General features: G+C 68.5%; 109 protein-coding genes and 1 tRNA gene (2 of these 110 cut by a window edge). 42 read left to right on the top strand and 68 right to left on the bottom strand.

Going from position 1 to position 110,906, the window contains the following annotated elements; genetic code table 11:
• The 3 genes from FHW84_RS08520 to FHW84_RS08510 form a co-directional block, all read left to right on the top strand.
• Positions 1-643, top strand: the final stretch of a protein-coding gene (locus FHW84_RS08520) for a Ppx/GppA phosphatase family protein (protein WP_167254383.1). The gene continues 875 nt to the left of window position 1, outside the view; 643 of the gene's 1,518 nt are visible here — the last part of the coding sequence; its start codon lies beyond the left edge, outside the window; its stop codon occupies positions 641-643.
• A gap of 95 nt (positions 644-738) precedes the next feature.
• Entirely contained in the window at positions 739-1,446 is a 708-nt protein-coding gene (locus tag FHW84_RS08515) for a peptidylprolyl isomerase (RefSeq protein ID WP_167254381.1), read from the top strand.
• Positions 1,446-2,177, top strand: a complete 732-nt coding sequence (locus FHW84_RS08510; RefSeq protein WP_167254379.1) for a UDP-2,3-diacylglucosamine diphosphatase — start codon at positions 1,446-1,448, stop codon at positions 2,175-2,177. The genes FHW84_RS08515 and FHW84_RS08510 overlap by 1 nt, the downstream gene beginning before the upstream one ends.
• Positions 2,178-2,533: 356 nt before the next feature.
• Here the strand turns inward: FHW84_RS08510 and FHW84_RS08505 are convergent.
• From FHW84_RS08505 to FHW84_RS08450, 12 genes are all read right to left on the bottom strand, one after another.
• Positions 2,534-2,626, bottom strand: a tRNA-Ser gene (locus FHW84_RS08505).
• Positions 2,627-2,697: 71 nt separating this feature from the next.
• Complete coding sequence (gene csrA / locus FHW84_RS08500) at positions 2,698-2,895, bottom strand: carbon storage regulator CsrA (protein WP_167254377.1); 198 nt, start codon at positions 2,893-2,895, stop codon at positions 2,698-2,700.
• Positions 2,896-3,152: 257 nt separating this feature from the next.
• Entirely contained in the window at positions 3,153-5,786 is a 2,634-nt protein-coding gene (gene alaS, locus FHW84_RS08495) for an alanine--tRNA ligase (RefSeq protein WP_167254375.1), read from the bottom strand.
• Between the two features lie 58 nt (positions 5,787-5,844).
• Positions 5,845-6,354 (bottom strand): regulatory protein RecX, encoded by a 510-nt coding sequence (locus tag FHW84_RS08490; protein ID WP_167254373.1) that lies wholly within the window; start codon positions 6,352-6,354, stop codon positions 5,845-5,847.
• A 15-nt stretch (positions 6,355-6,369) separates the two neighbouring features.
• Positions 6,370-6,525 carry a hypothetical protein gene (locus FHW84_RS08485; RefSeq protein ID WP_167254371.1) on the bottom strand — a complete coding sequence of 52 codons (156 nt, stop codon included), beginning with the start codon at positions 6,523-6,525 and terminating at the stop codon, positions 6,370-6,372.
• A gap of 20 nt (positions 6,526-6,545) precedes the next feature.
• The gene (locus FHW84_RS08480) at positions 6,546-7,094 is read right to left on the bottom strand and encodes a TIGR01244 family sulfur transferase (protein WP_167254369.1); all 549 of its coding nucleotides are present in this window, start codon (positions 7,092-7,094) and stop codon (positions 6,546-6,548) included.
• A gap of 67 nt (positions 7,095-7,161) precedes the next feature.
• Complete coding sequence (gene recA, locus FHW84_RS08475) at positions 7,162-8,196, bottom strand: recombinase RecA (protein ID WP_167254367.1); 1,035 nt, start codon at positions 8,194-8,196, stop codon at positions 7,162-7,164.
• A 136-nt stretch (positions 8,197-8,332) separates the two neighbouring features.
• Positions 8,333-8,842: a CinA family protein gene (locus tag FHW84_RS08470; protein ID WP_167254365.1), complete on the bottom strand. Its 510-nt coding sequence runs from the start codon at positions 8,840-8,842 to the stop codon at positions 8,333-8,335.
• Positions 8,843-8,960: 118 nt separating this feature from the next.
• Entirely contained in the window at positions 8,961-11,312 is a 2,352-nt protein-coding gene (locus tag FHW84_RS08465; RefSeq protein ID WP_167254363.1) for a TonB-dependent receptor, read from the bottom strand.
• Between the two features lie 159 nt (positions 11,313-11,471).
• Positions 11,472-12,452 (bottom strand): FecR domain-containing protein, encoded by a 981-nt coding sequence (locus FHW84_RS08460; RefSeq protein ID WP_167254361.1) that lies wholly within the window; start codon positions 12,450-12,452, stop codon positions 11,472-11,474.
• Positions 12,452-13,003 carry a sigma-70 family RNA polymerase sigma factor gene (locus FHW84_RS08455; RefSeq protein ID WP_343203580.1) on the bottom strand — a complete coding sequence of 184 codons (552 nt, stop codon included), beginning with the start codon at positions 13,001-13,003 and terminating at the stop codon, positions 12,452-12,454. The genes FHW84_RS08460 and FHW84_RS08455 overlap by 1 nt, the downstream gene beginning before the upstream one ends.
• The gene (locus FHW84_RS08450) at positions 12,991-14,046 is read right to left on the bottom strand and encodes a DUF535 family protein (protein ID WP_167254359.1); all 1,056 of its coding nucleotides are present in this window, start codon (positions 14,044-14,046) and stop codon (positions 12,991-12,993) included. The genes FHW84_RS08455 and FHW84_RS08450 overlap by 13 nt, the downstream gene beginning before the upstream one ends.
• Before the next feature lie 277 nt (positions 14,047-14,323).
• On the opposite strand from FHW84_RS08450, the gene mutS reads away from it, so the two are divergent.
• A complete protein-coding gene (gene mutS / locus FHW84_RS08445; protein WP_243867999.1) occupies positions 14,324-16,912 on the top strand; it encodes a DNA mismatch repair protein MutS in 2,589 nt (862 codons plus the stop codon).
• Positions 16,913-16,931: 19 nt separating this feature from the next.
• Here the strand turns inward: mutS and FHW84_RS08440 are convergent, their stop codons facing one another.
• Positions 16,932-17,561 (bottom strand): glutathione S-transferase family protein, encoded by a 630-nt coding sequence (locus FHW84_RS08440; protein WP_167254357.1) that lies wholly within the window; start codon positions 17,559-17,561, stop codon positions 16,932-16,934.
• Between the two features lie 137 nt (positions 17,562-17,698).
• Between FHW84_RS08440 and FHW84_RS08435 the strand changes: the two genes are divergently transcribed.
• Positions 17,699-18,298, top strand: a complete 600-nt coding sequence (locus tag FHW84_RS08435) for a TetR/AcrR family transcriptional regulator (RefSeq protein WP_167254355.1) — start codon at positions 17,699-17,701, stop codon at positions 18,296-18,298.
• Between the two features lie 138 nt (positions 18,299-18,436).
• Entirely contained in the window at positions 18,437-20,638 is a 2,202-nt protein-coding gene (katG, locus tag FHW84_RS08430; protein WP_167254740.1) for a catalase/peroxidase HPI, read from the top strand.
• Positions 20,639-20,827: 189 nt separating this feature from the next.
• On the opposite strand, the gene FHW84_RS08425 is transcribed toward katG, so the two are convergent.
• From FHW84_RS08425 to FHW84_RS08415, 3 genes are all read right to left on the bottom strand, one after another.
• On the bottom strand, positions 20,828-21,376 hold the full coding sequence (locus tag FHW84_RS08425; protein WP_167254353.1) for a response regulator: 549 nt from the start codon (positions 21,374-21,376) through the stop codon (positions 20,828-20,830).
• Between the two features lie 108 nt (positions 21,377-21,484).
• Positions 21,485-21,877 carry an RNA-binding S4 domain-containing protein gene (locus FHW84_RS08420; protein ID WP_167254351.1) on the bottom strand — a complete coding sequence of 131 codons (393 nt, stop codon included), beginning with the start codon at positions 21,875-21,877 and terminating at the stop codon, positions 21,485-21,487.
• A 7-nt stretch (positions 21,878-21,884) separates the two neighbouring features.
• Complete coding sequence (locus FHW84_RS08415) at positions 21,885-22,787, bottom strand: AEC family transporter (RefSeq protein ID WP_208399703.1); 903 nt, start codon at positions 22,785-22,787, stop codon at positions 21,885-21,887.
• 130 nt (positions 22,788-22,917) lie between these two features.
• Here FHW84_RS08415 and FHW84_RS08410 point away from each other — a divergent pair, with 130 nt between their 5' ends.
• Together FHW84_RS08410 and FHW84_RS08405 are read left to right on the top strand one after the other, a co-directional pair.
• Positions 22,918-24,060, top strand: a complete 1,143-nt coding sequence (locus tag FHW84_RS08410) for an NAD(P)/FAD-dependent oxidoreductase (RefSeq protein WP_167254349.1) — start codon at positions 22,918-22,920, stop codon at positions 24,058-24,060.
• An 88-nt stretch (positions 24,061-24,148) separates the two neighbouring features.
• Positions 24,149-24,706 (top strand): hypothetical protein, encoded by a 558-nt coding sequence (locus FHW84_RS08405; RefSeq protein WP_167254347.1) that lies wholly within the window; start codon positions 24,149-24,151, stop codon positions 24,704-24,706.
• Between the two features lie 74 nt (positions 24,707-24,780).
• On the opposite strand, the gene htpG is transcribed toward FHW84_RS08405, so the two are convergent.
• Positions 24,781-26,649, bottom strand: coding sequence for a molecular chaperone HtpG (gene htpG / locus FHW84_RS08400; RefSeq protein WP_167254345.1), 1,869 nt, complete (start codon positions 26,647-26,649; stop codon positions 24,781-24,783).
• A 104-nt stretch (positions 26,650-26,753) separates the two neighbouring features.
• A complete protein-coding gene (htpX, locus tag FHW84_RS08395; RefSeq protein WP_167254343.1) occupies positions 26,754-27,641 on the bottom strand; it encodes a protease HtpX in 888 nt (295 codons plus the stop codon).
• A gap of 115 nt (positions 27,642-27,756) precedes the next feature.
• On the opposite strand from htpX, the gene gluQRS reads away from it, so the two are divergent.
• From gluQRS to FHW84_RS08380, 3 genes are all read left to right on the top strand, one after another.
• Positions 27,757-28,623 (top strand): tRNA glutamyl-Q(34) synthetase GluQRS, encoded by an 867-nt coding sequence (gene gluQRS, locus FHW84_RS08390; protein ID WP_167254735.1) that lies wholly within the window; start codon positions 27,757-27,759, stop codon positions 28,621-28,623.
• Between the two features lie 174 nt (positions 28,624-28,797).
• The gene (gene phbB, locus FHW84_RS08385) at positions 28,798-29,538 is read left to right on the top strand and encodes an acetoacetyl-CoA reductase (protein WP_167254335.1); all 741 of its coding nucleotides are present in this window, start codon (positions 28,798-28,800) and stop codon (positions 29,536-29,538) included.
• Positions 29,539-29,803: 265 nt separating this feature from the next.
• Positions 29,804-34,066, top strand: a complete 4,263-nt coding sequence (locus FHW84_RS08380) for a hypothetical protein (RefSeq protein WP_167254333.1) — start codon at positions 29,804-29,806, stop codon at positions 34,064-34,066.
• 56 nt (positions 34,067-34,122) lie between these two features.
• Here FHW84_RS08380 and FHW84_RS08375 read toward each other — a convergent pair whose 3' ends face one another.
• On the bottom strand, positions 34,123-34,920 hold the full coding sequence (locus tag FHW84_RS08375) for a tRNA threonylcarbamoyladenosine dehydratase (RefSeq protein WP_167254331.1): 798 nt from the start codon (positions 34,918-34,920) through the stop codon (positions 34,123-34,125).
• 155 nt (positions 34,921-35,075) lie between these two features.
• On the opposite strand from FHW84_RS08375, the gene FHW84_RS08370 reads away from it, so the two are divergent.
• Entirely contained in the window at positions 35,076-35,465 is a 390-nt protein-coding gene (locus FHW84_RS08370; protein ID WP_167254329.1) for a cytochrome c, read from the top strand.
• 81 nt (positions 35,466-35,546) lie between these two features.
• Here the strand turns inward: FHW84_RS08370 and FHW84_RS08365 are convergent, their stop codons facing one another.
• The 7 genes from FHW84_RS08365 to FHW84_RS08335 all read right to left on the bottom strand — a co-directional run bounded on the left by FHW84_RS08365 (position 35,547) and on the right by FHW84_RS08335 (position 40,079).
• Positions 35,547-35,849 carry a DUF962 domain-containing protein gene (locus FHW84_RS08365; protein WP_167254327.1) on the bottom strand — a complete coding sequence of 101 codons (303 nt, stop codon included), beginning with the start codon at positions 35,847-35,849 and terminating at the stop codon, positions 35,547-35,549.
• A 67-nt stretch (positions 35,850-35,916) separates the two neighbouring features.
• Positions 35,917-36,792 (bottom strand): pirin family protein, encoded by an 876-nt coding sequence (locus FHW84_RS08360; RefSeq protein WP_167254325.1) that lies wholly within the window; start codon positions 36,790-36,792, stop codon positions 35,917-35,919.
• 14 nt (positions 36,793-36,806) lie between these two features.
• Positions 36,807-37,859, bottom strand: a complete 1,053-nt coding sequence (locus FHW84_RS08355; RefSeq protein ID WP_167254323.1) for an NADH:flavin oxidoreductase/NADH oxidase — start codon at positions 37,857-37,859, stop codon at positions 36,807-36,809.
• A gap of 55 nt (positions 37,860-37,914) precedes the next feature.
• Positions 37,915-38,808 carry an alpha/beta fold hydrolase gene (locus tag FHW84_RS08350; protein ID WP_343203579.1) on the bottom strand — a complete coding sequence of 298 codons (894 nt, stop codon included), beginning with the start codon at positions 38,806-38,808 and terminating at the stop codon, positions 37,915-37,917.
• 111 nt (positions 38,809-38,919) lie between these two features.
• A complete protein-coding gene (locus tag FHW84_RS08345) occupies positions 38,920-39,141 on the bottom strand; it encodes a cold-shock protein (RefSeq protein ID WP_167254321.1) in 222 nt (73 codons plus the stop codon).
• Positions 39,142-39,399: 258 nt separating this feature from the next.
• Positions 39,400-39,615, bottom strand: a complete 216-nt coding sequence (locus tag FHW84_RS08340; protein ID WP_167254319.1) for a cold-shock protein — start codon at positions 39,613-39,615, stop codon at positions 39,400-39,402.
• Between the two features lie 254 nt (positions 39,616-39,869).
• Complete coding sequence (locus FHW84_RS08335) at positions 39,870-40,079, bottom strand: cold-shock protein (protein WP_026636216.1); 210 nt, start codon at positions 40,077-40,079, stop codon at positions 39,870-39,872.
• A 391-nt stretch (positions 40,080-40,470) separates the two neighbouring features.
• On the opposite strand from FHW84_RS08335, the gene FHW84_RS08330 reads away from it, so the two are divergent.
• Positions 40,471-40,935 (top strand): hypothetical protein, encoded by a 465-nt coding sequence (locus FHW84_RS08330; protein ID WP_167254317.1) that lies wholly within the window; start codon positions 40,471-40,473, stop codon positions 40,933-40,935.
• 4 nt (positions 40,936-40,939) lie between these two features.
• Here FHW84_RS08330 and FHW84_RS08325 read toward each other — a convergent pair whose 3' ends face one another.
• Positions 40,940-42,253 carry a crosslink repair DNA glycosylase YcaQ family protein gene (locus FHW84_RS08325; protein WP_167254315.1) on the bottom strand — a complete coding sequence of 438 codons (1,314 nt, stop codon included), beginning with the start codon at positions 42,251-42,253 and terminating at the stop codon, positions 40,940-40,942.
• A gap of 125 nt (positions 42,254-42,378) precedes the next feature.
• On the opposite strand from FHW84_RS08325, the gene FHW84_RS08320 reads away from it, so the two are divergent.
• The gene (locus tag FHW84_RS08320) at positions 42,379-42,864 is read left to right on the top strand and encodes a hypothetical protein (protein WP_167253832.1); all 486 of its coding nucleotides are present in this window, start codon (positions 42,379-42,381) and stop codon (positions 42,862-42,864) included.
• A 123-nt stretch (positions 42,865-42,987) separates the two neighbouring features.
• Complete coding sequence (locus FHW84_RS08315) at positions 42,988-44,067, top strand: phospholipase A (RefSeq protein WP_167254313.1); 1,080 nt, start codon at positions 42,988-42,990, stop codon at positions 44,065-44,067.
• A gap of 31 nt (positions 44,068-44,098) precedes the next feature.
• On the opposite strand, the gene FHW84_RS08310 is transcribed toward FHW84_RS08315, so the two are convergent.
• A complete protein-coding gene (locus tag FHW84_RS08310; RefSeq protein ID WP_167254311.1) occupies positions 44,099-45,286 on the bottom strand; it encodes an NAD(P)/FAD-dependent oxidoreductase in 1,188 nt (395 codons plus the stop codon).
• Between the two features lie 89 nt (positions 45,287-45,375).
• Positions 45,376-45,858 carry a peptidylprolyl isomerase gene (locus FHW84_RS08305; protein WP_167254309.1) on the bottom strand — a complete coding sequence of 161 codons (483 nt, stop codon included), beginning with the start codon at positions 45,856-45,858 and terminating at the stop codon, positions 45,376-45,378.
• A gap of 164 nt (positions 45,859-46,022) precedes the next feature.
• On the opposite strand from FHW84_RS08305, the gene FHW84_RS08300 reads away from it, so the two are divergent.
• Entirely contained in the window at positions 46,023-47,387 is a 1,365-nt protein-coding gene (locus FHW84_RS08300; protein ID WP_167254307.1) for an MATE family efflux transporter, read from the top strand.
• Positions 47,388-47,398: 11 nt separating this feature from the next.
• A complete protein-coding gene (dacB, locus tag FHW84_RS08295; RefSeq protein WP_167254305.1) occupies positions 47,399-48,946 on the top strand; it encodes a D-alanyl-D-alanine carboxypeptidase/D-alanyl-D-alanine-endopeptidase in 1,548 nt (515 codons plus the stop codon).
• On the opposite strand, the gene FHW84_RS08290 is transcribed toward dacB, so the two are convergent.
• Positions 48,931-49,416: a glutathione peroxidase gene (locus tag FHW84_RS08290; RefSeq protein WP_167254303.1), complete on the bottom strand. Its 486-nt coding sequence runs from the start codon at positions 49,414-49,416 to the stop codon at positions 48,931-48,933. The genes dacB and FHW84_RS08290 overlap by 16 nt on opposite strands.
• Before the next feature lie 89 nt (positions 49,417-49,505).
• Between FHW84_RS08290 and FHW84_RS08285 the strand changes: the two genes are divergently transcribed.
• From FHW84_RS08285 to FHW84_RS08275, 3 genes are all read left to right on the top strand, one after another.
• Complete coding sequence (locus tag FHW84_RS08285; protein WP_167254301.1) at positions 49,506-50,516, top strand: methionine ABC transporter ATP-binding protein; 1,011 nt, start codon at positions 49,506-49,508, stop codon at positions 50,514-50,516.
• A complete protein-coding gene (locus FHW84_RS08280) occupies positions 50,513-51,196 on the top strand; it encodes a methionine ABC transporter permease (protein WP_167254299.1) in 684 nt (227 codons plus the stop codon). Before FHW84_RS08285 ends, FHW84_RS08280 begins: the two co-directional genes overlap by 4 nt.
• A gap of 223 nt (positions 51,197-51,419) precedes the next feature.
• Entirely contained in the window at positions 51,420-52,226 is an 807-nt protein-coding gene (locus tag FHW84_RS08275; protein ID WP_167254297.1) for a MetQ/NlpA family ABC transporter substrate-binding protein, read from the top strand.
• Between the two features lie 210 nt (positions 52,227-52,436).
• Here the strand turns inward: FHW84_RS08275 and pncB are convergent, their stop codons facing one another.
• Complete coding sequence (pncB, locus tag FHW84_RS08270) at positions 52,437-53,630, bottom strand: nicotinate phosphoribosyltransferase (protein ID WP_167254295.1); 1,194 nt, start codon at positions 53,628-53,630, stop codon at positions 52,437-52,439.
• Between the two features lie 421 nt (positions 53,631-54,051).
• On the opposite strand from pncB, the gene FHW84_RS08265 reads away from it, so the two are divergent.
• Positions 54,052-54,891, top strand: a complete 840-nt coding sequence (locus FHW84_RS08265) for a cytochrome c (protein WP_167254293.1) — start codon at positions 54,052-54,054, stop codon at positions 54,889-54,891.
• Between the two features lies 1 nt (position 54,892).
• Here the strand turns inward: FHW84_RS08265 and FHW84_RS08260 are convergent, their stop codons facing one another.
• The 4 genes from FHW84_RS08260 to FHW84_RS08245 all read right to left on the bottom strand — a co-directional run bounded on the left by FHW84_RS08260 (position 54,893) and on the right by FHW84_RS08245 (position 58,506).
• The gene (locus tag FHW84_RS08260; RefSeq protein WP_167254291.1) at positions 54,893-56,170 is read right to left on the bottom strand and encodes a dicarboxylate/amino acid:cation symporter; all 1,278 of its coding nucleotides are present in this window, start codon (positions 56,168-56,170) and stop codon (positions 54,893-54,895) included.
• Positions 56,171-56,271: 101 nt separating this feature from the next.
• Positions 56,272-57,303, bottom strand: coding sequence for an aminopeptidase (locus tag FHW84_RS08255; protein ID WP_343203585.1), 1,032 nt, complete (start codon positions 57,301-57,303; stop codon positions 56,272-56,274).
• 103 nt (positions 57,304-57,406) lie between these two features.
• Positions 57,407-57,793, bottom strand: a complete 387-nt coding sequence (locus FHW84_RS08250) for a hypothetical protein (protein ID WP_167254287.1) — start codon at positions 57,791-57,793, stop codon at positions 57,407-57,409.
• A gap of 107 nt (positions 57,794-57,900) precedes the next feature.
• Entirely contained in the window at positions 57,901-58,506 is a 606-nt protein-coding gene (locus FHW84_RS08245; protein WP_167254285.1) for a rhomboid family intramembrane serine protease, read from the bottom strand.
• A 136-nt stretch (positions 58,507-58,642) separates the two neighbouring features.
• Between FHW84_RS08245 and FHW84_RS08240 the strand changes: the two genes are divergently transcribed.
• The gene (locus FHW84_RS08240) at positions 58,643-59,527 is read left to right on the top strand and encodes a PhzF family phenazine biosynthesis protein (protein ID WP_167254283.1); all 885 of its coding nucleotides are present in this window, start codon (positions 58,643-58,645) and stop codon (positions 59,525-59,527) included.
• Entirely contained in the window at positions 59,524-60,018 is a 495-nt protein-coding gene (locus tag FHW84_RS08235; protein WP_343203578.1) for a YaiI/YqxD family protein, read from the top strand. Before FHW84_RS08240 ends, FHW84_RS08235 begins: the two co-directional genes overlap by 4 nt.
• Here FHW84_RS08235 and FHW84_RS08230 read toward each other — a convergent pair.
• Complete coding sequence (locus tag FHW84_RS08230; RefSeq protein ID WP_167254281.1) at positions 60,015-60,893, bottom strand: NAD(P)-dependent oxidoreductase; 879 nt, start codon at positions 60,891-60,893, stop codon at positions 60,015-60,017. The genes FHW84_RS08235 and FHW84_RS08230 overlap by 4 nt on opposite strands.
• Before the next feature lie 74 nt (positions 60,894-60,967).
• Positions 60,968-62,146, bottom strand: coding sequence for an NAD(P)/FAD-dependent oxidoreductase (locus FHW84_RS08225; RefSeq protein ID WP_167254279.1), 1,179 nt, complete (start codon positions 62,144-62,146; stop codon positions 60,968-60,970).
• 86 nt (positions 62,147-62,232) lie between these two features.
• Here FHW84_RS08225 and FHW84_RS08220 point away from each other — a divergent pair, with 86 nt between their 5' ends.
• Positions 62,233-62,715 carry a YajQ family cyclic di-GMP-binding protein gene (locus FHW84_RS08220; protein ID WP_167254277.1) on the top strand — a complete coding sequence of 161 codons (483 nt, stop codon included), beginning with the start codon at positions 62,233-62,235 and terminating at the stop codon, positions 62,713-62,715.
• Between the two features lie 106 nt (positions 62,716-62,821).
• Here the strand turns inward: FHW84_RS08220 and FHW84_RS08215 are convergent, their stop codons facing one another.
• The 4 genes from FHW84_RS08215 to FHW84_RS08200 all read right to left on the bottom strand — a co-directional run bounded on the left by FHW84_RS08215 (position 62,822) and on the right by FHW84_RS08200 (position 65,805).
• Positions 62,822-63,499 carry a DUF1345 domain-containing protein gene (locus FHW84_RS08215; RefSeq protein WP_243867996.1) on the bottom strand — a complete coding sequence of 226 codons (678 nt, stop codon included), beginning with the start codon at positions 63,497-63,499 and terminating at the stop codon, positions 62,822-62,824.
• A gap of 60 nt (positions 63,500-63,559) precedes the next feature.
• On the bottom strand, positions 63,560-63,850 hold the full coding sequence (locus FHW84_RS08210; RefSeq protein WP_167254275.1) for a GNAT family N-acetyltransferase: 291 nt from the start codon (positions 63,848-63,850) through the stop codon (positions 63,560-63,562).
• Positions 63,851-63,970: 120 nt separating this feature from the next.
• The gene (locus tag FHW84_RS08205) at positions 63,971-65,068 is read right to left on the bottom strand and encodes a 3-deoxy-7-phosphoheptulonate synthase (protein WP_167254273.1); all 1,098 of its coding nucleotides are present in this window, start codon (positions 65,066-65,068) and stop codon (positions 63,971-63,973) included.
• Between the two features lie 269 nt (positions 65,069-65,337).
• A complete protein-coding gene (locus tag FHW84_RS08200; protein WP_167254271.1) occupies positions 65,338-65,805 on the bottom strand; it encodes a VOC family protein in 468 nt (155 codons plus the stop codon).
• A gap of 180 nt (positions 65,806-65,985) precedes the next feature.
• Here FHW84_RS08200 and FHW84_RS08195 point away from each other — a divergent pair, with 180 nt between their 5' ends.
• The 5 genes from FHW84_RS08195 to FHW84_RS08175 all read left to right on the top strand — a co-directional run bounded on the left by FHW84_RS08195 (position 65,986) and on the right by FHW84_RS08175 (position 73,401).
• On the top strand, positions 65,986-67,815 hold the full coding sequence (locus FHW84_RS08195; RefSeq protein WP_167254269.1) for a 3'-5' exonuclease: 1,830 nt from the start codon (positions 65,986-65,988) through the stop codon (positions 67,813-67,815).
• Between the two features lie 85 nt (positions 67,816-67,900).
• On the top strand, positions 67,901-68,986 hold the full coding sequence (locus FHW84_RS08190) for an aromatic ring-hydroxylating dioxygenase subunit alpha (protein WP_167254268.1): 1,086 nt from the start codon (positions 67,901-67,903) through the stop codon (positions 68,984-68,986).
• Positions 68,983-70,287, top strand: coding sequence for an amino acid permease (locus tag FHW84_RS08185; RefSeq protein WP_167254266.1), 1,305 nt, complete (start codon positions 68,983-68,985; stop codon positions 70,285-70,287). The genes FHW84_RS08190 and FHW84_RS08185 overlap by 4 nt, the downstream gene beginning before the upstream one ends.
• Positions 70,288-70,588: 301 nt before the next feature.
• Positions 70,589-71,989, top strand: a complete 1,401-nt coding sequence (locus tag FHW84_RS08180; protein ID WP_167254264.1) for a glycosyltransferase — start codon at positions 70,589-70,591, stop codon at positions 71,987-71,989.
• The gene (locus FHW84_RS08175) at positions 71,986-73,401 is read left to right on the top strand and encodes a tetratricopeptide repeat protein (protein WP_167254262.1); all 1,416 of its coding nucleotides are present in this window, start codon (positions 71,986-71,988) and stop codon (positions 73,399-73,401) included. Before FHW84_RS08180 ends, FHW84_RS08175 begins: the two co-directional genes overlap by 4 nt.
• Here the strand turns inward: FHW84_RS08175 and FHW84_RS08170 are convergent.
• Positions 73,398-73,841 carry a hypothetical protein gene (locus tag FHW84_RS08170; protein WP_243867994.1) on the bottom strand — a complete coding sequence of 148 codons (444 nt, stop codon included), beginning with the start codon at positions 73,839-73,841 and terminating at the stop codon, positions 73,398-73,400. The two genes, FHW84_RS08175 and FHW84_RS08170, sit on opposite strands and share 4 nt — an antisense overlap.
• A gap of 74 nt (positions 73,842-73,915) precedes the next feature.
• Between FHW84_RS08170 and trxC the strand changes: the two genes are divergently transcribed.
• Positions 73,916-74,353 (top strand): thioredoxin TrxC, encoded by a 438-nt coding sequence (gene trxC / locus FHW84_RS08165; protein ID WP_167254258.1) that lies wholly within the window; start codon positions 73,916-73,918, stop codon positions 74,351-74,353.
• Positions 74,354-74,421: 68 nt separating this feature from the next.
• On the opposite strand, the gene FHW84_RS08160 is transcribed toward trxC, so the two are convergent.
• The 4 genes from FHW84_RS08160 to FHW84_RS08145 all read right to left on the bottom strand — a co-directional run bounded on the left by FHW84_RS08160 (position 74,422) and on the right by FHW84_RS08145 (position 79,017).
• Positions 74,422-75,717: a phosphatidylinositol-specific phospholipase C domain-containing protein gene (locus FHW84_RS08160; protein WP_167254257.1), complete on the bottom strand. Its 1,296-nt coding sequence runs from the start codon at positions 75,715-75,717 to the stop codon at positions 74,422-74,424.
• A 294-nt stretch (positions 75,718-76,011) separates the two neighbouring features.
• Complete coding sequence (locus FHW84_RS23370) at positions 76,012-76,371, bottom strand: antibiotic biosynthesis monooxygenase (protein ID WP_167254255.1); 360 nt, start codon at positions 76,369-76,371, stop codon at positions 76,012-76,014.
• Complete coding sequence (locus tag FHW84_RS08150; protein ID WP_167254253.1) at positions 76,368-77,342, bottom strand: alpha/beta fold hydrolase; 975 nt, start codon at positions 77,340-77,342, stop codon at positions 76,368-76,370. Before FHW84_RS08150 ends, FHW84_RS23370 begins: the two co-directional genes overlap by 4 nt.
• Before the next feature lie 118 nt (positions 77,343-77,460).
• Positions 77,461-79,017, bottom strand: a complete 1,557-nt coding sequence (locus tag FHW84_RS08145; protein ID WP_167254251.1) for a YdiU family protein — start codon at positions 79,015-79,017, stop codon at positions 77,461-77,463.
• A 225-nt stretch (positions 79,018-79,242) separates the two neighbouring features.
• Between FHW84_RS08145 and FHW84_RS08140 the strand changes: the two genes are divergently transcribed.
• Positions 79,243-79,440 (top strand): hypothetical protein, encoded by a 198-nt coding sequence (locus tag FHW84_RS08140; RefSeq protein ID WP_167254249.1) that lies wholly within the window; start codon positions 79,243-79,245, stop codon positions 79,438-79,440.
• A gap of 3 nt (positions 79,441-79,443) precedes the next feature.
• Here FHW84_RS08140 and FHW84_RS08135 read toward each other — a convergent pair whose 3' ends face one another.
• The 4 genes from FHW84_RS08135 to FHW84_RS08120 all read right to left on the bottom strand — a co-directional run bounded on the left by FHW84_RS08135 (position 79,444) and on the right by FHW84_RS08120 (position 82,660).
• The gene (locus tag FHW84_RS08135) at positions 79,444-80,145 is read right to left on the bottom strand and encodes a 16S rRNA pseudouridine(516) synthase (RefSeq protein ID WP_167254247.1); all 702 of its coding nucleotides are present in this window, start codon (positions 80,143-80,145) and stop codon (positions 79,444-79,446) included.
• Positions 80,142-81,194, bottom strand: coding sequence for a methyltransferase (locus tag FHW84_RS08130; RefSeq protein WP_243868035.1), 1,053 nt, complete (start codon positions 81,192-81,194; stop codon positions 80,142-80,144). The genes FHW84_RS08135 and FHW84_RS08130 overlap by 4 nt, the downstream gene beginning before the upstream one ends.
• Before the next feature lie 84 nt (positions 81,195-81,278).
• Positions 81,279-82,244 (bottom strand): C4-dicarboxylate ABC transporter, encoded by a 966-nt coding sequence (locus FHW84_RS08125; protein ID WP_167254243.1) that lies wholly within the window; start codon positions 82,242-82,244, stop codon positions 81,279-81,281.
• A gap of 74 nt (positions 82,245-82,318) precedes the next feature.
• Positions 82,319-82,660, bottom strand: coding sequence for a carboxymuconolactone decarboxylase family protein (locus tag FHW84_RS08120; protein WP_167254241.1), 342 nt, complete (start codon positions 82,658-82,660; stop codon positions 82,319-82,321).
• A gap of 117 nt (positions 82,661-82,777) precedes the next feature.
• On the opposite strand from FHW84_RS08120, the gene FHW84_RS08115 reads away from it, so the two are divergent.
• Positions 82,778-83,704, top strand: coding sequence for an AraC family transcriptional regulator (locus tag FHW84_RS08115; RefSeq protein ID WP_167254239.1), 927 nt, complete (start codon positions 82,778-82,780; stop codon positions 83,702-83,704).
• Between the two features lie 211 nt (positions 83,705-83,915).
• Here FHW84_RS08115 and nfi read toward each other — a convergent pair whose 3' ends face one another.
• A complete protein-coding gene (gene nfi, locus FHW84_RS08110; protein WP_208399700.1) occupies positions 83,916-84,575 on the bottom strand; it encodes a deoxyribonuclease V in 660 nt (219 codons plus the stop codon).
• A gap of 112 nt (positions 84,576-84,687) precedes the next feature.
• Between nfi and FHW84_RS08105 the strand changes: the two genes are divergently transcribed.
• Entirely contained in the window at positions 84,688-87,138 is a 2,451-nt protein-coding gene (locus FHW84_RS08105) for a DUF3772 domain-containing protein (RefSeq protein WP_167254237.1), read from the top strand.
• A gap of 4 nt (positions 87,139-87,142) precedes the next feature.
• On the opposite strand, the gene FHW84_RS08100 is transcribed toward FHW84_RS08105, so the two are convergent.
• Positions 87,143-88,018 carry a GyrI-like domain-containing protein gene (locus tag FHW84_RS08100; RefSeq protein ID WP_167254235.1) on the bottom strand — a complete coding sequence of 292 codons (876 nt, stop codon included), beginning with the start codon at positions 88,016-88,018 and terminating at the stop codon, positions 87,143-87,145.
• Between the two features lie 220 nt (positions 88,019-88,238).
• Here FHW84_RS08100 and FHW84_RS08095 point away from each other — a divergent pair, with 220 nt between their 5' ends.
• A complete protein-coding gene (locus FHW84_RS08095) occupies positions 88,239-90,158 on the top strand; it encodes a CocE/NonD family hydrolase (protein WP_167254233.1) in 1,920 nt (639 codons plus the stop codon).
• Positions 90,159-90,453: 295 nt separating this feature from the next.
• On the opposite strand, the gene FHW84_RS08090 is transcribed toward FHW84_RS08095, so the two are convergent.
• The 4 genes from FHW84_RS08090 to FHW84_RS08075 all read right to left on the bottom strand — a co-directional run bounded on the left by FHW84_RS08090 (position 90,454) and on the right by FHW84_RS08075 (position 95,701).
• Positions 90,454-90,972, bottom strand: coding sequence for a DUF3761 domain-containing protein (locus tag FHW84_RS08090; protein WP_167254231.1), 519 nt, complete (start codon positions 90,970-90,972; stop codon positions 90,454-90,456).
• A gap of 325 nt (positions 90,973-91,297) precedes the next feature.
• Positions 91,298-92,917, bottom strand: coding sequence for an alpha/beta hydrolase-fold protein (locus FHW84_RS08085; protein WP_167254229.1), 1,620 nt, complete (start codon positions 92,915-92,917; stop codon positions 91,298-91,300).
• 63 nt (positions 92,918-92,980) lie between these two features.
• Positions 92,981-94,621 carry a serine hydrolase gene (locus tag FHW84_RS08080; protein WP_167254227.1) on the bottom strand — a complete coding sequence of 547 codons (1,641 nt, stop codon included), beginning with the start codon at positions 94,619-94,621 and terminating at the stop codon, positions 92,981-92,983.
• A gap of 96 nt (positions 94,622-94,717) precedes the next feature.
• Complete coding sequence (locus FHW84_RS08075) at positions 94,718-95,701, bottom strand: PD40 domain-containing protein (protein WP_167254225.1); 984 nt, start codon at positions 95,699-95,701, stop codon at positions 94,718-94,720.
• Positions 95,702-95,855: 154 nt separating this feature from the next.
• On the opposite strand from FHW84_RS08075, the gene FHW84_RS08070 reads away from it, so the two are divergent.
• Positions 95,856-96,689, top strand: coding sequence for a DUF72 domain-containing protein (locus FHW84_RS08070; RefSeq protein ID WP_167254223.1), 834 nt, complete (start codon positions 95,856-95,858; stop codon positions 96,687-96,689).
• A gap of 103 nt (positions 96,690-96,792) precedes the next feature.
• Here the strand turns inward: FHW84_RS08070 and FHW84_RS08065 are convergent, their stop codons facing one another.
• Positions 96,793-97,791 carry an LLM class flavin-dependent oxidoreductase gene (locus tag FHW84_RS08065; RefSeq protein WP_167254220.1) on the bottom strand — a complete coding sequence of 333 codons (999 nt, stop codon included), beginning with the start codon at positions 97,789-97,791 and terminating at the stop codon, positions 96,793-96,795.
• A gap of 188 nt (positions 97,792-97,979) precedes the next feature.
• Here FHW84_RS08065 and FHW84_RS08060 point away from each other — a divergent pair, with 188 nt between their 5' ends.
• The gene (locus tag FHW84_RS08060; RefSeq protein WP_167254218.1) at positions 97,980-99,029 is read left to right on the top strand and encodes an HDOD domain-containing protein; all 1,050 of its coding nucleotides are present in this window, start codon (positions 97,980-97,982) and stop codon (positions 99,027-99,029) included.
• Here FHW84_RS08060 and FHW84_RS08055 read toward each other — a convergent pair.
• From FHW84_RS08055 to FHW84_RS08045, 3 genes are all read right to left on the bottom strand, one after another.
• Positions 99,023-99,232, bottom strand: coding sequence for an oxidoreductase-like domain-containing protein (locus tag FHW84_RS08055; RefSeq protein WP_167254216.1), 210 nt, complete (start codon positions 99,230-99,232; stop codon positions 99,023-99,025). The two genes, FHW84_RS08060 and FHW84_RS08055, sit on opposite strands and share 7 nt — an antisense overlap.
• 4 nt (positions 99,233-99,236) lie before the next feature.
• Complete coding sequence (locus FHW84_RS08050) at positions 99,237-100,004, bottom strand: class I SAM-dependent methyltransferase (protein ID WP_167254214.1); 768 nt, start codon at positions 100,002-100,004, stop codon at positions 99,237-99,239.
• A gap of 80 nt (positions 100,005-100,084) precedes the next feature.
• Entirely contained in the window at positions 100,085-100,684 is a 600-nt protein-coding gene (locus FHW84_RS08045) for a 2'-5' RNA ligase family protein (RefSeq protein ID WP_167254212.1), read from the bottom strand.
• Positions 100,685-100,885: 201 nt separating this feature from the next.
• Between FHW84_RS08045 and FHW84_RS08040 the strand changes: the two genes are divergently transcribed.
• Entirely contained in the window at positions 100,886-101,383 is a 498-nt protein-coding gene (locus tag FHW84_RS08040; protein WP_167254210.1) for a hypothetical protein, read from the top strand.
• 4 nt (positions 101,384-101,387) lie between these two features.
• Here FHW84_RS08040 and FHW84_RS08035 read toward each other — a convergent pair whose 3' ends face one another.
• On the bottom strand, positions 101,388-102,596 hold the full coding sequence (locus FHW84_RS08035; RefSeq protein WP_167254208.1) for a multidrug effflux MFS transporter: 1,209 nt from the start codon (positions 102,594-102,596) through the stop codon (positions 101,388-101,390).
• Positions 102,597-103,029: 433 nt separating this feature from the next.
• Positions 103,030-103,914 carry a DUF3014 domain-containing protein gene (locus FHW84_RS08030; protein ID WP_243867993.1) on the bottom strand — a complete coding sequence of 295 codons (885 nt, stop codon included), beginning with the start codon at positions 103,912-103,914 and terminating at the stop codon, positions 103,030-103,032.
• Between the two features lie 168 nt (positions 103,915-104,082).
• Between FHW84_RS08030 and FHW84_RS08025 the strand changes: the two genes are divergently transcribed.
• Together FHW84_RS08025 and FHW84_RS08020 are read left to right on the top strand one after the other, a co-directional pair.
• Entirely contained in the window at positions 104,083-104,475 is a 393-nt protein-coding gene (locus tag FHW84_RS08025; RefSeq protein WP_167254206.1) for a biopolymer transporter ExbD, read from the top strand.
• A 123-nt stretch (positions 104,476-104,598) separates the two neighbouring features.
• On the top strand, positions 104,599-105,093 hold the full coding sequence (locus FHW84_RS08020) for a VOC family protein (RefSeq protein WP_167254204.1): 495 nt from the start codon (positions 104,599-104,601) through the stop codon (positions 105,091-105,093).
• Between the two features lie 39 nt (positions 105,094-105,132).
• Here the strand turns inward: FHW84_RS08020 and FHW84_RS08015 are convergent, their stop codons facing one another.
• The 3 genes from FHW84_RS08015 to FHW84_RS08005 all read right to left on the bottom strand — a co-directional run bounded on the left by FHW84_RS08015 (position 105,133) and on the right by FHW84_RS08005 (position 106,422).
• Positions 105,133-105,507, bottom strand: coding sequence for a hypothetical protein (locus tag FHW84_RS08015; protein WP_167254202.1), 375 nt, complete (start codon positions 105,505-105,507; stop codon positions 105,133-105,135).
• 101 nt (positions 105,508-105,608) lie between these two features.
• Positions 105,609-105,977 carry a hypothetical protein gene (locus FHW84_RS08010; protein ID WP_167254200.1) on the bottom strand — a complete coding sequence of 123 codons (369 nt, stop codon included), beginning with the start codon at positions 105,975-105,977 and terminating at the stop codon, positions 105,609-105,611.
• A 103-nt stretch (positions 105,978-106,080) separates the two neighbouring features.
• The gene (locus tag FHW84_RS08005) at positions 106,081-106,422 is read right to left on the bottom strand and encodes a zinc ribbon domain-containing protein YjdM (RefSeq protein ID WP_167254198.1); all 342 of its coding nucleotides are present in this window, start codon (positions 106,420-106,422) and stop codon (positions 106,081-106,083) included.
• A 66-nt stretch (positions 106,423-106,488) separates the two neighbouring features.
• Here FHW84_RS08005 and FHW84_RS08000 point away from each other — a divergent pair, with 66 nt between their 5' ends.
• Positions 106,489-106,746 (top strand): GIY-YIG nuclease family protein, encoded by a 258-nt coding sequence (locus FHW84_RS08000; RefSeq protein WP_167254196.1) that lies wholly within the window; start codon positions 106,489-106,491, stop codon positions 106,744-106,746.
• Between the two features lie 149 nt (positions 106,747-106,895).
• Here FHW84_RS08000 and FHW84_RS07995 read toward each other — a convergent pair whose 3' ends face one another.
• Positions 106,896-108,080, bottom strand: a complete 1,185-nt coding sequence (locus tag FHW84_RS07995) for a YncE family protein (RefSeq protein ID WP_167254194.1) — start codon at positions 108,078-108,080, stop codon at positions 106,896-106,898.
• 51 nt (positions 108,081-108,131) lie between these two features.
• A complete protein-coding gene (locus FHW84_RS07990; RefSeq protein ID WP_167254192.1) occupies positions 108,132-108,950 on the bottom strand; it encodes a creatininase family protein in 819 nt (272 codons plus the stop codon).
• A gap of 188 nt (positions 108,951-109,138) precedes the next feature.
• Between FHW84_RS07990 and FHW84_RS07985 the strand changes: the two genes are divergently transcribed.
• A complete protein-coding gene (locus FHW84_RS07985; RefSeq protein ID WP_167254190.1) occupies positions 109,139-109,603 on the top strand; it encodes an SRPBCC family protein in 465 nt (154 codons plus the stop codon).
• Complete coding sequence (locus FHW84_RS07980) at positions 109,587-109,934, top strand: metalloregulator ArsR/SmtB family transcription factor (RefSeq protein WP_167254188.1); 348 nt, start codon at positions 109,587-109,589, stop codon at positions 109,932-109,934. Before FHW84_RS07985 ends, FHW84_RS07980 begins: the two co-directional genes overlap by 17 nt.
• Before the next feature lie 67 nt (positions 109,935-110,001).
• Here the strand turns inward: FHW84_RS07980 and FHW84_RS07975 are convergent, their stop codons facing one another.
• Positions 110,002-110,906, bottom strand: the 3' portion of a protein-coding gene (locus FHW84_RS07975) for a hypothetical protein (protein ID WP_167254186.1). It continues 436 nt past the right edge of the window; the window shows 905 of its 1,341 coding nt (coding positions 437-1,341); its start codon lies off the right edge, out of view; it ends in the stop codon at positions 110,002-110,004.

The following is a 110,906-nucleotide window of genomic DNA, read 5'->3' as shown; positions in this document are numbered from 1 at the left end:
CATGCGCGTGTGCGAAAGCTCGATGCGCGAAGGCCTGCTGTGGGACCTGCTGGGCCGCGCCGGCGGCACCGACCCCCGCACCGCCAGCATCGACGCACTGGCCGCGCGCTACGGCGTGGACCGCGCCCAGGCGCGGCGCGTGGAATCCACCGCGCTGATGCTGTTCGACCAGGTGGCCAAGAGCTGGAAGCTGGACGGCGAGGCGCGCGAATGGCTGTCGTGGGTGTCGCGCGTGCACGAGATCGGCCTGGCCATCGCGCACAGCCAGCACCATCACCATGGCGCCTACATCCTGCGCCACGCCGACCTGGCCGGCTTTTCGCGCCAGGAGCAGCAGTTGCTTGCCGCCGTGGTGGAGGCGCATCGCCGCAAGCCGGAGAAGACCTTGTTCTCCGCCCTGCCGCAGCGCTACCGCGCCCTGGCCCGGCAGATCACCGCCCTGCTGCGCCTGGCCGTGCTGTTCCGCCGCGCGCGCCGCGCCGAATCGCTGCCGCAGATGCGCCTGGCCGCCACCGCCCAGCGCCTGCGCCTGGGGCTGCCGGCGGCCTGGATCGAACAGCATCCGCTGACCGAGGCGGACCTGGAGCAGGAGCGCCCGCCGATGGCCGAACTGGGCCTCACCCTCGACCTGACCACCTTCTGATCGTGCGGCCCGCGTTTTCCTGCGCCGACGCTCTTAAGGCCACCCTCACCGGCGCCGCGTATCATGCGCGGATGCCTGACGCCGCCCGACACGCCATGCGACGAATCCTTAGCCTTCTTGCCCTGCTCGCCCTGCCCTTCGCTCTCTCCGCCCAGGCGGTGAAGCAGGCGCCGGCCGCGACGCCGTCCAACCTGCCGCATCCGCAGGTGGTGCTGCACACCACGGTGGGCGACATCACGGTGGAGCTGTATCCGGACAAGTCGCCCAAGAGCGTGGCGAACTTCCTGCAGTACGTGCGCGAAGGCTTCTACAGCGGCACGGTGATGCACCGCGCGATCGCCGGCTACATGGTGCAGGGCGGGCTGTACACGCGCGACCTGCAGCCCAAGCGCACGCATTCGGCGATCGCCAGCGAGGCGGACAACGGCCTTTCCAATCTGCGCGGCACGCTGGCCGTGGCGCGCGGGGCGGATCCGAATTCGGGCACCTCGCAGTTCTTCTTCAACCTGGTGGACAACCGCCGGCTGGACTACGTCGGCAACCAGAGCGGGCTGACCTGGGGCTTTGCCGTGTTCGGCAAGGTGGTGAAGGGCATGGACGTGGTCGACAAGATCGCCGGGCTGCCGACGCGGGCGCTGGGGCCGTTTGCCAACGACGTGCCGAATCCGTTGCCGGTGGTGGACAGCGCCTATGTGATCGGCGAGGAGGCACCGGCGCGTGCGGCGAGTGCGGCGACACCTCCGGCTGCTGCGCCTGCCGCCCCCGCTGCGAAGCCCGCGCCTAAGAAAGGGACCAAGGGCTGATGCATACGTTGTTCATTGCCGATCTGCATCTGGATGCGGCGCGGCCGCGGATCACGCGATTGTTCGAGGAGTTTCTGGCCAGCGATGAAGCGCGTGGTGCGGATGCGGTGTACATCCTCGGCGATCTGGTGGAGGCGTGGATCGGCGATGACGACGACGCGGAACTGCCGGCACGGATTGCGGCTGCGACGAAGGCGCTGAGCGATGCCGGGGTGCCGGTGTATTTCATGGTGGGCAACCGGGATTTTCTGCTGGGCGAGAAGTTTGCGCGGCAGGCGGGGTTTAGCTTGCTGGAGGATGGCACCGTGCATGACTTGTACGGGCGGCCTACCCTGCTGATGCATGGGGATGTTTTGTGTACCGATGATGTGGCTTATCAGGCGGTGCGGAAGCAGGTGCGGACGGCGGAATGGCAGGCGCAGATTCTGGCGATGCCGTTGGAGGCGCGTAGAGCGTTTGCGGCGAAGGCGAGAGAGGATAGTAAGGCGCATACCGGGAGCACCATGGAGACGATCATGGATGTCAACGCCGGTGCGGTGGCTGAGGCGATGGTGCGTGCCGGGGTGACGCGGTTGATTCATGGGCATACGCATCGGCCAGCGGTGCATGGTTTCGAGCTGGATGGGAAGGCGGCTGAGCGGATCGTGCTGGGGGATTGGTATGAGCACGGGTCGGTGTTGAAGGTGACGCCGAGCGAAGTCGAGTTGCGGGGATTGGCGGTCGGCTCCTAGCTCGTCATTCCGGCGTAGGCCGGAATCCAGTGGCGGTGCGCTGTGGGTAAGCGTGGGCCTTCAAGAGACGAGCGCTCGACTAAACGTTCTTCGCGAAATGCAAAACGCCCCGTTGGGGCGTTTTTTGTTTTGGGCTTCGGTGTGCGGTGCGCTTCGCCGTGACGCGTGGGATTGTGAGGCCCATCCATGGGCCTCACCCCTTCGCGCTGTGCGCGAAGGGGCCAGCCTGCGGCTGTCCAAATTTGTTCCTGACAAATTTGTCGAACCGGCTGCTCGGCGTAGCCGAGCAGCCGGTTCTCTTACCCTCTCTCTCCGCCAGATACGCAAAACGCCCCGAAAGGGGCGTTTTGCGTATCTGGCGGAGAGAGAGGGATTCGAACCCTCGATAAGGCTTTTGACCCTATACTCCCTTAGCAGGGGAGCCCCTTCGGCCTCTCGGGCATCTCTCCATTTTTGTCCGCATTTCTGCGGAGCCGGCAAGGATACCGGCCGATGGGTCTTTCGTAAAGCCTTCAGACGGTCAGTGGCTGTCGGAGCCGCCGTCTTCGGGTTTGTGCTCGTTCTGGATCCGCTGATAGATCTCTTCGCGATGCACGGCTACGTTCTTGGGCGCGTTGATGCCGATACGCACCTGATTGCCCTTCACGCCCAGGACGGTGACGGTCACCTCGTCGCCGATCATCAGGGTTTCGCCGACCCTGCGGGTCAGAATCAACATGTTTGCCACTCCATGAAAGCTATGTGGTCACAGGCCAGCGGATGGTGAAACCTCACCCCTGAGCTACACCATCCGAGTTTCGACGAACCATCGAAGGCCCTACCGCCTTCCCCGGCACAACGGCGTTCGCTCGAGAGCGGCCGCCGGCTGGCTACGCCACAACGCGCGTAGCCGACATTCGACCGATACTAGCCGAGCGCGCGCGGGCTGCGCAATGCGCTGGGCCTATGGCATGTGGTCTATTCACCTAGGTTTTATCAATTCAGACGCGAGCCAATCCATGCCGGCAAAGCAGCCAGCAAGGCAGGCAGCGCGGCGGTGTCGGAGCCGCCGCCCTGGGCCATGTCGGCGCGGCCGCCGCCCTTGCCGTCGATCTGGCTCGCCACGTGCGCCACCACATCACCGGCCTTGATGCGGCCCAGCGCCTTGCCGTGCACGCCGGCTACCAGCGACACGCGTCCGTCGGCCGCGCCGGCAAGCAGCACCACGCAGTCGGCGAGCTGCTGCTTGAGCTGGTCCATGCTGTCGCGCAGCGCCTTCGCATCGAGGCCTTCCAGGCGGGCTGCGACGACCTTGATGCCGTCGACGTCCTGCGCGGCGCCAGCCAGGTCGGCGGTGGCCGAGCCGGCGGCCTTGGCGCGCATGGATTCGAGTTCGCGTTCGAGCTTCTTCTGCTTGTCCAGCAGCTGGCGCAGCTTGTCGACCACTTCCTCGCCGCTGGTCGACAGCAATTGGGACAATTCCCCAAGGCGGCGCTCTTCGTCGGTGACATAGGCAAGCGCACCGGCGCCGGTCACCGCTTCGATGCGGCGCACGCCGGAAGCCACGCCGGCCTCGCTGACGATCTTGAACAGGCCGATGTCGCCGGTGCGGCCCACGTGGGTGCCGCCGCACAGCTCGGTGGAGAAGTCGCCCATGCGCAGCACGCGCACTTCGTCGCCGTACTTCTCGCCGAACAGCGCCATCGCGCCGAACTCGATCGCCTGGTTGTAACCCATGTGATGCACTTCGGCCTGCGCGTTGCGGCGTACCTCGGCATTGACCATGTCTTCGATGCGCGACAGTTCCTCGCGCGATACCGGCTTGAAGTGCGCGAAGTCGAAGCGCAGGCGCTCCGGCGCCACCAGCGAGCCCTTCTGCGTGACGTGCTCGCCCAGCACTTCGCGCAGCGCTGCGTGCAGCAAGTGGGTAGCGGAGTGGTTGAGCACGATGGCCTGGCGGCGCGCGCCGTCGACCAGCGCGTCCACCGCATCGCCCACGCGCAGCGGCTGCGCGCCCTGCCACTGGCCGGCATGGCCGAAGAACACACCGCCCATCTTGAGCGTGTCGGCCACGTCGAAGCGGCCGGCGCCGTTGGCGAGGCTGCCGGTGTCGCCGACCTGGCCGCCGGATTCCGCGTAGAACGGCGTGCGGTCCAGGATCACCAGGCCTTCCTCGCCCTGCGCCAGCTGCTGCAGCTGGATGCCGTCGCGCACGATGCCCACCACCTGGCAGCCCTGCGCCGAGATGGCGTCATAGCCCAGGAATCCGGTGGGCTTGAGCTGGCTGGCCAGTTCCGCCGGCATGTTGCCCTTGGCCTTGAAGCTGCCGCCCTTGCGGCCGCGCTCCTTCTGCTCTTCCATCGCGCGGTCGAAACCTTCCATGTCCACCGACATGCCGCGCTCGCGCGCGATGTCGGCGGTGAGGTCGACCGGGAAGCCGTAGGTGTCGTACAGGCGGAACGCGTCGGCGCCGGGAATGCTGCTGCCGGACTTGCCCGCCACTTCGTCGAACAGGCGCATGCCGTGCTCCAGCGTTTCGCCGAAGCGCTGCTCCTCGGTGCGCAGCGCCTCTTCCACGAAGGCCTGCTTCGCGGCGAGGTCCGGATAGGCCGCGCCCATTTCCTCGACCAGCGGCTTGACCATCTTCCAGAAGAAATCGCCGCGCACGCCCAGCATCCAGCCGTGCCGCAGCGCGCGGCGGATGATGCGGCGGAGCACGTAGCCGCGGCCTTCGTTCGAGGGCAGCACGCCGTCGACGATCAGGAAGGAGCAGGCACGGATATGGTCGGCGATCACGCGCAGCGACTTGTTCGCCAGATCCGCCGTGGCGGTGAGTTCGCCGGCCACCTTGATCAGGTGCGCGAACAGGTCGATCTCGTAGTTGGAATGCACGTGCTGCAGCACCGCCGCCACGCGCTCCAGGCCCATGCCGGTATCCACGCACGGGGCCGGCAGCGGCGACAGCGTGCCGTCGGGCGCGCGGTCGAACTGCATGAACACCAGGTTCCAGATTTCGATGTAGCGGTCGCCGTCCTCGTCCGGCGAACCGGGCGGGCCGCCGGCGATGTCCGGACCGTGGTCGTAGAAGATCTCGGTGCAGGGACCGCAGGGGCCGGTATCGGCCATCTGCCAGAAATTGTCGGAAGCGAACGGCGCGCCCTTGTTGTCGCCGATGCGCACGATGCGCTCGGCCGGCACGCCCAGCTCCTTGTGCCAGATGTCGTAGGCCTCGTCGTCGGTGTGATAGACGGTGACCCACAGCTTGTCCGCCGGCAGCTTGAACACGCCGGTCAGCAGCTCCCAGGCGTACTGGATGGCGTCGCGCTTGAAGTAGTCGCCGAACGACCAGTTGCCCAGCATCTCGAAGAAGGTGTGGTGGCGCGCGGTGTAGCCCACGGCGTCCAGGTCGTTGTGCTTGCCGCCGGCGCGCAGGCAGCGCTGCACGTCGGCCGCGCGCTTGTAGGGCAGCTTCTCGCTGCCCAGGAACACGTTCTTGAACGGCACCATGCCCGAGTTGGTGAACAGCAGGGTCGGGTCGCTGGCCGGCACCAGCGAGCTGGACGGCACGATGGTGTGGCCCTTGGAGCGGAAGAATTCGAGGAAGGTGGAGCGGATGTCGGCCGTCTTCATTGCGTGCGGATCGTCGGAGTGGGCGCCGTGGAGGCCACGCCGCGACGCAGCCGGGCGATCAGTCGCTTTCGTCGGCCAACTCGTCCACTTCGGCGTGGGTAAGACCTCTTACTGTGGCGGCGGCAAAGCCCCGACGCAAGAGAAACTGCGCCCGGCGCTGCTTTTCGGCCGGGTCCGATGCGGGTTTGCCGCCATAGCGGCGGCGCAGTTGCGCGGCGGCCGACTCGGCCCAGTCCACCTCCGCGGCGTCCAGCAGCGCGCGGATGCGTGCGTCGGACAGGCCGTGGCTCTTGAGCTCCGCGCGCAGGCGCGCGGGGCCGTAGCCCTGGGCGGCGCGGCTGCGCACCAGCATCTCGCCGAAGCGTTCGTCGTCCTGGTAGTGCTGGGCGCCAAGGCGGTCCAGCGCCGCGCTGGCCTCATCGGCCTCGTAGCCGCCCTGGCGCAGCTTGCGGCCCAGCTCGCGGCGGGAGTGCTCGCGGCGCGCGAGCATGCCCAGGCCCTTGGCGTAGGCCGTGGCCTTGTCCTTTTTCCCGGCGGGTTTCTTGTCGCTGGAGCGGTCTTTCGGCATGCGTGGCTGTACGTCTCAGCAGACCAGGTCGATCAGGCCGAACCAGAGCGCCCCGACCAGGCCGACCACCGCACCGATGGCCAGGCCGACGGCGGCGACCACGGCTTGCGCCACCAGCCGCGCCGTCAGGCTGCGGGGAGCGGGCAGGTTCGGCTCTTGCACGGTGGCCATGCGGGATGTCTCCGGTGGGCTCAAGGCTTGGTGGGCCGGGCGGCGATCCGGTCCGTGATCTGGTCCGCCAGATCGCCGGCGTCCTGCCCGGCCTGCTGGACGGCGTTCAAGATCGCCGGGGCGTCCAGGCCGCCGGGGCGCGAAGCCTCGGACAAAGCCCAGATGCGCGCGGCACGCCGGCCGCTGCGGCAATACAGCAGGATGGGTGCCTGATCGCGCGCCAGGGCGCGACCCAGGGTCTCGACCGCACCGGACGGCACGTCGCCGTGGGCGACCGGGATGTAGTCGAAGCGAAGGCCTTGCTGCTGCGCCGCCTCGCTCATGACGCTGGCTGAGGGCTGTCCGGCGACTTCGTTGTCCGGGCGCAGATCCACCACGGCCCGGAACCCTTTCAATTTGAGCGTGACCAGCTCTTCCGGACCGATCTGCTCGGAAATCCACACGTCCGGTGTCAGCCGCCTGGCATGAACACTCGACGGCAGGCTGTGCCGATCGAACGCAGCCGTCACCAACTCCGCCGCGGCGCCCAAGACCACGGCGACAAGAAAAGTCCAACGCAACTTAGGCATCTTCCCTGCCCTCTATCGCCGGGATCGGCGCGGCCCGGCCAGTATGGCCGGGCCGCGCTGGCGTCGATCAGGCTTCCTCGAGCGCTTCTTCGGACGCCGTGGTCTTGCCGCCGCCGCTCACCAGCAGGCGGGCGCGCAGTTCGCGGTCCACTTCGTTGGCGATGTTCGGATTGTCGCGCAGGAACTGGCGCACGTTCTCCTTGCCCTGGCCGATGCGGTCGCCCTTGTAGCTGTACCAGGCGCCGGACTTCTCGATCAGGTTCTGCGCCACGCCCAGCTCGATGATCTCGCCTTCGCGCGAGCTGCCCTCGCCGTAGAGGATCTCGAACTCGGCCTGGCGGAACGGCGGCGCCACCTTGTTCTTGACCACCTTGACGCGGGTTTCCGAGCCGATTACTTCCTCGCCCTTCTTCACCGCGCCGATGCGGCGGATGTCCAGGCGCACCGAGGCGTAGAACTTCAGCGCGTTGCCGCCGGTGGTGGTCTCGGGGTTGCCGAACATCACGCCGATCTTCATGCGGATCTGGTTGATGAAGATCACCAGGCAGTTGGACTTCTTGATGTTGGCGGTGAGCTTGCGCAGCGCCTGGCTCATCAGGCGGGCGTGCAGGCCGACGTGGGAGTCGCCCATCTCGCCTTCGATTTCGGCCTTGGGCGTGAGCGCGGCGACCGAGTCGACCACCACCACGTCCACCGCGCCGGAGCGCACCAGCATGTCGGCGATTTCCAGCGCCTGTTCGCCGGTGTCCGGCTGCGAGACCAGCAGGTCGTCCACGTTGACGCCCAGCTTGGCGGCGTAGGTGGGATCGAGCGCGTGCTCGGCGTCGACGAAGGCGGCGGTGCCGCCGTTCTTCTGGCAGTTGGCGATCACCTGCAGGGTGAGGGTGGTCTTGCCGGAGGATTCCGGACCGTAGATCTCGACCACGCGGCCGCGCGGCAGGCCGCCCACGCCCAGCGCGATATCCAGGCCCAGCGAGCCGGTGGACACGGTGTCGATGACGTCGTCGGTGCGGTCGCCCATGCGCATGACCGCGCCCTTGCCGAACTGCTTCTCGATCTGGCCGAGGGCGGAAGCGAGCGCCTTGCGCTTGTTGTCATCCATCGTCTTGTATCCCGAATGCGTGAGGAGTGGCGGTTAAGTGGAAAGCATGATGCGCCGGCCGTGTCTCAGGGGCTGCGATCACGCAGACAGGCAGTATCCCATACCGGTCAAGCCTGCCCGTGTAGGCGAACCCTGCTCAGTCGGTCAGCGCCTTGCGCACGCCGGCGAGGGCGGCGGCCACGGTCTGGCGGCGGATCGCCTCGCGGTCGCCGTCGAACTGGAACAGCCGGCCGTGCGCGTAGCCGCCGCGGCGCTTCCAGCCGATCCACACCGTGCCCACCGGCTTGTCGGCGGTGCCGCCGCTGGGACCGGCGATGCCGGTGACCGCCACCGCCATGCCGGCGCCGAAGCGCGCCAGCGCGCCGGAAACCATCTCCAGCACGGTTTCCTCGCTGACCGCGCCGGTGCGTTCGAGCGTGCGCGGATTGACGCCGAGCAGCGCTTCCTTCGCCTCGTAGCTATAGGTGACCACGCCGGCGTCGAACCAGGCCGAACTGCCGGGCAGATCGGTCAGCGCCTTGGCGATCCAGCCGCCGGTGCAGGACTCGGCGGTGACCAGCATGAGCTTGGCGGCCAGCGCGGCCGCGGCGACGTCGCGGGCAAGCGCGGCGAGGTCGGCGTCGGTGGGGACGGACGGCAGTGACATGAAAACTCCGTGGGGAAACGGCCGCATCGGATCGACGACGCGCAGCGGGCTGTTCTACCCCTTATGCGCGCGTGGGCCAAGACTTGACGGGGGCGCCACTTGGCCGTGGCGGTGGCCGCTAGAAATCGTAGCTGCCGCTCAGCAGCACGCTGCGCCGCTCCACCAGCGGCACGAAGCTGTCGTCGAAATCGTCCGCGCGCAGTGCCCGGCCCAGCAGGTTGCGCACGCCCAGGGTCACGCTCCAGCGCGGCGCGCGATAGAAGACGTTGGCGTCCAGGCTGTATTGCCCGGGGTTGCGGAATACGGTCTGGCCGTCGGTCAGCAGTCCGTCGGCGTGGCTGCGCGCATGCACGCCGGCGCCGACGCCCCAGCCGGCCCGCGCCGCCGGATCGAAACGGTAGCTGGCCCATGCGTCCACCCGGTGCCGTGGCGCGCCCGGCACCGGCGAGCCGTCGTGCTTCTCCACCCGCGCGTAGGTGTAGCTGGCGCTCACGTCCAGGCCCGGCGCGAGCCGGCCGTTGAGCTCCGCCTCGACGCCCTGGTTGGTCTGCCCCGGCCCGCGATAGCCGAAGTACGGCGGCTTGGGCGAGATCAGGTCGGTGCTGCGGTCCAGCGCGATGCGGTACCAGGCCACGGTCAGGCGCGCCCGGTCCTGCGCCAGGTCGAACTTGGCGCCGGCCTCCAGCTGGCGCGACAGCACCGGCAGCAGCGGCTTGCCGTTGCGGCCCAGCACGGTGTCGGGCTGGAAGCCGTGCGACAGGCTGGCGTACAGCGCTACGCCGGGCGCCGGCTTGTAGACCAGGCCGAGATTGGGCACCCACTGCACTTTGCGCCGCACCCACGGCGAGCCGTCGCGGTGCTGGGTCGACAGCACATAGGCGGCACGGCGGATCGCCACCAGCGCATTCCAGTGTTCGCCCAGCTGCATGTGGTCCTGCAGGAACAGGCCGCTGTCGGTCACCCACGGGTCGCCGGAGAAGGCGAACTTGTTCATGCCGAACGGATGCAGCTCCTGGTCCGAGGTCAGCGAATCGACCGGCGGCAGCTTCGCCCCGCCCAGGATGTCGATGCTGCCGTCGCCCAGGGTGGCCTGCACGTCTTCGAAGCGGCCGACGCGGGCGCGCGAGTAGTCGAAGCCGAGCATCACCTTGTGGCGCGTGGAGCCGGCGTCGAAGGCCGCGACCAGCTCGTTCTGCAGCGTGTAGAACGCGTCCTTGTAGCGGTATTTGTCAGCCAGCGCGAAGGCGTTGCCGTCGTCCTGGAAATAGATCCACCAGGCCTGCATCGTGCCCACCTCGTCCACGTACTGCGCGCGGCTGCGCAGCGACCAGACGTCGTCGAAAGCGTGCTCGAACAGGTAGTAGTAGCGGGTGGTGCGGAACAGCGCGTGGTCCTGCGCATTGCCCAGCAGCACGTCGCGCGGCGTGGCGGAAGCGGCGCTGTCGTCCGTCCAGGCCACGTGGTCCGGCACCGGAAAGCGGTTGACCATGCGCGACAGGCCGAGGATCCACTGCGTATCGCTGCCGTCCCAGCCCAGCGAAGGCGCCACGAAGTTGGTGCGCCGGCCCGCGTAGCCCTGCGGCGTACGGTCGGTGCGGTCGGCCGAGAACACCAGGCGGTACAGCCAGCGGCCGTCGCGATCGAGCTTGCCGGCGAAGTCGCCGTCCAGCTGCGTGTCGCCGTGGCTGCCCAGCGCCCAGGTCAGCCGGTGCACCGGCGCGGCCTGCGGTTTCTTCATCACCAGGCCGATCAGGCCGCCGAAATTGTTGTTGCTGGAGACATCGCCCAGGATCGACTGCGGCCCGCGCGGCACTTCGATGCGGTCCACCGCCACCAGCGGCGGCAGGTCGCCCACGCCGACCACCGCATTGGGCATGCCGTCGGTCAGCCCGTTGCCGGTGCGGAAACCGCGGATGCGGAACTCCGGCAGGCCGACTTCGGTATCCAGGTATTGCACGCCGGCCAGGGTGCGCAGCGCGTCGGGCACGGTGCGGTCCTGGCGCGCGTCCATCAGGTCGCGCGTGACCACGCCTACCGACTGCGGCAGGTCGGCCGGATCGGCCTCCAGGCGCGCGGAGCCGCTGGCGTAGTCGGCGCGGTAGCCGTTGGCGAACAGCCCGATCGACTGCACCGCCGCCAGGTTGGTGACCGGCACCGGCGGCGGCTCGGCGTGGCCCGGCGCGGGCGCGGCCGCCGGCTTGACCACCACCGTATTGCCGCCGATGAAACGATAGGTGAGCGAGGTGCCGCGCAGCAGCTCGGTCAGCGCCGCCTCGCGGGCGAACGAGCCCTGCACCGGCGAGGAGCGCAGCGAGGCGGCCAGATCGCCGGAAACCAGCACCTGCACATTGGCCTGCCCGCCGTAGGCGATCAGCGCCGGCGCCAGCGGCTGGGCCGCGATGGCGAACGGCTGCGTGGCGGGGACAGCGCTGTCATCACCGGCGGCGGCAAGCGTCCATGGCGACGCCATGATGCAGCCGCAAACGAACAGCCAACCGAAACGCCGCATGTCCCCCGCCGCTTCCCCGACGAAAACCGCGAGTGTGACATGGTCGACAATTCATTAGGAATTGTTCTTATGCGACGGGAGCCGGCATCGATTCAGCCGGATACCCGCCAGGCTTGCGGCTCACTGACGCGCGATCGGCCCCCGGTCGCTCAGCACCACTTCGTCCGGCCGCATCTCGACCCGCAGCGGCAGCACCTGCGGCAGCGCCTCCAGCCAGCGGTCGATGGCGTCGGTGCGGATGGTGCCGGTGAAGGCCAGCGCGGCCAGCTTCGGATCGGCGATGCGTACCGGCCGCTTGCTGTAGCGATTGAGGCTGGCCACCACCACGTCCAGCGGCTCGTTGTCGAACTCCAGGCGGTGCTCGCGCCAGGAGGCGGTGCGCGCCGGATCGGACTGCGCCACCTGCAGGCCCTGCCCCGGCACGTAGACGATGCGCTGACCGGCGGTGGCTTCCTGCACGCTCACGTTGCCGGGCGCGTTGACCATCACGCGGCCCTCGGCCACCTCGATCATCACCCGGTCGCCGCCGCGCCGCACGTCGAACGAGGTGCCCACGTCGCGGATGCGCACTTCGCCCACGCGCACCTCGAACGGCATGTCGTCCGGGGCGATCTGAAAGAAAGCCTCGCCTTCGCTCAGCTCCACCCTGCGCAGGTTGCTGTCGAAGCGCGCGGCGATGCGCGAGGCGCCGCCCAGCGCCACCCTGGTGCCGTCCGGCAGCAGCACGTCCTGGCGCTGCGCCACCTGGCTGGCGTAGTCGCGCGCCACCGTGGCGGTGAGGAAAGTCCAGGCCAGATAGCCGCCCGCGGCCGCCGCCACGAAGCCCGCGGCCAGCGCCATCGGCAGCCATGGACGCGCGCTTTTCTTCGCGCGCGGCGTGGGCAGGCCGCGCCGCAGTACGTCGCGCGAGGCGCCGTCCAGCTGCACCACGTCGTCGGCGAGCGCGCCCAGGCGCTCGAACGCGGCGAGGTTTTCCTCGCGTGCGGACCATGCAATCCATTGCGACAAGGTCGCCTCGGACACTTCCGGCTCGCGCAGGCGCAGCCACCAGTCGGCGGCGGCGCGCAGGCGCGCTTCTTCGATCGTCGTGATGCCGGACATCAGCCTTCCTCCAGCTGGTCGACCCGGGCGCGGCAATGCGCCAGGGCCCGCGTAACGTGATAGCGCACCATGCGCTCGCTCAAGCGCATGGCATTCGCCACCGCGCGGAAATCCAGGCCTTCGATCATGTGCGCCATGAAGGCCTCGCGTGTTTTCGGCGGCAGTTCGCCCAGGGCCTGGCGCAGGCCGTGCAGGCGCTCCACCGCCATGGCGCGGCGCTCCGGCGCGGGCGCGGTCTGCGGCTCGCGGATCGCCACTTCGTCCACCGCCCGGGCATGGATGCCGCGCTGGCGCAGGCGGTCCATGGCCAGGTTGGAGGCGGTGCGGAACAGATAGGCGCGCAGGTCGTCGACGCCTTCGGGACGCTCCAGCGTCAGCATGCGCACATAGGCTTCCTGCGCCACTTCCTGCGCATCGGAAATCGACTGCAGCCGGCACTGCAGGAAGGCCAGCAGCGCGCGGTGATGCGTGCGGCACAGCTCCTCCAGGCGCGCGACGTGCGCGGACGTGCGGGTGCCGGGCTGGTCGGTGGAAGGGCTCACGGTATCCACGCGGGCTCCTGCGGCAAAAAGGGCATGAACGGTGCGGCGGCGCGCGGGGCGGGTGCGGCCACGGCTTCGGCCTGCGGCGCCGCGCGGCCGAGCGCGGCGGTCAGCACGCCTTCCGCGGCCAGGCGCAGCGCCTCGCGGCGCCGGAACGCGGCACGGTGGTGGCTGGGCACGTCGGCCTCGCTCTTGCGCGGCGGCTCCACCGGCAAGGCGAACCAGCCGTCCTCGGCCACGCCATGCTGTTCCGTCCAGAACGCATCGTAATCCGCCTGGAACTGCCCGGCGCGACGGCGGTTCAGCGGATGGGCGCGATTGGCGATGCCGACCACGCGGGCGATGCCGGCGTGGCGCGCGAAGGCGCAGGCCAGGCCCAGCATCAGCTGCTTCGGGCGCAGGCCGTGCATCTGCTTGGTCAGCTCGCGCACCAGCTCGCGCGCATCGTCGCCGCCCGGCCCCTGCAGGCAGCCGATGGCGAGCGCGCGGCCGTCGTCGATCACCGTGCAAACAACGCGATACAGCGTGCGCCCGCCGATTTCCTCCAGATGGATGCCGAGCTCGCCTTCGCAGCCCTTGTCGATCGACGGGCGCAGGCTCAGCACCAGCTCGCTGCCGTCCTTCAGCGCCAGCAGGCCGATCGGCACGCCGCCTTCGACGTAGATGGCGTCGAACAGCGGCGCCGGCAGCCGCGCCAGCATGAAGCGGTAGTGCGAGAGCAGCGCGCGCAGGCGTTCGCGGCGGCGCCACTGGTCGTTGACGAAGCGGTGCAGATGGCGTTCGAACAGGCGCGGATCGCGGCGGCAGCAGGCATGCATGCGCGCATCGCCCTGCACGAAGCGCAGGTAGCCGGTATGCAGCAGCGGCAGGCATAGCGCGCGCGCCAGGTACTTGGCCGCTTCGCGCAGGCGGGCGCGCGGTGCGCGCGGCCAGTCCTGGCGCTGCCGCAGCGAGGCCAGCCAGCCGCGCCCCGGCACGGCGGGCGCCGGGCGGCGCAAGCCCGGCGCCAGCTTCAAGGCGCCGCCATCGGAGACGGTGAGACGGATGTTCAAGCGGAAAGCTCGCGAGTGACCAAAGACCCCCGGAGGACGAACTCGCGCGGCGTTTTTGAAATACCCCGGGATCGCGCCGTGCGTGCGGCCGATAGCTGCCGCGTCAGCGACTTACGTCGGGCTTACGGCATGGCGCCGGAAAGCGGCATGGATCGAAGCTGCCCCAGGCCGTATGCTTCGGCGCTTTCGCTCCATCTTCCCCGGCCGCCGCACTCTTCGCGGCCCGCGCCTGCCCGCCAGCGCCAGCCGGAAGAGCCACCGGATTGCACGGACACCGATGACGGACACGCATCTCGAACACACCCCGCTCATGCGCCAGTACCTGACGGCCAAGGCCGCGCACCCCGAGGTGCTGCTGTTCTTCCGCATGGGCGATTTCTACGAGCTGTTCTACGACGACGCGCGCAAGGCGGCGCGGCTGCTCGACATCACCCTCACCCAGCGCGGCCAGTCGGCCGGCCAGCCGATTCCGATGGCGGGCGTGCCGTATCACGCGGTGGAGAATTACCTGGCCAAGCTGGTGCGCCTGGGCGAGTCGGTGGCGATCTGCGAGCAGATCGGCGATCCGGCGCTGGCCAAGGGCATCGTCGAACGCAAGGTGGTGCGCATCGTCACGCCGGGCACGGTCACCGACGCCGCCCTGCTGGAAGAACGCCGCGACAACCTGCTGCTGGCCATAGCCGCCGGTCCGCAGGCCAGCTACGGACTGGCCTGGGTGGACCTGGGCAGCGGCCGCTTCCTGCTCAGCGAAGTGCCCAGCGCCGAAGCCCTCGCCGCGGAGCTGGCGCGGCTGCAGCCGGCCGAGACCCTGGTCGACGAAGCCGTGGCCTGGCCCAAGCTGGTCAGCGGCCTGCCCGGCCTGCGCCGGCGCCCGCCGTGGCATTTCGACAGCGATGCCGCGCGGCGCGAATTGAACCGCTTCTTCGGCACGCGCGACCTCGGCGGCTTCGGCGTGGACAACCTGCCGCTGGCGATCGCCGCGGCCGGCTGCCTGCTCGGCTACGTGGAAGAAACGCAGAAGAGCGCACTGCCGCACGTCTCCGGCATGTCGGTGGAAAGCGCCAGCGAAACCATCGCGATGGACGCCGCCACGCGCCGCAATCTGGAGTTGGACACGCACCCCAGCGGCCGCACCGAACACACCTTGCTGGGCGTGCTGGACGAAAGCGTGACGCCGATGGGCGCGCGCCTGCTGCGCCGCTGGCTCAACCGCCCGCTGCGCTCGCGCGAGGCGCTGCGCCGGCGCCACCAGGCGATCGGCGCGTTGCTCGACAACGCGTCAATGAACGGCCGCGGTTACGAAAGCCTGCGCGAACGCCTGCGCGGCATCGGCGACCTGGAACGCATCCTGGCCCGCGTGGCGCTGCGCTCGGCGCGTCCGCGCGATCTGTCCACGCTGCGCGACGGCCTCGCCGCCGCACCGCTGCTGCGCGCGGAAATCGCCGCGCTGGACAGCCCGCTGCTGCACGCGCTGGTCGAACGCATCGGCGACCATGCCGACAACGCCGCCCTGCTCGCCGCCGCGGTGGTGCCGCAGCCGCCGGTGCTGCAGCGCGACGGCGGCGTGATCGCCGACGGCTACGACGCGGAGCTGGACGAACTGCGCCGCCTGTCCACGCATGCCGACCAGTACCTGGTCGAACTGGAAGAGCGCGAGAAAGCCGCCAGCGGCATTGCCACGCTCAAGGTCGGCTACAACCGCGTGCACGGCTACTACATCGAGATCAGCAAGGCGCAGTCGGAAAAAGCGCCCACGCACTACACGCGCCGCCAGACCACCAAGAACGCCGAGCGCTACATCACCGAAGAACTGAAAACCTTCGAGGACAAGGTGCTCTCGGCCAAGGAGCGCTCGCTGATGCGCGAGCGCGCGCTGTACGAAGCGCTGCTCGACACACTGACCCAGCGCCTGGAACCGCTGAAATCCGCCGCCGCCGCGATGGCCGAGCTGGACGTGCTGTCCACCCTGGCCGAACGCGCCGCGACGCTGGACTGGAGCGCGCCCACGCTCACCGACGAGCCCGGCCTGCACATCGAGCGCGGCCGCCATCCGGTGGTGGAGAAAGTGCGCGCCGAACCGTTCGAGCCGAACGACCTGCATCTCGACGACGCGCGCCGCATGCTGGTGATCACCGGCCCGAACATGGGCGGTAAATCCACCTACATGCGGCAGAACGCGCTGATCGTGCTGCTCGCGCATATCGGCAGCTACGTGCCGGCCAGCGCGGCGGCGATCGGCCCGGTCGACCGCATCTTTACCCGCATCGGCGCGGGCGACGACCTGTCGCGCGGCCAGTCCACCTTCATGGTGGAGATGAGCGAGACGGCCAATATCCTGCACAACGCCACCGCTTCCAGCCTGGTGCTGATGGACGAAGTCGGCCGCGGCACCAGCACCTACGACGGCCTGGCGCTGGCGCGCGCGGCGGCGGTGCACCTGGCGGCGAGCAGCCGTGCGTACACCTTGTTCGCCACGCATTATTTCGAGCTGACCGAACTGGCCAGCGAATATCCCACTATCGCGAACGTGCATCTGGACGCGGTGGAATACGGCGAGCAGCTGGTCTTCATGCACGCGGTGAAGGAAGGCCCGGCCAACCGCAGCTTCGGCCTGCAGGTGGCGGCGCTGGCCGGCCTGCCGAAGTCGGTGATCGCCGATGCGCGGCGCACGCTGGCGGAGCTGGAGCGCGGCATGCACCAGCAGGCATCGGCGGCGAAGCCGAAGGCGGACAGCTCGCCGCAGCTGGGCCTGTTCGCGCCGGCGGAACCGTCGGCGGCGGAGCGTGCGCTGGACGAAGTGGATCCGGATGCGCTGACGCCGCGCGAGGCGCTGGAGGTTTTGTACCGTCTCAAAGCACTGCTTTGAGACGGTACACCGTGCTGTCTTAAGCGGCTGCCGGCACCGGCGCCGGGAACGGATCGCGCCAGCCCGGCAAGGCCATCAGCCGCTCATGCCAGCGCTCGATGTTGGCGAAGCCCGCCACCGGCAGGCGCGCTTCCTTCGCCCACGGCAACAGCACGCCGGCGCCGAAGTCGGCGATGCTGAGCTGGTTGCCTACGAGGTAATCGCGCGTCGCCAGGTGCGCGTCGAGCACCGCGGCGAAGCGCTTGAAGAAGCCGGTCGCCTCTTCCACCGCCGCGGCATTGGGCTCGCCCAGGCCGGCCCAGGGCTTGATGATGTGCTCGAAGTACAGCGAGCTGCCGTGGCGCGAGAAATGCACCATGTCCCAGGACAGCCAGCGCAGCACTTCCACCTGGCTGGCCGCATCCGCGGGCCACAGATCGGAACCGGCCTGCACCGCCAGGTGCGCCATGATCGCGGTGCTCTCCCACAGCCGCAGCTCGCCATCGACCAGCAGCGGCACCTTGCCGTTCGGGTTCTGCTCCAGGAAGGCCGGCGCGCGATGCTCGCCCTTGCTCAGGTCCACGCGGATGAATTCCACCGGGGATCCCAGGTACTTCGCCACCGCGCAGACCTTGCGCGGATTCATGGTCTCTGCGTAGTACAGCTTCATGGTCGTGCCTCCATAGGTGAGGGGCTCCTGCCCCGGGGGATGGCCACGAAGTCTGCCGGCGAACTTCATATGTTCAAGAACATATTCTGCGGCGGGAGTACGCTTGCGCGGCTTCCCTTCCCCTGCATGACGCCGCCATGCCCTATACCGCCGAACACAAGCAGAAAACCCGCGAGCGCATCGTCGAATCCGCGCGCGAGCTGTTCAATCGCCGTGGTTTTTCCGACGTATCCATCGACGAAATCATGCGGCAGGCGGGGCTGACCCGCGGCGGCTTCTACAACCACTTCAAGGCCAAGGAAGAGCTGTATGCCGAGACGGTCGCGGCCTATATGCACTTCGATCCGTCGCAGCGCTGGAGCGGTATCGAGTTCGACCCGGACGCCAAAGGCACCGCCTGCGCGCAGCAGATGGTGAACATCTACCTGTCCACGGCGCACCTGGAAGATGTCGAAGGCCATTGCCCGCTGGTGGCCCTGCCCGCCGACACGGCACGCGCCGGGCCGCAGGCGCGGATGGCCTACTGCAAGCTGGTCGAGCACATGGCCGGCATGCTCAGCGGCGGCCTGGAAGGCTGCGAGGGCGAGGAGGCGCGCAAGCGCGGCCTGGCCATCACCGCGCTGTGCGTGGGCGGCATGGTGCTGGCGCGCACGATCGACGATCCGGCCTTCGTCGAGGAAGTGCGACTGGCGGCGCGCGAGATGGCCTTGAAGCTGATCGGCCCCGAGGCGGCTTAAGTCATAGCTCGAAGCTATCAGAAAGATCAGAACAATCTAGTTCACCTAAGAAACCCATCTGCGTAGATTGGGACGGCAAGCCAGCCGACGCCAGCCACTCCGACTAGAAGGAATCCCCCTGTGAATCAAGATCCCCACATCGTCACGCCCACCTCCGAGACCGCGCCCGACGCGGGCCAGTCGAAGTGCCCCTTCCATCACGCCGGCAAGACGGGCACCAGCAACAAGGACTGGTGGCCCAACCAGCTCAATCTGAAGATTCTCCACCAGCATTCCCCGCTGACCGATCCGATGGATGGCGATTTCGACTACGCCAAGGCCTTCGGCGAACTCGATTACGACGCGCTCAAGCGCGACCTGCACGCGCTGATGACCGATTCGCAGGACTGGTGGCCGGCCGACTTCGGCCACTACGGCCCGCTGTTCATCCGCATGGCCTGGCATAGCGCCGGCACCTACCGCACCGGCGACGGCCGCGGCGGCGCCGGTGCGGGCCAGCAGCGTTTCGCGCCGCTCAACAGCTGGCCGGACAACGGCAACCTGGACAAGGCGCGCCGCCTGCTGTGGCCGCTGAAGCAGAAGTACGGCCGCAACATCTCCTGGGCCGACCTGATGATCCTGGCCGGCAACGTCGCGCTGGAATCGATGGGCTTCAAGACCTTCGGCTTCGCCGGCGGCCGCCCGGACGTGTGGGAGCCGGAGGAAGACGTCTACTGGGGCACCGAGACCACCTGGCTGGGTGGCGACAAGCGCTATTCCGGCGAACGCGATCTGGAGAACCCGCTGGCCGCGGTGCAGATGGGCCTGATCTACGTGAACCCCGAAGGCCCGGAAGGCAAGCCCGATCCGCTGGCCGCCGCCAAGGACATCCGCGAGACCTTCGGCCGCATGGCCATGAACGACGAGGAGACGGTGGCCCTGATCGCCGGCGGCCACACCTTCGGCAAGACCCATGGCGCCGGCCCGGCCGACCACGTGGGCGTGGAACCGGAAGGGGCGGACATCGAGGAAATGGGCCTGGGCTGGCGCAGCAGCTTCAACAGCGGCAAGGGTTCGCACGCCATCACCAGCGGCCTGGAAGTGACCTGGACCACCACCCCGACGAAGTGGGGCAACGGCTTCTTCGACAACCTGTTCGGCTACGAGTGGGAACTGAGCAAGAGCCCGGCCGGCGCGCACCAGTGGGTGGCGAAGGACGCCGGCGACGTGATCCCCGATGCGCACGACGCCTCGAAGAAGCATCGCCCGACCATGCTCACCACCGATCTTTCGCTGCGGATCGATCCGGCCTACGAAAAGATCTCGCGCCGCTTCCACCAGCACCCCGAGGAATTCGCCGACGCTTTCGCCCGCGCCTGGTTCAAGCTCACCCATCGCGACATGGGTCCGCGCGCGCGCTACCTCGGCCCGGAAGTGCCGGCCGAAGCGCTGATCTGGCAGGACCCGATCCCCGCCGTCGACCACCAGCTGATCGACGCCCAGGACATCGCCGCGCTGAAGGCCAAGGTACTTGCCTCCGGCCTGTCGACCGCCGAGCTGGTCTCCACCGCCTGGGCCTCGGCGTCCACCTTCCGCGGCTCGGACAAGCGCGGCGGCGCCAACGGCGCGCGCATCCGCCTGGCCCCACAGAAGGACTGGGCGGCGAACCAGCCGGAACAGCTGGCCAAGGTGCTGAAGGTGCTGGAGCGCATCAAGCACGAGTTCAATGCGGCGCAGTCCGGCGACAAGCGCGTCTCGCTGGCCGACCTGATCGTGCTGGGCGGCAATGCTGCGGTCGAACAGGCCGCGAAGCAGGCCGGCGTCGAGGCCACGGTGCCGTTCGCGCCGGGCCGCATGGATGCCTCGCAGGAGCAGACCGACGTCGAATCCTTCGCCGTGCTGGAACCGGTGGCCGACGGCTTCCGCAACTTCCTCAAGCAGCGCTACAGCGTGCCGTCCGAGGTGCTGCTGGTCGACAAGGCCCAGCTGCTGACCTTGAGCGCGCCGGAGATGACCGTGCTGGTCGGCGGCCTGCGCGTGCTGGACACCAACGTCGGCCACAGCCGCCACGGCGTCTTCACCCAGCGTCCCGGCACGCTGAGCAACGACTTCTTCGTCAACCTGCTGGACATGGGCACGGAGTGGAAGGCGGTGTCGAAGGAAACCTTCGAAGGCCGCGACCGCAAGAGCGGCGAACTGAAGTGGACCGCCACGCGTGCGGACCTGGTGTTCGGTTCCAACTCGATCCTGCGCGCGGTCGCCGAGGTCTACGGCAGCGCGGACGCCCAGGCGAAGTTCGTGCGCGACTTCGTGGCGGCGTGGGGCAAGGTGATGGAGCTGGACCGGTTCGAGCTGAAGTGATGTTGCCCGCGGCCTGAAAGGCTGGAAAAACGAAGCGCCGCAGCGTGATGACGCTGCGGCGCTTTTTTTTGTCGGGACCAGGCATCCGGCGCAGGTTGGGGTGAGCCGCAGGCGAACCCCAACAACGTGGCGCGCCCCAGGAACCCGGGGTTGGGGTTCGCCTGCGGCTCACCCCAACCTACGCCGCCGTCATACGGCCAGGCCGGACAGGCCGGACGGCAGCTCCTCGCACGGCAGCTCCGGCATCGCCGCCACCTCCACCGCTTCCGCCACACGCGCCGGCAGGCGGCCGGTGCGCACCAGGCGGTCGATGCACACCTGCACCTCGCGCCGGCCGAACGGCTTCTTGAGGAAGTCGTCGGCGCCGAAGCGCTGCACGTAGAACTGCTCGGTGGCCTGCTGGTTGCCGCTGATCATCACGATCGGGATGTCGCGGGTGAGCGGGTCGTGGCGCAGCGTGCGCAGCACGGCGAAGCCGTTGATGCCGGGCAGCACGATGTCCAGGAAGATCAGCGCCGGCTGTTCGGCGCGCGCCACCTCCAGCGCGCTTTCGCCGTCCAGCGCCCGCAGCGTGGCATAGCCTTCCTGGCCGAGCTGCCGGCCGAGCACCGCCAGCAAGGTGGGCGAGTCGTCGACCATCAGCACGCGCGCGCCTTCCGGCGCCTGCAGCCGCACGGCCTCTGCCTGCTCCTGTGCCGCGGCACCGAGCAGGCGCTTGAAGAATCCGATTCCAGACATGATGCGCGGCCCCTTTTCCGCTGGCTGCCGGGGCGGAACGCCATCGCGCCGCGCCGTAGCCGATGCGCATGCTCGCTCAGAAGCGCCGGACAAACTGCGATGCGCTGCTCAGAGAGAGTCCTTTAAGCGTCGCAATTCCCGGCGTTCCTGCTTGTCCGGGCGCCGCAGCGGGCCGGCGGCGCCGACCAGGCGGCGTTGTTCGCGCGCCTGTTCGCGCGCCGCGGCGCTGGCTTCGGTCTCGCGGTACAAGGCCTGTGCCGCTGGGGCCGGGCCGCGCTTTTCGCTCAGCGCCAGCACCTCCACTTCCAGGCGTTCCTCGCCGCGGCTGATGCGCAGGCGGTCGCCGGCGTGCAGGGTCTTGGCGGGTTTGCAGCCGGCGTCGTTGACGTCGATCTTGCCGCCGTCGATGGCCTGCTTGGCCAGGCTGCGGGTCTTGAAGAAGCGCGCGGCCCAGAGCCATACGTCCACGCGCACGGCGTTGAGTTCGGTCGATGCGGTCATGCCGGCATTATCCGCCGAGCAGCAGATTGGCCAAAGGCACGGTGGCGAGCGAGAGCACGATGCCCGCGCCCAGCACGGTATTGGCCAGCGACGGTTCCAGCCCGTGCTCGTCGGCCAGGATCGCCGCCGAGATCATCGGCGCCATCGCCGCCTGCAGCACGCCCACGGTCAGCACCAGGCCGCCCACGCCCGCCGCCACGCCGACGGCCAGGCTGATCAAGGGCGCCAGCGCCAGCTTCCAGGCCAGGCCCAGCGCCAGCGGCGCGGCCTGGCGTTCGCCGAGCCTGAACTTGAACTGCAGGCCCACCGAGAACAGCGCCAGCGGCGTCAGCGTATTGCCGACCGCGCCCAGCACGCCGTCGGCCACCGGCGGCCAGCCGCCCAGCGCACCGACGATGCCGCCCAGCACCAGCGCCAGAAACGCCGGAAAAGTGAGGATGCGCCGCACGATCGCGCCCGTATCGGTGGAGCCGCCCGCGTAGAGATTGGCCACCACCACGCCGGCCGAAGCCAGCAGCGGAAAGCAGCCGAGCTGGTCGGCCACCACCGCCAGGGTCAGGCCTTCGGAGCCGTGCAGGGCCTGCATCATCGGGTAGCCCATGAACGAGGTATTGCCCAGCCCGCACACCAGGGTGAGCGCGCCGACGCGCCCGCGCGACCAGCCCAGCCCGCGCCCCAGCGCGGCGAACAAGGCCCAGGCGCCGAAGAAGGTGATCCACATGGTGGCCACCGGAAACCACAGCTGCGCATTCACCTGCACCTTCGGCACCAGCTGCAGCACCAGCGCCGGCAGCGCGATATTGATCACCCACCAGTTGATGCCCTGCACCGTGCCGGCCGGCGGCCGCGCATGGCGCTGCACCAGCAGGCCGAGCAGGAGACAGGCGAACAGCAGGATCAGGGCGGTCATCGGCACCGGAGCTTGGAGAGAAACCAGGCCGCTAGTTTCGCAGCTTCGCCGCGACCTTCGCCGGCCCGGCGCGAAGGCGCGGTGGAATGCCCATAATCGCCGCACCGTCACCCGACGAAGGCATGCACCGATGAGCGACACGGATGCCCTGGTGATCGGCGCAGGCCCCGCCGGCCTGGCCTGCGCCGCCATGCTCGGCGAGCAGGGCCTGCGCAGCGTCATCCTGGAGAAGGCCGCCACGGTGGGCGCGGTCTGGCGCCGCCACTACGACCGCCTGCACCTGCACACCGACCGCGGCCATTCCGGCCTGCCGGGGCTGCCGATGCCGCGCGACTATCCGCGCTATCCGTCGCGGGCGCAGGTGGTGGCGTATCTGGAAAGCTATGCGGCGCACTTCGAGCTGCGGCCGGAATTCGGCAGCGCCGCGCGCGCCGTTCTGCGCACGGAACACGGCTGGCGCGTGGAAACGCCGAGGCGCGCATGGAACGCGCCGATCGTGGTGATCGCCACCGGCTGGGCGGATTTCCCGCACGTACCGGCCTGGCCCGGGCAGGCCCAATACCGCGGCGACGTGATCCACAGCAGCAGCTACCGCAACCCCGCGCCTTACGCCGGCCGCCGCGTGCTGGTAGTGGGCTTCGGCAATTCCGGCGGCGAGATCGCGCTGGACCTGGCCGATGCCGGCGTCGATACCACCCTGGCCGTGCGCAGTCCGGTCTGCATCCTGCCGCGCGAGCTCCTTGGCCTGCCCATCCTCACCTGGGCGGTCAGCCAGGCCGCCCTGCCGCCAGCCCTGGCCGATGCGCTAAACGCGCCGGCGATCCGCCTCGCCGTCGGTTCCATCGAACGCCTGGGCCTGGTGAAGGCATCCAAGGGGCCGCGCCGGATGATCGCCGAGGACCGCAAGATTCCGCTGCTGGATATCGGCACGGTGGCGGCGATCCGCGCCGGACGGATCAAGGTGCGCGGCGGCATCGGACACTTCACCGCCGAGGGCGTGGCGTTCGAACCTTCGCCTGCTACCGGCGGCAAGGCGGTGACCGAAGCCTTCGACGCGGTGATCCTCGCCACCGGCTTCCGCCCCGACCTGCGCACGCTGCTGCCCGGCACGCCCGAAGCGCTCGATGCACAGGGCCAGCCGCGCGTCACCGGCGCAGCCGCCGCGCCGGGGCTGTTCTTCTGCGGCCAGAGTCCCTCGCCAACGGGGCAGCTGCGCGAGATCGGCATCGAGGCGCGGCGCATCGCCCGGCTCGCCGCGGCCCTGCCGCGTTGACACCGGCCCGGGCCAGGATCACAGTCCGCGCGGGAGGAGGCCGCGACAGCGGCCCGGAGGCCCCCACCCTCCAGCCAAGGAGCCAGCCATGAAGCGCATGCATTTCCTCGCGGTACTGGGCTTGTCGCTCGTCGCCTCGCAGGCGGCGATGGCGAGCGAATCGCTCAGCGATTTTCCCTTAAGAACCCTGCCCGTCCTGGTCAACGTCGACGCCGCGGGCAAGATCACCAGCGCCTCGCCGGCGCGCGAGCTGCCTCCCGTGATGGAACGGCTGCTGCGCACCAACCTGGACGAGATGGTCTCCGGCCCCGCGCACTGGAAGGGCAAGGCGATCAGCAGCCAGTGCATCATCAACGTCGCGCTGCAAGCTTCGCCGCGCGACGACGGCAAGTACGACGCCGGCTTCGCCTATCTGTCCGCGCAGCCGGTGCCGATCGGCCGCTGGCACTGGGTGAACCTGGATGGGCGCCGGCTGATGCTGGCCAATGACGATTGGCCGCGGCGCATGCACGCTCCGCGCTTCGACGGCCACCAGGGCGGGTTCGGCTATCCGACCGGCGCCGAGCGCGCCTTGCAGTCGATGCCGTCCATGAACGCGCCGGCCGGCAATCCGGGCGGTACGCCTCCGGCCAGCCGGGGCCGCTGAGCCTCAGGTCCGAGCCCACAAAAAAAGCCCGCCGTCGCCGGCGGGCTTTTTTCATGCGCGAGCGGATGCTTCGCTCAGCCGAGCAGCACGCGGTTCATGCGCTGCACGAAGCCCGCCGGATCCGGCAGCTGCGCGCCGGCCGTGATCTCCGCCTGCTCCAGCAGCAGGTTGGCCAGGTCGCGCGCCTTGCCTTCGTCGCCCTCCGCTTCCACGCGCTGCAGCAGGGCGTGGCGCGGATTGATCTCCAGCGTCGGCTTGCTCTCGGGCGCGTCGTGCCCGGCTTCGCGCAGCAGGCGGGCCAGATGCGGGGCCATCTCGAAATCCGACAGCGCCAGGCAGGACGGCGAATCGGTCAGGCGCGCCGACACGCGCACGTCCTTCACCCGCTCGCCCAGCAGCTCCTTCAGCTTGTGCAGCAGCGGCTCGGCGGCCTTGCTGGCTTCTTCCTGGCGCTGCTTGTCCGCCTCGTCCAGCGGCAGCTCGCCCTTGGCCACGTTCTGCAGCTTCTTGCCGGCGTATTCGCTGAGGCTGCCGAGCATCCATTCGTCGATGCGGTCGGACATCAGCAGCACTTCGATGCCCTTGGCCTTGAACGCCTCCAGCTGCGGGCTGCCCAGCGCCGCCGCATGGCTGTCGGCGGTGATGTACCAGATGGTTTCCTGGCCCGGCGCCATGCGGCCGATGTAGTCGTCCAGCGACACCGTCTGCGCCGCGCCCTCGCCCTTGGTCGAGGCGAAGCGCAGCAGCTTGGCGATGCGTTCGCGGTTGGCGTGGTCTTCGACGATGCCTTCCTTCAGCGTGTTGCCGAAGGCCTTGTAGAAGGTGGCGAATTTTTCGGGTTCGTCGCGCGCCAGCTTTTCCAGCAGGTCGAGCACGCGCTTCACGCAGGCGCTCTTGATGCGCTCGAGCTGGCGGTTCTGCTGCAGGATCTCGCGGCTGACGTTGAGCGGCAGGTCGTCCGCGTCCACCACGCCGCGCACGAAGCGCAAGTAGTTCGGCAGCAGCTCCTCGGCGGCGTCCATGATGAAGACGCGCTTGATGTACAGCTTCAGGCCCTTGCGCTCGTCGCGCCCGCCCATCATCAGCTCGAACGGCGGCTGCGCGGGGATGTACAGCAGGGTGGTGAAGCTCTGGCTGCCTTCGACGCGGTTGTGCGTCCAGGCGAGCGCGTCGTTGAAGTCGTGGCCGAGCGACTTGTAGAAGCTCTGGTAGTCCTCGTCGCTGATCTCCGACTTGGGCTTGGTCCACAGCGCCGAGGCGGCGTTGACGGTTTCCCATTCCTCGCCCGGCTTGCCGTCCACTTCCAGCGGCATGCGGATCGGGAAGGCCACGTGGTCGGAATAACGGGTGATCAGGGACTTGAGCGTCCACGGCTGCAGGAATTCGTCCTCGCCGGCCTTCAGATGCAGGATCACGGTAGTGCCGCGTTCGGCCAGCTCCAGGCCCTCCAGCGAGTACTCGCCCTTGCCGTCGCTCTCCCACTTCACGCCCTCGCCGGCCGGCGCGCCGGCGCGGCGGGTCAGCACGGTGACGCGGTCGGCCACCACGAAGGCGGAATAGAAACCCACGCCGAACTGGCCGATCAGGCGCGCATCGGTCTTCTGCTCGGCGCTCATCGCCTCCAGGAAGCGGCGCGTACCGGAGCTGGCGATGGTGCCGATATTGGCCACCACTTCGTCCAGGCTCATGCCGACGCCGTTGTCGCGCACGGTGACGGTGCGCGCGGCCGGGTCCCAGCTCACGTCGATGCGCAGCTCGCCGTCGCCGGCCAGGAGTTCGGGCTGGGCGATCGACTCGAAGCGCAGCTTGTCGCAGGCGTCGGAGGCGTTGGAAATCAGCTCGCGCAGGAAGATTTCCTTGTGCGAGTACAGCGAATGGGTGACCAGGTGCAGGACCTGGGCGACTTCGGCTTCGAACTTGCGGGTTTCGGTGGTCATAGTCATGGACGCTGTGTTGGCGTGGATGGCTGATGCGGAACGTTGATGATGTCGAACCATAACAAGGGAGGCGGGCGCCGCGCGCCCGCCTCCCGGGAAAAACCCTGTGCTCAGGCCCGCTGCTGCAGCGCGGCGATGCGCTCGTCCAGCGGCGGGTGGCTCATGAACAGGCGCTGGAAGCCCGAGGCCAGGTGGCCGGAGATGCCGAACGCGGCGATGGTCTGCGGCAGGGTGCTCTCGCCGTGGTTGGCCTGCAGGCGCTGCAGGGCCGAGATCATGGCGCCGCGGCCGGCCAGCTGGGCGCCGGCGGCGTCGGCGCGGAACTCGCGCCAGCGCGAGAAGGCCATCACGATCATCGAGGCGAACAGGCCGAACACCAGCTGCAGCACCATCACCGACACGAAGTAGCCGATGCCGCCGCCGTCGCGCTCGCGCCCGCCGGACAGCCAGCTGTCCACCGCGCGGCCGACCAGGCGCGCCGCCACGATCACCAGGGTGTTGAGCACGCCCTGGATCAGGGTCAGGGTGACCATGTCGCCGTTGGCGACGTGGCCGATCTCATGGGCCAGCACGGCCGACACCTGCTCGCGGTCCATCTGCTGCAGCAGGCCGGTGCTGACCGCCACCAGGGAGCTGTTCTTGCTCATGCCGGTGGCGAAGGCGTTCATTTCCGGCGCGTCGTAGATCGCCACCTCGGGCATGCCGATGCCGGCGTTCTGCGCGTGGCGGCGCACGGTGTCGAGCAGCCAGCGCTCGCCCTCGTTCTGCGGCTGCTCGATCACGCGGGCGCCGGTGGACATCTTGGCCATCCACTTGGACATGGCCAGCGAGATGAAGGCGCCGCCCATGCCGAACACGGCGGCGTAGGCCAGCAGGCCGGGCATGCCGCCCAGCCCGCGCGAGGCGGCCCACTGGTCGATGCCGAGCAGCCGGCACACGATGCTGAGCAGGAACAGGACGGCGATATTGGTAAGCAGGAACAGTGCGATGCGACGCATGGCTGTCTCTCTGGGCAGTCATGAAAAGGGAATGCGGCGAGGCCGCACGCAAGTAATCGTGGCAAAGCGTACCGGTTTCAAGAGCGGCCGCGCCGCTGCCCCCTACAATGCATGGATGACCTATCGCGGACGCTTCGCCCCCTCTCCGACCGGCCAACTCCACTTCGGTTCCCTCGTCGCCGCCCTGGCCAGCTGGCTGTGCGCGCGCCACGCCGGGGGCCGCTGGCTGCTGCGCATGGAGGACATCGACCCGCCGCGCGAAGTGCCCGGTTCGGCACGCGGCATCCTCGACGCCCTGCCCGCCTTCGGACTCGTCGCAGATGAACCGGCCTTGTTCCAATCACATCGCCTTGACGCTTACGAAGCGGCCTTCGAGCAGCTGCGCGAGCGCGACCAGGTCTTCCCCTGCTGGTGCAGCCGCGCCGACCTGGCCGCGGCCGGCGGCATGCATCGCGACGGGCGCTGCGTGGCGGCGCCGGATCCGTCGCGCGCGCCGGCCTGGCGCTTGCGCGTGCCTGACGTGGAGGTGGGCTTCGTCGACGGCCTGCAAGGCCCGCAGCGGCAGAACCTGCGCGAGTCGGCCGGCGATTTCGTGATCAGGCGGGTGGAAGGCTTCTACGCCTACCAGCTGGCCTGCGTGGTCGACGATGCCTGGCAGGGCGTCACCCAGGTGGTGCGCGGCAACGACCTGCTCGATTCCACTCCGCGCCAGCTCTGGCTGCAGCGCTGCCTGGGACTGGCCTCGCCGACCTATCTGCACCTGCCGCTGGCGGTGGATGCGCAGGGGCACAAGCTCTCGAAGTCTGAAAATGCGCATCCGGTCGATCCGCGCGATCCGCTGCCGGCCCTGCGCCGCGCCCTGCGTTTTCTCGAACTTCCCTGCGGGATGGAAGCGAACCATCCCGAGGCCTTGCTGTCCCAGGCGCTCGCGCATTTCGATCCCACGCGTTTGCCGCACTGCAGCGAACGCCTGGCCTGCTGAAGCGCTGCCTTCCGGCCGCATAAACCGCTATAAAGACCGAGCCGCCACGGCGCAGCGCATCGCGCGCATGGCGGTTTCCTTACGTCGACGAATTGCCATGTTTCCCTATCAACATGGCCAGGCAACACTGGTTCGGCTTTCTCGCACTCTTCGCGCATCTATGGAGACAACGGCATGACGCAGCGCACGGCATTGGTCACGGGTGGCACGGGCGGCATCGGCACCGCCATCGTTCGGTATCTGGCCCGCCAGGGCCATCGCGTCGCCACCAATTACCGCGACCCGGCCAAGGCTGAGGCGTGGCGCGCCGCGATGAAACAGGAAGGCTACGACGTGGTGCTGGTGCAGGGCGACGTGTCCGATCCGGCTTCGTGCGAAACCATGGTGCGCGAGATCGAGGCGCAGGCCGGCCCGGTCGAGATCCTGGTCAACAACGCGGGCATCACCCGCGACACCACCTTCCACAAGATGAGCTACCAGCAGTGGATGGACGTGGTGAACACCAACCTCAACGCCTGCTTCAACGTCACCCGCCCGGTGATCGACGGCATGCGCGGGCGCAAGTGGGGCCGCATCGTGCAGATCAGCTCGATCAACGGCCAGAAGGGCCAGTACGGCCAGGCCAACTACGCCGCGGCCAAGGCCGGCATGCACGGCTTCTCCATTTCGCTGGCGCAGGAGAACGCCAAGTTCGGCATCACCGTGAACACGGTGTCGCCGGGCTACGTCGCCACCGACATGGTGATGGCGGTGCCGGAGGAAGTGCGCGAGAAGATCGTGGCGCAGATCCCGGTCGGCCGCCTGGGCAAGCCTGAGGAGATCGCCCATGCGGTGGCCTTCCTCACCGGCGAGGAGGCGGCGTGGATCACCGGCACCAACCTGGCCATCAACGGTGGCCATTACATGGGCTGGTAAGAGCGTTGCGTCTTCTCAAATAGCACGAAGCCGCCATCCCGGCGCGGGCCGGGATGGCGGTGAGGAAAATCGAACGGCGCGCTGCGGGCGCGCCCCCTGGCGGGCAGGCCTTGGGCCTGCCCGTTTGCATTTCGATGCGGACGCCGCCGCCCCGGCCATGTGGCGCATTTGTGCTACATACCGCGCCCGTTCGAGGCGATAGCGTCGCCCCTCCGTGGTTGCACCCGGCATCGGCCGGGCGACCGTCATCACCCAGGGGAATGCCATGTCCGTCGATGCGAAAGAAGTTCTTGCCACGCAGTCGCTCCATGCAGCGGCCGGTCCGGGCGCCGCCGATCCGTTCGGGACTGCCAACAGCCGCGTACTGTTTCGCGACGAAGGCCTTGGCGTGCTGACCTGGTCCAGAAACGATGCGCGAGCCAGGTTCAACGCGCATCTGTTCAAGGACAATCGACAGCTGAAAGAGTCGAAGTCCCACGACTTCGACGCCGCCGATGGCACATCGGATGCTTATCTGCGCCATGCCGTCGCCGTGGGGCGGGTCATGACGGACGACTACGACGAATGTTTTGCGCTCAAGCGCCATGCGCTGGTGAAGATCAATAACCAGCATGCCCGGGTCACGTGGACGATCTCCAATCTTGGCGGCGCCGCCGCCGCGGCCGGCACGGCGCTTCCCTCCTTCACCTTCACGGACAACGTCGACCTGCGTGCCGACCACATGCATATGCAGACCCCGGGGGCCCTGGCGATTGCCGACCTCGACGGCCTGGTGATCGGCGGCCGCACGCGCGACGAGATCATTACCGTGCGCGAGACCACCGGCAGCGACCTGACGCTGGAAGTGTTCAACTTCGCATGGGGCCTGCCGGGCTCGCACACGGCGATCCGACTGCCGGATCCGCTGGCTTTCCTGCCTCGCCTGGGCGAGTCGCAGCGCCGGCCCGGCACGGTGATCGTGAAGACGGGCGACTTCAGCGGCAACGGCAAGCGGCAGATCCTGGTGGTCTACCACGCGGCGGAACGCGCGAACCCCGAGAAGATCCGTATCCAGGCCGTCGTCTATGACTACTCGGTCGATGCCGACAGGCGCACGGCCAGCCTGGCGCAACGCGAGAAGATCACGGTCGCGGACAACGTCACGGGCAATACGGGGCTGGACGTGGCGGTGGGCGATTTCCTGGGCCTGACCGGACAGCGCAGGATCGATGGCGTGCTGGTCGGCCTGGGACGCGAGCAGGTAGCGGTGATCTATCACGCCGACGGCCGCCGCAGCGGAAACAACGACAACATCTGCAACCTGATCGTCACCATGCTCGATCGCGATCCGTACTACGCCGCCAAGGAGGGCGCGGTGCTGGCGGTGCGGCACCACCACAAGGCGGTCAACCGGGACGACTTCCGGGCCCGCCACACGACGCCGGATCCGGTCTTTCTGCAGGGCCCGAGAAAGCAGGTGTTCGCGCTGGCCGCAGGCCAGTACCGGCTGGACCCGGCCAAGGGCTACACGCTCGGCCGCAAACAGCTGGCGGTGGTGTATTCGGTGCTGGCCACCAATCGGGGAAAGTTCGACTTCTACGAAGGGACTTACAACTACGTCAAGGCGGTCGGCTTCTCCATCTCGGCGGCGCAGGCCGGAGGCGATGGTTCGGCGGCGCCGGCGTGGAACTTCGCCTGGTATGGACAAGTCCAGACCCAGGACACCGGCGAATTGATCGTCCAGCTCGACGCCAAGGCGGCCAATCTGTTCGACGGCCAGCTCAATCCACCGTCGCCGACCGACACCCTGGCAGTGGCCAGCCTCACCAACAACGGCTCAGGCAAGCCCGGCGTGGTCACGCTGCACCGGGGCACGCTCAACATCGATGGCGACCAGGGGATCACCGTCGCCGGCTATGACGAGAAGAACGCATCGAGCGATCCCGGATTCGACAACGCCAGCAACACCGGCATCGCCATCGTTGCCTACGATTTCAAGGGGCGTTCGACCCGGCTGGCGCCGCCGGTGCGCATCACCATCAACAATATCGTCAGCACCAATTACATCCTGCAGGAGCCGCCCAAGCATATCGACTACCTGCCCAACAACGATCCGCCGAGTCCGCTGGGCATCGTCAACGTCAGCCTCCAGGCGGGCTTCAACGTCACCTATACCGACGAGCAGAGCAAACAGGTGACCACTACCCACACCAGCACCGTGGCGAACACCTTCAACCACAGCGACGAGCTCACCATCGGCGCGGGCGTCACGATGGGCGACGTCAAGAAAACCGGCATGTCGTTGAACGTGACCGAGACCGTCAAGTTCGGCTATGCCTACAACGAAAAAAGCACCGAATTCAGCAGCGCGGTCAGCAGCCTTTCCACCAAGCTGTCGGCAAGCACCAACAGCGACGACGCGCTGAGCTATGTGCTGCGCACCGTGGACATCTATCGCTACCGCTTGCTCGGCCGCACCGCGGACAACGGCGACTTCGTATTCGTCGATATTTCGATGCCGCGCCCGTTTCCGCAGCAGGCGGTTTCCTGCGACGGCAGCACGCTGCCGGACGTCTACCAGCCCACCCATCAGAACGGCAACGCTCTGAGCTATCCGGTGCTGGCGCCGGGAATGAACGTCGCCTACGCGCCCGCCGACATGGGCGAAATCCGCCGCCCCGGCGACACGCCCGGGCAAACCGTCACGGTGACCGAACCGCTGACCACGCCGATCCTGTATTTCTGCAACGGCAACAGCGAAACCCAGGACATCAGCTGGAGCACCACGGCGGCCGGCACCTCGAGCTTCGAGTACAGCAAGACCCTGAGCGGCAGCTCCGACACGACGGTCTCGTTCGAGGCGAACGCCGACTATCTCGTCATGAGCACGAACTTCAAAGCCAGTTTCAAGACCTCGACGGGCGGCAGCCACGGCTGGAACAACCAGCGCCTGGAGAACATCACCGGCGCGCGCACCCGCAAGCTGCTGCTGACCAAGCCGAGCTTCAACAAGAACATGGGCTATGCGTTCCAGCCGCTGTTCTACGCGACCAAGGACGGCACCCTCAAGATGTCCAGCGCCACCAGCTTCACCGAGGGCGTCGGCCAGGAGTGGTGGGCGAAGACCTATGCCGCGCCGGACGCCGCGCTGAATCTGCCGTATCGCTTCCTGCCGGATGGCTCGGGCTTCAACACGCTCGACAATGCCCGCCGCATCCGGGGCGGCCTGGCCTACTACGCGACCCCGAGCAAGACGACCGGCCTGCTTACGCCGGTGTCGGGTGCGGTGGCGCCGGGCGCCAAGCTGATGCTCGAGGTGCGCGTGCATAACTTCAGCCTCGGCAGCAAGCTCGGCCTGGCACCCGACGGCGCCAGCAAGCCGGTCAAGGTGCGCTTCGACTACGTCGAGGTCGACAGCATCTCGCGCGAGGAAACCGGCGCCCGCGTCACCATCGGCACCGCCGCCGTCGAATTCCTCGACGCGAACCTGGCCGATCCGTCGCGTCCGCATCCCGACAGCCAGCGCTCGGCAGCCGATGACAAATACGTGATTCCGCCGCGCGGCATCGGCCGGGCCCGTTGCGCGTTCGAACCGCCCGCGCTGCCGGCGGGCAGCACCCGGCGCGAATACCGCATCTACGCCGTGGTCGATCCCGACAACGAGATCCGCTGGAAACGCGCGGACGGCACGCTGGCTCCGCAGACGCACGTGCGCCATACCGATTTCGCGGTGATCCGCCTGCGCAATATCCCGCTGCCCGGCGTCAAGTACACGATCGTGCTGCAGGACCAGCAGAAGCGGGTGCTGGATACCGTGCAGTACATCAGCCAGGGGGGCGGCAGCCAGGCCGAAGTGCTCAATGCGCTGGCTGCGGCGCTGCAGAAGTCGGCGGCATTCAAGAACGCGGGATTGCAGCTCAACCCCGACGCGCTGACCTCGTCGGCCTCGGTGATCCGCATCTCCAGCAGCACCGGCAACGCCAAGGTCAAGCCGGGCAACGAATACCGCTCCGGCGTGGTGCTGGCGGACAACAGCGCCGTCTACTTCGTGCCGACCGTCGAAAGCACCAGCGGCCAGGCGACCACCCACAACGCCATCAGCATCACCAACGACAGCCCGGCGCAGAACAAGGAGGGATGGTTCCCGCTGGTGGTCGCGTCGACGGCGCTGCGGGCCACGTCGGCACCCGCCGCGCCCGCCCTGCTGACGCTGCCGGCCAGGCCGCTGGCGGTGCGCAACGCGCATGGCGAACTGGTGTCCGACCACGCGGAGCTGCCGGGCGGCCGGTACGCCGGTTTCCGCATCAGCGTCGGTGCCGACCCGGTGCAGCGTGCCGATGGCTGGGCCGAGGTGTTCCTCGGCGATCCGCAGCACGGTGGACAACTGCTGGGCATGACGGCGTTGAGCGCGCTGGCCGGGGGCGAGCCGGATCACGCCTGGGGCGAATGGCTGATCCCGCCGACGCCGGGCAGGTTCCCGCTGTTCGTGCGGGTGACCGGCGCCAACCGCGTCACCGCCAAGGCCATGGAACTGACGATCCTGGCCTAGCCCACGGAAGAAATGCGCCATCGCCCTGGCATGGCCAACCACGACAACCGGCGGCTTCAGGCCGCCGGTTTCTTTTCCAGCAGCTTCTCCAGCACCTTGCCCGCCGCGGCAAAGGCGAAGGTGCCGGTGACGTGGGTGGCCGCGCCCAGGCCGCCGCCGCAGGCCAGGTTCAAGGCATCGCCGCCCGGCGGACGCGTGCCGCAGACCGTGCCGTCCGCCTGCGGGTACTGCACGTTCTGCAGCGAGTACACCGCCGACACGCCGAAGTAGCGGTCGGGATTGCGCGGAAAGCCGAAGTCCTGGCGGAGCTTCTTGCGGATCAGGCTGAACATGGCGTCGTGCTCGGTGCGCGAGAGGTCGCGCACGCGGATCATGGTCGGGTCGGTGCGCCCGCCGGCCGAACCCACGCTCACCACCGGCAGCTTGCGGCGGCGGCACCAGACGATGGCTTCGAGCTTGACGCGGAAGGCGTCGCAGGCGTCGAGCACCACGTCGTAGCCGCGGTCCAGCAGTTCGTCGAGGGTGGACGGGGTGAGGAAGCGTTCGATGGCATCGATCCGGATGGCCGGGTTGATCGCCTTGGCGCGCGCCGCGACCACCTCGACTTTCGGCTTGCCGTACTCGCCATCCAGCGCATGCAGCTGGCGGTTGGTATTGGAGACGCAGACCTCGTCCGCATCGATCAGGGTCAGCCGCCCCACCCCGCTGCGCGCCAGCGCCTCGGCCGCCCAGGAGCCGACGCCGCCGATGCCGATCACGCAGACGTGCGCCTGCCGCAGGCGCTCCACGCTGCCCACGCCGTACAGGCGCTCCACGCCCTGGAAGCGTTCGGCGGGAAAGGCCACGTCGTTCATGCGCGCGCTCCGCGGCGGGTCGAAGGAATCATGTACATGGGGTGGATCGTTCGGTGCGTAAAGCCCGCCATTTTAGCGGGAGCGGACGGCGGGCGCCGCGAGGCCGCGTGCTAACCTCGCGGACGGTCCGTTTCATAGCAGGAATCAGGCAAAGCATGCGCGCAGCACTTCTGATCGTCCTCGGCCTGGCCATCGGCATCGTCGGCACCGTCTTCGCCATGAACGCGCTCAAGCAGCGCAATCCTTTCCCGCATGCGGTGATGGACGTGATGGCGCACCACTCCGGCGCGCTGCGCAACGCGGTCAAGGGCCAGCGCTGCGAAGCGGCCGCGAATGCCGTGCATCTGCAGCGGCTGCTGTCGACCTCGTCGGACATCGTCCCCGCCTTCCCCGGCATGGACCAGGGCTTTATCGACGAGGCCAACCAGCTGCATACCCAGCTGCAGGCCGCGGTGCAGGCCGCCCCGGCCGATTGCGCGGCGCTAGCGGCGGCGCTCAAGCCGGTGGGGGAGACGTGCCAGTCGTGCCACCAGAAATACCGCTGAAAACCAGCGTAGGTTGGGGTGAGCCGCAGGCGAACCCCAACGTTGCCGCATCGTTGGGGTTCGCCTGCGGCTCACCCCAACCTACAATTTCACTCGTCCGCGCAGCACGTCCCAATACATCACCCAGTCGCCCATCAGGCTGTACAGCGGGTGGCGGAAGGTGGCCGGGCGGTTTTTCTCGAACACGAAGTGGCCGACCCAGGCAAAGCCGTAACCGGCAACGGGCACCAGCCACAGCCAGGCGAGGTGTCCGGTGATCACGGCGAACGCGACCACCGCCAGCACCAGGGTGCTGCCGGCGAAATGCATGCGCCGGCAATTCACGTCGCTGTGTTCGCCCAGATAGAACGGATAGAACTCGCGGAAGCTGGCGTAAGCGGACATGCGGATTCCCTCTGGCATCGCTGCAGCCTAGCGCCGCGCCCCCGCGGGCGCATGCGCGGACGCAGCATCAACGCACCGGCAGCGGAATGAATTCTTCCTCGTCGCCGGCCACCTTGCCGTAGCGCTGCTCCTGCCATTCCAGCTTGGCCTGCTCGATGCGCTCCTTGCGGCTGGATACGAAGTTCCACCACAGATGCCGCTCGCCATCCAGCGGCGCGCCGCCGAACAGCATCACGCGGCTGCGCGTGGCGGCCTTCAGCGGGGCGGCGGTGTCTCCCGTCTGCACCGCCGTGTGTGTGGCGGGTACGTTCAAGCCGCCCCAGCTGACTTCGCCGTCGATCACGCAGACACCGCGTTCGACGTGCTCGTCCGGCCAGGGCAGCTCGGCACCGGCTTCCAGCGTGGCCTCGACGAAGAACATCGGCGCGAACACCTTCACCGGCGAGCGTTGGCCGTAGGCCGTACCGGCGATCAGCACCAGCTCGGCGCCGGGCCGGCGGATGCGCGGCAGCGCATCGGCGCCGTGATGGTGGAACTCCGGCTCCACTTCCTCGTCATGCCGCGGCAGCGCCACCCACACCTGCACGCCGTGCATGCGCTGGCCGTCGCGGCGCTCGTCCGGCGGCGTGCGTTCGGAATGGGCGATGCCGCGGCCGGCGGTCATCCAGTTCACTTCGCCGGGGCGGATGTCGGCCAGGCTGCCGACGGTGTCGCGGTGGCGGATGGCGCCTTCGAACAGCCAGGTCACGGTGGCCAGGCCGATATGCGGATGCGGCCGCACGTCCATGCCCTTGCCCGGCGCGAAGGCAGCCGGCCCGATCAGGTCGAAGAACACGAACGGCCCCACATGGCGGGCCTGCAGCACCGGCAAAAGCCGGCGCACGGTGAAGCCGTCGCCCAGGTCGTGCAGGCGGCCCTCGATCAGCAGCGGGTTCTGGTCCACGTCGTTTTTCCTGGTTACCAAGCCCGCCGATATTGCACCGGCGCGTCGATCGACGCACCCAGCTGCTGCGCCGCGCGGCGCGGGAAATACGGATCGCGCAGGCTTTCGCGGGCGATCAGCACGATGTCGGCGTCGTCCTGTTCGACGATGCGCGCGGCCTGCTCCGCTTCGGTGATCAGGCCTACCGCGCCGGTGGCGATGCCCGCCTCGCGGCGGATGCGCGCGGCGAACGGCACCTGGTAACCGGGGCCGAGCGGAATCTTGACGTGCGGCACCAGGCCGCCGCTGGAGACGTCGACCAGGTCCACGCCCAGCGCCGGCAGCTCGCGCGCCAGGCGCACGCTCTGCTCGATGTCCCAGCCGCCTTCGTGCCAGTCGGTGGCGGAAATGCGCACCCACAGCGGCAGTTCCGCGGGCCACACCTCGCGTATCGCGGCGATGATCTCGCGCAGCAGGCGCGTACGGTTTTCGAAGCTGCCGCCGTAGGCATCCTGGCGATGGTTGCTCAGCGGCGACAGGAACTGGTGCAGCAGATAGCCGTGCGCGGCATGCAGCTCGATCAGGCGGAAGCCGGCGGCGAGCGCGCGTTCGGCGGCGCGGCGGAAATCCTCGATCACCTGGCGCAAACCCGCGTCGTCCAGCGCCTGCGGGGTGTGCCAGTCGTGATCGAACGGGATCGCCGAGGGCGCCACCGTCGTCCAGGCTCCTTCGCGCAGCGCGCCGCCGCCCTCCCAGGGGCGCTGCGCGCTGGCCTTGCGGCCGGAATGGGCCAGCTGGACGCCGGCGATGGCGCCCTGCATGTCGATAAAGCGGGTGACCGGGCGCCAGGCATCGCGCTGCGCGTCGTTCCACAGGCCGACGTCCTGCGGCGAGATGCGCCCTTCCGCGGACACCGCCGTGGCCTCGGCGATCACCAGCGCGGCGCCGCCGACGGCGCGGCTGCCCAGGTGCACCAGGTGCCAGTGGTCGGGCATGCCGTCGACGGCGGAGTACTGGCACATCGGCGCGACGGCGATGCGGTTGCGCAGCGTGAGGCTGCGCTGGACGAACGGGGTGAACAGTTTCATGGGCAGATGCCGGCAAAGAATCGAATCCGCCACATGCCGGCGAAAGCTCCCCGCTTCAAGAGGCGGCTTGCGCCCGGTCGCGGCGCAGGACCGGCGCCAGGCCATCGGCAATGGCCACGGCGACCGCGGCCGGCTGCTTCATCCAGGCGAAGTGGTCGGCCGGGACGCCCAGTTCGTCGGGATCCAGGACAGCGCGCATAGGCCGGGCCTGCGGCATCTTCGCCAGCAGCCAGTCCAGCGAGGCCTGGGGGCCGAGCCAGTCGTCGCGCAGGCGCAGGGCCAGGATCGGCAGCCGCACGCGCGCCATGGCGCTTTCCAGGTCGTCCGGCAGGCCGGCGGCGGCGTAGCGGCCGGTGCGGCCGCTACGCGCCCAGTCGGCGATCACGCCGCGCGCCTCGTTGCCGCCGAAGCCCAGGCGCCGCCCGGGCAGATGGCCGACCAGGCCGGCCAGCACGGGCGCCAGCGCATAGGCCGCACCGATCAGCGCGCCGCGGCGGAAACGCCGCCAGTACGGCGAGCCGCTGGCCACCAGCACCAGGGCCTCGAAGTCCTGCGGATGCAGGCCGGTATAGAGCGAGCCGAGCTGGCCGCCCAGGCTGTGCCCGCCGATGGCGCAGGGCAGGCCCGGGCAGCGTTCGCGCGCCGCGGCCAGGCCGGCGGGGAGATCGAGCTGCAGCAGTTCGCGATAGCCCCAGTCGCTGTGCCGCCCGGCGCGCCGGTTGCTGGAGCCGATGCCGCGCCATTCGTGCAAGGCCACCGCGATGCCGCGCGCGGCCAGCGCCTGCGCCAGCGGCAGGTAATGCCGCGCGGCCACGCCCATCGCCGGCAGCCAGTACAGCAGGGCCGACGGCGCCTGCGCGGGAAGCGTCAGCAGCAGCTCGGAAGATGCGCCATCGCCGGCCGTGGCGGGCGCGATGGCGGTCGGTAGCTCGGCCGATGCTTCCTGCACAGGGCACTCCGTCAGCGGAAAAACGGCAGGCTAGCACGCGTTCCCGTGCAGGCGGCGCGCAAGAAAAAGGCCGGCTTGCGCCGGCCTTTTTCGTTCGGTTCGACCTGAAGATCAGGCCGGCATCACTTCCTCGGCCTGCAGGCCCTTCTGGCCGTTGACCACCTTGAAAGTCACCGTCTGACCTTCTTTCAGGCTCTTGAAGCCCGTGCCCTGGATCGCGCGGAAGTGGACGAAGACGTCCTCCTTGCCGTTTCCCCTGTTGATGAAGCCAAACCCCTTGGCATCGTTGAACCATTTCACCGTGCCGGTTTCACGGCCATTACCTTCCGACATGACTTACTCCAATCGATTCGATTTGAGACAAGTCAGCCTCCCCCTTACGGCCGACGACTTACTGGGCTGCAGGGAACCGGTGAAGCGATGCGAGGCAAGGGCCGGGACATCGGGCACGCGCGTGGCCAGCGAACACAGTGAAGCGAGCATAGCCGATTTTTTTTCAAGGATAAGTGATGCCGCCGGAGCCCATGAACAAAGAAAGCCGGGCATCGCTGCCCGGCTTTCGTTCTTTGCGGCGGTTTTTACCCCGACCTCTCAGGCAGGCGCCACGTCCTCGGCCTGCAGCCCCTTCTGGCCGGTGACCACCTTGAAGGTGACCTTCTGGCCTTCTTTGAGGCTCCTGAATCCGGAACCCGAAATCGCGCGGAAATGCACGAAGACATCGGGACCGTTTTCGCGACTGATGAAGCCGAACCCCTTGGCGTCGTTGAACCACTTCACCGTGCCGGTTTCACGATTACCATCCGACATGACTCACTCCGATCGAATCGACACTGAGACAGGCCGGTCTCCCCCTTGCGACCGACGACTTACTGGGCATGCAGGGAATCGGTGGAGCGATGCGGGTGAAACCGTACATCGGGGCACGCGTGACCTGACAAACACAGTGGCCCGAGCATAGCGGATTTTTCGCACGGGTATGTGGGAAGACCCCATGCCGAAAGGCGTAAAAAAAGGCCGGGCATCGCTGCCCGGCCTTTTCAATCGATCAAGAATGCCTTGGATCAGGCCTTCTGCACTTCGTCGGCCTGCAGACCCTTCTGGCCCTGCACGACCTTGAAGCTGACCTTGTCACCCTCGGCCAGGCTCTTGAAGCCGTTGCCCTGGATGGCGCGGAAGTGGACGAAGACGTCCGGGCCGTTGTCACGGCTGATGAAGCCGAAGCCCTTGGCATCGTTGAACCACTTGACGGTACCGATCTGACGATCAGACATGTGAAACACTCCTAAAGGTTTTGATTGAGGCTCAGCCGTTCCTTCGGAACGGCCGACTTACTGAGCTGCTAAGGAAAACCCTAGGGGTGAGGCGATGAAGCGGATCGCTGATCAGCGGCATCGGGTCACAAAACAGGTGACCCCGGCAAACACAGTCCGCACATCATAGCTGTTTCAAAGGGCGGAAAGCGAATAACGGGGTGCACGGGGAAAACTGAACAGAAATAATCACGGCAGCATTTCCGCCCGTTCTTCACCCAAAACGCCATTCGATTCAGCTTTTCTTTACGACGCTCAGTGTCTATTGCGACTGCCTTTTGGCAACCGGGCGTTGCTCAACTTTCCATATCGCGGCACGGCCCGCCCGGGGCCGACAGTCAAGGAGATGCTCATGACCAGACTTCCCTCGCGCCTCGCCCTGCTCGTGCTCGCCGGCGGACTTGTCCTGGCCGGATGCAACGACAAAACCACCCGACCCAGCTCCAGCGGGAGCTCCACCACAACCACCAGCAGCAGCCGCGGCACGGCGCCCGCCAGCACCACCCGCGCCCCCGCCAGCAAGCCGAAAACAGCGCCCAGCCAGGCCTTGCCGGACCAGACCGGCATCCCCGCCTGCGACAACTATCTGAACACCTATATCGCCTGCCACCAGGCCGCGGCGATCTATCCGGCGGACCAGATCGAGGGTCGCTACGAGGCGATGCGCGAAAGCCTGCTGCGCGATTCGCTGGACCCGGATATCCGCCCGCAGCTCGGCAACCGCTGCACCTCGCTGGCCAACCAGCTGCACCAGGCCCTGCACGGCAAGGCCTGCGCGCCGCAGCCGGTGGTGCCGGCCAGCGGCGGCTCGCACTGAGCCGTCAGTCCATGGCGCGCCAGTGCGCGCGCAACGCTGCCGCCACGCTTGCGGGGCGGCAGCGGCCGAGGCGGATCTTCGGGGTGCCGTGCCAGCGCGCGGTTGCCGCGATCGCCTCGGCCACGTCGGCGATCCAGGCCGGCGTCGGCGTTTCGCCCTCTTCCAGGTAAAGCGCCTTCACCTCAAATACACATTCGGCTCGATGCGCCTTGGCATCGAGCCGGCCCACCAATTGCCCGCGGCGCAGGATCGGCAGCACGTAATAGCCGTAGCGGCGCTTCGCCGCCGGCACGTAGCACTCGATGGTGTATTCGAATCCGAACATCGCCTGCGCCCGCGCGCGATCCCACACCAGCGGGTCGAACGGCGACAGCAAGGCCGTATAGGTCGCGCGCAGGCCACCGCGCAGTACCTGCGCCAGCTCGTCCGCATGGTCGTCGTGCACGTAGCCGGGCACCTTCCAGTCCGCCACCGTCACTTCGATCAGCTCGCCTGAAGCCACCAGCGGCGCCAGCTCGCTGTCGGTCACCGCCGGCTTGAGCCGGTGGTAGTCGGCGATCCAGCGCGCCTGGGTGATGCCGAGCGCGCGCACCGCGTCGAGGATGAAGCGGCGGCGCAGCGCGCCCTCCTCCATGCCCAGCGGCGCGTCGTCGAACGATGGCTGCAGCTGCGCGATCACGCGCTCGGCCAGATCGTAGACGCGCTGGAACCGCTCGCGCCGGCTCACCATCAGCTCGCCCAGCGCGAACCACGCTTCCAGCCAGCGCTTCTCGGGTTTCCACGACCACCAGCCGCTGGCCGCACCCGGTTGCTCGCGTTCGAAATCCGCGGCGCGCGCCGCGCCGTTGGCGCGGATGCGTTCGAGCAGGCCGTCCATGTCCGCGCGCTGTTCGCGATGCATGCGCTCGGCATGGCGGTATGCCCAATGCGTGCCGCGGCGCACGCCCCACGCGCGATGCCAGGCGTAGTCGGCGGCCGGCACGAAGCAGGCTTCGTGCGCCCAGCATTCGGCGAGCTTGCCTTGCGCAAGCGCTTCGTCCAGCCATGCCGGCTCGTAATCGCCCACGCGCGAATGCAGCACCAGATAAGGACTGCGCGCCACCACGTGGATGGTGTCGATCTGCAGCAGCCGCATGCGCGTGATCGCATCCAGCACGTCGGCGCGCCGTGCGCGGCGGCGCGGCGCGCGCAGCAGCCCCTGTGCGGCCAATTGCAGGCGCTGCGCCTGCGCCAGCGTGAGACGCGGCTTGCCCGGCGGAAGTGCAGACGGCGACGACGAAGTTTTCACACCGACCACATCGAATGGTTGTGCAGGCATTTATCCGGCCTTTGTTAGCGTTGTCCTCAGCGCGGGACGAGCCATGCCGGCCCGGCACTGCGGCCGCTTCCACGTCCTCGCGCCTTCCGTCCTCGAGCCAGTCATTCTGGCATGGAGCATCGACGATGAATCCCCGCAATCCCCTGCTTAGTTTTCTTGCCTCCGGCTCGCTGCTGTTCGCCGGCACCTTGATGGCGCAGAACCAGCCCGCGCAGCCGATGCCTCCGCCGCCTCCGCCGCCGCAGGCACAACCGCAACCGATGCCGCCGCCGCAACCGGCGCAACCGCAACCCATGCCGCAGCCGCAAGCGCAGCCGCAGCCGATGCCTCAGCCCATGCCGCAGGCGCAGAGCGCACCCGCACCGCAACCCGGCCAGGACAGCGCGCAGTTCAACAGTGCGCAAGGCCAGGTCACCGTCAATTCCAGCATGCCCGCGGTCAAGGACGCCGGTCCGCCGCCGGACTTCGCCGCGCTTGCCAACGGCAAGGCGTACGTCACCGAAGACGATGCCTCCGCCTATCCGCCGCTCGCCAACGATTTCCTGCATGCGTCCGGCGGCGCGCAGCATCTGAGCAAGGCCGCCTATGCGCGCTGGTTGAAGCAGCGCTGAGCTTCCGGCACCCTGACGCCGGCCGCGGTCCTCCGCGGCCGGCGTTTTCGTGTGCGGCACCCGCGTTCGGCCGCGCCTTCCCCTCAATGAATTCCTCACGCCCCGTTTCTGGTGGAGTACGCAATGACGCGAACGAACGTCACCCTGGCGCTGCTGCTGGCGGCCGGCCTGCTCGGCCCGCGCGCGCATGCGCAGAATCCCGACCCGATGGACATCCGCGCCTGCACCGCGATCGAGAGCGACGCGCAGCGCCTGGCCTGCTACGACCGCGCCACCGGCCGCGTGAACCTGCCCACCGCGCAGAAGCGCATGAACGAGAACGCCGCGGCGCCGGGCGTGTTCGCTTCCGACAAGAGCGCCACGCAGGGCAATCCGGAAGTCAGCCGCCCGATGTCCTTGCTCGATTCGCGCTGGGAGCTGTCGCCGGAGAGCAAGCTCGGCACCTTCAACGTGCGCGGCTACAAGCCGCTTTATCTGCTGCCGGTATTCGCCACCAGCAACCAGAACGCGCAGCCGCACAGCCCCAATCCGCTGAACACGGTCGGCACGCCGCAGCAGCTGCAGAACGTCGAAGCGAAATTCCAGCTCAGCCTGAAGACCAAGGTGTGGCAGGGCGTGTTCGGCGACGAAGGCGACCTGTGGGTGGGCTATACGCAGTCGTCCCGCTGGCAGGTCTACAACAACAAGATCTCGCGTCCATTCCGCGAGACCAACTACGAACCCGAAGCGCTGCTGATCTTCAACACCAACTATCAGGTGGCAGGCTGGGACGGCCGCCTGCTCGGCATCGGCATCAACCACGAATCCAACGGCCGCTCCAATCCGCTGTCGCGCAGCTGGAACCGCGTGATGAGCAATATCGGCTTCGAGCGCGACGGCTGGACGGTGATGTTCCGCCCGTGGTGGCGCGTGCCGGAGCACGGCAAGGACGACAACAATCCGGACATCAGCGACTACATGGGCCGCGGCGACGTGCAGATCGTGCACGAATGGAACGGCCAGGAATTCGGCCTGATGCTGCGCCACTCGCTGCGCGGCGGCGACCGCAGCCACGGTGCGGCGCAGCTCAGCTGGGCCTTCCCGATCACCGGCAACCTGCGCGCCTATATGGAACTGTTCAAGGGCTACGGCGAGAGCATGATCGACTACAACCACAACGCCACCTACCTCGGCGTGGGCATCTCGCTGCTCGACTGGTACTGAGCGCCGCCGTTTTACCGGGCAGGCCTGGTGGTCAACGCCACCAGGCCTTTTTCGTGCCGGTAAGGATCTTCAGCGTCTGCCCGCGCGCCAGCGGCAGGCGGCTCAGCGGATGGAAGGCCACGTCGCGCCACCACGCCAGGCCATCGCGCTGCGACTGGAACAGCGGCGTCAGCCAGCGGCTGATGCGCTGGTATACGGCCAGATGATGGCGGCGGCGGCGCGTGTAATCGGCCAGGGCCGCATCGGTCGTGGCCTGCGCGGCGAGCGCATCGGCCAGCGCTTGCGCATCCAGCAACGCCATGTTCACGCCCTGCCCCAGCTGCGGGCTCATCGCGTGCGCCGCATCGCCGACGAAGACCACGCGGCCGTGCACCGGATGGCGCAGCACCACGTCGCGATAGCGCGCGCGATGCAAGTGCGCGGGCGTGTCGATGCCGTCCAGCAAATACAGCGCTTCGGGCCACAGCTCTTCCACGCGCTGCCGCAGCCGCGCCAGCGCCGCGTCGTCGAAGCCGTCCACCTGCTCACCCGGCAGGCTGAAGTAGAAAGTGAGCCAGTCGCCCTCGCGGTCCACCCGCCGCCCCACCGGCAGCAGGCCGATCATTTCGCGCGTGCCGGCATAGCGCTGGCGCAGCTCGCCGCGATGCGGCCAGTCGCCCGCGGGCAGCAGGCACCACATCGCCCCCCACGGATAGACCGACTCGCGCCGGCGCTGCGCTTGCGGCAGATGGCGCCGCAGGCGCGAGTGCGCGCCGTCGGCAACCACGATCAGATCGAACGGGCCGTGCATGCCGCCGGCGCTGTCGCGCAGGTGCATGCCGTCCTCGGCCACTGCATCGATGCATACGCCGGTATGGATGCGCGCGGCATCGCCATAGGCATCGCGCAGCAGGGTGAACAGCGAACCGCGGGTGAGGCCCAGGCCGAAGCAGGCCGGCGCGTGGTCGGCGTAACGCATATCCATCACGCGGCGGCCGCGGCGATTCTCGCCATGCAGCCGCTCGATGCGCTGCCCTTGCGCCAGCGCGCCTTCATGCAGCCCCAGACGCGACAGCACACCCAGGCCCGTGGGCTGCAGCAGGAACCCGGCGCCGACGGGGCCGGGCGTAGCCGCCTGCTCGTACACGCTCAGCGCGTGTCCCTGGGCGGCGAGAAACAGCGCCGCGGCCTGGCCGGCGGCGCCGTAGCCGACGATGGCGATGCGCAGGGAGTCCTGCATGGCGACTCGATCCTTGAGCGGGCAAGCGGGCGCACGGCGCCCATAAAAAAAGCCGGCCCGGTCGAGACCGGGCCGGCGCGCATCACTGCTTAGTGCTCGTGGCCGCCTTCGCCGTGGACGTGGCCGTGGGCCAGTTCTTCCTCGGTGGCCGCGCGCACGTCGGTCACCTCGATGGCGAAATGCAGGGTCTTGCCGGCCAGCGGGTGGTTGCCGTCGATATGCACGACCTGGTCGTCCACCGCGGTCACGGTGACATTGATCACGCCCTGCGGGCCGTGGCCCTGGAACTGCATGCCGGGCTGGATGTCCTCCACGCCCTGGAACGCTTCGCGCGGCACCGACTGGGTGAGCTCGGCGTGGTGCACGCCGTAGCCTTCTTCCGGCGCCACGTCGACCTTGAACTGGTCGCCGGCCTGGCGGCCGGTCATGGCCTTCTCCAGGCCCGGCACGATCTGGCCGACGCCGTGCAGATAGGTGAGCGGCTCGCGGCCTTCGGAACTGTCGAGCACCTGACCCTGGTCGTCGGTCAGCGTGTAATGGAAGGAAGCGACGGAGCTCTCGGCAATCTGCATGGTGATCTCGCAAAGGGGGAAAAGTGGAACCGGTCCAGGCCCATGCATGGATGGGGGCCGGCGAGGCAATGGCCGGGAAGACTACCAGCTTGGGCGTCAATGCGCTGTTTTCCACGGCGCCGCGCTCAGCGCTACGCTGCGCCGTCCCCCGCCATCCGCCGCCCATGTCGACCCTTCTCGAAGCCTGGCACCACCGTCCCACCCATCGGCGGGTGTGGGCGCTGGCCGTACCGATGATCCTGTCCAACCTCACCGTGCCGCTGGTGGCCCTGGTCGACAGCACCGTGGCCGGGCATCTGCCGCAGACGCAGGATCTTGGCGCCGTGGCGGTGGGCAGCTCGATCTACGCCCTGCCGGTGTGGAGCTTGGGCTTCCTGCGCATGGGCACCACCGGCTTCGCCGCGCAGGCCGAGGGCGCGGGCGACCGCGCCGCGCTGCGCACGGTGCAGGTGCAGGCCCTGCTGCTGGCCGCGGTGCTGGGCGTGGCGGTGGGCCTGCTGATGCTGCCGCTGCTGCCGTGGCTGATCGGGCAGATGCACGCCACGCCGGCGCTGGCCGAACGCGGCCAGGGCTATGTGCAGCTGCGCCTGCTCGGCCTGCCGGCCGCCCTGCTCAACTACGCGCTGGCCGGCTGGTTCATCGGCGCGCAGCGGGCGGGCACCACGCTGGCCCTGCTGCTGGTGGCCAACCTGGTGAATATCGCGCTGAACCTGCTGTTCGTACTCGGCTTCGGCTGGGGCGTGCCCGGCATCGCGCTGGCTTCCGCCTGCGGCGAGTGGTGCGGCGCGCTGTACGGCCTGTGGCGCGCGCGCCGCGCCGTGCACGGCTGGCCGGGCAGCGTGGACTGGCAGGCGCTGCGCGGCTGGGCGCACTGGCGGCCGCTGCTGATGGTCAACCGCGACATCTTCATCCGCACGCTGGCGCTGGAAGGCGTGTTCTTCAGCATCTCCCTGCTCGGCGCACGCCTGGGCGACGCCACCGTGGCGGCCAATGCGCTGCTGCTCAACGGGCTGATGCTCACCGCCTTCGGCCTGGACGGGCTGGCCAATGCGGTGGAGGCGCTGTGCGGCCACGCCATCGGCGCGCGCGATGCGCAGGCGCTGCGGCGTGCGCTGGTGGTGGCCGGCGGCTGGTCGCTGCTGGGCAGCATCGGCTTTGCGCTGCTGTTCGCCGGCGGCGGCCCGCTGTTCGTGGACCTGCAGACCAGCCTGCCGGAAGTGCGCGCGGTGGCCTATCACGCACTGCCGTGGCTGGCCGCGCTGCCGGTGGTGGCGGTGTGGAGCTATCTGCTGGACGGCCTGTTCATCGGCGCCACGCGCGGACGCGAAATGCGCGACGGCATGCTGCTGGCGGTGGCGCTGTTCGCCCTGCTCGCCTGGGCCGCGCGCGGCTGGGGCAACGACGGCCTGTGGCTGGCGTTCCTGGCCTTCATGGCGGTGCGCGGCGCCGGGCTGGGCTGGATCGCCTGGCGGCTGCGCCGGCGCGATGCGTGGATCGCCCCGCTGCCGCATCTGCGCGAGGCTGCGTAATACTGCGCGCCATGAACCAACTGCTACGGATCAGCTCCCTGCTCGCCCTGTTCGCCGCGTTGTGCGGCGCCGCCCGTGCCGACGAAGCCTCGTCGCTGGCCTCGCGCATCGACGCGCAGATCGCGCAGCCGCGCTTCGCCGGCGCGCGCTGGGGCATCGCGGTGGTGTCGCTGGACAGCGGCCGCACGCTGTACGCGCACGACGGCGACCGGCTGTACCAGACCGCCTCCACCGCCAAGCTGTTCACCGCCGCGCTGGCGCTGAGCGAGATCGGCGCCGACTACCGCATCCCCACCCGCCTGCTGGCCGGCGAGCAGGTGCGCAACGGCGTGCTGGACGGCCCGCTGATCCTGTACGGCATGGGCGACCCCACCCTGGGCGCGGACCGCGCCACGGCGGATTGGGCGGAACACATGGCGCAGCAGGTGGCGGCGCGCGGCATCCGCACCGTCAAAGGCGGGCTGGTCGCGGACGACAGCTATTTCGCCAGTCCGTCGATGGGTTCGGGCTGGGAAGCATCGGACCTGCAGAGCTGGTTCGCCGTGCCCACGTCCGCGCTGAGCGTGCAGGAAAACCAGGTCGAAGTGACGGTCGCCCCCGGCGCGGAAGGCCGGCCGGCGATCGTGACGCTGGACCCCGCCGGCGCCGTGCCCGAGGTCGCCAACCGCATCGCCACCAGCGCGCGCGGCGTGCGCAACGACATCAATCTCTACCGCGCGCCGGGCGACCGCACGCTGTATGCGTTCGGCAGCATCGCCGCGCGCACGCCGCCGCAGCGCTTCAAGCTGGCCGCGTACGATCCGGCGCTGTTCGCCGGCGAGCAGTTGCGCAGCGCGCTGGCGCGGCATGGCGTGGCGCTGCAAGGCGGCGTGCGCGCGCTGCACTGGCCGCAGAGCGACGAAGAGCTGCGCGAGGACGCGAAGATCATCGCCGAAGTGCAATCGCCGCCCGTCGGCGAGATTCTCCAGCGCGGCCTCAAGCGCTCGCAGAACCTGTATCTGCAGAACCTGCTGCTGATCGCCGGCGTGCGCGCGCAGGCCGCGGCGATGCAAGGCCCCTCGCCGCCCAGCGGCTTTCTCAGCACCGAGAACTGGGGCATGCGCGGCCTGCGCGAGCTGCTCGAACAGATGGGCCTGCCGCCGGGCAGCACGGTGATCGAGGAAGGCACCGGCCTGTCGCGCCGCGACCTCAGCACACCGAACGCGATGGCGCGCCTGCTGTCCTTCCTCGCCGCGCAGTCGTATGCGCCGGTGCTGTTCGAAGGGCTGCCGCTGGCCGGCGTGGACGGCACCTTGCAGTGGCGCATGCGCGACACGCCGGCCAACAACAACCTGCGCGCCAAGACCGGCAGCATGTCGCTGGTGCATTGCCTGGCCGGCTATGTCACTACCGCCGGCGGCGAACGCCTGGCGTTCGCCATCATGCTCAACAACTACGACCCGCCGGCCGGCGCGCCCGGCGCCAGCCGCGACATCGATGCGATCGCCGAAATGCTGGCCGGGCTGCGCGCGGAAGCGCCGCTGCCACAGAAAGCCGTAGCGGCTCAGCCGGCCAATTGAACCTTGACGTCCTTGGCGATCTTTTCCGGCGTGTCGGTGGGCGCGTAGCGCTTCACCACCTCGCCGTCGGGACCGACCAGGAACTTGGTGAAGTTCCACTTGATCGCCTCGCTGCCGAGGATGCCCTTGCCCTCGCTCTTCAGCCACTTGTACAGCGGATGCGTGCCGGCGCCGTTGACCTCGATCTTGGCGAACATCGGGAAGGTGACGTCGTAGCTGAGGCTGCAGAAGTTCTTGATCTCGGCCTCGTCTCCGGGTTCCTGGTGGCCGAACTGGTCGCAGGGGAAGCCCAGCACCACCAGGTCCCGGTCGCGGCCGGCGCGCCACAGCTTTTCCAGGCCCTCGTACTGCGGGGTGAAGCCGCACTTGGAGGCGACGTTGACGATCAGCAGGGTCTTGCCGCGCCAGTCGGCGAGGGAACGCTCGTTGCCGTCGATGTCGCGCGCGCTGAAGTCGTAGACCGTGGTCATGGCAAAGCTCCGTCAAGGGTGGCGGCAGTCTACGCCAAAGCCCCGCGTGGCATAGAATGCCGCCTCCCGGTCACTGTCCAAGGCCCGTCGTGATCCGCTTTGCCGATGTCCACAAGTCCTACCGCGTCGACGGCAAGGACATCCCCGCCCTGCAGCCCTTCAGCCTGGACATCGCCGACGGCGAGGTGTTCGGCATCATCGGGCATTCGGGCGCGGGCAAGTCCACGCTGATCCGCCTGATCAACCTGCTGGAGCGCCCCAGCGGCGGCAGCATCCGCATCGGCGACACCGAGATGACCACCCTGGGCGATGCCGCGCTGCGCGCGCAGCGGCGGCGCATCGGCATGATCTTCCAGCACTTCAACCTGCTCGCCTCGCAGACGGTGGCCGACAACATCGCCTTCCCGCTGCGCCTGGCCGGCGAGCGCGACGCCGGCAGGATCGCCGCACGCGTGGACGAACTGCTGCGCCGCGTGGGCCTGGAAGCCCATGCGGCCAAATACCCGGCGCAACTTTCGGGCGGCCAGAAGCAGCGCGTCGGCATCGCCCGCGCACTGGCCAACCGGCCGTCCATCCTGCTGTGCGACGAAGCGACCAGCGCGCTCGATCCGCAGACCACCGCCTCGGTGCTGGAGCTGCTGGCCGAGATCAACCGCGAGCTGAAACTCACCATCGTGCTGATCACCCACGAGATGGACGTGGTGCGCCGCGTGTGCGACCGCGTGGCGGTGCTGGACGCCGGCCGCATCGTGGAGCACGGCGCGGTGGCGGACGTGTTCCTGCATCCGCAGCACCCCACTACGAAGCGTTTTGTCAACGAGGCGCTGCCGGAGGAAGCCGCCGGCGAACTGGCGCCGTACACGCACGTGCCGGGCCGCATCCTGCGCCTGTCGTTCCGCGGCGAGGCGACGTGGACGCCGGCACTGGGCCGCGTGGCGCGCGACACCGGCGTGGATTTCAACATCCTGGCCGGCCGCATCGACCGCATCAAGGACCTGCCCTACGGCCAGCTCACCCTGGCGATGCAGGGCGACAACGTGGACCAGGCGCTGCTGGCATTGCGCGCCGCCGGTATCGAGATCGAGGAACTGACCCGATGAGCGCGCCCCTGCTGCAAAGCCTGTTTCCGAACATCGACGACTGGGCGGAGATCGGCCACGCCTGCATCGACACCTTGCTGATGCTGGGCGGCTCGCTCGCCCTCACCGTGCTGATCGGCCTGCCGCTGGGCGTGCTGCTGTACCTCACCGGCAAGGGCCAGCTGCGCGCGATGCCGGCGTTCTATGCGGCGCTGTCGCTGGTGGTGAATGTGCTGCGCTCGATCCCCTTCATCATCCTGATGATCGTGCTGATGCCGCTGACCTATGCCCTGGTCGGCACCAAGCTGGGCATCCGCGGCGCGATCCCGCCGCTGGTGATCGGCGCCGCGCCGTTCTTCGCGCGGCTGGTGGAAACCGCCCTGCGCGAAGTGCAGCGCGGCGTGATCGAGGCCAGCCAGGCGATGGGTGCCAGCACCTGGCAGATCGTGCTGCACGTGCTGCTGCCGGAAGCCCGCGGCGGCCTGATCGCCGGCACCACCGTCACCGCCATCGCCCTGGTCGGCTATACCGCGATGGGCGGCGCGATCGGCGCGGGCGGTCTGGGCGACCTGGCGTATCGCTACGGTTACCTGAGCTACAAGTCGGACTACATGTTCGTCACGGTGGTGCTGCTGATCGTGCTGGTGCAGCTGCTGCAGATGGTCGGCGACCGCGTGGTGGCGCGCTATACCCGTTCTTGAGCGGGGCTGGGGCTTGGGCGGGAATAGGGAATAGGGAATAGGGAATAGGGAATAGGGAATAGGGAATAGGGAATAGGGAATAGGGAATAGGAAGAGCCGAGTGCCGCAAGCTTGCAGCGTACTGCTCTTCCGATTCCCTATTCCCGCAAAGCCGGCATCGCCGCTTTGCAACCAGCCGTATGGACGGCTATTCTGGTGCATCGCATCAAGGATTCCGACGCCCATGAAGAAGCTGCTCCTCGCCCTCGCCGCCCTGCTCGCGCTGGCCGGGTGCTCGTCCTCCGGTTCCGGCGACGCTGCCGGCAGCGGCAGCCAGAAGCTGGTGGTCGCCGCCACCGCCGTGCCGCACGCGGAGATCCTCAAGCAGGTCAAGCCGCTGCTGGCCAAGGAAGGGGTGGAGCTGGAGATCAAGGTCTTCGCCGACTACGTCCAGCCCAATACCCAGGTGGCCGAGAAAGCGATCGACCTGAATTACTTCCAGACCAAGCCCTACCTGGACGAATTCAACCGCCAGCGCGGCACCCAGCTCACCATTGTCACCGGCGTGCACATCGAGCCGTTCGGCGCCTACTCGCGCAAGCTCAAGAACATCGCCGACCTGCCCGACGGCGCCACCATCACCCTGCCCAACGACCCGAGCAACAACAGCCGCGCCCTGCTCCTGCTGGCGCACCACGGGATCATCACGCTGAAGGACCCGAACGACGAGCTGGCCACGCAGAAGGACATCACCGCCAATCCCAGGCACCTGAAGTTCCGCGAGCTGGAAGCGGCCATGCTGCCGCGCACGCTGGACGAAGTGGACCTGGCCCTGATCAATACCAACTACGCGCTGGCCGCCGGCCTCCATCCGACCAAGGACGCGCTGCTGATCGAAGGCAAGGATTCGCCCTACGTGAACTACCTGGTCGGCCGCCCCGACAACAAGGACGACCCGCGCGTGCAGAAGCTGGCCAAGGCGCTGACCAGCCCGGAGATCAAGGCCTTTATCGAGCAGAAGTACCAGGGTGCGGTGCTGCCGGCGTTTTGAGCGGCGTTACCTGCGAAAAAGCCGGGCCTGGCCCGGCTTTTTTTTGCTCGTCATTCCGGCGCAGGCCGGAATCCAGTGGCGACACGCCAAATGAAGTGAATGCGCTTAAAAGTGCCGCTCTTGAAGTTCATTGCGATAACCAAGCGGTATCGTCACTGGATTCCGGCCTGCGCCGGAATGACGAGCGTGTGGCGAACCGCAACCTGTCTCTCAGGCGGCTTCTTCAGCCGGCGCGGGTATCTCGAACACCTGCCGCAGATACGCCACATAGGCCTTGTCCTCGCACATGTTCTTGCCCGGCGAATCGCTGAGCTTGGCCACCGGCTGGCCGTTGCAGCGGATCATCTTGATCACGATGTTGAGCGGCGCCGGGCCCACGTCATTGGTCAGGTTGGTGCCCACGCCGAAGGCCAGCAGGCAGCGGCCGCGGAAGTGCTGGTACAGCTGCATCACCTTGGGGATGTCCAGGCCGTCGCTGAAGACCAGCACCTTGCTGCTGGGGTCGACGCGGTTGGCGCGGTAGTGCGCCAGCACGCGCTCGCCCCAGGCGAAGGGGTCGCCGGAGTCGTGGCGGGTGCCGTCGAACAGCTTGCAGAAGTACATGTCGAAATCGCGCAGGAAGGCGTTGAGGCCGTAGACGTCGGACAGCGCGATACCCAGGTCGCCGCGGTATTCCTTGGCCCAGGTTTCCAGCGCCGCCACCTGCGAATCGCGCAGGCGCGGTCCCAGCGCCTGGTGCGCCTGCAGGTATTCGTGCGCCAGCGTGCCCAGCGGGGTCAGGCCCAGCTTCCAGGCCAGCCACACATTGCTGGTGCCGGCCAGCTTCGGCCCCAGCCCGTCGCGCAGCGCTTCCACCACCTCGGCCTGCCACTCGCGCGAGAAGCGGCGGCGGGTGCCGTAGTCGGCGATGCGGCAGCCTTCGTAGCCGGGCGTGTCGCGCAGCAGGGCGATCTTGTCGCGCAGGCGCTGGCGGCCTTCGTCCAGGCCGAGCCCAGGATGCGTAGTGCGGAAGTACACCTCGTTGACGATGGCCAGCAGCGGCACCTCGAACAGGATGGTGTGCAGCCACGGCCCCACGATGCGGATCTCGATCTCGCCGTTGCCGCTGGCCGCCGGTTCGATGCTCACGTACTTGGCATTGAGCTGGAACAGCCCGAGGAAGTCGACGAAGTCGCTCTTGATGAAGCGCCAGGAGCGCAGGTAGTTCAGCTCTTCCTCGCTGAAGCGCAGGCTGCACAGCGCATCGAGTTCGGCGCGGATTTCCTCGATGTATGGCACCAGGTCGATGCCCGGGTTGCGGCACTTGAAGCGGTATTCGACCTGGGCGGCCGGATAGTGGTGCAGCACCACCTGCATCATGGAGAACTTGTACAGGTCGGTGTCGAGCAGGGAGCGGATGATCATCGGGTATCCGGCGGGGAAGGAAGCGGCGCGAGCCGTCCGCGATTATCCCCGTGCGCCGCGCTGGAACGCGAGCCTGGGAACCTTTCCAAGGGCCGGAAAAATGAAAACCCCGGTAGCCAGGGGAGTAGCTACCGGGGTCTTGTCAGGCCGTCCTCAACAAAGAGGGGGAGAAACAGAGGCGGCCCCCGATGGCGCGGTCTTCTGCCCCATCTCATTTCGCCTCACGGCGATACGGGTGGTTAGTGCGGTCGGGCGGGACATAGTTCAAGAGCGGATTTAGATCGGTTCAGGTTTCCGCCAGCTTCGGAAAACCCGGGCAAAATCCGGGAACGGGTTTCGAGCTGCAGGCATCGGCCTCCGCGGCCGTGCCGGGTGGAAAGCGCATGCCACAATGCCGCGCTTTCCTTCCCGGGAACCACCCATGCTTCTGCGCCGCCTGTGCCTGCTCGCACTCCTGATCGCCCTGCCCGCCGGCGCCGCCGAGCTCAAGATCGACCTGGGCCATGGCGTGCAGACGCTGGACAGCCGCCAGCTGGCCGCGCGCCCCGACACCCGCGGCATCGAGATCCCCCAGGACGTCGCCTACCACCGCGCCATGCGCTACCGCGCCGTGCCGCTGAAGGCGCTGCTGGCCGGGGCGGCGGCGGGCGACCACCTGCAGTTCGTCGCCAGCGATGGTTTCGCCGCCGAGGTGCCGGCGGCACTGATCCTTGACGATCACGTCCTTGACGGTCACGTCCTTGACGGTCACGGCGCCCAGGCCTGGCTCGCTGTTGAAGACCCGGGCCAGCCCTGGCCCGCCCTGCCCGGCAAGAGCCAGAGCGCCGGGCCGTTCTACGTGGTGTGGACGCAGCCGGAGGCCGGCGGCATCAATCCCGAGCAGTGGCCCTACCAGCTGGCGTCGATCCGCAAGCTGGATGCGGTGGCGGCACGCTTCCCGGCCATGGCGCCGGACCCGAAGCTGGCCGCCGCCAGCCCCGAGCGCCGCGGCTTCGAGGTGTTCCAGCGCATCTGCCTGGCCTGCCACACGCTCAACGGCCAGGGCGACGCCAGGCTGGGACCGGACCTCAACGTGCCCTATAACCCCACCGAATACCTGCGCGCCGACCTGCTGCGCGCCTACGTGCGCAATCCGCAGTCGCTGCGCCACTGGCCGCAGGCGAAGATGCCGGGCTTCGACGCCAAGGTGCTGAGCGACGCCGACCTGGACGCCCTGCTCGCCTACCTGCGCCACATGGCCGGGCGCAAGCACGGCCCCTGAGTCAGCGCGCGGGTTCCTGCTCCGCGTGCAAGGCGGTGGGCGCGGCCTCGCCCAGATAGACGTCCATATCCAGCAGCCCCTGCTCGCGCGCCACCAGCACAGGCACCAGCATCTGGCCGGTGACATTGGTCATGGTGCGCATCATGTCCAGCACGCGGTCGATCGCCACCAGATAGCCGATGCCCTCCACCGGCAGGCCGGCGGAACTGAGCACCAGGGTGACCATCACCGTGGCCGTGCCGGGTACGCCGGCGGTGCCGAACGAGCCGAGCACCGAGGCCAGCAGGATCACGAAGTACTGCGCGGGTTCCAGCGTCAGGCCGAAGTACTGCGCGACGAAGATCGCGCTGATCGCCGGATAGATCGCGCCGCAGCCGTCCATCTTGATGCTGGCGCCCAGCGGCACCGCGAACGAGGCATAGGCCGGCGCCACGCCCAGGTTCTGCGTCACGCTGCGCAGCGCCACCGGCATCGAGGCAAAGCTCGAGGACGAAGTGAAAGCCACCTGCATCGCCGGCAGCACGCCGCGGAAGAAGCGGCGCGGACTGAGCCCGTGCGCCAGCAGCAGGCCGCCGTAGACCAGCACGATCTGCACCGCGCACGCGGCATACAAGGCCAGCACGAACTTGCCCAGCGGCAGCAGCTTCTCGAAGCCGTAGCCGGCCACCAGGGCGGCGATCAGGCCGAAGGTGCCGATCGGCGTCATCTCCAGCACGAAGCGGGTGACCTGGATCATGGCGTCGTTGGCCTCGCCGAACAGCTCGCGCAGGCGCGCGGACTTCTCGCCGATCTTCACCAGGGCCAGGCCGAGCAGGCCGGCGAAGAAGATCACCTGCAGGATCTTGCCCTCGGACAGCGCACGGAACGGATTGGTCGGCACCACGTCTAGCAGCACCTTCACCGCCGAGGGCACTTCGCGCACCTTGTAGTCGGCCGCCATCGCCAGTTGTCCCACGCCCAGGCCCGGGTTGGTCAGATGCCCGACCAGCAGCCCCACGCCCACCGCCAGCGCGGCCGTCACCGCGAACCACAGGAAGGTGCGTCCGCCCAGCGCCGCCATGCGCTGCACGCCGTGCAGGCTCGATACGCTGTTGACCACGGCGAAGAACACCAGCGGCACCGCGATCATCTTGATCAAGGCCACATACACGTCGCCCAGCGGCTGGAACCACGCCACCGCGCCCGGTCCGCACGCCCAGCCGGCCAGCGCGCCCAGCACGAAACCCGCGAGCACGCGCTTCCAGAAACGGATACCGAGCCACCAGGACACCAGCTTCAAGGGCCTTCTCCACGCACGCGAAAGGCTCGACCATACACCGGTTATGGCCGTCTGGACGTCCATACGGCAACACAGCGTTTCGTTTCAGGAACGATCCAGGCTTATGGAGCCTGCCCGCCGGCCGTTGCCCCGGCAAGACGGCGCAGCTCGCCGTCACGCGCATCCCTGGGCAGTTTCGCCAGCCGGCGCACGTCGGCGTAGAACACCGGCCACTGCCCTTCGCCCTGGTGGAACAGCGCGGCAAAGGCCGGTTTCCACTGGTCGTACAGGCCGAACGGCAGCAGGCGCGCGTTGTTGATCGGGGCCGCCACCCAGGCGTCGTAGCGGTGGTCGTCGGGCCAGTTCGCCTCGCGCCACTGCCGATAGCGTTCGCGGAACGCGGCGATCTCCGCCTGCTTGGCCGCCTCCAGCGCCGCCTCGTCGCCGCCCCTGGCATAGGCCTGGCGCAGGCGGTTGCGCAGATCCAGCACCAGCCTGGTAAAACCGTCGTCTTCGGCCTGCTCGCGGCCCAGCAGCGGCGGCAGCTTGCGCGAGGCACGCCATTCCTTCAGCCCTTGCTCCTGCACGAAGCTGGCGAAGGATTCGTTGAAGGCGCTGTCGTCCTGCACGTAGATCAGCTGGTGCGCCAGCTCGTGGAAGATGGTGCCGGCCAGCTCGTCGTCGTCCCAGCGCAGCATGCTGCTGAGGATGGGGTCGGCGAACCAGCCCAGGGTGGAATACGCGGACACGCCGCCGACGTAGACGTCGTCGCCCTCCGCCTTCATCCGCGCAGCCTCGCCCTTGGCCTTGGCCTCGTCGAAATAGCCGCGGTAGGCCACGCAGCCGGCGACCGGAAAGCAATGCCGCACGGCATCCACCGAATAGCGCGGGGTGGCGAATACGTTCCACACCACGTAGGGGCGGCGCAGTTCCACGTAGCGGGTATAGCTGCGGTTGTCGGGCAGGCCCAGCTGCTGCGAGGCGAAGCGGCGCGCCTGCCGGGCCAGCTCCAGGCGCCTGGCCAGGGCGGGGCTGGTCGCGGGGTCGGCGATCACCCGGCCGACCGGGCGCTGCTTCAACAGCAGCTGGCTCTGCCCGTGCGCCACGTGGGCGTAGTAGCGCAGGCCGCCGCAGGCGGATAGCAAAAGGCCCACCGCCACGAGGACGATGAGCCTGTTGAGTCGTTGCGGCAGAAGCTTGCCCGGATAGCCCATCCAGCGATTGTGCCGGGCCGGCCCTCAGCGGGCCAGGGCGGACTCAGCGGCCGTGGCCGCTCCAGTGCCCGCCGCGGCCGCCGCTCCAATTGCCGCGATGTCCGCTCCAGTTGCCGCCGCGCCAGTTGCCGCCGCCGCGGTAATAGCGGCCGCCGCGGTCGTGCCAGCGCGAACCGCCGCCGTACCACACGCCGCTGATGCCCACCGTCACCGGCGGGGCGTAGCAGCAGCCGTAATAGCCGCCGCTGTAATAGGTGGGATAGGCCGGCGCGTAATAGCCGTCGTCGTAGACCACCGTGCGGCCGGAGCCGTAATAGGCGTCGCCCACATAGCTGGAACTGCGGACGTAGCTGTAGCCCGGATCGTAGTAGCAACCCGACAGGGCCGCGGTGGCGGCAACCAGGGTCAGGCCGGCAAGCAGGCGTTTCATGGGGCACCTCGCGGAGGTTGATGGCGCCACGCTAGGCCCGGTGCGTTGAATGCGCACTGAGCGGAAACGCCCTCTTCCGGCGCCGGTTGAACCCCGGGCGGCGGCGTTCAGAAACGCGGGCGCGCCAGTTCGCTAAGGAAGTGTGAGACCAGGTCCGGCTTCATGACCAGGGTGAAGGCCACGCCATACGCCGCGCCCCACAGATGCGCGCTGTGGTTGACGTTGTCCTGGCCGTGGCGGTCCATCCAGATCGAATAAATCACGTACAGCACCGCATAGACGATCGCCGGCATCGGCACGAAGAACACCCCGATGCGCGCCCACGGCGCCACCAGGATGAAGGCGAACAGCACCGCCGACACCGCGCCCGACGCACCCAGGCTGCGGTACCGCTCGTTATGCCGGTTGGCGATATAGGTCGGCAGGATCGAGACCACCAGCGCGCCGAGGTAGAACAGCAGGAAGCCGGTCTTGCCCAGGTAGGCCGTGTACTTCGGCTCCATCGCGCGGCCGAAGAAGAACAGCGTGATCATGTTGAACAGCAGGTGGTAGAAGTCGGCATGGATGAAGCCGTAGGTCACCAGCCGGTGGTATTCCTTCTTCTTCTCGATCGCCGGCGGCCACAGGATCAGGTCCTGCATCAGGCGCGCGTTGTTGAACGCGATGAAGGACACGATGCAGTTGACGGCGATGAGCAGCAGGGTGATCAGCATGTACGGTTTCCGTGCGCGGGTACGGCAAAGCGCGCATCTTGGCGGGCCGGCCGGAGCTTGTCGACCTCGCCCTGGCGTGCCCGCGCGACGTATCATGCGCGGCTAAGTGCTTCTTCCCCGCCACACGCTTCCCCTCATGCCCCCCATCCGCTATCTGCATCTGGACGTCTTTGCCGCTGCCCACGGCGGCGGCAACCACCTCGGCGTCGTCACCGACGCCACCGGCTGGAGCGACGCGCAGATGCAGCGCTTCGCCCGCTGGACCGACCTGGTCGAGACCACCTTCCTGCTGCCGCCGTCCAGTCCCGAGGCCAGCTACCGCGTGCGCATCTTCACCCCGCACAAGGAAATCCCCTTCGCCGGCCATCCCAGCATCGGCAGCGCGCATGCGGTGCTCGAATGCGGCCTGGCCGCGCCGCGCGACGGCGTGCTGTGGCAGGAATGCGGCGCCGGCGTGCTGCCGATCCGCATCGAAGGCACGGGCGACAGCCGACAGTTGCTCTTGCAATCACCGCAGGCCACGGTCGAGAAGACCGGCGCCGGCGCCCATCCGCTGCTCGCCGCGGCACTGTCCGGCATCGGGCTGGGCACGCTGCCGCCGGCCTACGTCGCCGGCGGCCGCCACTGGTGGCTGGCCGAATGCGCCGACGAGGCCAGCCTGCGCGCCTGGCAGCCGGACCACGCCGCCATCGGCGCGCTGGCCCGCGCCACCGACAGCCTGGGCCTGTGCGCGTTCGCGCGTGCCGCGCATCCGGACTACCAGCTGGTGGTGCGCGCCTTCCCCGCCGGCGTGGGCATCGTCGAAGACCCCGCCTCCGGCGCCGCCAACGGCCTGATCGCCGCCTATATCGCCCACGCCGAACCGCAGGGCGCGCTGGCCGCCGGCTATACGGTGAGCCAGGGCCGCGAGATCGGCCACGACGCCAGCCTGCGCGTGCGCATCATCGACGGCACGGTCTGGATCGGCGGCCGCACCAACACGGTGGTCGACGGCACGCTGCACTGGAACGGCCAGCCGTGAAGCTGCCCGCCGCCAACGCGGATGCGCAGATCTGGGTCGATGCCGACGCCTGCCCGGTGGCGATCAAGGAGATCCTGTTCCGCGCCGCCGAGCGCGAACAGGTGCACGTCACCCTGGTGGCCAACCAGTTCCTGCGCACGCCACCGTCGCGCTTCGTACGCGCCATCCAGGTACCCGGCGGCTTCGACGTGGCCGACGCGGAGATCGCCAACCGCGTGGCCGCCGGCGACCTGGTGGTGACACAGGACATTCCGCTGGCCGCGCAGGTGATCGCCAAGGGCGCGCTGGCGGTGCATCCGCGCGGCGAGCTGTTTACGCCCGACACCATCGCGCAGCGCTTGGGGCTGCGCGATTTCATGGAAGAACTGCGCGGCGCCGGCGTCGATACCGGCGGCCCCGCCGCCTTTCATCCGCGTGACAAGCAGGCCTTCGCCAACCAGCTCGACGTGTGGCTGGCGCGGTTGCGCCAAGCCCGCAAAGCCGCGCCTTAGTCCTTCAAGCCCGCGCGTCGCGCGGCGACGGTCGACAGCGCCGACCAGTCCACGTCCTCGTCGCCCAGTGCCAGCGTTTCCAGCAGGCTGTCGCGCAGCACGCTGGCGAACGGCAGCGGCACGCGCGCGGCGTCACCGGCCGCAAGCGCCAGGTTGATGTCCTTGTAGCCCAGCGGCAGCGCGAAGCCGGCCGGCTTGAAGCGCTGTTCGGCGATCAGTTTCGCGTAGCCCTGGTACGGCGGCGAGGCGAACAGCGTGCTGGTCATCAGATGCAGGAAATCGCCGGCGCTCACGCCATGCGCGCGCGTCAAAGCCGAAGCCTCGGCCATGCTTTCGATCGCCGCGCCGAGCATGAAGTTGCCGGCGATCTTCACCACGTTGGCGCGCTCGGGTTCCTCGCCCATCGGCCAGATCGCGCTGCCCATCGCTTCCAGCAGCGGCCGCATGCGTTCGAGCACCGCGGGCTTGCCTGCCGTGACGATGTTGAGCTTGCCGGCGGCCGCCACGTCCGGCCGGCCGAACACCGGCGCGGCGAGATAATCGATCCCGCGCTGCGCATGCGCGGCGGCCAGTTCGCGCGCCAGCGCCACCGACACGGTGGCGTGGTTGACGTGCACGGCGCCCTTGTCCATCTCCTCGAGCAGGCCGCCTTCGAGCACCACCGCGCGCACCGCCTGATCGTTCGACAGCATGCTGAACAGCGCATCGCCCTGCGCCGCGCGCTCCGGCGTGCTGGCCACCTTGGCGCCCAGCGAAGCGAGCGGTTCGGTGGCGGCCGGCGAACGGTTCCACACGGTCACGCTGTGGCCGGCCTTGAGCAGGTTGCTGGCCATCGCGCTGCCCATCGCGCCCAGGCCGATAAAACCGACTTTCATGGAGAATTCCTCAGCAAGGGAAAACGGAACACAGGTCGGTCACCGTGCGCCACGCCAGGTGGATGGCACGTGACTCAGGCCGCCAGCCCGGCGGCATGGCCCGAGGCCCATGCCCACTGGAAGTTGTAGCCGCCCAGCCAACCGGTCACGTCCACCACTTCGCCGATGAAGTACAGGCCGGGCACGAGCTTCGATTGCATGGTGCTGGAGGAGAGTCCGTCCGTATCTACGCCGCCGAGCGTGACTTCGGCCGTGCGATACCCCTCGGTGCCGCTCGCCACCAGCGGCCAGTCGCGCAGCTGGGCGGCGATCGCATCCAGCTCGGCGGGGCGATACTGCTTCATCGGCCGGCTCTCGAACCACAGCTCGCACAGGCGCTGCGCGAGGCGGCGCGGCAGCAGGTCGCCCAGCACGTTCTTCAGCTCCATCGCCGGGCGCGCATTGCGCTGCGCATGCAGCCAACCGGCCGCGTCCTGGTCGGGCAACAGATCGATACGCAGGTCGTCGCCCGGCTGCCAGTACGAGGAAATCTGCAGGATCGCCGGCCCGCTTACGCCGCGATGGGTGAACAGCATGCCGGCGCGGAAAGCGCGCTTGCCGACGCGCGCCTCCACCAGCGGCAAGGCCAGGCCCGATAGATCCTGGTAGCGCTCCTGGTGCTTGCCGCTCAGGGTCAGCGGCACCAGGCCGGCGCGCGTGGGCAAGACCTGGTGGCCGAACTGCTTCGCCAGTTCGTAGCCGAAACCGGTGGCGCCCATGCTGGGAATCGACAGGCCGCCGCTGGCCACCACCAGCGATTGCGCATGCAGCTCGCCGCGCGCCGTGTGCACGGCGAAGCCCTCGTCGGTCTTGCGCACGCGGTCCACCGCGCAACTGGTTTCCACGCGCGCGCCGGCCGCGGCGCATTCGTCCAGCAGCATGCGCACGATCAGTTTCGACGATTCATCGCAGAACAGCTGGCCCAGCTCCTTCTCGTGGTAGGCGATGCGGTGCTTTTCCACCAGCGCGATGAAATCCGCCGGCGTATAGCGCGCCAGCGCGGACTTGGCGAAATGCGGGTTGGCGGACAGGTACTGCGCGGGCGTCACGCCCAGGTTGGTGAAATTGCAGCGCCCGCCGCCGGACATCAGGATCTTCTTGCCCGGCTTGTTGGCATGGTCGAGCACCAGCACGCTGCGCCCGCGCTGCGCGGCCACGATCGCGCACATCAGGCCGGCCGCACCCGCGCCGATCACCAGTACATCCACCTTCACGCCATCACCCACCCTAGCTGCGAGGGGACGGATTATCCCCTACCCGCGTACACTTCCCTACCGTTTTCCCCTTGCGAGATGCCGACATGCCTTCCTTCGACGTAGTTTCCGAAGTCGACAAGCACGAACTCACCAACGCCGTCGACCAGGCCAACCGCGAGCTGTCCACCCGCTTCGACTTCAAGGGCACCGAGGCCAAGTTCGAGCTGGACAAGTTCGTGATCACCCAGAGCGCGCCCAGCGAATTCCAGCTGGAGCAGATGCTGGACATCCTGCGCGGCCGCCTGGTGTCGCGGAAGATCGACGTGCGGGCGCTGGACGTGGCCGATCCGGAAACCAACCTGGGCGGTTCGCGGCAGAAGATCACCGTCAAGCAAGGCATCGAGCAGCCGGTGGCCAAGAAGCTGGTGGCCTCGCTGAAGGAGGCCAAACTGAAGGTCGAGGCGCAGATCAACGGCGACAAGCTGCGCGTGACCGGCAAGAAGCGCGACGACCTGCAGCTGGCGATGCAGGTGCTGCGCAAGGCGGAAGTGGAGCTGCCGCTGCAGTTCGACAATTTCCGCGACTGAAGCCACCAACGCTACGGCGTAGGTTGGGGTGAGCCACCGGCGAACCCCAACACCGCAACATTCAGCCGTGCCGCATCGTTGGGGTTCGCCTGCGGCTCACCCCAACCTACGCTTTGCCCGCCACCACATTCACGCTCAACGCGATGATGAACACGTTGAAGAAGAACGCGATCACGCTGTGCAGCAGCGCCACGCGGCGCAGGTAGCGGCTGGTGATCTGCACGTCGGAGACCTGGAAGGTCATGCCGATCACGATGGCGAAATACGCGAAGTCCCAGTAGTCCGGCTCCGGCGTCTCGGGAAACTGCAGGCCTTCGTGCTTCTTGCCGAAGTCGCCGTAATAGCCATGCGCATAGTGCATGGCGAACATGGTGTTCATGAACAGCCAGGACAGCACGATGCTGCCGGCGGCCAGCACGATCGAGGTCATGCCGCCTTCCGCGCCGCCGTGCAGTTCCGCGCCCAGCGCGACCATCACCACCGCGGTCAGCACGATCGCGCTCCACAGGAACCCCCAGCGCCCCGTGTCCTGCGCGCGCGCCTGGCAGCGCATCAGCTCCGGGCTGGCGCGGCCGAACAGCACGGCCAGCAGGCTGAGGTAGACCAGCGCGGCGAAATCGAAAGCCAGCAGCAGCGCCATCGAGGCGCGCGTGCCATACACCAGCAAGGCGGCCAGCGCGGCGGCGAAGATGCCCATCGACACCATCAGGCGCGGACGCGCGCGCAGATAATGGAAGCGCCGGTACGTCCTGGGCCGGGGCTTGCCCGGGGCGGTGCTGTTCATGGCGATCTCCCTGGAAGCCGCGGCGACCATCGCAGCGACCGCGCGATGATAGCGAGCCGGTCAGCCCGCGCGCAGGTCTTCGTACTCCGGATGGCGGCGCATCCATGCATCGGCGTAGGAACATGCGGGACGCACCTTCCAATGCTGCGCGCGTGCATGGTCCAGCGCGGCTTTCACCAGGGCCGAGGCGATGCCGCGTCCTTCCAGCGGCTGCGGCACGCCGGTATGGGTGATGGTCATCACTTCACCGGAGGGCGTGGGCGACAAGGTGTAGTCGAGCACGCTCAGTTCCAGCTCGACCGCGGTGGAGAAGCGTCGCTCGTTCGGCTGATGCTTGATCTCGTAGTTCATGGCGTGGCCTGGAATGGATGAAGCAGGCAGCTTAGGGCAGGCCGCGTGCCTGCGCCCGTGAAAGGCCGGCTCGCGGCCGATCCCAGCCGGAGCCGACGCGAAACTGCCCCGGGCCTTGGCTCAGCAACCCACCGCCTGCCGCAGCCGCGCCGCCACGCCCGAACCCGCACGGCGGCGGCGCACGGCTTCGTCCAGGCGTTCCAGCACCCCGAGCGACGTCTCCCAATCGATGCAGCCGTCGGTGATGCTCTGGCCGTAACGCAAGGCTTCGCCCGCCACCAGTTCCTGGCGCCCGCCGACCAGATGGCTTTCCACCATTACGCCGATGATGCGGCGCTCGCCGTCTTCCAGCTGCAGCGCGATATCGTCGATCACCCGCGGCTGGTTCTCCGGCTGCTTGCTGCTGTTGGCGTGGCTGGCGTCGACCATCAGGCGCGGCGCCAGGCCCGCGCGCGCGATCGCCTCGCACGTGGCATCCACGCTGTCCGCGTCGTAGTTCGGCTGCTTGCCGCCGCGCAGGATCACGTGGCAGTCCTCGTTGCCGATAGTGCTGGCGATGGCGGTGCGGCCGTCCTTGGTCACCGCCATGAAATGGTGCGGCTGCGAGGCGGCCTGCACCGCATCCACCGCGATCTTGACGTTGCCGTCGGTGCCGTTCTTGAAACCCACCGGGCAGGACAGCCCCGAGGCCAGCTCGCGATGCACCTGGCTCTCGGTGGTGCGCGCGCCGATCGCGCCCCAGGCCACCAGGTCGGCGATGTACTGCGGGGTGATCATGTCCAGGAATTCGCAGCCGGCCGGCACGCCCAGCTCGTTGATGTCGCGCAGCACGGTGCGCGCCAGGCGCAGGCCCTTGTCGATGCGGAAGCTGCCGTCGAGATCCGGGTCGTTGATCAGGCCTTTCCAGCCCACCGTGGTGCGCGGCTTCTCGAAATACACGCGCATCACGATCTCCAGCGTGTCCGCATAGCGGCGCCGCTGCGCCAGCAGACGGCGCGCGTATTCCATCGCGGCGCTGGTGTCGTGGATCGAGCAGGGGCCGATCACCACCACCAGCCGGTCGTCCAGGCCGGCGAGGATGTCGTGCACGGCACTGCGCGCATGCGCCACGGTGTCGAGCGCGCGTTCGCCGGCATGGCAGTCGCGCATCACGTCGGCGGGCGTACTCAAGGGGGTGATCGCGCGGATGCGCAGGTCGTCGGTGTGCGGCAAGGTCATGGCTCGGATTCCTGGGTGGGGGTCCAGTGGCGGCCATGAAAAAAGCCGCCAGTGGTGGCTGGCGGCTTTTCGGAAGTGTGGTCGTCGGGTTCTGCTTACGATCGCACCTCTTCCTCCGCCGCCGGCATCGGATAGCCGTAAAACCAAAAGTAATAGCGGGCGGAGGAGAAGGTCATGGGGCGTATGGATAACACAGCATCCGGGCGATGCAAACCCCCGATGGTGAAATCTGGAAAATGCCGGCGACGGTTGCGATCGCAACCAATGTATCAGCCGCCGGCCATCAGCGCGTCGTAGCGCCGCTGCATCTCTTCTGGGCTCACGTCCTCGATCGAATGCCCGATCAGCCATTCGTGCCCGAACGGATCGCGCACCGTGCCGCCGCGCTCGCCGTAGAACGCGTCCGCCGGCGGGCGCACCAGCTCGGCGCCGGCGGCCACCGCGCGGTCGATCAGGCGGTCGGCGTTGTCCACGTGCAGATGCAGGGTGACGCTGGTGCCGCCGACGGATTTCGGCCCGACGATGCCGTATTCGGGATATTCGTCGGACAGCATCAGCACCATGTGCTCGCCGAACACCAGCTCGGCATGGCCGATGCGGCCGGTGCCGGCTTCGTCCAGGCGCAGGCGCAGCGTGGCGCCGAACACCTGCTGGTAGAAGGCCAGCGCGGCCGCGGCGTCGTGCACGCGCAGGTAGGGGTAGAGCTCGTGGATCTGCGGCAAGGAAGAGGCATCCATGACAGGCTCCTCGGGGTGGGAACGGCCATCATGCACCCTCCGCCAGGCCCCGTCCCATGCGGCCTGCCATGCCAACCGCGAATTGACACCGATCCGCGATCCGCTAACGTCGCCGCCACACGCAAAAGGGAAGCCACGGTGGCAACGCTCATTCCAACCAGAAACAGCTGCCTGTCGCGCATGACCAGCGGCGAAAAGCGCTTTTCCGAGCGCCTGGAACAGAAGCTCGAGGAAGACTACCTGCTGTGGTACGACGTGCCGATCGGCCCGCGCCAGCGCCGCCCGGACTTCATCGTGTTCCACCCCCGCCGCGGCCTGCTCGCGCTGGAAGTGAAGGACTGGAAGCCGGACACCATCCAGCAGGCCGACCCTACCCTGTTCACCCTGCTCACCGGCCGCGCCAGCGTGAAGGAGCACAACCCGCTGATGCAGGCGCGCGACTGCGCCAGCGAGGTCTACAAGCTGCTCCAGCGCGATCCGGCGCTGCGCCACCCGCCGGGCCACCCGTACGAGGGCAAGCTGATCATGCCCTGGGGCTACGGCGTGGTGCTGGCCAATATCAGCCGCAAGCAGTTCGACGCGGGCGGGCTGGATGCGGTGATTCCCGCGCACCTGGTGATCTGCCAGGACGAGATGTACGAATCGGTCGACGCCGAGGGTTTCCAGGAACGCCTGTGGGCGATGTATCCGCAGATCTTCCCCACCGCGCTCACCTTGCCGCAGATCGACCGCGTGCGCTGGCACCTGTTCCCGGAGATCCGCGTGGAACCGGGTTCCGGCCAGTTCGGCCTGTTCGACGCGTCCACCGCCGGCGCGGTGGCCAAGGTGGAGATTCCCGACCTGATCAAGGTGATGGACGCGCAGCAGGAACAGCTGGCGCGTTCGCTCGGCGACGAGCACCGCATCATCCACGGCGTGGCCGGTTCCGGCAAAACCATGATCCTGGGCTTCCGCGCCATGCACCTGGCGCGTGCGCTGAGCAAGCCGATCCTGGTGCTCTGCTACAACAAGACGCTGGCCGCGCGGCTGGACCAGCTGATGGGCGAGCGCGGCCTGAGCGACAAGGTGCAGGTCTACAACTTCCACAAGTGGTGCCGCGCCATGCTCAGCGCCTACCACGTGCCGCTGCCGCCGGAAGGCCGCGGCTTCTTCGACGCACTGCCGCCGGCGGTGATCGAGGGCGTCGACAAGGGCCAGATTCCGCGCTTCCAGTACGGCGCCGTGCTGATCGACGAAGGCCACGACTTCGAGCCGGACTGGTACAAGCTGATCGTGCAGATGATCGACCCCAGCACCAACTCGCTGCTGGTGCTGTACGACGACGCGCAGAACATCTACGGCAAGCCGGACCGCAAGCGCCTGAGCTGGAAAAGCCTGGGCGTGCAGGCGCAGGGCCGCACCACCATCCTCAAGCTCAATTACCGCAACACGCTGGAAATCCTTTCGGTGGCGCGCGGCTTCGCCAACGAGTTGCTGCTCGGCCACGACGACGCCGACGAGGACGGCGTGCCGCTGGTGGCGCCGGAGAGCGCCGGCCGCCGCGGCGCCCTGCCCGAACTGGTCCGTGTGGAACGCACCGAGGACCAGCTGCCGGCCATCATCGACCGCCTTCGCGAGGAGCGCACGCTGGGCCGCCCGCTCGCCGACATCGCGGTGATCTTCCGCAACAAGTGGGAAGGCGAGCGCCTGCACGAGGCGCTGCAGCGCGCGGAGGTTCCCAGCACGCTGGCCGACGGCGACGGCAAGCGCGCGCTGTTCGAGCCGGGGCTGGATACGGTCAAGCTGGTCACCATGCATTCCAGCAAGGGCCTGGAATTCCCGCTGGTGATCATCCCGGGCCTGGGCTCGCTGCCGATGCCGGGCAAGGACGAAGCGGAGGAAGCGCGCCTGCTGTACGTGGCGATGACGCGCGCCACCGAGCGGCTGGTGATGATCCACCACGCCGATTCGATCTTCACCGTGCGCATCCGCAACTCCATCAACGACGTGCAGACCCAGCTGCAGCAATAACCTGCGGCGCCGCATGCTGCGGCGCTCCTTCACGCCGCCGGCGCGCCGGGTCGATACTCGGGATTCGCCGCCGACGGAATCCGCCATGACCGAACTGCTTTCGCCCGACGTGCTCGCGCCGCAGGCGCTGGACCATGCACTGGCGCTGTCCGCCCGGTTCTATACCCATCCCGCCGCGCCGGCGCTGGATGCGCGCGCGGTGTTCGCGCCGAGCTGGCAGCTGGTCGGCCATCGCTCGCAGCTGGCGGAAACCGGCGACCACCTGGTGACCCAGATCGCCGGCCTGCCGCTGCTGGTGGTGCGCAGCGACGACGGCAGCATCCGCGCCTTCCACAACGTCTGCCGCCATCGCGCCGGCCCGATCGCCAGCTGCGACGGCAAGGGCGCCAAGGCGCTGCGCTGCCGCTACCACGGCTGGACCTACGGCCTGGACGGCGTGCTGCGCGGCGCGCCGGAAATGGGCCGCACGCCGGATTTCGACCCCGCGCAGATCCGCCTGCCGGAAGTGCGCGTGCAGCTGTGGCAGGGGCTGGTATTCGTGGCGGTGGGCGAGGCGCCGCCGTTCGAGCAGTTCGTGGCGGGCATCGACCAGCGGCTGGGGCCGGACCGTTCGCTGGCGGACTTCGAATTCCATCACCGCGTCGGCTACGACGTGGCCTGCAACTGGAAGGTGTACGTGGACAACTACCTGGAGGGTTACCACGTGCCGCACATCCATCCGGGCCTCAACAGCCTGCTGGATTACCGCAGCTACATCACCGAGACGGCGCAGTGGTATTCGTACCAGTACAGCCCGCTGGAAAGCGCGTCCGATCTCTATGGCAGCGGCGAGGCGCTGTATTACTTCCTGTATCCCAACGCCATGCTCAATATCCTGCCCGGCCGCCTGCAGACCAACCGCGTGCTGCCGCTGGGCGTGGACCGCTGCCGCGTAGAATTCGACTTCTACTACGCGCCGGAGCCGGGCGACGCCGCACAGGCGCGCCGCGCCGCCGACATCGCCTTCAGCGACGAGGTGCAGGTGGAAGACGTGACCATCTGCGAGGACGTGCAGCGCGGGCTGGCTTCCGGCTCGTACGAAGCCGGCCGGCTGAATCCGCTGCGCGAGAACGCCGTGCACCACTTCCACGAACTGCTGCGCCGCGCGTACCGCGAAAGCGCGCAGGCATGAAGGCGCCGGCCCGGCTGCTGGGCCCGTGGATGCTCACCGCCCTGGTGGTGGGCAACATGATCGGTTCGGGCGTGTTCGTGCTGCCGGCGGCGCTGGCGCCGTTCGGCGCGGCCAGCCTGCTCGGCTGGGCCTTCACCATGGGCGGCGCCCTGCTGCTGGCGCTGGTGCACGCATGGCTGTCGCAGATGGTCGCCAACCACGGCGGCGCCTATGCCTACGCGCGGCTGGCCTTCGGCGACAGCGCCGGCTTCGTCGCGGCGTGGAGCTACTGGACCTGCGTGTGGACGGCCAACGCGGCGATCGCGGTGGCCTTCGCCGGCAGCCTGGGCGCGATCTGGCCCGCCGCCAATGCCACGCCCTGGCGCGGCACCGCGGCGGCGCTGGGCGTGCTGTGGCTGTGCACCGCGATCAATGCGGCCGGCGTGCGCGAGGCGGGCCGCATGCAGCTGGTGACCACCGCGCTGAAAGTGATTCCGCTGCTGGTGTTCGGGGTCTGCGGCCTGGCCCTGGTGCACGGCGCGGCGTACCGCCCCTTCAACCCCAGCGGGCAGGCGCTCACGTCGGTGACCACCGCCACCGCCGCGCTCACCCTGTGGGCTTTTCTCGGCCTGGAAGCGGCCACCGTGCCCACCGGCGTGGTGCGCGATCCGCAGCGCACGGTGCCGCGCGCCACCGTGGCCGGCATGCTGATCGCCGGCGTCGCCACCATGCTCGCCTGCACCGCGGTGATCGGCCTGCTGCCGCATGGCGCGGCGCAGGCTTCGGCCGCACCGATGGCCGCCGCGGCCGCGCAGACCTGGGGCCCGGCCGCTGGCTGGGCGATGGGACTGGTGGCGACGGTCTCGTGTCTTGGCGCGCTCAACGGCTGGGTGCTGCTGCAGGGCCAGACGCCGTACGCCGCCGCGCAGGACGGCCTGTTCCCCGCGCCGTTCGCGCGCACCGACGCACGCGGCACGCCGTGGTTCGGCCTGCTGCTCAGCAGCGTGCTGGCCAGCGTGCTGATCGCCGCCAACGGCAGCAAGTCGCTGGTGGCGCTGTTCACGCTGTCGATCCTGCTGTCGACCGCGGCCACCTTGCTGCCCTACGTGCTGAGCGTGCTGGCCTGGTGGCGCATCGACCGCGGCGCCAGCGTGGCGCGCCGCACCGCGGCCGCATTGGCGCTGGCCTACAGCCTGTGGGCGCTGATCGGCACCGGCGCGGAGGCCTTGCTGTGGGGCGGCGTGCTGTTGCTGCTGGGCTTGCCGGTGTTCCTGTGGCAACGCTATCGGCCGGCGGCGCGGCGGGTGTCGCCGGAGCGCTGAGGCCTATCTCTTTAGGCCGAGTCAGGCCCTGACGTTTTGTGACCTGGCGCAAACAATTTTCGCATCCCGTTCAGGATTCCGCGTCAGGGGTTCAAAGTTAATCATTTGTTTTACTTAAATATTTTCGCCACGCCACGCGTGGCATAGCTTTTGCCGCCTATCCAGCGAAACACCGGGATCGACACCCGCCGACAGCACGCAGCGGGACCGCCTTTATCGAACAGCGACACGTTCCACTCCGGCGCCATGCCGGCAGGGGCCGGGATGCCTTTGCCCGCGGGAGCCACCCAGGGGAAAGCCTATGAGCACGCAAGCACAAGACTGGTCCAGCTATCCGCGGCCGCTGCCGCCGCTGGAATCCGCGCCGGCCAGGCCCGCCGACGGCGAACGGCACCGCCGCTACTACCTTTCGGTGCGCCTGAAGTTCGCGCTCACCGTCGCGCTGGCGCTGGCCTGGTCGATCGTGTCGTACCTGCTGGCGCGCCGCTGGCTGCACGACCTGGCCGCGGTCGAAGGGAACGTGCTGGCCATGATCATGATCTTCGGCATCGCCATCCTGCCGGGCTTCATGAACGCCTTCCTGGTGTTCGGCCTGCTGATGGACCGCCGCCCGGTGCGCCGCTACGTGTCCGACGCCGAACTGCCCGGCATCACCGTACTGGTCGCTGCGTACAACGAAGAGGACTCCATCCTCTCCACCATCGCCAGCATCGAGCGCCAGTACTACGGCGGCACGCTGGAAGTGATCGTGATCAACGACGGCTCCACCGACGGCACCATGGACCGGCTGCGCAGCGTCAGCCATCCCTGGCTGCACGTGATCGACCTGAAGTGCAACGGCGGCAAGGCCAACGCGCTCAACGTCGGCCTGCGCCATGCGACGCAGCCGCTGACCATCACGCTGGACGCGGATTCCTATCTGTACAGGCACGCGCTGCGCCGGCTGGTCGAGCGCTATCTCAGCGATCCGCCGAACACCGCCGCGGTGGCGGGCGCCGTGCTGGTGCGCAATTCGCGGCAGAACCTGATCACGCGCATGCAGGAGTGGGATTACTTCCACGGCATCGCCGCGGTGAAGCGCCTGCAGAGCCTGTTCCAGGGCACCCTGGTGGCGCAGGGCGCGTTCTCGCTGTACCGCACCGACATCCTGCGCCAGGCCGGCGGCTGGCCCGAGGACGTGGGCGAGGACATCGTGCTGACCTGGGCGATCCTGCGCATGGGCCACCGCGTGGGCTATTGCGAGGACGCGGTGGCGTTCACCAATGCGCCGGCCACCTTCCGCCAGTTCATCCGCCAGCGCCAGCGCTGGTCGCGCGGCCTGATCGAAGCATTCAAGGAACATGGCGCGCTGCTGTTCCAGCGCCGCATGAGCACGCTCTTCATCTGGTGGAACCTGCTGTTTCCGTACATGGACCTGGTCTACACCCTGGTCTTCATTCCGGGACTGGTGCTGGCCTGCTTCGGCATCTACTGGCTGGCCGGCCCGATGACCCTGCTGGTGCTGCCGATGGCCGGCCTGGTCAATTACCTGATGTTCTTCATCCAGTCGCGCATGTTCCGCGCGCAGGGCCTGAAGGTGCGCCACAACCCGCTGGGGCTGCTGGTGTACACGCTGTTCTACGGCATCGTGCTGCAGCCGGGCTGCGTGCTGGGCTATGCGTCCGAACTGCTCAAGCTGCGCAAGCGCTGGGGGACCAAATGAACACGCCACGCCTGCTGTTCGCCTTGTCGCTCGCGCCCGTCGCGGCGCTGCACGCGCAGGCCGCCGCGCCCGCGGCGGAACTGCGCGCCGGCCGCGCGGCGATCGCCGCCAACCAGCCCGCGCAGGCGCGCGACCATTTCGCCGCCGCGCTTGCCGGCCAAGGCTCGCCCGATGAGCGCTACGCCGCCGCCATGGGCCTGGGCCAGTCCACCTTGTGGCTGGGCGACTACGCCGCCGCCGACCGCGCCTTCCGCATCGCCCGCGACGCGGCGCCGGACGACGCCGCGCGCCAGGCCGCCTCCACCGGCCTGGCGCAGGCACTGAATGCACGCGACTACCCGCGCGAGGCACGCGCCCTGGTGGCGCCGTATGCGATGAGCCAGACCCGCCCCACGGTGGAACTGCTGCGCGCCGAACAGGCGCTGGGCTGGCTCGACCGCGGCCAGCCGTATCTCGATGCCGCGCCCGCGCCGGATGCCGCCGGCTACGTCGGCACGCAATACCGCCTGCTCAAGGACGACGTCGCCTTCAACCGCGCCGCGCAGCTGGAAGGCGGCTTCGGCTACAGCCACGACAGCGACGGCCTGGATACCTGGCGCCTCGGCGCGGCCTATCGTTTCGCGCCCTCGTCCAGCGAGGACTTCAGCCAGCGCTGGGGCGTCGCCGCCGGCACCACGCACCTGGACCACGACGGCCGCTCGCGCCGCATGGACGACCTCTCGCTGACCGCGCAGCTGCGCGTGGGCGAGGACAACACCATCAACCTGCACGCGGGCCCGGGCCGCGCCAACGGCTGGCATTACCTGCAGGGCAACGCCGACTGGACGCTGCAGCCCAGCGACGTCTTCAGCTTCAGCGCCGGTGCCGAGCGCGCGCCGGTGCCGACCGACACCGCCATCGACCACCACCTGCTCTACAACCTGTTCAGCGCCGGCGTCAGCGTGCGCCCCGCGCCGCGGCTGTACGTGCTGCCCACTTATTACCGGCAGAACTTCAACGACGGCAATCATCGCGACGGCGGCGTGCTGCGCGTGCTGCTCAGCCCCTACGACCTTCCCGGCACCCGCGCGGCGATCGGCGCCGAGTTCTCCGGCCGCATCTTCCACAGCAGCGAACCGAGCCACGGCGTGTATTTCAATCCGCGCAATTACCGCTCGGGGCAGTTCGGCCTGGTCGGCGTGTACAGCATCAATCCGGAATGGAAGCTGCGCGCGGTGGTGTCGGGCGGGCGGCAGGTGATCGACGGCAACAGCGCCGGCATCTACACCGTCGGCCTCTCGCTGCAAGGGCGCCTGCCCGGCAACGGCCGCCTCGACCTGCAGCTGGGGCGCAGCTCCGCCGCCTCGGCCAGCAATGGCGGCTCCGGCTACTGGAACAACAGCATCAACCTGGTGGTGCGCTACCCGCTTTAAGCCGTAGCTGTCTTGACCCAGGGCCACCAGGAGGCGCCGCCGTCGCGCGCATAGCGGTCGGCGGCGCGCTCGAACGGATTGCGCACGCTGACGCCGCCGCACAGCAGGTACAGCGGCAGGAACAGCGGCCCCAGCAGCATGTACTGGTAGACGTGGGCGCGTTCGTGCGCGGCCAGCGACACCGGCGCTTCCGCGCCGCGGCCGGCGCGATGGGCGTAGGTGAGACAGGGCGTATCCAGTTCGTCGCCGGTGTACAGGATGACGTTGCCCAGGGTCAGCGCACCGCGTCCGCGCCATGGCACGCGGACGAAGGTGAGCGCCAGTTCGGCGCCGCGCCAGCGCAGCCTGGCGCCAGCCATCAGGCAGCATAGTCCGGCCAGCAGGCCCAGCGCAGTGTTGGGCGACGTCCACAGCACGCCGGCCAGGCGCAGGACCCGCATGCCGATACTGCCGGTGCTTGCTTTCGTTGCAGCCATCGCTATCTTCGCGTCGAATCCGACCGCCGGAGTCTGCCATGTCCGCCACCACCGATGTCCCCTGCCCCCACTGCGGCTCGCTCAATCGCGTGCCGACGGAGCGGCTGGCCGACAAGCCGTCCTGCGGCCATTGCAAGCAGAAGCTGTTCGAAGGCCGGGCGATGGAGCTGGATGCCGCGCGCTTCGACAAGGTGGCTTTGCGCGGCGACCTGCCGGTACTGGTGGATTTCTGGGCGACCTGGTGCGCGCCATGCCGCAGCTTCGCGCCGGTGTTCGCCGAGGCCGCGCAACAGTGGGAACCGAAAGTGCGCTTCGCCAAGGTGGATGTCGATGCCCAGCAGGATCTCGCGCAGCGCTATAGGGTGCAGAGCATTCCCACTTTGCTGGTGTTTCGCAGCGGCAACGAGACCGCACGGCAGATCGGTGCAACGACGGCAACGCAGCTGCGGCGGTTTATCGAGGCCAGCTTGCGCTGAGCTGGAGCGGGCCGGATTCGAATAGCAAACCCGGCCCGGCCACCATTCAGTGCCCACGTTTTATAGGCTCACTTGACGGCAAAGATCTGGTCGCCCCCTCCAATCCCGCACGGGCGCACCGTGAGGCGCGAAGGAAATCCTTCGACGGTCAGGCACATGGATTGCAGGAACAGCGATCGGCGCTGACTCTCGATGCGGCCATCCTCGCGCGTCACCCACTGCTGGTTGGTATCCCCATGGCATTCGTAAAGGATCACGGACTCATGATCCGTTACGATGCCCGAACGGATGTCCATGCATAGCCGGCTCGATGTTCCGCCTACTGCCATGCTGAGGTCATCGATCCTGATGTCCTGCGCGGAATCCTGACGGCAAGGCATCAGCTGCAAGGTGCCGCCCGGCCTCAGCGTCCCTTCCGCGTCGATGCACCGTCCCGTCGATACCTGCTCGATCCGATTCAGGCGTGTATTGGGATTAGCCCGAACAAGCGCTCCGATCAGATCCGGGCCAGGAAAGTCCGCTGCCACGATGCCTAGCCCACTCCATGACTTGCCTTTCAAATAATTGACGGTCAACCCATTGGTGCCCAGAAATTCGATCGTGCACCAGGTGCCAAGGCAGGCAGTTCGCGGAAAGTCCGGCCATGAATCCGCCCAGGCTCCAATCGTAGTGCGTCCCGTGACCAGCTGGGGGGCATGGGTTTCCGGTGAAGATTTGCCGCTGGCTATGAAGTAGGGGAAGGCTCCTCCGGAAGCACTCAGATAATGGAGGTAGATGCTGCCGCTGCGATCTTCGGCGGACTTTCCGAGATGACTCTTCACCTTCTCCCATTTGTCATAAAGGTCCCAGTTCGTCGAAACCGAATAAGCATCTTGAATACTCAGCCCGCTGTAGTTGCGGCCATAGCTGAAATCGGAGCGCGAATAATCGGCGAGGATCAGAATCTTTCCGCGCAAAGCTCCCAGCGTTGGGTTGTTCTCGCCAGGACTGGCGAACCAATGCCGGTTCGGATCGTAGTAGGACTTGAAAGTCCGCTCGAAGGAGCGCGTGTTTCCAGCAGGATCGTGCTCCTGCTTCAGGCGGGCGACAATAGTTTCGGAAGGATGCCGGCGCAGGAAATCGATCATCTCACCCAGCACGTCGCCGAACATCGCCCCCTGGTAGACGGGGCCGTGATGCATCGCGAAAACATCATTGATATGGCGCACCCTGAGATCCAGGAAACGTATACCCCCGTTCAACTGCCGGGTAATAGTCAACGATTGCGTGAGAACGATATCGCCGCCATTCTTGAAAGCCGCCGAATCGTGCGTACCTGGAATGCTCATCTCGGACAGACGCGTGGTGTCCGCCAGCTGCTTCATCCAATCCGCGCGCTGCGGCAACTCCCCGCCATCATGGTAATAAGCCTGCGCGCGAACTCCGCCCGCGAAAGCGCACGAAAAAATGATTGCGACGCAATGTACCCAGGAAACATATCGCCATTTCATAGGTGATGACCTCATTTAAGGATTGGCCCGACCCAGCACAACCGTCTGGGTCAGGCTCACCTTAGATAGGCCTCAGTACCAACAAATACGAATCGACGCCTCTTCCAGAAAAACGCGACAGATGGATACTCAGGCCTCAACAATTGAGCCCCCTAATGCCCGCGCCGGCTATAGCCGCGTCACCGCCTCGTGATACCGCCGGCTGTCCTCCGGCACTTCCCCACGATTATCCAAGCCGTAGTCGCGCAGCACGCCGGCCACGCGCAGGCGGTAGTCGCGCAAAACTCCGTGCCGGCCTTCGGCCTGGGCGGTGCGATGCGCTTCCTGCCGCCGCCACGCCGCCACGGCTTCTTCATCGCGCCAGAACGACAACGAAAGCAGCTTGCCCGGTTCGGCCAGGCTCTCGAAGCGTTCGATCGACACGAAGCCGTCGATCCCGTCCAGCAAGGGCCGCAACTCGGCGGCGATATCCAGATACGTTTCGCGGCAGCCTTCCGCCGGCCACACTTCGAAGATCACCGCGATCACGGCTTCGCCTCTTCCGCCGCATCGATAAACGCGGCGACGCTGCGGTAGAGCGAACGGCGATAGCGCTCCAGGTGCAGCACATGCGTGCCGTGGTCGATACGCAGGCGCCAGACCAGCGGGCTGGCGCTGAAGCGGCGCAGGAAGTCCGCCGCCTGGGCGTCGTTCACCACCGTGTCGTAGTCGCCGTACACCACGAACACCGGCGCAGTAATACTGGCCGCGTCATAGGGATAGCGGCCGCCCTGCGCCTCGGCGATATCGGCGCCCGGCCCCGAAGGAATCCGCAGCGCATCCGGCGCGTCGCCGCGCAGCTTCGGCACCGAGGCATCGAATGCCGCGGCCCAGCGCTGCGTCACCGCCGGCTCGATCAGGCGCAGGTCTTTCGGCAGCACCTGCTCGAACAGCAGCTGCCGGTAGCGCTGCTGCGCGGTGATGCTCCACCACGCGGTGGTGTCCGGCTTGTCGGCGGCACCGGTCGGCACCACCGGTCCGAACAAGGTGAGCGAAGCCAGCGTGCCGGGATGTTCGGCGGCGTATTCGGCGGCGGGAATGGTGCCCCAGGAATGCGCGATCAGATGGACGTCCAGATGGCGCTTGCCGCGCAGCTCCTGCATCGCAAGCGCGATCTGCCGCGCGGCTTCGGGCGCGCGCGTCACCGGCGTCGCCGCATTGGCGGCACCGGCCATCGCCGGCGGGCGCGAGGATGCGCCGAAGCCGAGAAAATCCAGCCCGCAGGAAACAAAGCCGCGGCGTGCCATGAAGGCCATCCACGAATCGCCCGGTGCGAATTCGAAACCGGCCGCGAGCATGGTGGGAAAGCTGGCGCCGTGCACGAACAAGGCGGCGTGGCGGGCCGGACCTTCCGGCTCGATGCAATGCAGCGCCACGTGCTGGCCATCGCCCGCAGGCAGGTCGTACGTGCGGATGGCGGGGAGCGCGGCGGACAGGCCGATGGCGAGCAGCAGGGACATGCGACGGGCCTCGTGGGGAACTGCCCGTCAGCTTGATCGCTTTCGCGCGCCGTCGTTTCGCCGGCCGGCGAAGCGACGCGGCACGCCGCCATGGCAGGTCAGTTCCTGACCCGGAAGGTCAGGAACTGCATGACAACATGGAACAGCCCGCCTTCTCCCGCGCCCAGTCCGGCCGCTTCTGCGCGAAACGTTCGCGGCCCGGCTGCTCGTCGTAGGGATGGCGCATCACGTCCAGCAGTTCGTGGATGCCGGCGTAGTCGCCCTGCTCCGCGCGGTCGATCGCTTCCTGCGCCAGGTAGTTGCGCAGCACGTAGCGCGGATTGACGCCGTGCATCAGCGCGCGGCGCGCCTCGCGCGTCTGCGGGTCCTCCACCAGCCGCGCGGTGTACTGCGCCAGCCAGGCCTGGAAGCCGGCATCGGTGCGCCACAGGCCGGCCTCGCCGTAGAAGGCGTGGCGCAGCGGGTCCAGCGACGGCAGGTAGGGATCCACCTCGGACAGCGCGCGGAAGAACAGCGTCATGTCCACCTCGCCTTCCGCCAGCAGCGCCTGCAGCGACTTCATCAGCTCGATGTCCTCGTCGCGGCATTCGGCCAGGCCCAGCTTGGCGGCGACGAAGCGGCGGTCCGCCGCGGCAAAGGCGTCGGCATAGCGGTCCAGTCCGGCCTGCAGGGGTTCCACGCCGCCGAACAGCGGCGCCAAGGCGCCAGCGAGGCGGCTCAGGTTCCACCAGGCGATGCCCGGCTGCTGGCCGTAGCGGTAGCGGCGCCGGCCGGCGTCGGTGGTGTTGGGGGTCCAGTCGGGATCGAAGTTGTCGACCCAGCCGTAGGGGCCGTAGTCGATGGTGAGGCCGAGGATGGACATGTTGTCGGTGTTCATCACGCCATGCACGAAGCCCACGCGCATCCAGTGCGCCACCATCAGCGCGGTGCGCTCGCAGACCTGGCCGAACCATGCGGCGTAGAGCGCTTCGCCCTCGCCTTGCAGCTCGGGAAAATCGCGGCGGATGGTGAAATCCACCAGCTGGCGCAGCAGCGCCGTGTCGCCGCGCGAGGCCGGCAATTCGAAGTTGCCGAAGCGGATGAACGACGGCGCCACGCGGCACACGATGGCGCCGGGTTCCTCGCGCGGATGGCCGTCGTAGAACATGTCGCGCACCACCTGGTCGCCGGTGAGCACCAGGCTCAGCGCGCGCGTGGTCGGCACGCCCAGGTGATGCATGGCCTCGCTGCACAGGAATTCGCGGATCGACGAACGCAGCACCGCGCGGCCGTCGGCGCCGCGCGAATACGGCGTGGGTCCTGCGCCCTTCAACTGCAGCTCCTGCCGGTGGCCGTGCTCATCCACCAACTCGCCCAGCGAAATGGCGCGGCCGTCGCCGAGCTGTCCGGCCCACACGCCGAACTGGTGCCCGCCGTAGTTCGCCGCCCAGGGTTCCATGCCCGGCATCAGCGCATTGCCGGCGAACACGCGGGCGAACTCGGGACGGGCCAGATCCCGCTCAGCCAGGCCCAGCTGGGCGGCCATCTCGGCCGACCAGGCGATCAGCCGCGGCGCCGCGACCGGCGTCGGTTCCACCCGCGAATACGCCGCCGCGACCTGACGCACTGCAGCACCCTGCGCCGGGTCCGCGGGAAGTTCGCGCACGAAGGCATTGTCGAAACGGAGTTTTTGCATGGCGGGGAGCGGCCTGAACTTTCCATCCATATGCGGCACTGCAAGACGAACGCAAGGCCGGCCCGATGGCGCCGGTACGGACTTTGCAAGGAGCAAATCCGACCGGAGCGTTACCTTCGACCTAATGGATTTCACACTTCACACACATCCCTGTTTTTCTGTTTACTATGCGTTCACGGCCGCGCAGGGGCGGCCTAAGGGGGATTCCAGACTATGCAGATGCCAATGGCGGGTTTCGCGCTCGGACGCGGAATCCAGCGGATCGCAGGGATGATCGCCGCGAAAGCGGGCCAGGACGCCAAGAACAAGCACAAGGCCGAAGAATTCCACCTGGTTTCCTGGCAGCCCGGCGCGCGTTCGCGCCGCGAAGACGAACTGGCGCGGGCGCGCCAGCAAATGCTTTCCGTGCCGGCCGAGTCCTGAGGCTCAGCTAAAGATCGTCTCGACCTCGCCCGGCGCAAGCATGCGCCAGGCGCCGGGTTCCAAGCCTCCGCTCAGCACCAGGCCGCCCACCGAGGCGCGGTGCAGCGCCTCCACGTGATTGCCCACCGCGGCGAACATTCGCCGCACCTGGTGGTAGCGCCCTTCGGTAATGGACAGGCGCGCGCGGCGCGGCCCCAGTACTTCCAGCTGCGCCGGCTCCAGCGGTTCGCGCTCGGCCTCCAGCATCATCGTGCCGCTGGCGAACAGCGCGCCTTCGTCGCCGCGCAGATCGCTGGCCAGTTCCGCCTCGTACACCTTGGCCACCTGCGCGCGCGGCGAAATGATCCGGTGCAGCAGCGCGCCGTCGTCGGTGAACAGCAGCAGGCCCGAGGTGTCGCGGTCCAGCCGGCCCACGGTGGACAGCGCCGGATCGCGCATGCGGTAGCGCGGCGGCAGCAGGTCGAACACTACCCGGCCCTGGTCCTTGCGCGAGCAGGTATAGCCGACCGGCTTGTGCATGATCAGCACCAGGCCCGGCGGCGGATCCAGCGGTTCGCCGTCGACGTGGATCTGCTCGTGCGGCACCTTGTCGTCCGCATACAGCACCTCGCCCTGCGCATCGGTGATGCGGCCCTCGCGGAACATCCAGGCCACGTCCTTGCGGCTGCCATAGCCGAGATTGGCGATCAGCTTGACCAGCTTCATGCGCGCACGCCCCGTGCCTCGATCACTTTGAAACCCTCCTGTGCCACCACGGTGCGCACTTCGGCAAAACGGCCCGCAAGCGTGGCCTCGTAGGGAAGGTGCCGGTTGGCGACCATCCAGAAACTTCCATGGGGCAGCAGTGCCGACGCGGCGGCGGCGATAAACGCGCGGCCCAGTTCGGGCAGGTCTTCGCGTCCCTGCTGATGGAACGGCGGATTGCTGACGATGGCGTCGTAGCGGGCCGGCAGACCCGCCGCCACATCGTGCCAGTGCACTTCGGTGCGCACCGCCACGCCGCTTTGCTGCCGCGCGGCTTCCATGTTCATGCGCGCCGGCTCCAGCGCGCGCGCTTCGGCTTCGTAGAGATCGATCGCCTCCACCTGCGGACAGCGCGCCAGCACCTGCGCGGACAGATAGCCGTAGCCCGCGCCGAGATCCGCCACGCGCCCGCGCAGGCCGGCCGGCAGATGCGCGGCCAGCAGCGCGGATGCGACGTCGACGCGATCCCAGGCGAACAGGCCGGGGCGGCTCCAGTAGCCGGCCGCGTTCTGGCGCGGCTGGTCGAACGCGGCCCATGGTTCGAGCAGTGCGTGATTCACCCGCTCGCCGAGCGGCGCGCTCCAGAACACGCGGCATTTGTGCTTGGACAGCTGCGCGACCGGACCGGCCAGCTGCGCCAGGTCGGCCTCGCCGGAGCGCGCGCCGCCGGCATTGGCCATGCACGCCAGCACGATGCCGCCGGGCGCGGCATGCCGCACCGCGCGTGCGAACAGCGCGCGCGCTTCGTCGCGCTGCCGCGGCGGCAGCACCAGTACCAGCGGGAAATGTTCGTCCATCGCCGGGTCGCCCACGCGCAGGCCGCTGCGCTCCAGCTCCGCAGCGAACGGCTTGAAGCTCTGCGCGCAGATCCAGCCCGGCTGCGCCATCTCGCGCAGGCGGAAACCGTCGCGCGCATGCAGGAACAGCACGCGCCCGTCCGGCGGCAGGCGCAGCTGCCCCGTGGCGATGGGAACGAACAGGGCCTCCAGCGCCACGTGCGCGGAGGACAGAGCGGCAGCATTCACCGGCCGGCCTTTCGAAAGCGGAAACGGCGGCATTTTACGCGGCGCGGCGGTTTTCCGCGCCGACGGCGTTCAACGCGCGGCCGGCACCGGCACCATCGCGTCGCCCCGCGCCAGGCCCCGCAGGCTGCGCCAGGCCAGCGCGCCGATCGCCAGCGTGGCCAGCGCCAGCAGCGCCACGGCAACCGAACGGCCGAACCAGCCCGGCATCGCCAGCGCATAACGCTGCGCCGCCACCGCGCTGGCCGCCAGCGGAAAGCTCAGCGCCCACCAGTTCAGGCGGAACGGCTGCCCGCGCAGCATCGAGTACACGCGCGGCAGCAGCACGGCGAGCAGGAACAGGTCCAGATAGAACAGCGAGCGCGCGAGCGCATCCACTTCGCCGGCCATCGCCACATAGGCGGAAAATCCCACCGCGAACGGCGCCAGCAAGATCAGCAGCGTCGGCTGCGCCCCCGGTGCGCGCGAGACCAGCCGTCCGAACACCAGGGCGAACACCGGTATCGCCAGCACGAAACCCGCCGCCAGCGCGAACAGCATCCACTCGCGCAAGGCGGGCCAGCCGAGCGCGGGAAACGCCAGCGGCACGTCGAGCAGGCCGACCACCGGAATCAGCCAGGCCGCGCTCACCTGCCCTTCGTCCAGCGCGCCGGCTGTCCACTGCAGGAAATTCCTCCATGCGCACACCACCATGCCCGCCGCGCCGAGCAGCCACATCGCGCGCGCCGGCCAGCCCGGCGGCGCCAGCATCGGCAGCAGCAGGAGGCTGATCCAGAACGTGCCCAGGAACGGTGCGGTGGCGGGCTGGCGCAGTTCCGCCAGCCACGTCTTGCCATCGCTCCACACACGGCGCAGCTGCACGCCTGCCAGGAACAGGAACGTCAGCCACGCCAGCACGGCCAGGCCATCGCCGATCCAGCCCGGCGCGCCGTAACGCGCCGCCAGCCGCCACGCCGCGGACAAGCCCGCAAGGCCCATCACGCTGGCGAACAGACCCACCGGCCACGGCACCGCCGCGGTCGCCTGCTTTGCATCCATGTGTGCGTCTCTCTGGAAGTTGGTATGCCGTGCGAATTCCGGCCGCGGCGCGAGCGCGCGGCCGGATCTGCGCATCAAGCCTTTTCGTGCGCGCTGACCGCATCCAGCACGCGCGCCGAATACACCAGCGCCGCGCCCGCATTCAGCGCCACCGCCACGCCCAGCGCCTCGGCGATCTCTTCGTGGCTGGCGCCCTGCTTCAGGGCCGCGGCGGAATGCACGGTGATACAGCCGTCGCAGCGCGTGGTCACGGCCACCGCCAGCGCGATCAGTTCGCGCGTCTTGCCGTCGAGGTGGCCGGTCTTTTCGCCGGCGCTGCTGAGCGTCTGGTAGCCGGCCAGGGTGCCGGGGCTGAGCTTGCCGATTTCGCCGATACGGCCCAGCAGTTCGTTGCGGTATTGGACCCAGTCGAGCATGGCGGTTCTCCTCGGGATGACAGGGAGCGGGCGGCCTGCCCGCCGTGCTGCGCAGTGTTGCGCCGCCCGCCGCTGCGCTGAATACTCGCGCGACTCCATTGTTGGCGCGAACGTCTCATGGACGCCCTCAGCCGTCTGATCCAGCTCGCGCAACTGCAGGGCAACCTGGACGTGCGCTGCCAGTTCGCCGGCGGCTTCGCCGTCGACCATGCCGAGGCGCCGCGCGGCGAAGCGCTGTTCCACCTGGTGCTGGACGGCGGCTGCGCGATCGAGCCCGCCGGCGAGCCCTCGCTGGACATGCAGGCCGGCGACCTGGTGATCTTCCCGCACGGCGCCGCCCATCTGATCCGCGACCGCCGCGGGCAGCGCCGCACGGCGCCGGTGCGGGTGGAACACGACGGCCTGCTGCCGCTGCGCCGCAACGGCAACGGCGCGCCGGAACTGGACCTCTTGTGCGGCCGCTTCCGCTACGCCCCCGCCTCGGCCAGCCTGCTGCTGTCCACCCTGCCCGGCACGCTGAAGGTTTCCCTGCGCGACACGGCCGGGATGGAAGCCCTGCAGGCGCTGGTGGCGCTGATGCGGCACGAGGCCGGCCAGCGCCAGCCCGGCGCGCTGGCCGTGGTCACCGCGCTGACCCATGCCTTGTTCGCGCTGGCCTTGCGCGCGTATGCCACCGGCGACGTGCACGGCCTGCTGCCGCTGCTGGCCGACGCGCGCCTGGGCGGCGCGGTGCAGGCGATGCTGGCGGAACCTGCGCACCCGTGGACCTTGGAGGAGCTGGGCCGTGTCGCGGCGATGTCGCGCGCCAGCTTCGCGCGGCATTTCGGCGAACGTGCGGGGATGACGCCGGGGGAATGCCTGGCGCGCCTGCGCATGCAGATCGCCGGCGATCTGCTGCTGCGTACGCGGCGGCGCACCGGGGATATCGGGCAGGACGTGGGGTATCAGTCGGAGGCGGCGTTCGGGAAGGCGTTCCGGCATTACATGGGGACGACGCCGGCGAGGTTTCGGCGGGAGCACACGCGAGAGGAAGAACACATCTAGTGAATCCTTCGCCCCTCCGGGGAGCACGCGGGGAGGGCACAGGGATGTGCCCGGCTTTGAGGAGCGAGGAAGGTGGCGGCAGCCGGATGAGGGGCGGGTGCTCGAGACGGCGGATCGACGAAGCGTCGCTCGCTTCTGTGCTCTTGCTTCATCGCTCCGTAGGTCCCCCTCACCCCAGCCCTCTCCCCGCAGGGGAGAGGGGGCTAAGAGCTCAGCGGCGGGAAGCTAACTTGTCCGCCCACCGCGTCGGCTCCGGCAACCGGTACTTCGTGCAAGCCGCCAGCACCCGCCGCGCCGCACCCTCGATACTCACCCGATGCCCCGGCGACACGATCAGCGGCCGTACCCGCTCCTTGCTGCGCAACACCGTGCCGATCGTCCGCCCGCGATACATCAGCGGCACGCTGTCGCCGCGCCGCTCGCCGAGCGGCTCGTGCACGCCGACCAGGATCGTCTTCGCCACGCCGATCGTCGGCAGCCCGGTGATCACGCCCAGGTGCGCGGCAATGCCCAGCCCGCGCGGATGCGCGATGCCCTGCCCGTCGACGAACACCAGCCCGGGCTGCTCCGGCAAGCCCGCCAGCGCTTCCAGCACCGCAGGCAATTCGCGGAACGACAGCAGGCCGGGGATATACGGCATGCGCGTCGGCAGCCGCGTCACCGTATGCGCCAGCGGCTGCAGGCTGCGCGCATCGAGCAGCACCGCGGCGGCGCGGGTGATCGCGCCCTGTTCCTCGAAACCGACATCCACGCCGGCGATGCGCGCGGGTTCGGCGAAATCCTCCACCAGGCTGACGCGCCCGGCCAGCGCACTCTGCAAGGCGCGCGCCTTGGCCACGTCGCCATCCCATGCGGGCACTGCCCCGGCCATCGTCGTCATCCAGTCCATCGGGGAAGCCTGACGCCGGGGCGCTGAACACCCCGTCAAGAAAAAAGGCGCAGGCTTGATTGACCGTACACCCATGCCTCCGGATCATGCCGCCATGTCCATCCTGCTTCGCATCGCGCTGATCCTCATCCTCGCCATCGGCGGCGGCTCCCTGGCCCTGGCCCAGGACGCTCCCGATGCACCGTCCTCCGCCGCCGCCGCACCGGTCACCGTGGACCAGCTCAACGGCCAGCTCGAGCAGCTGCGCCAGACGCTGGCCGACACCGACAAGCTCGGCGACACCGCCCTGCAGGACCTGCGCTCGCGCGCGCAGGCACTGCAGCAGCAGGCCGATCAGCTGGTCGCCTCGCTGTCGCCGCAGTCCGATGCGCTGAAAGCCAAGCTCGACGTGCTCGGGCCCGCGCCGGAAAAAGGCCAGCCCGGCGAACCGCCGGAGGTGGCCAACCAGCGCAAGCAGCTGGGCAAGGACAAGGCCGATCTCGATGCGCAGATGAAGCAGGCCAAGACGGTGAGCCTGGAAAGCGCCCAGCTTGCCGGGCAGATCGTCGGGCTGCGCCGCCAGCTGTTCGAAGCGCGGCTCAGCCAGCGCACCTCCTCGCCGCTCAGCCTCGCGTTCTGGTCCTCGCTGTCGCGCAATGCGCCGGACGACCGCGCCGGCCTGGCGGAACTGGGCCGCGATACCTGGACGGCGATGAGCAAGGCCTGGCAGCCCGGCAACCGCACGCCGTTCTTTATCTGCACGCTGGCCGCCATCGCGCTGTTCGCGGTGGGCCGCCGCCTGCTGGAACAGGCGCTGCTGCGCCTGACCAGCGACCGCATGCCGGCCGGCCATCTGCGCCGCAGCGCGCTGGCGCTGTTCATCACCCTGGGCACCACGCTCACCTTCGGCTTCGCCGCCTATCTGCTGTACCTGGGGCTGGATTGGAACGGCACCCTGGGCGAGGAGATCGGCGGGCTGTTCGCATCGCTGGTGATGCTGGCCTGGATCGCCGCGTATATCGCCGGCCTGGGCCGCGCGCTGCTCAGCTCCGGCCGTCCGTCGTGGCGCATGCCGGCGCTGAGCGACGATCTCGCGCGCCGCCTGCGTCCGTTCCCGCCGCTGCTGGCCTGGTGCACCTTGCTGATCGGGCTGGCCGAGCGCATCACCGCGCAGGTTTCCGCATCCCTGTCGGCCACGGTGGCCGTCAACGGCTTGCTCTCGCTATTGGTAGCGGGGCTGATCGCGGCGGCGCTGCTGCGCATGGGCCGCGCGCGGCGCGCCCTGCTCGCCGCCGGCACCGCGCCCGGCAAGCGGCCGCTGTGGGTGGGCCTGCTGGTGGCGGTGGCGTTCGCCGGCGTGGTCACGCTGGCGCTGAGCCTGCTCACCGGCTATATCGCCCTCGCCTTCTTCGAGGCGCGGCAGATGCTGCGCGGCGGCGTGATCGTCGGCACCGTGTACCTGCTGATGCATCTGCTCAACGACGTGTTCGAGAGCCTGCTCTCGCCGGATTCGCGCACCGGTTCGCGCATGCACGAATCCTTCGGCGTATCGCCCGTGCGGATGGAGCAGGCCGCGGTGGTGCTGTCCGGGGTGACCCGCGCGCTCCTGCTGCTGCTGGCGATCTCCTCGCTGCTGTCGCCCTACAACGCCGGCCCCGAGGAACTGTTCGAACGCGGCAGCCAGCTGTTCGCCGGGCGCACCATCGGCACCTTGTCGATCGTGCCGGGCAATATCTTCAGCGCGCTCGGCGTGCTGATGGCCGGCGTGGCGGCGATCCGCCTGGTCAAGCGCTGGCTGTCGCAGCAGCTGCTGCCGAAGACCGCGCTGGACCCGGGCATGCAGATGTCCATCGTCACCCTGCTCGGCTACGTCTGCGGCGTGCTGGTGTTCGTGCTGGTGCTGGGCGCGCTGAAGGTGGACCTGCAGAGCATCACCTGGGTGGCCTCGGCGCTGTCGGTGGGCATCGGCTTCGGCCTGCAGGCGATCGTGCAGAACTTCATCTCGGGCCTGATCCTGCTGGCCGAGCGGCCGGTGAAGGTCGGCGACTGGGTCAGCCTGCCGGGCGCGGGCGTGGAAGGCGACATCAAGCGCATCAACGTGCGCGCCACCGAGATCCAGCAGGGCGACCGCTCCACCGTGATCGTGCCGAACTCGCAGCTGATCACCCAGAACGTGCGCAACGTGACCCAGGCCGGCGCGCTCGGCCGCGTGCAGATCCGCCTGCCGCTGCCGCTGAGCACCGACGCCGGCAAGGCGCGCAAGGTGCTGCTGGGCACGATGGGCGAACACCCCTCCACCTTGGAAACGCCCAAGCCCAGCGTGCAGCTGGACACCATCGACGGGCAGTCGCTGATCTTCGTGTGCACGGCCTATGTCGGCAGCCCGCGCGAAGTCGCCGCGGTGAAGAGCGACCTGCTGTTCGAGATGCTCGAGCGGCTGGCCAACGCGCAGCTGCCGATGTCGACGCCGCAGGACATGGTGCTGCGCCGTCCGCCATCGGAATCGCGTACCAGCGTCGACGCGCAGTTCGGCGCGCCGCCGCCGGCCACGCCGCCGGCCAGCTGACGCCCTATGCCACCGGCAGGTAGATGTCGGTGCGCAGCAACGCTTCCGGTGTCTGCTCGGGGTCGTCCAGGTAGTGATGGAAGAACGGCAGGTCGCGCAGCTCGCGGCCGCTGCCGGGCAGCCAGTGCGCGAGCAGCGCGTCGGTGGCGTCGTCGAGCAGGTCGAAGCTGCCGACGTGGCGATAGCGCGCCCACTGGCCGCCGCCGAGTTGTTCGGCGATCAGGCCCGCGCCCGGTTCCACCGGGCGATCGAACGCCACTGCGCAGTCGAAATCGACGCCTTCCGGCGGCGCGTCGCGATGATCGCCGTGCAGCACGCCGTAGACGCCGCTGACGTGCTCCACCAGGCCCTGCGTGGCCGCCCACTCGAACAGCCGCAGATAGACCTTGTCCAGGCCGTCGAACGGCCCGCGATGGCGCACCGCGATCACCCGGAACGGCTCCATCGAAACCACTTCCACGCGCAGCTCCGGCGCTTCGTGCGCAGGCGTCGGCGCGCGGCTGGATTGCTCGATCGCCTGCGCCACGCGCTCCGGCTGCACGCGCAGTTCGCTGGGCGAGGCGCCATAGGCCTGGCGGAACGCGCGCGCGAACGCCTGCGGCGTTTCATAGCCCACCGCCAGCGCGGCATCGGTCACCGGCTGCGCGGGATCGGCCAGCAGCTTCAGCGCGCGCAGAAGGCGCAGCCGCAGCACCGTGCCGCCGGGCGTTTCGCCGGTAAGCGCGCGGTAGATGCGGTGGAAATGGAAGGCCGACAGATGCGCCGCTTCGGCCAGCTGGCCCGGGTCGGGCAGTTCGGCGCCGCTGTCGACGGCGCGCTGCAGCAGCGCGACCGCGCGCTCGATGCCTTGCACGTAGCGGTGGCGGGTCTGGTCTTTCATGCTGGCTCTCCGTGAGGTGGCGCCGCCCAGGATCGGCGCACTACTCCGCCGCCGCGGTTCCGATCCTGCGCATACGGCACCAGTCCCGGAAGCGACGCAAGCCATAGGCAAGAAGTCATGGTGGGCACCATCCGGCGATGACCGTAAAGTCGGCGTTCATTCTCCCATCCCCTTCACGCCGCCCGCGATGGACCGCCTTGCGGCCCTGCCTGGAGGTTTCATGTCGATCAGCCGCCCGCTCCTTCTTGCCGCCGCGCTCGCCGCCGTCCTCGGCGCCGGCCTTGCCCAGGCGCAGACCGCGCCGCTCACGCCGGACATCCCGGCCAAGTTCGAATCGCCCACCACGGGCTTCGACTACGTCAAGCGCGAGGTGATGATCCCGATGCGCGACGGCGTGAAGCTGCACACCGTGATCGTGATCCCCAAGGGCGCCAGGCATGCGCCGATCCTGCTCACCCGCACGCCGTACAACGCCAGCGGCCGCGCCGCGCGGCTGGAGTCGTCGAGCATGCTGGCCGAGCTGCCGCAGGGCGACGAAGTGTTCGTGCGCGGCGGCTATATCCGCGTGTTCCAGGATGTGCGCGGCAAGTACGGCTCCGAAGGCGATTACGTGATGACGCGCCCGCTGCGCGGCCCGCTCAACTCCAGCGAAGTCGACCACTCCACCGACGCCTACGACACCATCGACTGGCTGGTGAAGAACCTGCCCGAATCCAACGGCAAGGTCGGCATGCTCGGTTCGTCGTACGAAGGCTTCACCGTGGTGATGGCGCTGATCAACCCGCATCCGGCGCTGAAGGTGGCCGCGCCGGAAAGCCCGATGGTCGACGGCTGGATGGGCGACGACTGGTTCCACTACGGCGCCTACCGCCAGACCAACTTCGACTATATCCGCGGCCAGACCGCGCAGAAGGGCAAGGGCTCGTCCGCGCCGCGCGACGGCTACGACGACTACAGCAATTTCCTCGAAGCCGGCTCCGCCGGCGACTACGCGCGCGCCAACGGCTTCGAGCAGCTGCCGTTCTGGAAGAAGCTGGACGAGCACCCCGCCTACGACGCGTTCTGGCAGGGCCAGGCGCTGGACAAGATCATGGCGCAGCAGCCGCTGAAGGTGCCGACCATGTGGCTGCAAGGCCTGTGGGACCAGGAAGACATGTGGGGCGCCATCCACAGCTACGAGGCGACCGAACCGAAGGACAAGGGCAACGACAAGAACTTCCTGGTGATGGGCCCGTGGCGCCATAGCCAGGTGAACTACGACGGCACCTCGCTGGGCCCGCTGAAGTGGGACGGCGACACCGCCCTGCAGTTCCGCCGCGACGTGCTCAAGCCGTTCTTCGACCAGTACCTGGTGGACGGCGCGCCGAAGGCGAACACGCCGCCGGTGCTGATCTACAACACCGGCGAGAACCGCTGGGACCGCTTCAAGACCTGGCCGCTCAGCTGCGACAGCGGCTGCGCCAGCAAGCCGAAGGCGCTGTACCTGGAAGCCGATGGCAAGCTCTCGTTCGAGGCGCCGGCCGGCAGTGCGTCGAAGTACGACGAATACGTCTCCGATCCGGCCAAGCCGGTGCCGTACCTGCCGCGCCCGGTGCACTTCGCCGACCACGATGCGTGGACGCGCTGGCTGGTCACCGACCAGCGTTTCGTCGACGGCCGTCCGGACGTGCTCACCTACGTCAGCGAACCGCTGACGGCGCCGCTGCACGTCGGCGGCGCGCCGCAGGTGAACCTGTATGCGTCGACCAGCGGCACCGACAGCGACTGGGCGGTGAAGCTGATCGACGTGTATCCGGACACGGTGGCCTCCGACCCCGACATGGGCGGCTACGAGCTGCCGATCTCGCTGGATATCTTCCGCGGCCGCTACCGCACCAGCTTCGAGCATCCGCAGGCGATCGCCGCGGACCAGCCGCTGCTGTACAGCTTCGGCCTGCCGACGGTGAACCACGTGTTCCAGCCCGGCCACCGCATCATGGTGCAGGTGCAGTCCACGCTGTTCCCGCTGTACGACCGCAATCCGCAGACCTTCGTGCCGAACATCTTCGACGCCAGGCCGGGCGATTACCGCAAGGCGACGCAGCGCGTGTGGCACGCGCCGGGGACGCTGAGCGCGATCAGCCTGCCGGTAGTGAAGTGACGCAGGTTGGGGTGAGCGCAGCGAACCCCAACGTCGCGCAACACAAAAAACGAAACGGCCTGCCCTGGTGCGTCATTCCGGCGCAGGCCGGGATCCAGTAACGACCACCTTGCACGCTGTCGTGCTTACGTCCCAATGCTGGCTTGGTGGCGCCGCGTCATCACCGGGCGGTGTCGCCACTGGATCCCGGCCTGCGCCGGGATGACGGCCTGGATAGCGCGCGGCATGTACCAAACAAAAAAGGGCTGGCGGAAACGCCAGCCCTTTCTGTTTTCAACGCCGCGACGCTACGCGGTTACGGCGTGCAAGCCTTGCCATGATCGCCGTGATAGCCCTTGGCCTTCGCATCGGCTTCGCTCATGTACGAGCCCTGCTTGGTCTTGCCGTACCACTTGTCGCTCGGACAGTGATAGACCTTGCTGCTCGCATTCACCCACACCATGCCCGGGCCACCGCCCGGCGCCGGCTGCGAGTTGGGCGACGGCGGCATCGGCATCGGCTTCTTCGGCGCGGCCGCGGCGGCGGGTGCCGACGGTGCGGCGGGAGCAGCCTGCGGCGTCGGCGCGGGTGCGGCGGGAGCCGCGGCAGCAGGCGCAGCCGCCGGTGCGGCAGCCGCAGCCGCGGCGGCCGCGGCGTACCACTCCTTCACGCCCTTGTGGCCGGAGCAGGCCCCCTTCTTGGTGGCGTGATCGGTGTAGCTGCCGTCCTTGCACTGGCCGGTGGAACCGGCCGGCGCCGACGCCTGCTGCGCGAACACGGCCGGACCGGCCAACAGGCAGGCCGCCATCACTGCGATCGAAACGAACGATTTCATCTGTACTCCCTCCAGCGCGATTGACCTTCCGTTGCTTCGCCGCGGGTGCCGCCCTTGCCCCCATGCCGCCGCGAAACACATGCGCCGACCGGCGCACGCGGCGCGACTATGCATCAAAAAAAACAACGCGCCATGCGTGGGGGCATGGCGCGTTCATCATTCATCGTGCTGTTTCGCAAGCTCTTGCGCAGGGCTTTCATCCGCCCGTCGCAAACCGGCTGGCGTAGGTTGGGGTGAGCCGGAGGCGAACCCCAACATGGCCCGATCCAGACGCATCGCATCGTTGGGGTTCGCCGAAGGCTCACCCCAACCTACGCCGCACACCTTATTTCGCGGGCGGCTTCAACGTCGAACCCGGACGCGCGATGCCGTACATCTCCCAGGTGATCTGCTTGAGCAAGGCCCAGCGGTCGTCGCCCTGCACGTACAGATCGAAATGCGTGCGGTCCGGAATGAAGCGCACCTCGGCCTTCGCATGCAGTCCGTCGAGCACGGCCTTCAGGCGATGTGCCGCGCCGTCCAGGTAGAACGTATCGGCGGTGCCCACGATCAGGTGGATCTTGCCGTCCAGGTCCGGCTTCAACGCCGGCCATTCCTTCTGCAGGCGGTGCGCGATGTCGTAATGCTCGATCCAGTACGCCGCCACCGCCGGATCGACCGCGCCGGTATCGCGATCGAACATCGGCTGCGGACGCCCGTCCGCGCCGCGCGGCGAGAACACCCAGTCGAACGAGGCGAGCTGGCCGCCATATTCGCCGAGCACGCGCTCCAGCTTGGCGTACTGCTCGAAGGTGGCGAGCACCTTGCCCTTGTCGCGGATCAGCGGGTTGGCCGAACCGTCCGGCTTGCGGAAGGCATTGGCATCGGACAGGTACAGGTCCACGCCGGTGAAATCGTGGAAGTCGCTGGGATCGGGCGACGTCGACCAGGTGCCGCCGAACACCTTCGGATAACGCGTCTGCAGCCACAGCGTGGCCCAGCCGCCGGAGGAATGCCCGTTGAGGAAGCGGCCCCGCGCCTTGCCGTCCATGCGGTACTGCTTTTCCAGCGACGGGATCAGCTCCTCGGTGAGCGCCTTGCCCCAGGGGCCGTTGTTCACCGAGTCGGCGAATTCGTGCGTGCCGGTGGGGCTGGACTCGTCCAGGAACACCCAGATCATCGGCGGCATCTCGCCCTTGGCGGTCGCCGCGTAGCTGTTGGCGATCGGGCCGTACAGGCGGTCGCCGCCGCCGCCGAAGCCGTGCGTGTAGTACACCACCGGATAGCGCTCGGCCTTCTTCGCCTCGTAGTCCGGCGGCAGCAGCACCCAGCCGCGCATATGGATGGGCCGGCCCCAGAACGCCGACAGCGCGGGGCTGACGAAATCGATCGGCTGCGCATGCTCGCGCGCGGCAGCCATCGCATCGCGCATGTCTTTCGAGGCGGACGGCGGCAAGGTCCACGCTTCGCGCGCCGGCAGCGTCCTGCTCAACTGCAGCACGGGCAGCGTCGCCGCCGGCAGATGCACCGGCGTCACCTCGCTGACCACGTCGCCCGCGCCGCGCCCGCTGTAGTTGTAGTTGTGGTTGGCATCGAGCACCGCCTGCACCAGGTAGTCGCCGGCCGGCAGCTTGGCCAGCGGGCCGGGAAAGGCGATGTCGTCGGCATCCAGGCTGACCGTGTCGCCGGGCGCCAGCCGCGCCACTTCGCGCGCGGCCACCAGGGTCTGGTCCGGATGCAGCGGATTGACGTCGACTTCCTCCACCTTGCCGTCCTTCGCCTCGGCCTTGGCCGCCGCGGCGCTGGTGACGAACAGCAGCAGGCGCCCGCCGACCGGCGCGGTCTGCGCGCCGCCGAGCTGCACCTGGACATAGTGATGCGCAACCGGCGCATCGTTGCGGGCCTGCGCGCTGCCGATGAGCGCAAGGCCCAGCAGCGCGGCGGCGACGGGACGGCGAAGCAGCATGGCGTTCTCCCTGAAAACCGGATGGGGAAGACGGCGGCGCAGCCCCTGCGCCGCCGCCGGGGTTCAATCGTCTTTGGCGTTCTTCACCGGCGCCAGGCGCAGGTCCTGGAAGTCGAAGCTGAAATCGGTGAGCGGCGAGATCGGCTCCATGCGCGCCTCGCGGATCGCGCCGTCGGCATCGAGGGTGAAGCTGACGAAGGCGTCGGCATTGAGCGAGCGGTCGTCCCAGCGCACCACGAAGGTGTCGTGCTGCCACGGCGTCATGGTGCCCACCAGCTGTGGCGTCTTGCTGAAGGTCAGGCGCAGCTTGCCGCCTTGCTGCGCGACCACGACGTCGCCGTACCAGCGGTCGCGATAGGTGCCGGCATACCTGGCGACGGCCAGCGAGGGCTTGCCGTTCCTGTCGCGCGCGGCCTCGTGCTTCTTCCAGCTGTCGTCGGCCTTGTCTTCGGACTTCTTCACCGCGGCGGCATACGCGGCGACCCAATCGGTCTTGTCGCGGCCCAGGTACGCATCGAGCACGCGATAGGTGACCGCGTTGAACGCGGCGCCGGATTCCTGGTTGGTCAGCACCACCACGCCGAGCTTCAGCTCCGGCACCAGGGTCAGGCGCGAGACCATGCCCGGCCAGCCGCCGGTGTGCCACACCAGGCGCTGCCCGCGGTAGTCGGTCAGGAACCAGCCCTCGCCGTAGCCGGCGAAGTTCGGCTTGACCGCGGCCAGTTCCGGCACCGGCGGTTCGCCGATGCGCATCGGCGTGAGCATCGACCACATCTGCTTCTGGCTTTCTTCCTTGAACAGGCGCTTGCCGTCCGGCAGCGCGCCGCCGGCCAGCTGCACGTTCATCCACTTGGCCAGGTCGTGCACGCTGGCATAGATGCCGCCGGCGCCGGGGTTGTTGACCCAGGCCATCGGCGGCACCGGCTTCAGGTCCTTGAAATCGAACTTGGCGTGGCCCATGGCCACGTCCATGCCGGGCTTCAGATAGGTCATGTCGACCAGCGACTCGTCCATGCCTACCGGCTTGAACAGGTTGTCGCGCACGAAGTCGGCGTAGCTCTGGCCGGAGGTTTCCTCGATCACCAGCGTGGCCACCGCGAACAGGATGTTGTCGTAGGCGTAGGCGCTGCGGAAGCTGGTGGCCAGCGGCACCTCGCGCAGGCGCTGCACCACTTCCCTGGTGCTGTATTTGGTGGGCGGCCAGTACAGCAGGTCGCCCGCGCCCAAGCCTAAGCCGCTGCGGTGGGCGAGCAGGTCGCGGATGCGCATCTCGCGCGTGACGTACGGGTCGGACATCTGGAACCACGGCAGATGGTCGATCACGCGGTCGTCCATCTTCAGCTTGCCGCGCTCGGCCAGGATCTGCAGCGAGGCGGCGGTAAAAGCCTTGGTGTTGGAGGCGATGGCGAACAGCGTGTGGGCATCCACCGCGCCGGACTTGCCGGCCTCTTTCTCGCCGAAGCCCTGCTCCAGCACCACCTTGCCGTCCTTGACGATAGCCACCGCGATGCCCGGCACCTCGAACTGCTTGCGCGCGCTGTCGACGTAGGCGGTGAAGTCCTGCAATTGCGCGGGCAGCGCCGCGCTGGCGGAGGCGGCCGGCGCGCTATCGGGCAGCGGCGGCTGCGCCCAGACCGGGGAAGCGGCAAAGGCCAGCAGCGCGGCGCAGCAGGCCAGGCGCGGGGACAGGACTCGTCGGGACATCGTCGGCTCCAGCTTGGCGAAAGCGGCCAACTATCGCGGCAAAGCCGCGCCGGCGCCAGCGCGGAAAGTCACAGCCGCCGCGGGGCGCCTGCCAACTCAGTCGTGCGCGGGCTTGCCGCGGCTTTCCAGCCACGGCGCCAGCGACACCGACCAGATGTTTTCGCTGGCGTTGTCCCAGGCCTGCATGCGCGCCAGGTCCTTCTCGGCCTGCTCATGCGAACGCGGATAGCTCACTTTCTCCGCGCGATGGCTGCTGAAGTAGAGCGTGCGGCCGTCCGGCCCCAGGTGCGCGCCCCAGGGGTCGCCGACGTTGACCGCATCGCCCAGGTCGACCGGCGCGCCCCAGCCGCTGCCTTCGCGGAAGGCGATGTACAGGCGGTCGGCCTTGCCCTTCCCCGCGTAATCGGCGTCGAACACGATGAAAGACTCATCGGGCGCGATCGCCGGATCGAGCTTGTGCGCGGCCGCGTCGCCCAGCACCACCAGCTCCGGCGCCTCGTAGGTGCCGTTGCGGTACTGCGTGCGGTACAGGCGGAACTCGTCGTCGTCGCCCGGACGCTGGAAATACACGCTGCCATCGGCGGCAACGCTCGGCGCATAGGTGCGCGTGCTGCTGTTGACCGCATCCGGCAGCCGCACCGGCTCGCCCCAGCCGTCGCCCTTGCGCTCGACGCGCCACAGATGCCCGCCCGCCGCATGCTGCACCTTGCCGTTCGCCATCACGCCATCCAGCGCCTTGCCGCCGGGCGTGTCGGGACGGTTGGAGGTGAACACGATGAAGGAGCCGTCCGGCGCCATCGCCGGATCGTGGTCCAGCCATTGTCCGGAGAACGGTGCGATGCGCGGCTCGGACCAGGCGTGGCCGATCTTGTGCGATTCCAGGATCACCGCGTTCGGCCAGCTGATGCGGTCGAAGAACACGGTGTGGCCGTCCGGCGAGAACGCGGCGGAGTCTTCGTTGGCCGGGCCGGACACCACGCCCGGCGCGAAGATTTCCGGCACGGTGTCGCGTGTATCGGCCACGGCGTTCGCCGCCACGGCAAGACCCAGCGACAGCAGGGCGTAAGCGAACGGTTTCATGGACGGATCCGTCGATGCCGTAACGGCGATGCGCCTGGATACGCTTCGCCCCGGCGCGCGGCGCGTGCCTGAAGTCACGACCGCGGGTTCACGCGCCGCCATGGCATCATCGCCGCCCCGCCACCGCGCCCCGCCAAGCCAGCGACCCGACCCGATGGACGATCTCTTCAGCAGCGCCACGCCCCGCGCCGAACGCATCCGCACCGGCATCGGCGGCTGGAACTACGCACCCTGGCGCAAGAATTTCTACCCGGAAGGACTGGTGCAGCGGCGCGAGCTGGAATACGCCAGCCGGCACCTGCGCGCGATCGAGATCAACGGCACTTACTACGGTGCGCAGAAGGCCGAGACCTACGGCCGCTGGGCGGCGGAGACGCCGGAAGGCTTCGTGTTTTCCTTGAAAGCGCCGCGCTATGTCACGGAGGGCAAGCGCCTGGCGGCCACCGGCAAAGGCATCGACAGTTTCGTGCACGGCGGCCTGGCCGAAATGGGCGACCGGCTGGGGCCGATCCTGTGGCAGCTGCCGCCGTCGCGCGCGTTCGACGCGGACGACATCGCCGCGTTTCTCGACCTGCTGCCGCGCCAGTTGAACGGCAAGCCGCTGCGCCACGTGCTGGAGGTGCGGCATCGCAGTTTTCTCAGCGATGCGTATGTGGCGCTGGCGCGTGAGCGGCGTATTCCCACCGTGTACACCGACTCGCCGGAGTATCCGAATATCGCCGACCTGACCGGAGACTTCGCTTATGCGCGGTTGATGCGCAGTGCGGATGGCGAGGCGACGGGTTATCCGGCGGCAGCGCTGGACGAGTGGGCGGATCGTGCGCAGCGTTGGGCGCGTGGCGAGGATTGCGAAGAGCTGCCGCATTTCGCGGCGCCGCTGGCGAAGGCGGAGCCGCGCGATGTGTTCGTTTATTTCATCAGTGCGGCGAAGCATCTGAATCCGGCGGCGGCGATGGCGCTGCAGAAACGCGTCGACCGCACGGCGTAGGTTGGGGTGAGCCGCAGGCAAACCCCAACAATGCGGTGCGTTTGGATGTTGCGATGTTGGGGTTCGCCTGCGGCTCACCCCAACCTACGCCGGCTTGATCCGCCTAGGCCGCGGCGGTGAGTTCTTCGCGGATCGCCGCCACCATCTCGTACGACCTGCGGCGCAGCGCATGCTCGAACACATTCGCCGTGATCATCAGCTCATCCGGCTGGTGACGCCCGATAAACGCGAGCAAGCCCTCCCGCACCGAACGCGCATCGCCCACCACCGAACAGGCCAGCGCGCGCTCCACGCCGAACTTCTCGGTCGGCGTCCAGTAGCTCTCGATGTCGTCGATCGGTGGCGGAATCAGCCCCGGCATGCCGCGGCGCAGATTGATGAAGCTCTGCTGCTGGGTGGTGAACAGCTTGCGCGCCTGCGCATCGCTTTCGGCCGCGATCACGTTGATGCCGAGCATCGCGTGCGGCCGCGCCAAGTGTTCCGACGGGCGGAAATCGCGGCGATACAACGCCAGTGCCTCGTCCATCGCATCCGGCGCGAAGTGCGAAGCGAATGCATACGGCAGGCCCAGCGCCGCGGCCAGGCGCGCGCCGAACAGGCTGGAGCCGAGGATCCACACCGGCACGTCGATACCCGCGCCGGGCACCGCGCGCACCGGCTGGCCGGCCTGCGCCGGCTGGAAATACCTCAGCAGCTCCTGCACGTCTTCGGGGAACGCATCGGCGCTCTCGTAATAGCGGCGCAGCGCGCGTGCCGTCGGCTGGTCGGTGCCGGGCGCGCGGCCCAGGCCCAGGTCGATGCGGCCGGGATACAGCGAAGCCAGCGTGCCGAACTGCTCGGCCACCTGCAGCGGCGCGTGGTTGGGCAGCATGATGCCGCCGGCGCCGACGCGGATGCTCGAGGTGCCGCCGGCGATATGGCCGATCAGCACCGAAGTGGCGGCGCTGGCGATGCCGGGCATGTTGTGGTGCTCGGCCAGCCAGTAACGCCGGTAGCCCAGGCGCTCGGCCAGGCGGGCCAGGTCCAGACTGTTGGCGAAGGCCTGCGCCGGCGTGCTGCCCTGGGTGACCGGCGCCAGATCGAGTACGGAAAACGGAATCATGGAGTGTCCTCGCGGCGAAGCTCCCGATCTGGGGGCGGACCGGGGCATTGCCAGCCTCCCCGGTACAGAAAATGTCGACCGGCCTGCAGAGCCGGCGACGCGGGCGGCCCATGCTCTACAGCTTCGATCCGGGCAGCCGATAACCCGGCGGGGAGACCGCGTCCGCGGCAGCAGGGGAGAACCACACGATGTACTGGCTAAGGCGCTTCTTCGCCCCCTCGCCCCTGCCCGCCGTACAGCCGCTGGCGCGCGCGCAGTTCCAGCGCCCGGCCAGGGCGCCGGCCGCTCCGCTGGCAGCGCCTGCGCCCGCCCCCGCGCCGGAATTGGCCGCGCTGGCCGAACGCTTCCAGCGCTTCATGCTCGGCCTGCCCGACGCGCGCCAGGGCGCCAACCCGAACGAGGCCGCCCTGCTGCGGCGCCTGCAGATCGTGGCCGAGCGCTTCGACGTGCGCAGCCTGCCGCGCCTGCCCGCGGTGCTGCCGCAGCTGCTGCTGGCATTGAAGAACGACGACGTGGCCGGCGCCGAGCTGGCGCGCCTGGTCGGGCGCGATCCGATGCTGGTCGGCGAAGTGATGCGGGTCAGCCGCAGCATCTACTACCGCACCCTGCATTCGATCCAGAGCCTGCAGCACGCGGTGGTGCTGCTGGGCCAGGACGGGCTGCGCCGCGTGGCGACCCAGCACATGATGAAACCGATCCTGCAGGCCAGCGCCGGCGTGCACGGCCTGGTGGCGGGACAGCGGCTGTGGGATCACGCCGAACGCTGCGCGCATGCCAGCGCGTTTCTCGGCAAGTTCGCCGGCTGCGATCCATTCGAGGCTTACCTGGCCGGCATCGTGTGCAATACCGGCACCGGTGCGGTGATCCATCTGCTGAGCATGGAAGAGATTGCCGCGCCCGAGACGCTGAGCCCCGCCTTCCTCGAAGGCTGCGCCCAGCTGGGCGCGAGCCTGACCTTGCGCGCCGCGCGCCACTGGGAACTGCCGGACGCGGTGATCCAGGCGCTGTCCGAACATGCGCAGGAACAGGCGCCGGAAACGCTGTCTCCGCTCGGCAAGACGTTGCACGTGGCGCACTATCTGTCGATGGCGCAGCTGCTGCGCGATCATCGCGCGCTCGACGCCATGCCCGATCTCAGCGAAGCCTGGCCGGCGCGCTTCGCACCGGCGCAGGTCGCGCGCTGCCAGCAGGATCTGCAGCACCAGTTCGATTCGGTGCCGCGCGAAAAAGGCTACTGATCCTTGGGCGCTTCCGGATGGCGTTCCAGCCATTCCGCCAGCGCCGCCTTGTAGCGGTCCAGCGCCGCTTCGTACAGATCGTAGATGCAGGGCACGCAGCCCTCGCCGCAGCAGTCGAGCGCGTCGGGTTCGATGGGCCTTACCGGCCGTGGATCGCCGGGAGGCGCGGAGCCTCCCGGCGCTTGTTCTTCAGAGCCGCTCAAGCGCTCAACCCGGCTTGCGGAACCGGTACGCGAACTGATCGGTATGCCCGCGTATGGCCTTGTCGAAGACCTTGATGTCGTGCGGATCGGCGGGATTGCGCAGCACGTTGCTTTCGCCGTCGAACACGAAGCCCGCCGCTTCCACCTGCTTCTTGACGATGGCCGGATCGATGCGGTGCAAGGTGTCGGTGTCGCGCATGCCGGAGCCGGCTTCGGCCACGTGGTCGACGATCACGAACAGGCCGCCGGGCTTGAGCGCATCGAACACCTGCTTGTTGAGCACGGCCGGATCGATCTTGCCCATGAACTTGTCCGGGTAGTCGTGGTAGTTCTGCGAGGTGAACACCATGTCGACCGGCTTGGGCACGCTGAACTGGTTGCCCGGCTGCAGCAGCACGCTGACATTCTTGTAGTGCGGCTGCGCGGCGAGCGCGTTGGAGGCCTTTACGTCGGAATCGGCTTCCTGCGCATACTCGTTGGGCCACACGTCGTAGACATGTCCGCCGTCGCCGACGGCGGCGCTGAACAAGCGGGTGAAGTAGCCGCCGCCGGGAATCAGGTCGACCACGCTTTGGCCGGGCTTCACTTCGGCGAAGGCCAGCAGCTCGCCGCCCTTGCGGCGCGCGTCGTTGGCGGCGTCCGCCTTGCGCGCCGGGTCGGCGACCGCGGCGGCGACGTTGGCGGGCATGGCGCCGGCGGGTTTCGGCGGCTGTGCCGCGGCGGCCAGCGGCAGGGCGAGGACGATCAACGCTGCGAGAACGGTCGTGCGCATGACGGGACTCCGCGGTGGGTTGGGAGCGGCATTGTGCGCCTAAACCGCGGGCCGGGAGCCAGGACCTTCGGCACCTCCGCTCAGGCCAGCGGCCAGCTGTGCAGCAGCCGGTAATCGCCCTGCCCGACCACGCTGTGCACCAGCGCCAGCTGCTGCACGCGCCAGGCCAGCGGCCCCACCGGAAGCTCCGGCAGCAGGCCGCCGCGGCTGTAGCCCAGGGTGACGTGCGGGGTGAACGTGCGCGACAGATGCGCGCCCTGGCCGGCGCGGATCAGGCCTTCGCGCAGCTGGCTCCACAGCTGCAGCAGCGGCGCGGGCACCTCGCGCGAACGCAGGATGCAGGGCGGTTCGCGGCCGTGGAAGCTGGCCGCGTAGTCCAGCGTCCATTCGAAGGCACCGGCCTGCAGCGCATCGCCGGCGCGGGTGGCGGCCTGCACGATGTCGTCGCGCAGCATCGGATGGTCGCCCAGGAAATGCACGGTGGCGTGGTAGCGCGCCGGCGACACCCAGCGCAGGCGCAGGCCGGGCTGGCCGGCTTTCAGCATGTCGGCGACGCCGGCGAAAGCGGCGCGCGTGGCCTCGTCCGGCAGCAGGGCGAAGAACAGGCGGTGGGTCTGCGCGGGCTCGGCCTGGCCGCCCAGCAGGTCCAGCTGGGGCGAGTCAAAGACGTTCGGTGTCATGGCGGCATCCGCTGTGCATCGGCGCGCACCTTAGCGCAAGCCATGCGGCGCCGGGGGCGCCACGCGGCGATAACAAGCAGCGCACGCCCTGCTTACTCAAGCAGGCCAACAATACGCGGCAGGAAGCCACGCCTCGCGCGGCGGCCCGGACGACCGCACCGCGCGGGGCTCACCGCGCCGGTTCGCCGGCGGGAGGTCGCCATGAAGACCCGCTGCGTATTCAGCACGCCCGATGTGGACGCGGCGCGCGCCGCGATGCGCGCCGCGCTCGACGCCGGTATCGACGACAGCGACATCTGCTTCGTCGCCCGCGACGATATCGAGCTGGCCAGGATCCCCGATCACCGCATGACCGGCCGCACCGACTTCGTGCCCTCGGCGATCCGCGGCGTGGCCTGCGGCGGCGGTTCCGGCCTGCTGCTGGGCCTGCTGGCGGCCGCCGTGCCGCCGCTGGGCGTGCCCCTGGCGGGCGCCGGCTTCGCGGCGGTGGCCGGTGCCGCGGTGGGCTGCTGGACCGGCGCGCTGATCGGCAGCGAGGTGCCGGACGTGATCCATCGCCGCTTCCGCGACGAGATCGCCTCCGGCCGCATCCTGGTGGTGCTCGATGCGCGCAAGGACAAGCTCGAACTGGCCGAACCGGCGGTGGCGCGGACCGGCGCCACCCTGCTGCCGTTCCACGCCCACACCGTGCTGACTTGATCGTTTAGTCCGCCGACGCTTCCGCCACCGGTGCGGGCCGGTGGCGCAGCGTGCGCTGCGCCAGCACCAGCGCGATCACCGAGCAGGCCGCGATGCCGGCGAGCATCGGCCGCGCCGTGCCATCCAGGAAACGCCCGACGACGCCGATCACCACGGCGCCCGTGCCGAACTGGATGGTGCCGAGCAGGGCCGAGGCGGTGCCGGCGATCTTGCCGTGCTCTTCCAACGCCAGCACGGCGGAGCTGGGCATCACCAGGCCGAGGAAGCCATAGCCGACGAACAGCAGGGCCATCAGCACGCCCAGGTTGTCGATACCGGCGAGATTGAGCAGCAGCAGCGCCACCATCACCACGCTGTAGCCCACCACCGCGGTGCGCACCAGCCGCGGCAGGCCGTAGCGCTTGCCCAGGCCGCCGGTGAACTGCGCCGCGCCGATGAACGCCACCGCATTGACCGAGAACGCCAGGCCGTACAGGGTGGGCGACAGGCCGTAGTGGTCGATCAGCACGAAGGACGAATTGGCCAGATAAGCGAAGAAGCTCGCCACGCCGAACGAGCAGATGAACACCAGGCCCAGGTAGTGCGGATCGCGCAGCAGGGTGCCGTAGGCCGACAGCGCGCTGCGCACGTTGCTCGCCACGCGCGCTTCGCGCGGCCGGGTTTCCTTCAGCGCGGTCGCCGCCAGCACCAGGCCGAACACGGCGGCGACGGCTACCGTCCAGAAGATGCCGCGCCAGCTGGCCAGGCGGATCACCAGGCTGCCGGTGAGCGGGGCCAGGATCGGCGACACGCTGAACACCAGCATCAGCAGCGACATCAGCTGCGCGGCGTCGTGGCCGGTGTGCATGTCGCGCACGATCGCGCGCGGGATCACCATGCCGGCGCAGGCGCCCAGGCCCTGCACGAAGCGGAACGCGATGAGCGTGTGGATGTCCGGCGCCATCGCGCAGCCGATGCTGCCCAGCGCGAACAGCACCAGGCCGAAGTAGATCGGCGGCTTGCGGCCGACCATGTCCGATACCGGCCCGTAGATCAGCTGGCCGATGCCCACCGCCGCGAAGAACACCATCAGGCTCAGCTGCGCGGTGTCGACGTCGGTATGCAGCGCCTCGCGGATGGTCGGCAGCGCCGGCAGGTACATGTCGATGGCGAACGGCCCGATGGCCGACAGCAGGCCCAGAATGAGCGCCGCCCCGAAAAGCCGGGTATTCATGGGGTGGGGTTTCCTTGCGAGAGCGGAAGCGGGTGGCCGGGGCGGAGCAGCCGGAACGGCCAGGACGGGCTGGCGTGGCGGCAGCAATGGGAGCCTCGGCGAGGCGCGAATTATTGAACCAGAAAGTATAGAAATGCAAGCCCGTCGAGCTGCCTTGCGCCGCGGGACGGCCAAGGACTTTACAGCACGCTGTTGGCGAGCAGCGATAAGAAACGTCGCAAAGTGCCAGCACTCTGCCCCCTCTCCCCTTCGGGGAGAGGGCTGAAGAGTTCGGTCTGGGGGCTGCACATCCCGATCACCTCAACATACCCCCCTCTCCCCTCCGGGGAGAGGGCTGGGGTGAGGGGCCGGTCGGAGCGGTGAGCTGAGGGTCGTACAAAGCGCTCAAAGCTTTTCCTTGCTCCGCAGCAGCGCTACCGCGAGCACCCGCCCCTCATCTGCCTGCCGGCATCTTCTCCCCGGAGGGGAGAAGAGTTCCCCGCTGCGGCGCTTGTCCTGCGAGCGCCGCGCGGATCTCCCGCAGCTTCGCCTTCACCTTCGCCGCATTCTCCGGCCCCATCCGCAGCAGCAGCTTCTGCCCCGCGGAAAGCCCCTGCAGGGAAGGATCGGCAAACCGGTAATAGGTATCGCCGCGTACCAGCGCGACCGGCACAGTACTGTCGGGCGCGGCGAGCATGTCGTCGATCGCCGCGACCAGCCGGTCGTTGAAGTAGCCGCGCGGATAGCCCAGCTCGCGGTACGCCTGCTGGAACAGCGGGTAGTAGCGCACGTACCAGGCCACCGCCTTGCGCGCGTCCACCGCCTCGGCCACGCGCACGTAGGGCGCATAGCGTTCCGCATTGCGCGGCGACAGTTCGATGCTGCCTTCCTGTTCGTCCACCGCGAAGGCGCCGCGCGGCGTGCGCAGCGGCAGGATGCGCGTGGCCACGCTCTGGCGCGGCAGCGCATCCACGGTGGCGACGATGCGCGGGATGATCTGCTCGCGCAGCAGCAGGCCGGTGAGGTCGTCGCCACCCAGCTGCGCGAGTTCGTCGGCGACGGTGCCGTCGCTGCCGTCGAGCGCAGGCAGCGGCGCGGTGGAGGCAGACGCCGGCCCCGCATCGGCGATGGGATGGCCGATCGCCGACGACGGCGGCGCCGGCATCCCGCTGCTCGCCGCGGCGGCCGGAGCGGACGGCGCTTCCTGCGCGCCTTGCAGTCCCTTGCGCCAGAGATACACGCCGCCCGCAATCGCCGCCGCCACCACGACCACCGCCACCAGCCACGCACCGTACGAGTTCTGCTGCTTCTTCACTGCCGCGCACCTCATCTGCTTCATGACCACCACGATGAGACTGGCCCCGTCCCGGATGGTTCATCCCGCGTGGCCGCGGCGCCCCCCATGGCAAGCTCCGCGTGCGCCGCAGTAACCTGCACTCGCCGCGGCATCCCCCATTGGCTGCGGCATCCGCAAGTCCACATCGACGCTTCGCCCAGGAGGAAGAACATGGCTTTCTCTGTCCGTGCCGAAAGCAGTGCCATCTCCAACATCAATGTCACGCCCCTGGTGGACGTGCTGCTGGTGCTGCTGATCATCTTCATGATCACCGCGCCGGTGATCACCCACCGCACCCGCATCGACCTGCCCACCGCCGGCGGCAAGGCGCTGCCGGCGGCCGAGCCGATCCGCCTGGCGATCCAGGCCGACGGTTCGCTGTACTGGAACGACACGCCGATCGACCAGGCGCAGCTCGACACACAATTGGCCGTCGCCGCGCAGCAGGCCGCACCGCCGCGCCTGGTCATCAATGCCGCCGACGGCGCCGCCTACCAGGCGGTGGCCCACGTGCTGGCGCAGGCCAAGGCGCAAGGCCTGGCCGGGATCGATTTCGCGCGCTGAAGCTCGCGGCGCAGGGGGCGGAAATATTTTTCCGTCCCCTTGTCGATTTCGCTTTTCCTGGTTCGTCGCCTGGATGGAACGCCACCGCGGCGCCCTTTGCCATCCACTCAAGAGGATCCAGCCATGACCGCCCGCTTCCAGCGCATCACCCCGTTCCTGTGGTTCAACGACCAGGCCGAGCAGGCCGCCCAGCTGTATGTGTCGCTGTTCGAGAACTCGCGCATCACCCACGTGGCGCGCTACACCAGGGAAGTGGCGCAGGCGGCCGGACGCAAGGAAGGCGACGTGATGACGGTGGCGTTCGAACTGGACGGCCAGTCGTTCACCGCGATCAACGGCGGCCCGATCTTCAAGCTCTCCGAAGCGTTCTCGCTGGTGGTGCATTGCCGCTCGCAGCAGGAGATCGACCATTTCTGGAACGGCCTCATCGCCGACGGCGGCGCCGAAAGCCAGTGCGGCTGGCTGAAGGACCGCTACGGCCTGTCGTGGCAGATCGTGCCGGAAGAACTGATCACGCTGATGACCGGCCCGGAGCAGGACAAGGCCGCGCGCGCCATGGGCGCGGTGATGCAGATGCAGAAGATCGACCTGGAGCAGATCCGCAAGGCGGCTGCGTAAGAGCCGGGGGCGCGCCGGCTGCCGCCGGTGCGCCTCGCTTTACTGGGTGTGCACCCAGTGCACGTAGATGTTGTTTTCCTCGTCGTCCGTGCGGGTGCCCTTGCGCCCGTCGGCCACCACGCCCCACACGCTGCGCAGGCCGGTGGCGGTATGGCGGTCGATGCGCAACTTCTCGTCCTTGGCGATGGGGAACTGCGTTTCCAGCACCAGGGCCTGGCCGCGCTCCCATACCAGCAGGGCCGGCCGGCCGCCGCTGGCGCCCCAGCCGATATGCACTTCCACCCGCTGCGCCTCGAAGCCGCTGCGGTTGTCCAGGGTCCAGCCTTCCGAGCGGTCGAGCAGCGCCTTCAGGTCGGGATCGGACCAGTCGACCTGGTTGGCGTTCCACTTGGACGGGGGCTTCTGGAAGGACATGGGCGCGTCACCTCGCGATCGGGACCGGCATGCGCCCGATTGTGCCGCCTTCGCGCCGGGTTTGGGTGAACAGCGCAGCCGCCCGGCAGCGAAATCAGGCCCTAGCGCACATGCACCCAATGCACCCAGGCGCCGGCCTCGCGGTCCTCGGCGCGGAACCCTTCGCGGCCGTCCACCACCACACCCCAGGCGCTGCGCACTTCTTCGCCGGCATGGCGGTCGATACGCACATGCTCGCCCACCGGAATGGCGAAGCCGGTCACCAGCACCACGGCCTGATCGCGCTCCCATACGAGGCTGGCGTGGCGCCCCGATGAGGCGCCCCAGCCCACGTGCAGTTGCACGTCGAGCGGCTCGGCGGTGTCGCGGTTGTCCAGAGTCCAGCCTTCGGTCTTCTTCAGCAGGGCCGACAGGCGCTCGTCGTCCCAGTCGACGCGGTTGCCGCTCAGGCGGGCGGGCGTTTTTTGCATGGGGCGGCAGGCTTCCGGACGGTTGGCGATTACCGCGCTATCGGCCGCGCCCGGGGTTTCTTTAGCGCCGGTTCCGTGATGCGGACCGCGGCGCCATGCCGGCTCAGGCCTTGCGCAGGAAGCAGACCTTCAGCACCAGGCCCTTGATCTTGTCCGAATGGCCTTCGATATGTTCCGCATCGCCGTCGACCAGGCGGATGTTGCGGATCACCGTGCCTTGCTTCAGCGGAATCGAAGAACCCTTCACCTTGAGGTCCTTGATCACCACCACCGTGTCGCCGGCGGCAAGCACATTGCCGTTGACGTCGCGCACCACCAGCGTTTCTTCCTGCGCGGCAGCGGCAGCGATGGGCCATTCGTGGGCGCAGTCGGCGCAGACGTAGTTGTCGCCGTCCGGGTAAGTGTTCTCCATGCCGCAGCGCGGACAGGCGTGGATGTCGGACATGGCGGGGTTCCTGCGAAGTAGGCGGTCGGCGATTATATCGCCCGCCGCCCTCCTACCGCCCGCGCCGTGCCCAGCGACGAACGCCCCTGGTTTCTCTACCTGATCGAATGCCGCGATGGGTCGTACTACGCGGGGATCACCAATGACCTCGATGCGAGGTACCGGGCGCATGTCGATGGCAAGGGCGCGCGGTATACGCGGTCGCACCCGCCGCTGCGGTTGCTGGGGTCGAAGAGCTATCCGGACCGGGCAGCGGCGTCGCGCGCGGAATGGGAAATCAAGCAGCTGCCGAAAGCGAAGAAGCCCGGTTTTCTCACCCCATGACAACCGGCGTAGGTTGGGGTGAGCCGCAGGCGAACCCCAACGATGCGACGCGCCCGATGCGCCCTAGGTGTTGGGGTTCGCCTGCGGCTCACCCCAACCTACGCCATCGCGGCTTTGGCTGACCCAAAACCAATAAAAGCAAGCGCAACTCAGCGCATGATGCCCGTATGCCCCAGCGAATAGCGGCCCGGCTGCGGCCACACCGCCAGGCCGTGCGGCTCGGCGCCGACCTTGATCTTGCGCACCGCGCCGGTGCTGGTGTCGAAGGCATAGACCAGGTCGTCGTAGCGGCCCGACAGCCACAGCGTCTTGCCGTCGGCGCTCACGTTGCCCATGTCGGGGCTGCCGCCGCCGGGGATCGGCCAGTTGGCCACCACCTGGCGCGTGGCGAAATCGATCACCGACACACTGCCCTTGTTGACGCCCTTCTTGTTGCCGCGGCGCTCGCCGTGCACGTGGTTGGAACCGCGGTTGGCGACGTACAGCTTGCTGCCGTCGCGGCTGGGATACAGGCCGTGCGTGCCGATGCCGGTCTTGACGAAGCCGATCTTGGTGAAGCTGTCGCCGTCCACCAGGTACACGCCGTCGGCCATCATGTCGGCCACGTAGAACACCTTGCCGTCGGGCGAGACGCGGATGTCCTGCGGCATGCCCTTGGCATTCAGGTCGAGATAGCCCAGCACCTTGCGGTTGACCATGTCGATCTTGACCAGCTTGCCGCCGAATTCGCAGGTAAAGATGGCGTAGCGGCCGTCGATGGAGAAATCGGCGTGGTTGATGCCCTTGCACTCCGGCGCCTCGAGCTTGCTGCGCAGCTGCATGGTGTGCGCATCGCGGAAGTCCAGGCGCGCGTGCGCTTCGGCCACCACGATGGCCTCCTTGCCGTCGGGGGTGAAGTACATGTTGTACGGATCGTCCACTTCGATCGCCTTGCCGGCCTTGCCGGTCTTCGGGTCGATCGGGGTGAGGCTGCCGTCGTTGCGGCCCTCGGCGTTATTGGTGACCCACAGCGTCTGCAGGTCCCATGCCGGCACCACATGCTGCGGGCTGCGGCCCACCGGCAGGGTGTCGATCACCTTGTAAGTGGCCGGGTCGATCACCGACACCGTATCGGAGCGCAGGTTGGGCACGTAGATGCGCTGCAGCGCGCCCTTCACCGCCGGGCTGAAATTGCCGGCGCGCGCTTCGGTGTACATGTTGGCCGGATTGATCACCGCGGGCATGCCCGCTACGGTCTGCACCGGCGCCGCCGGCGCGGCGAAGGAAAGGCCAAGACCGGCCAGCGCGCCTGCAACGATGGCAAGCCGCGGCGCGCAAAGGGAACGAGACTTCATGGGGGAGTTCCGTATTGTTCTTCGAGGGAGAGGGAAAGCCCGGCCGTGCGATCAGCGGCCGGCCGTGGCCTGGCGGATCGCTTCCACGGTCCGCGCAACGATAGCATCGACGCCAGCCTGGCCGAGCGCCGCGCTGGAACGGCGCGGGTCGCCGCCGAACACGCCGTCGGCCGCGCCGAGCCTGGGACCGCGCTTCAACGCATCCATGCGCACCATCTCGGGCGCCACGGCCAGTTGCAGCGAGGTGTCGGCGAGGCCGGCGTGGGTGCCGATCTCGTCGTCGCGATAGCCCTGCTGGCGCAGCATCGCGGCGAAGCCGTCGGAGCTGGCCTGGTAATAAGCGGCTGGCACGAAGGCATGCACCGGCTTCCCTGCCCAGGCCTTGTCGAGCTGCGCGACCACCCGTTTCAGATCGTTCTGATAACCGCCGTGGTCGCCGAGAAACACCACGTTGCGGAAACCGTGCGCCGCGAAACTCTGTGCCGCGGAAACCAGGCTGGCTTCGAACGCCGCATCCGGCACGGTGATGGTGCCCGGGAATTTCATATGCCCTTGCGGCGGCGAGATCGCACCTTCCGGCACATAGGCCACCACCGGCGCCACCAGCGCGTCGCCGAGACGCTCGGCAATGCGGCGCGCCAGAAAAAGCGCACGTGCGTTGTGCTTGCCCAGTGCAACGCCCGGCCCGCTCTGCTCGGTGCCGCCGATGGGAATGATGATGGTGGTCTTGCCGGCCTGCTGCGCGGCGCGCAGTTCGGTCCAGGTGAGGTCTTCGAGCATCACGCTGCGCGGCGTCTGGGCGGATGCGCACTGCGCGGCGGCGAACAACAGCAGGATGGCGGCGAAAGCGCGCCGGAGCGGATAAGTCATGCGGGGATTCGTGCAGCGGTTACGACGGCGCGACACGTTAGCACCATGGCCGCGGCGGAACATGACTGGGAGCGGGCAAAAAGCGGCCTCGACGACAGGCAACCGATAGGTTGCATTTCGCGACCGGGATCCCTAACATGCAACCATAAAGTTGCATTTGATCTTCCCAACCCGCACCGGAGGACCGCATGAATATCCCCTCGACCGACCGCATCGAACGCCAGGTCCAGCTCAAGGCCCCGCGCTCGCGCGTATGGCAGGCGCTCGCCGACGCCGAATCCTTCGGCGCCTGGTTCGGCGTGAAACTCCAGGGCCAGCGCTTCGTCGCCGGCGAGTACACGCGCGGCAACCTCACCTATCCCGGCTACGAAGACCTCGTGCTGGAAGCGCTGATCGAGCGCATCGAGCCGGAGCGCTATTTCTCCTTCCGCTGGCACCCCTATGCCGTCGACCGCGAGCACGACTACGCGGACGAACCCACCACGCTGGTCGAGTTCATGCTGGAAGACCACGCTGGCGGCACCTTGCTGCGCGTGGTCGAATCGGGCTTCGACCAGATCCCGGTCGCGCGCCGCCACGAGGCCTACCGCATGAACAGCGGGGGCTGGGAAGAACAGATGCACAACATCCGCCGCTATGTCGACACGCAGTAAACCGATCGCCGCACCCGCGCTGCAGCGTGCCGCGCCCATTTTCGCCGCGCTCGGCGACGCCACCCGCCTGCGCCTGGTCGCCCTGCTCTGCGCCGGCGGCGCCATGTCGATCGCCCAGCTCACCGTAGGCACCGAGATCAGCCGGCAAGCCGTCACCAAGCACCTGCAGGTGCTGGCGGATGCAGGGCTGGTGCGCGATGCGAAGCTGGGGCGCGAGCGGCGCTGGGAACTGGAGCCGTCGCGCCTGGACGAAGCGCGGCGTTCGCTGGATGCGATCGCGGCGCAGTGGGATGCGGCGCTGCTGCGGCTGAAGGATTTCGTCGAGAACTGAAACCGGCGCAGGTTGGGGTTCGCCACAGGCTCACCCCAACCTGCGCCGGGACGATATCAAGGCTTCATCAGTGGACTTCGTCCAGACCCGGATCGCGGGTCACCTTGAAGATCTTGGTCGGCTGCGGCACCGCATTGAGCTGCAGGCGCGGCCCCGGACGGTTGGTGCAGGCATTGCCGCCGCTGACGAACACGCCGCCCTGGTTGCACTTCCAGTCATAGAAGTTCTGCAGGCCACCGGCCAGCTGCAGGCTGTAGTCGGTGCTCAGCGCCTTGCCCGGATCGAACGGCCAGCCGGCCGGCTCGTTCTGGAACCAGCGCATCCATTCCTTCGAACCCACCGGTGGCGGATTGGACTGGAAGGTCGGATTCATCGGCGACACCGCCGGCGCTTCGGCCGTCATGTGGCAGCTCATGCAGGCACTGACCGGATTGTCCACCGGACCGTTGAGGCGGCCATTCCAGCCCAGGTGGGTCGGCGGCAGCTCCTTGGTGTTGGCGTTGATCGCGGTCTCGCGCAGGTTGGGGTTGATCCTGGTCTGCGTCGGCTGCGGGTTGCTGTAGGTGTTGCCGTTGTCCTGCGGATCGTTGCCCCACATGATGCCCACCGGCACCAGGTTGTCCCAGCCGGGCTTGCCGGTGACGGCGCCGTTGTACTGGAAGGTGCCGAACAGCCAGCCCGTACCCGGCACGCGCGTATCGCGCACGGCGAAGTCCATCTGGATCAGCGCGACCTTGCGCATCACGCGGTTGGAGGACTTGAACGCGTCGGTGATGTACGCATCCCACTGCACCGGATTCTGCAGGAACGGCACTTCCGACAGCACCACGTCGGCGAACAGCGCTTTGCACACCACGGTGCCATTGGGGAAGCTGTTGGGCTTGGACGTGTAGCGCGGATCGGGATTCTGCGGATCCTTCCAGACCTGGCCGAAGGTGTAGGCGCCGAGGTCGTTGTAGATGCCCACCGCGT

The organism is Dyella sp. SG562 (genome assembly GCF_011759495.1).
GTDB lineage: Bacteria > Pseudomonadota > Gammaproteobacteria > Xanthomonadales > Rhodanobacteraceae > Dyella_D > Dyella_D marensis.
This window is presented reverse-complemented; position numbering and strand designations above follow the sequence as displayed.

What these genes read in the sequence shown, in the direction of transcription:
- FHW84_RS08515 (WP_167254381.1), top strand. Translation starts at nt 739, where the DNA reads ATGCGACGAATCCTTAGCCTTCTTGCCCTGCTCGCCCTGCCCTTCGCT.
- FHW84_RS08510 (WP_167254379.1), top strand. Translation starts at nt 1,446, where the DNA reads ATGCATACGTTGTTCATTGCCGATCTGCATCTGGATGCGGCGCGGCCG.
- csrA (WP_167254377.1), bottom strand. Translation starts at nt 2,895, where the DNA reads ATGTTGATTCTGACCCGCAGGGTCGGCGAAACCCTGATGATCGGCGAC.
- alaS (WP_167254375.1), bottom strand. Translation starts at nt 5,786, where the DNA reads ATGAAGACGGCCGACATCCGCTCCACCTTCCTCGAATTCTTCCGCTCC.
- FHW84_RS08490 (WP_167254373.1), bottom strand. Translation starts at nt 6,354, where the DNA reads ATGCCGAAAGACCGCTCCAGCGACAAGAAACCCGCCGGGAAAAAGGAC.
- FHW84_RS08485 (WP_167254371.1), bottom strand. Translation starts at nt 6,525, where the DNA reads ATGGCCACCGTGCAAGAGCCGAACCTGCCCGCTCCCCGCAGCCTGACG.
- FHW84_RS08480 (WP_167254369.1), bottom strand. Translation starts at nt 7,094, where the DNA reads ATGCCTAAGTTGCGTTGGACTTTTCTTGTCGCCGTGGTCTTGGGCGCC.
- recA (WP_167254367.1), bottom strand. Translation starts at nt 8,196, where the DNA reads ATGGATGACAACAAGCGCAAGGCGCTCGCTTCCGCCCTCGGCCAGATC.
- FHW84_RS08470 (WP_167254365.1), bottom strand. Translation starts at nt 8,842, where the DNA reads ATGTCACTGCCGTCCGTCCCCACCGACGCCGACCTCGCCGCGCTTGCC.
- FHW84_RS08465 (WP_167254363.1), bottom strand. Translation starts at nt 11,312, where the DNA reads ATGGCGTCGCCATGGACGCTTGCCGCCGCCGGTGATGACAGCGCTGTC.
- FHW84_RS08460 (WP_167254361.1), bottom strand. Translation starts at nt 12,452, where the DNA reads ATGTCCGGCATCACGACGATCGAAGAAGCGCGCCTGCGCGCCGCCGCC.
- mutS (WP_243867999.1), top strand. Translation starts at nt 14,324, where the DNA reads ATGACGGACACGCATCTCGAACACACCCCGCTCATGCGCCAGTACCTG.
- FHW84_RS08440 (WP_167254357.1), bottom strand. Translation starts at nt 17,561, where the DNA reads ATGAAGCTGTACTACGCAGAGACCATGAATCCGCGCAAGGTCTGCGCG.
- FHW84_RS08435 (WP_167254355.1), top strand. Translation starts at nt 17,699, where the DNA reads ATGCCCTATACCGCCGAACACAAGCAGAAAACCCGCGAGCGCATCGTC.
- FHW84_RS08425 (WP_167254353.1), bottom strand. Translation starts at nt 21,376, where the DNA reads ATGTCTGGAATCGGATTCTTCAAGCGCCTGCTCGGTGCCGCGGCACAG.
- FHW84_RS08420 (WP_167254351.1), bottom strand. Translation starts at nt 21,877, where the DNA reads ATGACCGCATCGACCGAACTCAACGCCGTGCGCGTGGACGTATGGCTC.
- FHW84_RS08415 (WP_208399703.1), bottom strand. Translation starts at nt 22,787, where the DNA reads ATGACCGCCCTGATCCTGCTGTTCGCCTGTCTCCTGCTCGGCCTGCTG.
- FHW84_RS08410 (WP_167254349.1), top strand. Translation starts at nt 22,918, where the DNA reads ATGAGCGACACGGATGCCCTGGTGATCGGCGCAGGCCCCGCCGGCCTG.
- FHW84_RS08405 (WP_167254347.1), top strand. Translation starts at nt 24,149, where the DNA reads ATGAAGCGCATGCATTTCCTCGCGGTACTGGGCTTGTCGCTCGTCGCC.
- htpG (WP_167254345.1), bottom strand. Translation starts at nt 26,649, where the DNA reads ATGACTATGACCACCGAAACCCGCAAGTTCGAAGCCGAAGTCGCCCAG.
- htpX (WP_167254343.1), bottom strand. Translation starts at nt 27,641, where the DNA reads ATGCGTCGCATCGCACTGTTCCTGCTTACCAATATCGCCGTCCTGTTC.
- gluQRS (WP_167254735.1), top strand. Translation starts at nt 27,757, where the DNA reads ATGACCTATCGCGGACGCTTCGCCCCCTCTCCGACCGGCCAACTCCAC.
- phbB (WP_167254335.1), top strand. Translation starts at nt 28,798, where the DNA reads ATGACGCAGCGCACGGCATTGGTCACGGGTGGCACGGGCGGCATCGGC.
- FHW84_RS08380 (WP_167254333.1), top strand. Translation starts at nt 29,804, where the DNA reads ATGTCCGTCGATGCGAAAGAAGTTCTTGCCACGCAGTCGCTCCATGCA.
- FHW84_RS08375 (WP_167254331.1), bottom strand. Translation starts at nt 34,920, where the DNA reads ATGAACGACGTGGCCTTTCCCGCCGAACGCTTCCAGGGCGTGGAGCGC.
- FHW84_RS08370 (WP_167254329.1), top strand. Translation starts at nt 35,076, where the DNA reads ATGCGCGCAGCACTTCTGATCGTCCTCGGCCTGGCCATCGGCATCGTC.
- FHW84_RS08365 (WP_167254327.1), bottom strand. Translation starts at nt 35,849, where the DNA reads ATGTCCGCTTACGCCAGCTTCCGCGAGTTCTATCCGTTCTATCTGGGC.
- FHW84_RS08355 (WP_167254323.1), bottom strand. Translation starts at nt 37,859, where the DNA reads ATGAAACTGTTCACCCCGTTCGTCCAGCGCAGCCTCACGCTGCGCAAC.
- FHW84_RS08345 (WP_167254321.1), bottom strand. Translation starts at nt 39,141, where the DNA reads ATGTCGGAAGGTAATGGCCGTGAAACCGGCACGGTGAAATGGTTCAAC.
- FHW84_RS08340 (WP_167254319.1), bottom strand. Translation starts at nt 39,615, where the DNA reads ATGTCGGATGGTAATCGTGAAACCGGCACGGTGAAGTGGTTCAACGAC.
- FHW84_RS08335 (WP_026636216.1), bottom strand. Translation starts at nt 40,079, where the DNA reads ATGTCTGATCGTCAGATCGGTACCGTCAAGTGGTTCAACGATGCCAAG.
- FHW84_RS08330 (WP_167254317.1), top strand. Translation starts at nt 40,471, where the DNA reads ATGACCAGACTTCCCTCGCGCCTCGCCCTGCTCGTGCTCGCCGGCGGA.
- FHW84_RS08325 (WP_167254315.1), bottom strand. Translation starts at nt 42,253, where the DNA reads ATGCCTGCACAACCATTCGATGTGGTCGGTGTGAAAACTTCGTCGTCG.
- FHW84_RS08320 (WP_167253832.1), top strand. Translation starts at nt 42,379, where the DNA reads ATGAATCCCCGCAATCCCCTGCTTAGTTTTCTTGCCTCCGGCTCGCTG.
- FHW84_RS08315 (WP_167254313.1), top strand. Translation starts at nt 42,988, where the DNA reads ATGACGCGAACGAACGTCACCCTGGCGCTGCTGCTGGCGGCCGGCCTG.
- FHW84_RS08310 (WP_167254311.1), bottom strand. Translation starts at nt 45,286, where the DNA reads ATGCAGGACTCCCTGCGCATCGCCATCGTCGGCTACGGCGCCGCCGGC.
- FHW84_RS08305 (WP_167254309.1), bottom strand. Translation starts at nt 45,858, where the DNA reads ATGCAGATTGCCGAGAGCTCCGTCGCTTCCTTCCATTACACGCTGACC.
- FHW84_RS08300 (WP_167254307.1), top strand. Translation starts at nt 46,023, where the DNA reads ATGTCGACCCTTCTCGAAGCCTGGCACCACCGTCCCACCCATCGGCGG.
- dacB (WP_167254305.1), top strand. Translation starts at nt 47,399, where the DNA reads ATGAACCAACTGCTACGGATCAGCTCCCTGCTCGCCCTGTTCGCCGCG.
- FHW84_RS08290 (WP_167254303.1), bottom strand. Translation starts at nt 49,416, where the DNA reads ATGACCACGGTCTACGACTTCAGCGCGCGCGACATCGACGGCAACGAG.
- FHW84_RS08280 (WP_167254299.1), top strand. Translation starts at nt 50,513, where the DNA reads ATGAGCGCGCCCCTGCTGCAAAGCCTGTTTCCGAACATCGACGACTGG.
- FHW84_RS08275 (WP_167254297.1), top strand. Translation starts at nt 51,420, where the DNA reads ATGAAGAAGCTGCTCCTCGCCCTCGCCGCCCTGCTCGCGCTGGCCGGG.
- pncB (WP_167254295.1), bottom strand. Translation starts at nt 53,630, where the DNA reads ATGATCATCCGCTCCCTGCTCGACACCGACCTGTACAAGTTCTCCATG.
- FHW84_RS08265 (WP_167254293.1), top strand. Translation starts at nt 54,052, where the DNA reads ATGCTTCTGCGCCGCCTGTGCCTGCTCGCACTCCTGATCGCCCTGCCC.
- FHW84_RS08250 (WP_167254287.1), bottom strand. Translation starts at nt 57,793, where the DNA reads ATGAAACGCCTGCTTGCCGGCCTGACCCTGGTTGCCGCCACCGCGGCC.
- FHW84_RS08245 (WP_167254285.1), bottom strand. Translation starts at nt 58,506, where the DNA reads ATGCTGATCACCCTGCTGCTCATCGCCGTCAACTGCATCGTGTCCTTC.
- FHW84_RS08240 (WP_167254283.1), top strand. Translation starts at nt 58,643, where the DNA reads ATGCCCCCCATCCGCTATCTGCATCTGGACGTCTTTGCCGCTGCCCAC.
- FHW84_RS08230 (WP_167254281.1), bottom strand. Translation starts at nt 60,893, where the DNA reads ATGAAAGTCGGTTTTATCGGCCTGGGCGCGATGGGCAGCGCGATGGCC.
- FHW84_RS08220 (WP_167254277.1), top strand. Translation starts at nt 62,233, where the DNA reads ATGCCTTCCTTCGACGTAGTTTCCGAAGTCGACAAGCACGAACTCACC.
- FHW84_RS08215 (WP_243867996.1), bottom strand. Translation starts at nt 63,499, where the DNA reads ATGAACAGCACCGCCCCGGGCAAGCCCCGGCCCAGGACGTACCGGCGC.
- FHW84_RS08210 (WP_167254275.1), bottom strand. Translation starts at nt 63,850, where the DNA reads ATGAACTACGAGATCAAGCATCAGCCGAACGAGCGACGCTTCTCCACC.
- FHW84_RS08205 (WP_167254273.1), bottom strand. Translation starts at nt 65,068, where the DNA reads ATGACCTTGCCGCACACCGACGACCTGCGCATCCGCGCGATCACCCCC.
- FHW84_RS08200 (WP_167254271.1), bottom strand. Translation starts at nt 65,805, where the DNA reads ATGGATGCCTCTTCCTTGCCGCAGATCCACGAGCTCTACCCCTACCTG.
- FHW84_RS08195 (WP_167254269.1), top strand. Translation starts at nt 65,986, where the DNA reads ATGACCAGCGGCGAAAAGCGCTTTTCCGAGCGCCTGGAACAGAAGCTC.
- FHW84_RS08190 (WP_167254268.1), top strand. Translation starts at nt 67,901, where the DNA reads ATGACCGAACTGCTTTCGCCCGACGTGCTCGCGCCGCAGGCGCTGGAC.
- FHW84_RS08185 (WP_167254266.1), top strand. Translation starts at nt 68,983, where the DNA reads ATGAAGGCGCCGGCCCGGCTGCTGGGCCCGTGGATGCTCACCGCCCTG.
- FHW84_RS08180 (WP_167254264.1), top strand. Translation starts at nt 70,589, where the DNA reads ATGAGCACGCAAGCACAAGACTGGTCCAGCTATCCGCGGCCGCTGCCG.
- FHW84_RS08175 (WP_167254262.1), top strand. Translation starts at nt 71,986, where the DNA reads ATGAACACGCCACGCCTGCTGTTCGCCTTGTCGCTCGCGCCCGTCGCG.
- FHW84_RS08170 (WP_243867994.1), bottom strand. Translation starts at nt 73,841, where the DNA reads ATGCGGGTCCTGCGCCTGGCCGGCGTGCTGTGGACGTCGCCCAACACT.
- trxC (WP_167254258.1), top strand. Translation starts at nt 73,916, where the DNA reads ATGTCCGCCACCACCGATGTCCCCTGCCCCCACTGCGGCTCGCTCAAT.
- FHW84_RS08160 (WP_167254257.1), bottom strand. Translation starts at nt 75,717, where the DNA reads ATGAAGCAGCTGGCGGACACCACGCGTCTGTCCGAGATGAGCATTCCA.
- FHW84_RS08150 (WP_167254253.1), bottom strand. Translation starts at nt 77,342, where the DNA reads ATGTCCCTGCTGCTCGCCATCGGCCTGTCCGCCGCGCTCCCCGCCATC.
- FHW84_RS08145 (WP_167254251.1), bottom strand. Translation starts at nt 79,017, where the DNA reads ATGCAAAAACTCCGTTTCGACAATGCCTTCGTGCGCGAACTTCCCGCG.
- FHW84_RS08140 (WP_167254249.1), top strand. Translation starts at nt 79,243, where the DNA reads ATGGCGGGTTTCGCGCTCGGACGCGGAATCCAGCGGATCGCAGGGATG.
- FHW84_RS08135 (WP_167254247.1), bottom strand. Translation starts at nt 80,145, where the DNA reads ATGAAGCTGGTCAAGCTGATCGCCAATCTCGGCTATGGCAGCCGCAAG.
- FHW84_RS08125 (WP_167254243.1), bottom strand. Translation starts at nt 82,244, where the DNA reads ATGGATGCAAAGCAGGCGACCGCGGCGGTGCCGTGGCCGGTGGGTCTG.
- FHW84_RS08120 (WP_167254241.1), bottom strand. Translation starts at nt 82,660, where the DNA reads ATGCTCGACTGGGTCCAATACCGCAACGAACTGCTGGGCCGTATCGGC.
- FHW84_RS08115 (WP_167254239.1), top strand. Translation starts at nt 82,778, where the DNA reads ATGGACGCCCTCAGCCGTCTGATCCAGCTCGCGCAACTGCAGGGCAAC.
- nfi (WP_208399700.1), bottom strand. Translation starts at nt 84,575, where the DNA reads ATGGCCGGGGCAGTGCCCGCATGGGATGGCGACGTGGCCAAGGCGCGC.
- FHW84_RS08105 (WP_167254237.1), top strand. Translation starts at nt 84,688, where the DNA reads ATGTCCATCCTGCTTCGCATCGCGCTGATCCTCATCCTCGCCATCGGC.
- FHW84_RS08100 (WP_167254235.1), bottom strand. Translation starts at nt 88,018, where the DNA reads ATGAAAGACCAGACCCGCCACCGCTACGTGCAAGGCATCGAGCGCGCG.
- FHW84_RS08095 (WP_167254233.1), top strand. Translation starts at nt 88,239, where the DNA reads ATGTCGATCAGCCGCCCGCTCCTTCTTGCCGCCGCGCTCGCCGCCGTC.
- FHW84_RS08090 (WP_167254231.1), bottom strand. Translation starts at nt 90,972, where the DNA reads ATGAAATCGTTCGTTTCGATCGCAGTGATGGCGGCCTGCCTGTTGGCC.
- FHW84_RS08085 (WP_167254229.1), bottom strand. Translation starts at nt 92,917, where the DNA reads ATGCTGCTTCGCCGTCCCGTCGCCGCCGCGCTGCTGGGCCTTGCGCTC.
- FHW84_RS08080 (WP_167254227.1), bottom strand. Translation starts at nt 94,621, where the DNA reads ATGTCCCGACGAGTCCTGTCCCCGCGCCTGGCCTGCTGCGCCGCGCTG.
- FHW84_RS08075 (WP_167254225.1), bottom strand. Translation starts at nt 95,701, where the DNA reads ATGAAACCGTTCGCTTACGCCCTGCTGTCGCTGGGTCTTGCCGTGGCG.
- FHW84_RS08070 (WP_167254223.1), top strand. Translation starts at nt 95,856, where the DNA reads ATGGACGATCTCTTCAGCAGCGCCACGCCCCGCGCCGAACGCATCCGC.
- FHW84_RS08065 (WP_167254220.1), bottom strand. Translation starts at nt 97,791, where the DNA reads ATGATTCCGTTTTCCGTACTCGATCTGGCGCCGGTCACCCAGGGCAGC.
- FHW84_RS08060 (WP_167254218.1), top strand. Translation starts at nt 97,980, where the DNA reads ATGTACTGGCTAAGGCGCTTCTTCGCCCCCTCGCCCCTGCCCGCCGTA.
- FHW84_RS08050 (WP_167254214.1), bottom strand. Translation starts at nt 100,004, where the DNA reads ATGCGCACGACCGTTCTCGCAGCGTTGATCGTCCTCGCCCTGCCGCTG.
- FHW84_RS08045 (WP_167254212.1), bottom strand. Translation starts at nt 100,684, where the DNA reads ATGACACCGAACGTCTTTGACTCGCCCCAGCTGGACCTGCTGGGCGGC.
- FHW84_RS08040 (WP_167254210.1), top strand. Translation starts at nt 100,886, where the DNA reads ATGAAGACCCGCTGCGTATTCAGCACGCCCGATGTGGACGCGGCGCGC.
- FHW84_RS08035 (WP_167254208.1), bottom strand. Translation starts at nt 102,596, where the DNA reads ATGAATACCCGGCTTTTCGGGGCGGCGCTCATTCTGGGCCTGCTGTCG.
- FHW84_RS08030 (WP_243867993.1), bottom strand. Translation starts at nt 103,914, where the DNA reads ATGAAGCAGATGAGGTGCGCGGCAGTGAAGAAGCAGCAGAACTCGTAC.
- FHW84_RS08025 (WP_167254206.1), top strand. Translation starts at nt 104,083, where the DNA reads ATGGCTTTCTCTGTCCGTGCCGAAAGCAGTGCCATCTCCAACATCAAT.
- FHW84_RS08020 (WP_167254204.1), top strand. Translation starts at nt 104,599, where the DNA reads ATGACCGCCCGCTTCCAGCGCATCACCCCGTTCCTGTGGTTCAACGAC.
- FHW84_RS08015 (WP_167254202.1), bottom strand. Translation starts at nt 105,507, where the DNA reads ATGTCCTTCCAGAAGCCCCCGTCCAAGTGGAACGCCAACCAGGTCGAC.
- FHW84_RS08010 (WP_167254200.1), bottom strand. Translation starts at nt 105,977, where the DNA reads ATGCAAAAAACGCCCGCCCGCCTGAGCGGCAACCGCGTCGACTGGGAC.
- FHW84_RS08005 (WP_167254198.1), bottom strand. Translation starts at nt 106,422, where the DNA reads ATGTCCGACATCCACGCCTGTCCGCGCTGCGGCATGGAGAACACTTAC.
- FHW84_RS07995 (WP_167254194.1), bottom strand. Translation starts at nt 108,080, where the DNA reads ATGAAGTCTCGTTCCCTTTGCGCGCCGCGGCTTGCCATCGTTGCAGGC.
- FHW84_RS07990 (WP_167254192.1), bottom strand. Translation starts at nt 108,950, where the DNA reads ATGACTTATCCGCTCCGGCGCGCTTTCGCCGCCATCCTGCTGTTGTTC.
- FHW84_RS07985 (WP_167254190.1), top strand. Translation starts at nt 109,139, where the DNA reads ATGAATATCCCCTCGACCGACCGCATCGAACGCCAGGTCCAGCTCAAG.
- FHW84_RS07980 (WP_167254188.1), top strand. Translation starts at nt 109,587, where the DNA reads ATGTCGACACGCAGTAAACCGATCGCCGCACCCGCGCTGCAGCGTGCC.